At 59.1% G+C, this 98,603-nt stretch carries 68 protein-coding genes, 2 rRNA genes, 1 pseudogene and 2 riboswitches (2 of these 73 only partly in view); of the genes and pseudogenes, 41 read left to right on the top strand and 30 right to left on the bottom strand.

Annotation, left to right across the window (positions count from 1 at the left end; genetic code table 11):
* The 3 genes from BH682_RS19720 to BH682_RS19710 form a co-directional block, all read left to right on the top strand.
* Positions 1 to 1,772: ribosomal RNA gene (locus BH682_RS19720) — 23S ribosomal RNA — on the top strand; it begins 1,363 nt to the left of the window's first position.
* A gap of 153 nt (positions 1,773 to 1,925) precedes the next feature.
* A 5S ribosomal RNA gene (rrf, locus tag BH682_RS19715) occupies positions 1,926 to 2,042 on the top strand.
* Positions 2,043 to 2,571: 529 nt separating this feature from the next.
* Positions 2,572 to 3,861 (top strand): plasmid pRiA4b ORF-3 family protein, encoded by a 1,290-nt coding sequence (locus tag BH682_RS19710; RefSeq protein ID WP_223304601.1) that lies wholly within the window; start codon positions 2,572 to 2,574, stop codon positions 3,859 to 3,861.
* Positions 3,862 to 3,942: 81 nt separating this feature from the next.
* On the opposite strand, the gene BH682_RS19705 is transcribed toward BH682_RS19710, so the two are convergent.
* Entirely contained in the window at positions 3,943 to 4,518 is a 576-nt protein-coding gene (locus BH682_RS19705; RefSeq protein WP_003940660.1) for a TerD family protein, read from the bottom strand.
* Positions 4,519 to 4,631: 113 nt separating this feature from the next.
* Positions 4,632 to 7,814: a DEAD/DEAH box helicase gene (locus tag BH682_RS19700; RefSeq protein ID WP_075833851.1), complete on the bottom strand. Its 3,183-nt coding sequence runs from the start codon at positions 7,812 to 7,814 to the stop codon at positions 4,632 to 4,634.
* A 111-nt stretch (positions 7,815 to 7,925) separates the two neighbouring features.
* Between BH682_RS19700 and BH682_RS19695 the strand changes: the two genes are divergently transcribed.
* The gene (locus BH682_RS19695; RefSeq protein ID WP_031333643.1) at positions 7,926 to 9,053 is read left to right on the top strand and encodes an alpha/beta hydrolase; all 1,128 of its coding nucleotides are present in this window, start codon (positions 7,926 to 7,928) and stop codon (positions 9,051 to 9,053) included.
* Positions 9,054 to 9,146: 93 nt separating this feature from the next.
* On the opposite strand, the gene BH682_RS19690 is transcribed toward BH682_RS19695, so the two are convergent.
* Complete coding sequence (locus tag BH682_RS19690) at positions 9,147 to 10,520, bottom strand: dicarboxylate/amino acid:cation symporter (RefSeq protein WP_003940669.1); 1,374 nt, start codon at positions 10,518 to 10,520, stop codon at positions 9,147 to 9,149.
* A gap of 338 nt (positions 10,521 to 10,858) precedes the next feature.
* Here BH682_RS19690 and BH682_RS19685 point away from each other — a divergent pair, with 338 nt between their 5' ends.
* The 3 genes from BH682_RS19685 (at position 10,859) to BH682_RS19675 (ending at position 14,672) form a co-directional block, all read left to right on the top strand.
* Positions 10,859 to 11,764: a phosphodiesterase gene (locus BH682_RS19685; protein WP_064112979.1), complete on the top strand. Its 906-nt coding sequence runs from the start codon at positions 10,859 to 10,861 to the stop codon at positions 11,762 to 11,764.
* A 78-nt stretch (positions 11,765 to 11,842) separates the two neighbouring features.
* A riboswitch (SAM riboswitch) is annotated at positions 11,843 to 11,956 on the top strand.
* A gap of 119 nt (positions 11,957 to 12,075) precedes the next feature.
* Positions 12,076 to 13,284, top strand: a complete 1,209-nt coding sequence (locus BH682_RS19680; protein WP_075835385.1) for an LLM class flavin-dependent oxidoreductase — start codon at positions 12,076 to 12,078, stop codon at positions 13,282 to 13,284.
* 20 nt (positions 13,285 to 13,304) lie between these two features.
* Positions 13,305 to 14,672, top strand: a complete 1,368-nt coding sequence (locus BH682_RS19675; RefSeq protein WP_003940653.1) for an NtaA/DmoA family FMN-dependent monooxygenase — start codon at positions 13,305 to 13,307, stop codon at positions 14,670 to 14,672.
* A 51-nt stretch (positions 14,673 to 14,723) separates the two neighbouring features.
* Here BH682_RS19675 and BH682_RS19670 read toward each other — a convergent pair whose 3' ends face one another.
* Complete coding sequence (locus BH682_RS19670; RefSeq protein ID WP_020970156.1) at positions 14,724 to 16,217, bottom strand: stealth family protein; 1,494 nt, start codon at positions 16,215 to 16,217, stop codon at positions 14,724 to 14,726.
* Positions 16,218 to 16,496: 279 nt separating this feature from the next.
* Here BH682_RS19670 and BH682_RS19665 point away from each other — a divergent pair, with 279 nt between their 5' ends.
* Positions 16,497 to 16,730, top strand: a complete 234-nt coding sequence (locus BH682_RS19665) for a hypothetical protein (protein ID WP_037129019.1) — start codon at positions 16,497 to 16,499, stop codon at positions 16,728 to 16,730.
* Positions 16,731 to 16,733: 3 nt separating this feature from the next.
* On the opposite strand, the gene BH682_RS19660 is transcribed toward BH682_RS19665, so the two are convergent.
* Positions 16,734 to 17,282, bottom strand: coding sequence for a nuclear transport factor 2 family protein (locus BH682_RS19660; protein ID WP_223304602.1), 549 nt, complete (start codon positions 17,280 to 17,282; stop codon positions 16,734 to 16,736).
* A gap of 111 nt (positions 17,283 to 17,393) precedes the next feature.
* Here BH682_RS19660 and BH682_RS19655 point away from each other — a divergent pair, with 111 nt between their 5' ends.
* A complete protein-coding gene (locus BH682_RS19655) occupies positions 17,394 to 18,368 on the top strand; it encodes a TauD/TfdA dioxygenase family protein (protein ID WP_065352730.1) in 975 nt (324 codons plus the stop codon).
* Here the strand turns inward: BH682_RS19655 and BH682_RS19650 are convergent, their stop codons facing one another.
* Both BH682_RS19650 and BH682_RS19645 read right to left on the bottom strand, forming a co-directional pair.
* Complete coding sequence (locus BH682_RS19650) at positions 18,369 to 19,211, bottom strand: hypothetical protein (protein WP_064112980.1); 843 nt, start codon at positions 19,209 to 19,211, stop codon at positions 18,369 to 18,371.
* A 31-nt stretch (positions 19,212 to 19,242) separates the two neighbouring features.
* Positions 19,243 to 21,036 (bottom strand): alanine racemase, encoded by a 1,794-nt coding sequence (locus tag BH682_RS19645; RefSeq protein ID WP_064112981.1) that lies wholly within the window; start codon positions 21,034 to 21,036, stop codon positions 19,243 to 19,245.
* 160 nt (positions 21,037 to 21,196) lie between these two features.
* On the opposite strand from BH682_RS19645, the gene BH682_RS19640 reads away from it, so the two are divergent.
* Both BH682_RS19640 and BH682_RS19635 read left to right on the top strand, forming a co-directional pair.
* Positions 21,197 to 22,642, top strand: a complete 1,446-nt coding sequence (locus BH682_RS19640; RefSeq protein ID WP_029255765.1) for an amino acid permease — start codon at positions 21,197 to 21,199, stop codon at positions 22,640 to 22,642.
* Positions 22,639 to 23,559, top strand: a complete 921-nt coding sequence (locus tag BH682_RS19635) for a universal stress protein (RefSeq protein ID WP_003940649.1) — start codon at positions 22,639 to 22,641, stop codon at positions 23,557 to 23,559. The genes BH682_RS19640 and BH682_RS19635 overlap by 4 nt, the downstream gene beginning before the upstream one ends.
* Positions 23,560 to 23,601: 42 nt before the next feature.
* Here BH682_RS19635 and BH682_RS19630 read toward each other — a convergent pair whose 3' ends face one another.
* Complete coding sequence (locus tag BH682_RS19630; protein WP_054831764.1) at positions 23,602 to 24,603, bottom strand: MBL fold metallo-hydrolase; 1,002 nt, start codon at positions 24,601 to 24,603, stop codon at positions 23,602 to 23,604.
* 295 nt (positions 24,604 to 24,898) lie between these two features.
* On the opposite strand from BH682_RS19630, the gene BH682_RS19625 reads away from it, so the two are divergent.
* Complete coding sequence (locus BH682_RS19625) at positions 24,899 to 25,999, top strand: LLM class flavin-dependent oxidoreductase (protein ID WP_075833849.1); 1,101 nt, start codon at positions 24,899 to 24,901, stop codon at positions 25,997 to 25,999.
* 364 nt (positions 26,000 to 26,363) lie between these two features.
* Positions 26,364 to 26,909 carry a hypothetical protein gene (locus BH682_RS35950; RefSeq protein ID WP_143542569.1) on the top strand — a complete coding sequence of 182 codons (546 nt, stop codon included), beginning with the start codon at positions 26,364 to 26,366 and terminating at the stop codon, positions 26,907 to 26,909.
* Between the two features lie 739 nt (positions 26,910 to 27,648).
* On the opposite strand, the gene BH682_RS19615 is transcribed toward BH682_RS35950, so the two are convergent.
* Entirely contained in the window at positions 27,649 to 29,514 is a 1,866-nt protein-coding gene (locus BH682_RS19615) for a sigma-70 family RNA polymerase sigma factor (RefSeq protein WP_075833845.1), read from the bottom strand.
* A gap of 162 nt (positions 29,515 to 29,676) precedes the next feature.
* On the opposite strand from BH682_RS19615, the gene BH682_RS19610 reads away from it, so the two are divergent.
* The 4 genes from BH682_RS19610 to BH682_RS19595 all read left to right on the top strand — a co-directional run bounded on the left by BH682_RS19610 (position 29,677) and on the right by BH682_RS19595 (position 38,285).
* Positions 29,677 to 32,955 (top strand): helicase-related protein, encoded by a 3,279-nt coding sequence (locus tag BH682_RS19610; RefSeq protein WP_075833843.1) that lies wholly within the window; start codon positions 29,677 to 29,679, stop codon positions 32,953 to 32,955.
* A gap of 8 nt (positions 32,956 to 32,963) precedes the next feature.
* Complete coding sequence (drmB, locus tag BH682_RS36760; RefSeq protein ID WP_223304607.1) at positions 32,964 to 34,829, top strand: DUF1998 domain-containing protein; 1,866 nt, start codon at positions 32,964 to 32,966, stop codon at positions 34,827 to 34,829.
* Positions 34,830 to 34,936: 107 nt separating this feature from the next.
* A complete protein-coding gene (locus BH682_RS19600; RefSeq protein ID WP_143542570.1) occupies positions 34,937 to 35,944 on the top strand; it encodes a hypothetical protein in 1,008 nt (335 codons plus the stop codon).
* A 427-nt stretch (positions 35,945 to 36,371) separates the two neighbouring features.
* Positions 36,372 to 38,285, top strand: a complete 1,914-nt coding sequence (locus BH682_RS19595) for a TerD family protein (protein WP_075833837.1) — start codon at positions 36,372 to 36,374, stop codon at positions 38,283 to 38,285.
* A gap of 1,978 nt (positions 38,286 to 40,263) precedes the next feature.
* Here the strand turns inward: BH682_RS19595 and BH682_RS37205 are convergent.
* The 5 genes and pseudogenes from BH682_RS37205 to BH682_RS19575 all read right to left on the bottom strand — a co-directional run.
* Positions 40,264 to 40,545: pseudogene (locus tag BH682_RS37205) on the bottom strand (DEAD/DEAH box helicase family protein); the annotation flags it as partial.
* Positions 40,542 to 42,308 (bottom strand): phospholipase D family protein, encoded by a 1,767-nt coding sequence (locus tag BH682_RS19590; protein WP_075833836.1) that lies wholly within the window; start codon positions 42,306 to 42,308, stop codon positions 40,542 to 40,544. The pseudogene BH682_RS37205 and the gene BH682_RS19590, both read right to left, overlap by 4 nt.
* Complete coding sequence (locus BH682_RS19585) at positions 42,295 to 43,473, bottom strand: DUF6361 family protein (protein WP_083954696.1); 1,179 nt, start codon at positions 43,471 to 43,473, stop codon at positions 42,295 to 42,297. The genes BH682_RS19590 and BH682_RS19585 overlap by 14 nt, the downstream gene beginning before the upstream one ends.
* 34 nt (positions 43,474 to 43,507) lie before the next feature.
* Positions 43,508 to 44,461, bottom strand: coding sequence for a GTP pyrophosphokinase (locus BH682_RS19580; RefSeq protein ID WP_075833834.1), 954 nt, complete (start codon positions 44,459 to 44,461; stop codon positions 43,508 to 43,510).
* Between the two features lie 77 nt (positions 44,462 to 44,538).
* Positions 44,539 to 45,678 carry a DNA cytosine methyltransferase gene (locus BH682_RS19575; RefSeq protein WP_083954695.1) on the bottom strand — a complete coding sequence of 380 codons (1,140 nt, stop codon included), beginning with the start codon at positions 45,676 to 45,678 and terminating at the stop codon, positions 44,539 to 44,541.
* 293 nt (positions 45,679 to 45,971) lie between these two features.
* Between BH682_RS19575 and BH682_RS19570 the strand changes: the two genes are divergently transcribed.
* The 8 genes from BH682_RS19570 (at position 45,972) to BH682_RS19535 (ending at position 69,425) form a co-directional block, all read left to right on the top strand.
* Positions 45,972 to 47,774 (top strand): UvrD-helicase domain-containing protein, encoded by a 1,803-nt coding sequence (locus BH682_RS19570; RefSeq protein WP_223304603.1) that lies wholly within the window; start codon positions 45,972 to 45,974, stop codon positions 47,772 to 47,774.
* Positions 47,771 to 50,968 (top strand): helicase-related protein, encoded by a 3,198-nt coding sequence (locus BH682_RS19565; protein ID WP_223304604.1) that lies wholly within the window; start codon positions 47,771 to 47,773, stop codon positions 50,966 to 50,968. Before BH682_RS19570 ends, BH682_RS19565 begins: the two co-directional genes overlap by 4 nt.
* Positions 50,968 to 52,692, top strand: a complete 1,725-nt coding sequence (gene drmB, locus BH682_RS19560; RefSeq protein WP_075833828.1) for a DUF1998 domain-containing protein — start codon at positions 50,968 to 50,970, stop codon at positions 52,690 to 52,692. The genes BH682_RS19565 and drmB (BH682_RS19560) overlap by 1 nt, the downstream gene beginning before the upstream one ends.
* Before the next feature lie 133 nt (positions 52,693 to 52,825).
* Positions 52,826 to 55,621: a DEAD/DEAH box helicase gene (locus BH682_RS19555; RefSeq protein ID WP_075833827.1), complete on the top strand. Its 2,796-nt coding sequence runs from the start codon at positions 52,826 to 52,828 to the stop codon at positions 55,619 to 55,621.
* A 3-nt stretch (positions 55,622 to 55,624) separates the two neighbouring features.
* Entirely contained in the window at positions 55,625 to 60,337 is a 4,713-nt protein-coding gene (locus BH682_RS19550; RefSeq protein WP_075833825.1) for an Eco57I restriction-modification methylase domain-containing protein, read from the top strand.
* On the top strand, positions 60,330 to 66,680 hold the full coding sequence (locus BH682_RS19545) for a DEAD/DEAH box helicase (RefSeq protein WP_075833823.1): 6,351 nt from the start codon (positions 60,330 to 60,332) through the stop codon (positions 66,678 to 66,680). The genes BH682_RS19550 and BH682_RS19545 overlap by 8 nt, the downstream gene beginning before the upstream one ends.
* Positions 66,677 to 68,851, top strand: a complete 2,175-nt coding sequence (locus BH682_RS19540; RefSeq protein WP_190287642.1) for a UvrD-helicase domain-containing protein — start codon at positions 66,677 to 66,679, stop codon at positions 68,849 to 68,851. The genes BH682_RS19545 and BH682_RS19540 overlap by 4 nt, the downstream gene beginning before the upstream one ends.
* Entirely contained in the window at positions 68,844 to 69,425 is a 582-nt protein-coding gene (locus tag BH682_RS19535; protein WP_190287643.1) for a hypothetical protein, read from the top strand. The genes BH682_RS19540 and BH682_RS19535 overlap by 8 nt, the downstream gene beginning before the upstream one ends.
* A gap of 43 nt (positions 69,426 to 69,468) precedes the next feature.
* Here the strand turns inward: BH682_RS19535 and BH682_RS19530 are convergent, their stop codons facing one another.
* A complete protein-coding gene (locus tag BH682_RS19530) occupies positions 69,469 to 70,302 on the bottom strand; it encodes an 8-oxoguanine DNA glycosylase OGG fold protein (RefSeq protein ID WP_442971962.1) in 834 nt (277 codons plus the stop codon).
* Between the two features lie 134 nt (positions 70,303 to 70,436).
* Complete coding sequence (locus BH682_RS19525; protein WP_075833821.1) at positions 70,437 to 71,033, bottom strand: T3SS (YopN, CesT) and YbjN peptide-binding chaperone 1; 597 nt, start codon at positions 71,031 to 71,033, stop codon at positions 70,437 to 70,439.
* 339 nt (positions 71,034 to 71,372) lie between these two features.
* Here BH682_RS19525 and BH682_RS19520 point away from each other — a divergent pair, with 339 nt between their 5' ends.
* The 5 genes from BH682_RS19520 (at position 71,373) to BH682_RS19505 (ending at position 77,208) form a co-directional block, all read left to right on the top strand.
* The gene (locus BH682_RS19520) at positions 71,373 to 72,671 is read left to right on the top strand and encodes a plasmid pRiA4b ORF-3 family protein (RefSeq protein ID WP_332328461.1); all 1,299 of its coding nucleotides are present in this window, start codon (positions 71,373 to 71,375) and stop codon (positions 72,669 to 72,671) included.
* 388 nt (positions 72,672 to 73,059) lie between these two features.
* The gene (locus tag BH682_RS19515; RefSeq protein WP_190287645.1) at positions 73,060 to 74,712 is read left to right on the top strand and encodes a sodium:solute symporter family transporter; all 1,653 of its coding nucleotides are present in this window, start codon (positions 73,060 to 73,062) and stop codon (positions 74,710 to 74,712) included.
* Positions 74,713 to 74,739: 27 nt separating this feature from the next.
* Positions 74,740 to 74,871 (top strand): putative transporter small subunit, encoded by a 132-nt coding sequence (locus tag BH682_RS36755; RefSeq protein WP_003941363.1) that lies wholly within the window; start codon positions 74,740 to 74,742, stop codon positions 74,869 to 74,871.
* 85 nt (positions 74,872 to 74,956) lie between these two features.
* The gene (locus BH682_RS19510; protein WP_003941330.1) at positions 74,957 to 75,418 is read left to right on the top strand and encodes a MarR family winged helix-turn-helix transcriptional regulator; all 462 of its coding nucleotides are present in this window, start codon (positions 74,957 to 74,959) and stop codon (positions 75,416 to 75,418) included.
* Complete coding sequence (locus tag BH682_RS19505; protein WP_075833815.1) at positions 75,415 to 77,208, top strand: AMP-dependent synthetase/ligase; 1,794 nt, start codon at positions 75,415 to 75,417, stop codon at positions 77,206 to 77,208. Before BH682_RS19510 ends, BH682_RS19505 begins: the two co-directional genes overlap by 4 nt.
* Here the strand turns inward: BH682_RS19505 and BH682_RS19500 are convergent.
* Positions 77,205 to 77,585, bottom strand: coding sequence for a helix-turn-helix domain-containing protein (locus BH682_RS19500; RefSeq protein WP_003941392.1), 381 nt, complete (start codon positions 77,583 to 77,585; stop codon positions 77,205 to 77,207). The genes BH682_RS19505 and BH682_RS19500 overlap by 4 nt on opposite strands.
* A gap of 223 nt (positions 77,586 to 77,808) precedes the next feature.
* Between BH682_RS19500 and BH682_RS19495 the strand changes: the two genes are divergently transcribed.
* The 3 genes from BH682_RS19495 (at position 77,809) to BH682_RS19485 (ending at position 80,088) form a co-directional block, all read left to right on the top strand.
* Positions 77,809 to 78,054 carry a hypothetical protein gene (locus tag BH682_RS19495; RefSeq protein ID WP_223257939.1) on the top strand — a complete coding sequence of 82 codons (246 nt, stop codon included), beginning with the start codon at positions 77,809 to 77,811 and terminating at the stop codon, positions 78,052 to 78,054.
* A 124-nt stretch (positions 78,055 to 78,178) separates the two neighbouring features.
* The gene (locus BH682_RS19490; RefSeq protein WP_075833813.1) at positions 78,179 to 79,768 is read left to right on the top strand and encodes an FAD-dependent oxidoreductase; all 1,590 of its coding nucleotides are present in this window, start codon (positions 78,179 to 78,181) and stop codon (positions 79,766 to 79,768) included.
* Positions 79,765 to 80,088 (top strand): 4Fe-4S dicluster domain-containing protein, encoded by a 324-nt coding sequence (locus tag BH682_RS19485; protein ID WP_007726052.1) that lies wholly within the window; start codon positions 79,765 to 79,767, stop codon positions 80,086 to 80,088. Before BH682_RS19490 ends, BH682_RS19485 begins: the two co-directional genes overlap by 4 nt.
* Here BH682_RS19485 and BH682_RS19480 read toward each other — a convergent pair.
* Complete coding sequence (locus BH682_RS19480) at positions 80,078 to 81,133, bottom strand: 2,3-butanediol dehydrogenase (protein ID WP_003941279.1); 1,056 nt, start codon at positions 81,131 to 81,133, stop codon at positions 80,078 to 80,080. The genes BH682_RS19485 and BH682_RS19480 overlap by 11 nt on opposite strands.
* 83 nt (positions 81,134 to 81,216) lie before the next feature.
* Here BH682_RS19480 and BH682_RS37320 point away from each other — a divergent pair, with 83 nt between their 5' ends.
* A complete protein-coding gene (locus tag BH682_RS37320) occupies positions 81,217 to 81,807 on the top strand; it encodes a DUF3558 domain-containing protein (protein ID WP_083954693.1) in 591 nt (196 codons plus the stop codon).
* 33 nt (positions 81,808 to 81,840) lie between these two features.
* Positions 81,841 to 82,179: a hypothetical protein gene (locus tag BH682_RS19470; protein WP_075833811.1), complete on the top strand. Its 339-nt coding sequence runs from the start codon at positions 81,841 to 81,843 to the stop codon at positions 82,177 to 82,179.
* Position 82,180: 1 nt separating this feature from the next.
* Here BH682_RS19470 and BH682_RS19465 read toward each other — a convergent pair whose 3' ends face one another.
* The 3 genes from BH682_RS19465 to BH682_RS19455 form a co-directional block, all read right to left on the bottom strand.
* Complete coding sequence (locus tag BH682_RS19465; RefSeq protein WP_003941317.1) at positions 82,181 to 82,534, bottom strand: UBP-type zinc finger domain-containing protein; 354 nt, start codon at positions 82,532 to 82,534, stop codon at positions 82,181 to 82,183.
* Positions 82,535 to 82,604: 70 nt separating this feature from the next.
* Positions 82,605 to 84,041, bottom strand: a complete 1,437-nt coding sequence (locus tag BH682_RS19460; RefSeq protein WP_003941311.1) for an ATP-binding protein — start codon at positions 84,039 to 84,041, stop codon at positions 82,605 to 82,607.
* A gap of 9 nt (positions 84,042 to 84,050) precedes the next feature.
* Complete coding sequence (locus BH682_RS19455) at positions 84,051 to 85,727, bottom strand: FAD-dependent oxidoreductase (protein WP_019749255.1); 1,677 nt, start codon at positions 85,725 to 85,727, stop codon at positions 84,051 to 84,053.
* A 180-nt stretch (positions 85,728 to 85,907) separates the two neighbouring features.
* On the opposite strand from BH682_RS19455, the gene BH682_RS19450 reads away from it, so the two are divergent.
* A complete protein-coding gene (locus BH682_RS19450; RefSeq protein ID WP_308190172.1) occupies positions 85,908 to 86,435 on the top strand; it encodes a DUF3558 domain-containing protein in 528 nt (175 codons plus the stop codon).
* Between the two features lie 128 nt (positions 86,436 to 86,563).
* Positions 86,564 to 86,770 (top strand): hypothetical protein, encoded by a 207-nt coding sequence (locus tag BH682_RS19445; RefSeq protein WP_223304606.1) that lies wholly within the window; start codon positions 86,564 to 86,566, stop codon positions 86,768 to 86,770.
* Between the two features lie 56 nt (positions 86,771 to 86,826).
* Here the strand turns inward: BH682_RS19445 and BH682_RS19440 are convergent, their stop codons facing one another.
* Positions 86,827 to 87,288, bottom strand: a complete 462-nt coding sequence (locus BH682_RS19440) for a 6,7-dimethyl-8-ribityllumazine synthase (protein WP_007726074.1) — start codon at positions 87,286 to 87,288, stop codon at positions 86,827 to 86,829.
* A 46-nt stretch (positions 87,289 to 87,334) separates the two neighbouring features.
* Positions 87,335 to 87,847 carry an Lrp/AsnC family transcriptional regulator gene (locus tag BH682_RS19435; protein WP_003941343.1) on the bottom strand — a complete coding sequence of 171 codons (513 nt, stop codon included), beginning with the start codon at positions 87,845 to 87,847 and terminating at the stop codon, positions 87,335 to 87,337.
* Between the two features lie 219 nt (positions 87,848 to 88,066).
* Between BH682_RS19435 and BH682_RS19430 the strand changes: the two genes are divergently transcribed.
* The 3 genes from BH682_RS19430 to BH682_RS19420 all read left to right on the top strand — a co-directional run bounded on the left by BH682_RS19430 (position 88,067) and on the right by BH682_RS19420 (position 91,911).
* Complete coding sequence (locus BH682_RS19430; RefSeq protein ID WP_003941274.1) at positions 88,067 to 89,182, top strand: Glu/Leu/Phe/Val family dehydrogenase; 1,116 nt, start codon at positions 88,067 to 88,069, stop codon at positions 89,180 to 89,182.
* A 129-nt stretch (positions 89,183 to 89,311) separates the two neighbouring features.
* Complete coding sequence (locus BH682_RS19425) at positions 89,312 to 90,430, top strand: methyltransferase (protein ID WP_003941398.1); 1,119 nt, start codon at positions 89,312 to 89,314, stop codon at positions 90,428 to 90,430.
* 113 nt (positions 90,431 to 90,543) lie between these two features.
* Positions 90,544 to 91,911 carry an acetamidase/formamidase family protein gene (locus tag BH682_RS19420; RefSeq protein ID WP_075833806.1) on the top strand — a complete coding sequence of 456 codons (1,368 nt, stop codon included), beginning with the start codon at positions 90,544 to 90,546 and terminating at the stop codon, positions 91,909 to 91,911.
* A gap of 21 nt (positions 91,912 to 91,932) precedes the next feature.
* Here the strand turns inward: BH682_RS19420 and BH682_RS19415 are convergent, their stop codons facing one another.
* The 7 genes from BH682_RS19415 to BH682_RS19385 all read right to left on the bottom strand — a co-directional run bounded on the left by BH682_RS19415 (position 91,933) and on the right by BH682_RS19385 (position 98,341).
* Positions 91,933 to 93,279, bottom strand: coding sequence for a T3SS (YopN, CesT) and YbjN peptide-binding chaperone 1 (locus tag BH682_RS19415; protein WP_003941353.1), 1,347 nt, complete (start codon positions 93,277 to 93,279; stop codon positions 91,933 to 91,935).
* A gap of 212 nt (positions 93,280 to 93,491) precedes the next feature.
* Positions 93,492 to 93,974 carry a hypothetical protein gene (locus tag BH682_RS19410; protein ID WP_020970103.1) on the bottom strand — a complete coding sequence of 161 codons (483 nt, stop codon included), beginning with the start codon at positions 93,972 to 93,974 and terminating at the stop codon, positions 93,492 to 93,494.
* 165 nt (positions 93,975 to 94,139) lie between these two features.
* Positions 94,140 to 94,697 (bottom strand): LysM peptidoglycan-binding domain-containing protein, encoded by a 558-nt coding sequence (locus BH682_RS19405; RefSeq protein ID WP_020908363.1) that lies wholly within the window; start codon positions 94,695 to 94,697, stop codon positions 94,140 to 94,142.
* A gap of 288 nt (positions 94,698 to 94,985) precedes the next feature.
* Positions 94,986 to 95,780: an ABC transporter ATP-binding protein gene (locus BH682_RS19400; protein WP_075835368.1), complete on the bottom strand. Its 795-nt coding sequence runs from the start codon at positions 95,778 to 95,780 to the stop codon at positions 94,986 to 94,988.
* A gap of 8 nt (positions 95,781 to 95,788) precedes the next feature.
* The gene (locus tag BH682_RS19395) at positions 95,789 to 96,592 is read right to left on the bottom strand and encodes an ABC transporter permease (protein WP_003941393.1); all 804 of its coding nucleotides are present in this window, start codon (positions 96,590 to 96,592) and stop codon (positions 95,789 to 95,791) included.
* Positions 96,570 to 97,598, bottom strand: a complete 1,029-nt coding sequence (locus BH682_RS19390) for an ABC transporter substrate-binding protein (protein WP_075833804.1) — start codon at positions 97,596 to 97,598, stop codon at positions 96,570 to 96,572. The genes BH682_RS19395 and BH682_RS19390 overlap by 23 nt, the downstream gene beginning before the upstream one ends.
* The gene (locus BH682_RS19385) at positions 97,598 to 98,341 is read right to left on the bottom strand and encodes a TenA family protein (protein WP_007726090.1); all 744 of its coding nucleotides are present in this window, start codon (positions 98,339 to 98,341) and stop codon (positions 97,598 to 97,600) included. The genes BH682_RS19390 and BH682_RS19385 overlap by 1 nt, the downstream gene beginning before the upstream one ends.
* Positions 98,329 to 98,424, bottom strand: a riboswitch (TPP riboswitch). Its footprint overlaps the gene before it by 13 nt.
* Positions 98,425 to 98,528: 104 nt before the next feature.
* Between BH682_RS19385 and BH682_RS19380 the strand changes: the two genes are divergently transcribed.
* Positions 98,529 to 98,603, top strand: partial view of a carboxylesterase/lipase family protein gene (locus BH682_RS19380; RefSeq protein ID WP_007726092.1) — the beginning only. Its footprint extends 1,494 nt past the window's final position; 75 of the gene's 1,569 nt are visible here — the first part of the coding sequence; the start codon lies at positions 98,529 to 98,531; its stop codon lies off the right edge, out of view.

Here is a 98,603-nt window from a genome sequence, read left to right as displayed (position 1 = left end):
TAGCCGTGGAGGCCACACGAGTGAGAATGCAGGCATGAGTAGCGAAAGACGAGTGAGAAACTCGTCCGCCGAATGACCAAGGGTTCCTGGGCCAGGTTAATCCGCCCAGGGTGAGTCGGGACCTAAGACGAGGCCGACAGGCGTAGCCGATGGACAACGGGTTGATATTCCCGTACCCGTGTGAACGCGCCCATGGTGAATCAGTGATACTAACCATCCTGAAGCCACGAGAAGACCTTCGGGTCTCGAGTTGGTGGATGCATGGGACCTGATCTGGTAGTAGCCAAGCGATGGGGTGACGCAGGAAGGTAGCTGAGCCAGTCAGTGGTAATACTGGTGTAAGCGTGTAGGGCGTGACCTAGGCAAATCCGGGTCGCACATAGCCTGAGACGTGATGCGTAGCCGATTGAGGCGAATTCAGTGATCCTATGCTGCCGAGAAAAGCCTCTAGCGAGCTTTCACACGGCCCGTACCCCAAACCGACACAGGTGGTCAGGTAGAGAATACTAAGGCGATCGAGATAACTATGGTTAAGGAACTCGGCAAAATGCCCCCGTAACTTCGGGAGAAGGGGGGCCCTGTCTGGTGACGACATTTACTGTCTGAGCTGGGTGGGGCCGCAGAGACCAGTGAGAAGCGACTGTTTACTAAAAACACAGGTCCGTGCGAAGTCGTAAGACGATGTATACGGACTGACGCCTGCCCGGTGCTGGAAGGTTAAGAGGACCGGTTAGTTCCTTCGGGAGCGAAGCTGAGAATTTAAGCCCCAGTAAACGGCGGTGGTAACTATAACCATCCTAAGGTAGCGAAATTCCTTGTCGGGTAAGTTCCGACCTGCACGAATGGCGTAACGACTTCTCAGCTGTCTCAACCGTAGACTCGGCGAAATTGCATTACGAGTAAAGATGCTCGTTACGCGCGGCAGGACGAAAAGACCCCGGGACCTTCACTACAGCTTGGTATTGGTGTTCGGTTCGGTTTGTGTAGGATAGGTGGGAGACTGTGAAACGGTGACGCCAGTTATCGTGGAGTCGTTGTTGAAATACCACTCTGATCGAATTGGACCTCTAACCTCGGACCATGATCTGGTTCAGGGACAGTGCCTGGTGGGTAGTTTAACTGGGGCGGTTGCCTCCCAAAATGTAACGGAGGCGCCCAAAGGTTCCCTCAGCCTGGTTGGCAATCAGGTGTCGAGTGCAAGTGCACAAGGGAGCTTGACTGTGAGACTGACAGGTCGAGCAGGGACGAAAGTCGGGACTAGTGATCCGGCACCGGCAAGTGGAAGCGGTGTCGCTCAACGGATAAAAGGTACCCCGGGGATAACAGGCTGATCTTCCCCAAGAGTCCATATCGACGGGATGGTTTGGCACCTCGATGTCGGCTCGTCGCATCCTGGGGCTGGAGTAGGTCCCAAGGGTTGGGCTGTTCGCCCATTAAAGCGGCACGCGAGCTGGGTTTAGAACGTCGTGAGACAGTTCGGTCTCTATCCGCCGCGCGCGTTAGAAACTTGAGGAAGGCTGTCCCTAGTACGAGAGGACCGGGACGGACGAACCTCTGGTGTGCCAGTTGTTCCGCCAGGAGCACCGCTGGTTAGCTACGTTCGGAAGGGATAACCGCTGAAAGCATCTAAGCGGGAAGCCTGTTCCAAGATGAGGTTTCTCACCCCCTCGAGGGGGTAAGGCCCCCGGCAGACCACCGGGTTGATAGGCCAGAACTGGAAGTGCAGTAATGCATGCAGGTGACTGGTACTAATAGGCCGAGGACTTACCACAAAGAAGCTACGCGTCCACTGTGCGGTATCTGAAACAACACACAGATACTGATGAGAAACCCTGTTTTCTCCATCCCCCAACACCAGAAACTGGTGTTGACGGGTGGTGAAACCAGGTGATCAGAAGAAGGTTACTGTGACAGTTTCATAGAGTTACGGCGGTCATAGCGAAGGGGAAACGCCCGGTCCCATTCCGAACCCGGAAGCTAAGCCCTTCAGCGCCGATGGTACTGCACTCGACAGGGTGTGGGAGAGTAGGACACCGCCGAACACACATTAGAGAAGCCCCCCAACCAGTACTGGTTGGGGGGCTTTCTCGTACCCAAAACACCCCACCCCGCCAACACCCGAAAGCACCGCCGCCGGCACCCCCGACTTCGAGCGAACGGCACTTTCGTCGCCTCAGATCGACCGAACGTACCGTTCACACCATCAGGGGCGCGAGCACAGCCGACTCACCACCCCGTCCGGGACCGAGTGAACGACACTCTCACCCTCTTCAGCGAGGGGAACGGTACGTTCACACCATCAGGGCAGGAATTGGGCGAGGAAGATGCCGTCGCCGATGCACGTAGCGACTTGTTAGCCAAGGTATAGATTGTGAACCGTCTCATAAGTCCGAAGTACTCTCCGATTTTGTGCCTTCGTCCCTAGCACTTTGGCCTAGGCTGAGTCTCATGGTGGGGTTGAGCAGCTCGAGGGTGTCGCATTTGCGACTCGTTCCGACGGAACCTGAAGAACTGCAAAGGTTTGTACAAGAAGCTGGCGGAGGGCGTGGGGGCATTCATATTGCGCGATCGTTGCGTTCGAAGAGGCGCGCGGTACCGGCGCAATACGCGATACGTATCAGTGTCGACAATGTTTCCACTCAGATCTGGCGACGAATCCTCGTCGCGTCGGATCTGAATCTGGATGACCTGCATTCGGTGGTTCAACGGGCAATGGGGTGGAGTGACCGTCAATCGCACGCGTGGTCCAAGTCCGGCAGCCGATTTCCCGGCGAGGTCGAAGAGTACGTAGCTTCCGGGAGCAACGCCGAGCAGCGTCGGGCCGGCCGAGCGGCGATCGTAGAGTCCGCGGTACGCCTGGACGAGGTCATGGTCTCGCCTGGCGATGAAATCAGTTATCGCTACGGACGCTTCGGGAACTGGCGCCACACGCTGACACTTGAATCTTCCGAAGTACTGCCCGACGGGTTCCAAGTTGTGTGTGCCGCGGGTCGCGGTGCATGTCCGCCGGAGGAATGTGTCGGACCTGACGAGTACGAGCAACTCCTCGGTGTTCTCGCTTCGGAGAAGCTGCGCTCCCATGAATGGACCCTCGAATGGCCACAAACTGATTTCGAGCCGACACGATTCGAGATCGCTGAGGTCAATAATCGACTGCATAGTCCTAGACCGGACGAGATCGCTGCGTCGTACGACATTGCGAAGCTCGTCGAATGCCTGGGACCCTCGCGAGTCCCGGAACTGCATGCGGTCCTCGCCCGAGCAGGCATTGACGATCAGTCGGCAATCGGGGAGTTGGTCCACGTCGAGGCGGGCCAACGCATTCAAGCGGTTCTGGCTCTGATCGGTGTCGAAGGGATCGGTGCCGATGATTTCTTCACGACGGTCGACGCGATGCTCGACGAACCTGAACTGGGACCTGTAAACCTTCCCCAAGGGCGATCACTCTTCGCAGTGCTCAAGAAGTTCGGCCTGGTGCGAAAGCACAAAGGGCAGATTGTTCTGACGAAGCGGGGACAGTCGGCAGAGCGGGACGCGTCAATGACGTGGTCGGTGATCGTCGAGGGAGTTCCGGTTGCGCCCGGCGGCTCGCAGAGAGCGGTGGAACTCCTCGTCCTCCTTGCCGTAGCCGCCGGCATGTCGCCGGCGGATCGTCATCGTTTCGTCGCGGGAGCGCTGGAGTCGATTCGGTCGTCGAGCATCCTGATGGCTGGAGCTCAGACTTCCAGACGTGACACGTCCGGGAGCACCGTAGAGGTGCTCGGATTGATCGGCGCTACGGGGTACGAGTTGGGGAAGTTCGGCAGCAAAGCGGACTCGCCCTGGGCTGTTCACCTCGCGAGGGCGATCCTGCGGCGTTAACTCGCGCGTCGACGCAGACAACCGAAACGGGGTTCGATCCGGCAATGCCGAATCGAACCCCGTTTCGTGTACCGATAGAGATCAGATGTTCACGCCGTAGTCGCGGGCGATTCCGGCTAGTCCCGATGCGTATCCCTGTCCGACTGCACGGAACTTCCATTCGCCATTGTGGCGGTAGAGCTCACCGAAAAGCATGGCTGTCTCGGTGGATGCATCTTCGGAGAGGTCGTAGCGTGCCAGTTCGGAGCCGTTCGACAGATCTACGACGCGGATGTAGGCGTTGGTGACCTGTCCGAAGGACTGGAGTCGCGCATCGGCGTCGTGAATCGAGACGGGGAAGAAGATGTTGGTGACGTTGGGCGGTACAGCCGGGAGGTCGACGTTGATGACCTCGTCGTCGCCGTCACCTTCACCGGTGAGGTTGTCGCCGGTGTGCTCGATGGATCCGTCGGGCGAGCGAAGGTTGTTGTAGAAGACGAAGTGAAGGTCGGAAAGGACCTTGCGTTCCGGGCCGGTGACCAACGCGCTGGCGTCGAGGTCGAAGTCGGCACCACTGGTGCTGCGTGCATCCCAGCCGAGACCGACTGCGACCTTGGTCAGATTGGGTGCGGCCTTCGACAGAGATACGTTGCCGCCCTTGGCAAGTGTGACGCCCATTCAGGTTCCTCTCGTTCGAACGAAGTGGATTTCTTCGTTCGGGAGTTCTGTGTTGTCCGTTCGCGACTCACATTACCGTGAGCGGGTAGGTGCGGTTCGACCGAATAGGCACCTCACTCGAACAGCGCGCGAAGATCCTCGGCGTCGAGTCCGGCGCCCAGTGTGCCTTCGGCGTCCATGACATTCGAGAACAATGCCGACTTCTTGGCTTTGAGTGCCATGACCTTCTCTTCGATGGTGTCTTTGGCAATGAGGCGGTAGACCATGACGTTTCGTGTCTGCCCGATGCGGTGAGTACGGTCGACCGCTTGTGCCTCGGCGGCCGGGTTCCACCAGGGGTCGAGAATGAAGCAGTAGTCGGCCTCGGTGAGATTGAGGCCGAAGCCACCAGCCTTGAGGCTGATGAGGAAGACGGGGACTGCACCAGACTTGAACTCCTCCAACACTTCACCGCGATTGCGCGTCGAACCGTCGAGATAGCTGTACGCAATTTTTTCCGCGTCGAGTCGGTTGCGGACAGAACCAAGGAACCCGGTGAATTGGCTGAAGATCAACGCGCGGTGTCCGCCCGCAACGACGTCGTCCAGTTGCTCGACGAGAGCGTCGACCTTGGCCGATGGGACGGGTCCGCTTTCCTCGTCGACCAGCGAGACGTCGAGACTGAGTTGGCGTAGCAGCGTCAGCGACTGCAGGATCGTGAAGCGGTTCTTGTCGACGTCGTCGAGCAGTCCGAGAATCTTCTGCCGTTCGCGTTGCAGGTGGGTGTCGTAGATCGCGCGATGGCTCGGATGCAACTCGATCTCGAGTACCTGCTCCTGCTTGGGCGGCAAGTCTGCGGCCACCTGTTCCTTGGTGCGCCGCACCATCAGCGGTTTGACGCGTCGTCGCAGTTGCGCCAATCGTTCTGTATCACCGTCTTTTTCGATGGGAGTGCGGTAGACGTCGGTGAAGGTGGTGGGGCTGGGAAACAGTCCTGGTGCAGTGATTGCGAGGAGCGACCACAACTCCAGAAGATTGTTTTCCATGGGTGTACCGGTGATCGCGAGTTTGAACGGTGCGTTCACCGCCCTCGCGCACTGGTGGACCTTGGACTTGTGGTTCTTGGCGAATTGGGCTTCGTCGAGTACCAGTCCGGACCAGCGGCCGGCGGAATACGCATCGGTGTCGAGGCGAAAGAGAGCGTACGACGTCACGACGATGTCCGCCCCGCCGACGAGTGCGGCCAGATCGGTCTTTCTGCGGCGCAGCGTGTCCGTGATGACAGCGGTGTGGAGGGTCGGTGCGAACTTCGCCACTTCGGACTTCCAGTTGGATACGACGCTGGTGGGTGCGACGATCAGAAAGGGAGGCGCGGCTGGATTCGATTGCCTTGCAGCGCAGATCATTGCGAGGGTCTGCAGTGTCTTGCCCAGGCCCATGTCGTCGGCGAGTATGCCGCCCAGGCTGTGCTGGCGCAGGAAATTGAGCCAACGGAATCCGTCGACCTGATAGGGACGTAGCGTTGCCGTCAACGTGTCCGGGACTTGGACGGGATCGATGCCCGAACTGCCGAGCAATCCTGCGATCTGCTTCTTCCAAGCTGCTTCTTGATGTTTGACCCTTCCGAGCGCCGTCAATTCTTCCCACAGTCCGGCCTGAAATTTGCTGATCCCGAGTTTGCCGGTGGGCCGATCGAGTAGCGACCGCGCTTCGGTGATGAGACGGTGCAGGCCGAGTAGTTCAGGTGCGTCGAGCCGAAAGAAGGCGCCGTCCGGTAGCAGTATGTGAGTCTCGCCCTTGCTCAGAGCAGAGAACAGTGTTGTGAACGGAACGCTTTGTCCCGCAACATCGACGGTGACATCGAGGTCGAACCAGTCGGATCCGCTGTCCCCGTCGGGGGCTGATGTGCTGAGGCCGATCACGACAGCGTCGTCTGCAGGCCGGTAGTCGGCGGGGGTTCCTGCAACCGTGAGGTCGATGGCGTCGTGCGCTTCGAGTTGGGGCAGGAGGTCGAGTGTGAACTGCATGGAATCGAGGCCGGTCAAAGTTCCCGCGAGAGTGGCCTTCGCCGCGGCCGCGCCGAGGCTGTTGGTGATGGCATCTTCGGCAGCGTGATTGCGGACCTCGGACTCGTCGGTGGTTGCATCGGCGGTAGAAATGATCAGTTCGTCGGCATCGACGGTGTACTTCCATGCCGACTCGATGTCGATGCGGTGGTCGCCTTCGTAAGTGGCCATCAGTTGTAGCCGAGGACCGGACACAGTAGGTGGGTTGTAAGCACCGTCGGAAGATAGGACGGGAGCGAGGCTTCCGAGTTTGAACACGAACCGCGAAGTGAACGCATCTCGATGCTCGGCGGGTATGTCGACTGACTTTCCGGAGTCGATCAACTGCCTCAATTGGTGGGTGACCGGCGTGTGCAGCGGTGCGAGCGTGATCGCGTTGGCGGCGTCGAGCGCGAAGACACCATGTGCCGGTGTACCGACAAGTCCCCAGTCGGAATGGGTGATGATGTGCCCATCGGTCTGAATTCGGGGAGTGAGACGGAGGTTGTTGTCTTCCGCTCCGTGGACGTCGAGGCAGATGTTGGCGTCGTAGAGTAGGGAGATGTTGCCGAGGCCGGCTTTCGAGTGAACGAGTGAAACGCCGACGCTGATGGCCTCACGAAGAAGCGACCAGAGTTGCGGGCTCGCGAACCCGGCAAGATCGATTTCCGCGGCATTTTGATTTCGGTAGTAGTTGCCGGCGCTGTGGAGGAGATGTATGTCGCGTAGAACCCGGAGGTGATCTGCGGGGAACTGAAAAGTGCTTCCGAGTTTGTTCCAGGCGAGCCCGCCGGAGATCCACCCTCTCGCTCCTGGTTGTACGGGTTTGATGATGAGCCTTGTCGATGCGCCCTTGGTTCGGGTGGTGAATTGAATGCCAAGTCCACGTGTAGTGCGGCCGGCCAGGTCTGGTCGGAGCAACTCCTCGAGCGAGCTGTCCCATCCGAGGTGTTGTGGAGTCTTGTTCGCCTCGGCAACCGCTGCGAGCACCAACGCGACTACGTGCTTGCAGTTCATCCGCACGGGACACGTGCAGAGGCCACGCGTGAACGTTGCTGTACCGGCCGCGCCGCGACTTACCGAAATCGTGCAGGTGTACGGCTCTCGCGCAGTTCCCGATACAGCGCCGGTCAAGATGTCAGCGGTGTCGTTCCATCCGATGGATTCGACTGCATTCTCCCGCAGGTAGACAAGTCCGCGGTCGTAGGTGGTTGTGCCCACGACAGCGCGAATTCGGTCGAGGTCGAGGGCCCTGACTGAATCCGGTTGCACGGGGCCAGCCTAGTAGCGGCGACCGACAGATCTTGTCGTGGTCGTTTGTCCAAGAAAGTCCGAACTGCACGGTATGTTCACGGAAACATCTTTGACTGGTTTGGGAGTTTCATGAGGACTGAGCGGCGTGCGTGGATTCGATCTGCGCGCACAGGTGCGGTGTGTTTGGCCGTCTGTGCACTTTCTTTGCAATTGGGCGGACTGTCGACGGCAGCGCCGAGTTCCGGAAGCTCGGGTAGTTCGGGAAGCTCGGGAAGTCTGGGCAGCGTCGAGGGAAGCGTGAGCTCGGGGTCGACGATCCCGGGACCACTTCAGGAGGATCCGGGCCCCAAACCGGACCTGCGCGACGACATCGTCGTCCCGGCCATCGTCGGCGAGAAGGTGACCGCACCACAAGCGATCAGGCTGACGGTGGCGTCGCCCGCACTTCGACGCGAGGTCGGCGTCGAGATTTTGCTACCCGCTGACAATTCGGTTCCGCGCCCAGCGCTGTACATGCTCGAGGGTGTCGACGCCGGAGAGAAAAGCAGCGGATGGATGACGATCGGCGGCGCCCCGGCGTTCTTCGCCGACAAGAACGTCAACGTCGTGATGCTCAATGGCGGAATCGCGAGCCTGTACTCGGACTGGGAGAATCCGGATCCGCGGCTGGGACTGCACAAGTGGGAAACCTTCATCACCGAGGAGTTGCCACCGCTGATCGACGCGCGACTCGAGACCAACGGAATCAACGCGATTGCCGGCAATTCCATGGGCGCGATGGGTGCAATGATGCTCGCCCAACGCTTTCCGGACATGTATCGCGGCGTTGCCGTGTTCAGCGGCTGTTATTCCACGATGGATCCGCTCGGCCGAACTGCCGTCCAGGCCACGATTTCTTCTCGAAGCGGAGATCCGGCCAACATCTGGGGTGTGCCAGGGGGCCCGGAGTGGGAGGCACACGATTCGTTGATCAACGCAGAGAAGTTGCGTGGCAAGGAAATCTACGTGTCGACGGCAAACGGTCGTCCCGGATCTGACGAGACGCTGCAGACTCCTGAACTGCTCGAGCGTCTGGTGATCGGCGGCGGCATCGAGGTTGCCGCCCACGCCTGCACCAAGATGTTCGACGCTCGGTTGCAGGAGCTGAAGATTCCGGCGCAGGTGGATTACGAGCCGAACGGCACGCACGCGTGGGCGTATTGGCGTGAACGACTGCCGAAGGCGTGGCCGACTCTGTCCCGGGCATTGGGCGTCTGACGGTTCGACAACACTCTGTGCAGTACCGGTTGAAAAGCAGCGTCCCCGCACCGTATTGCTCAGGTGCGGGGACGCTGCTGTTGTCATCGAGGGTTACGCGTCGACAAGTTCCTCGGCGAAGGGATCACCGTTGCGGGGAGCGTCGAAGCGCTCCTTGTCGAGGATTCCCTCACGCTTTGCGACGATGACCGGAACCAGAGCCTGGCCGGTGACGTTGACTGCGGTGCGGCCCATGTCGACGATCGGTTCGACTGCGAGGAGCAGTCCGACGCCGGCAAGGGGAAGACCCAGGGTGGAGAGCGTGAGTGTGAGCATGACTGTCGCACCGGTGGTTCCGGCCGTTGCCGCTGAGCCGATGACCGAGACGACGACGATCAACAGGTAGTCGGTGAAGGTCAGCGGAACGTCGTAGAAGCCTGCGACGAAAATCGCCGCGATCGCGGGATAGATTGCGGCGCAACCGTCCATCTTCGTGGTGGCACCGAGCGGAACGGCGAACGAGGCGTACTCACGCGGAACGCCGAGGTTGCGTTCGGTGACGCGTTCGGTCAACGGCAGGGTGCCGATCGACGAGCGCGAGACGAATCCGAGCTGAGTTGCGGGCCAGACGCCGGAGAAGAAGCTTCGAACCGAGAGGCCGTGTGCGGCAATCAGGATGGGGTAGACCACGAAGAACACGATCGCCAGACCGATGTAGATGGCGGCGGTGAAGACGCCCAGCGACCCGATCGCATCCCATCCGTAGGTGGCGACAGCGTTGGCGATCAGCGCAGCGGTGCCGATCGGGGCAAGGCGGATGATCCACCACAGGACCTTCTGGACGATCGCGAGCAGCGAAGCGTTGAACTCGAGGAACGGCGCAGCCTTGGGACCGATCTTGAGTGCAGCAATACCGATTGCACCGGCGATGACGAGCAGCTGCAGGACGTTGAAGCTCAGCGATGTAGTCGCCACGCCTTCGGCGACGGAAGTCTTTGCACCCAACCCGAGGAAGTTGTTCGGAACCAGTCCGGTGATGAACGCCCACCACGAACCGGAACTCTTGGGTTCCTTCGCGGCTTCGGCGGCGACGTCGGTCCGTGAACCGGGATCGGTGATCAGGCCGACGATGATGCCGATGATCACAGCGATGAAAGCGGTGATCGCGAACCAGAGCAAGGTCTGCACGGCCAGACGAGCGGCGTTGGCGACCTGGCGCAGATTGGCGATGGAGCTGACAATGGCGGTGAACACCAGCGGGATCACCGCAACGGTGAGCAGCTTGACGTAACTCGAACCGATGGTCTGCACGGTGCCGACCAACCAGTTGACATTGCCGTCGGCCGCATCAGGCATTGCCCGGGCGACGAGACCGATGATGACACCGAGTACGAGACCGGCGACGATCTGCGGTCCGAATGCCGTCGCCCAGGACGGAAAACGGGACGTGGACTTTTCCGGCACGCCGGTGGAGGTGGAGCTGGGCATGACTATGCCTTTCGAAAATCAAGGGAGCGAACGCAGCGCGGCACCAGAGGCCGGGCAGATTCGAAGAAATGTTTCCTGGTACGCGTCAGGTCAGAGCGAGCGCGTACACATTGCGCTCGCCTGCAGGCGAAGGTCGACGTAACGCCGACTGGTCAGGAACAACACTGTCCACACACTACTCGCAGCTTCAACTACTCGATCCCGAGGGTCGCCGCGGGAGTTCGCTTCGTGTTCGTCGGGCGTGCCCCGATCAGTCACTGTTGGTCGGTTGACTAGTCTCGACGATCAGTAGGTGCCGCACCGGCGCCTACGCGTCGGCAAGCGGAAGCGAGAGACCGATGAGCGTTCGGAATGCCGAGTACCCGCGTCCGAAGCATTTCCTGGTGCACCTCAGTGACACGCATCTGGTGGCTCAGGGGGAGTTGTACGACGCCGTGGATGCGTCGACGAGATTGCGGGAAGTGCTCAGCGGGATCGTGGCCTCGGGCGCACGCCCGGATGCACTGATATTCACCGGCGACCTGACCGACCAGGGACACCCCGACGCATACGCGGAACTGAAAGCCATCGTGGAACCCGTGGCGGCCGAGATCGATGCGCAGGTCGTCTGGGCGATGGGCAACCACGACGACCGCCCTACGTTCAGATCTCTGCTGTTGGGCGAGGACGCCACCGATCATCCCGTCGACAACGTCTACGACCTTGACGGACTGCGGGTGATCACCCTGGATTCGTCGGTTCCCGGGCATCACTACGGTGAGATCACGGATGGCCAATTGGATTGGCTACGCGCAGAATTGGCGGTGCCGGCGCCCGACGGAACAATTCTGGCGCTGCATCATCCGCCGGTTCCGTGCATTCAGGATCTCGCGGTTCTGGTGGAGTTGCGCGATCAGTCCCGGTTGGCGGACGTCTTGCGTGGCAGCGACGTCCGGGCGATTCTTGCTGGGCATCTGCACTATTCGACGACGGCGACGTTCGCCGGCATTCCGGTTTCCGTGGCGTCGTCGACGTGTTACACCCAGGACTTGAATGTGGAAGTCGGTGGTCAGCGTGGTCGTGACGGGGCTCAGGGGTGCAATCTGGTGCACGTGTACGACGAGACAATTGTTCATTCGGTCGTTCCACTCGGCGCGCACGTGACGGTCGGTGAGCCCGTCGACGCGGCCGAGGGTGCCCGGAGGCTCAGTGTTGCCGGCATTCGAATCCTCGAGAGCGAAAAGGCGGCACGCTCGATCATCTGAGGTGGCAGGCGGTTTCCGACACCCACGCGCAGTTCTGGGTGATTGCCGGGCGGTCGCGTACTCACTACCGTCGAGGTAGGTGCAGAGCTCCAGCAACAAGGACCGGCTAGCTGGACGGCAACCCTTCATGCCGATGGGGTGCCCCGGAATCACACCTGGCGATACGCGCGGTGCGTGTCGCAAGCGGCAGTCGCCACGAGAACCGTCAGTCCGGTGCTGACGGTTTCTGCGGTCGGCACTGTGCGCTCCCGAGTAGTTCTCGAACAGGAGTATGCGCCGATGACCTCCACCCCTCCTCTCATCTTGCTCCGCTGCATCTCGCCGTAGCGCTGGACGGTGCCGGTTGGCACCCTGCAGCCTGGCGAGAGCCGCACTCGCGCCCGAGTGAGCTGTTCAGCGCGTCGTACTGGACTGACGTGGTGACGACCGCCGAGCGTGGTCTGCTCGATTTCGTCACCATCGAGGACAGTCTCTCGGTGCCGGCCAACCCACTCGAACCCGTCGACGACGCGGTTGACCGGGTGCGCGCTCGGCTCGACGCACATCTCGTGGCCGCCCGACTGGCACCGATCACGAGCAACATCGGCTTGATCCCTACCATCACCACCATTCACACCGAGCCGTTCCACGTGTCCAAAGCCGTTGCCACGCTGGACTACACCTCGCGCGGTCGCGCCGGATGGCAGGTGAAGGTTTCGGCGTCGGAATCCGAGGCAGCACAGTTCGGGCGCCGCGACATCCCAGCGCTCACCGATGCCGACCGTCAGTTGATCGTTTCAGGCGTCCTCCCGGACTTCGTGCGCGCGCTGTTCGACGAAGCTGCGGAGGCAGCCGACGTCGTCCGGAGACTTTGGGACAGTTGGGAGGACGACGCCGAGATCCGTGATGTGGAGCAGCGCCGATTCATCGACCGGGACAAGCTGCACTACATCGACTTCGAGGGAAAGTACCTCTCGGTCCGTGGACCGTCGGTGACTCCGCGCCCGCCGCAGGGGCATCCCGTCGTCACCGCATTGGCTCATCAGCGGGTCGCGTACGAGCTGGCGGCGCGGACGGCCGATCTGGTGTTCGTGACGCCGTTCGACGACGAGCAGGTCACGGCAATCCTGGGTGAAGTGCGAGCAGCCGAAGAACACGTGCAGCGCACCGGCGAACCGCTTCGGGTCTTCACCGACATCGTCGTATTCTTCGATGCTCCGGAAGAAACCGGAAAGGAACGGCTCGCTCGCCTCGACGCGCAGGCCGGCGCCGAATACCGTTCGGACGCGCTGACCTTCACCGGCACCGCGGCTGAGTTGGCAGATCTTCTGCTCCGGTGGCAGCAGTTGGGAATCGACGGCTTCCGGTTGCGGCCGGGCGTCGTCGTGGACGACCTCGACGCGATCGCAGGTGAGCTGGTACCTGAATTGCAGCGACGCAGCGTATTCCGCACCGAGTATCCGCAGACGAATCTTCGCGGACTGCTTGGCCTACCCATCGACGTTCCCAACCGCTACGCCGCCGGTACTCCGGCCGCCTGACAGACGAGGAATACACTTTCATGAGTTCTCAGAAGCGTAAGCAGGTCATCCTGGGTGCCTACCTCGGCGGCGTCAACCATCACACTGCATGGTGGGATCCGCAGGCGGGCAGCCAGATCGAGTTCGATTCCTTCGAACACACCGCTCGAACCGCCGAGCGTGGGAAGTTCGACTTCTTCTTCCTCGCCGAAGGCCTTGCCCTTCGTGAGCGTGCAGGACAGATTTTCGATCAGGACATCATCGGTAGGCCGGACACCTTCACCGTGCTCGCATCGTTGGCAGCAGTGACCGAACACCTCGGTTTGGCAGGCACCATCAACGCCACGTTCAACGAGCCTTACGAGCTGGCAAGACAATTCGCGACGCTCGATCAGTTGTCCGGAGGACGTGCCGCCTGGAACGTCGTCACCTCGTTCGACGCATTCACCGGCCAGAACTTTCGTCGCGGCGGATACCTGGATCGTGCGCAACGATACGAGCGTGCGGAGGAGACCGTAGCGCTGGTGCGTCAACTCTGGGATTCGTGGCGAAGCGACGACATCGTGGCCGACAAGGCATCAGGGCGCTTTCTCGCGCGACCGGATGCCGGTGAATTTGCTTTCCATGGATCACATTTCGACGTGAACGGCCGATTCACGGTGCCGCGTAGCCCGCAAGGGCGCCCGGTTATTCTGCAGGCCGGGGTGTCGCCGCAGGGGCGCGATTTTGCTGCTGGTAATGCCGACGCGATCTTCTCACCGTATGGTCAATTGCCCGAGGCAGCCGACTTCTATCGTGACATCAAGGCTCGTGCCGTTGCGGCCGGACGCGACCCGGGTGACATCAAGATCTTGCCGTCGGCGAGTTTTGTTCTCGGCACGTCCGAGGCGGACGCAATCGAGAAGTATCGAGAGATTCGCGACCAGCAGGTCACCGGCCAGACCGCTTTGGTTCTGCTCGAACAGATCTGGAATCTCGATCTGTCGAAGTACGACCCCGAAGGGCCCCTACCCGATATCGCACCAGACCCCGAGGCTCCGCCGATCATCCAGGGGCGCGCCTTCATTCACCAGGATCGTTTCGCGACCGTGGCAAAATTGCGCGCGGTCGCCGAGAGCAAGAAGTTGAATCTGCGCGAAGTGGTGATCGATCAGTTCGAGCGTGGACCGATCGTGGGTACACCGCAGCAGGTTGCCGAGAAAATAGATTCGTTTGTCAGCAACGACGGTTCGGACGGATTCATCCTCGGGTCGCACCTCGTGCCGACCGGCCTCGACGAGTTCGTCGACGACGTGGTGCCGCTGTTGCAGGATCGAGGTGTCCTCCGCAGTGACTACGAAGGAACGACGTTGCGTGACAATCTCGGACTGCCCATTCCGGTGCAACGGGAGCATGTGACAGCACGCTGATCGACCGAAGTAGCGAGGGCCCAGCCGAAATCGGCTGGGCCCTTGTTTCGTCTAGGCTTCCCAGGGCGCCGGGATGGGGTAGTAGCTCTCCAGGAACTCCGTGATCTTGCGTGTGCGAAGTTCCAGATCGATCTCCGGAGCGCTGCCGTCGTTGAGGCAGAAGAAGTCCATGGAGCGCTTGGCGAGCAGTGAGTCCATGTCGCGCAAACCGGCCTTGACCGTCGTATCGACGTATTTGACGGCGGCGGACTTCTGCACCACCGACCGTCCACTCATGAGCGTGTAGTAGTGGTACAGCGAATTGGTCACCGAGATATTGGAACTCGCGCGGAAGGTGCTTGCTGCAGTGGCCGCGAAGTCTTCGGCGAACTCGCGTTCCATCTCGGCCATCACGCTCTTGCGTAGTGGCGTCGCTGCGTGCTCCAGATGTCTGGTGGTCATCAGACCGAAGCGGTCCTGTAGCAGACGGCGGTTGACGCGAGCCGCATTCTCGAACCCGCTGCGGTCGTTGTCGTTGTGTCCCAAACCGATTCTGGTGTCGGCCTCGATGAACATGCTGATCCCGCCGGGGGAGAAGAACATATCAGGGCCGACGGGGCGACCGAAGAACATGTCGTCGTTGGAGTAGAGGAAATGCTCCGCCAGGCCCGGAATATGGTGCAGCTGGCACTCGACAGCTTGAGAATTATGGGTGGGCAACACACTTGGATCGGCGAAGAACTTTTCGCTGGGCATGAACGTGACTCGCGGATCGTCCGCAAGCCAGTCCGGACGATCGGAATCGGTTGCGACGAAGATGCGCCGGATCCACGGCGCGTACATGTGGATGGACCGTAGCGCGTACTTGAGCTCGTCGATCTGACGGAAACGCGCCTCTGATTCGTCCCCCTCGCCAACGATGTAGTTCTGCATCCGCTTGGCGCGCTGAGCCTGAAACTCTTTGGAAGAGCCGTCGACCCAGGAAAAGACAAGATCGATATCGAAGCTGATATCGGAGGCATGATCGGCGAACATGTTCTCGATGGTCGGCCAGATCCGGCCGAATCGCTCGACGGTTCCTCGGACCGCTTCTTCGGGGAGGACGGTTCGTCGTGTCAGTGAGTTCTCGACGGGTAGGACGATTTCTTCGTCGGAAATCGACCACAATTCGATTTGAACGCCGATGTTCGCGCCGTAGTTCATACCGCTTGCGACGTGAACCCTCGGACGGAACAAGCGGAAGATCCGTGACTTGTTGGTTTTCGACAGGGCACCGTCCGCGACAAGGAGCGCTGGACTCTTCTTCGCGTCGACGGTTTTGGAATAGAAGGGTGCGTTGGCGCATCCCTCGACAAGTGCCTGCCGCAGGTTCTTGCGTTCCGTCCAGCTGACCGCGATGACCGGGCGCTCGTCGTTTCCGCGGACGAGCAGATACTCGATTCCTGCGGCGTCGAGGATGTCGCGGATGAAGAGGAGATCTTCGACCATCGCTTCGAGCGGCGTGGTGGTCGTGATCGCGAGGGCAAAACGATTCTTGAATCGGACGGTCTCGGGTAGCTCGCCCATCCGTGCGCGTGACGCGGCCGACGCCGGTTCCACGGGATTGGGGCTGTCCTGCTCCGGGGGTACGAAGTAGATGTCGTGCGGAGCGGGAGATTCTGTAATGGGATGCCTTCCGATTCTGATCCAGCTGTGTATCTGTCGCCCCGACGCTGCGAGAGCGTGGTGGCGACGAGCTCAGTCTATGCCGTCGGCGCCGAAAGTCGGACATGAGTGACGGGGATGGGTAGCGCGGGGCGAGTCGGGTACCCCGAGGACCGAAGCGAGAGTGAAGGAGGAGAACCGATGCGTGTGAAAGCGATGGTCGGAACAGGCGCGGTGGCGGTTGCGCTGGCCGCCGGCCCAGTTGCGACAGCGTCTGCGGAGCGAACCGAGGCAGCGGGGTCGGAGGGTTCACCAAAGATGCTGACCTGCGAGGTGGTCTTCGATGCACTCGAAGACATGAGCCCGGAATGGACGGAAGAGGGGATCGATCAGGTCGAAGACTGGTGTGAGGCGATCACCGGCGAAGAAGACTGACCGTCAGCCGCGCGAGATCACTCGTCGCGACAGTCGCCACCGCCCGTCTTCGAGTTCGAACTCATCGGCGTAGCTCCCGACGCCGCTGAGCTCGGGCGAGGTGGTCGTGTCGACGTAGAACGTCCACACCGCATCCGCGCGGGCTGTAGTTTCCGAGGTCACGTCCACGGCGATCGCCGTGGTGACGTGGCGTGTGAATGTGCCCGGACCTTGAATGCCGGCGGCCCGGCGCTCGACTACTCCAGCAGCAATTTCTTCGCGGCCACGTCGTACCTGTGCGGGGATACCGCGATCGGGATTGGCGGGCATGTTCCATTCGGCCTCGCGCGTGAACTGCTCCACGTAATTCTCGACCGAGCCGGTATCGGCAAGATGCGCGATGCGAGCGAGCGTTGAACGAATCTGTTCGGCAGGGCCCTCGGGTTGCATGCTGTCCTCCGTAGACGTGGGTGCGGCAGATCGCACGCTACAGCTCATGACGACAACGACGACGGCCTCGTCCCAGTGAGCGGCAGTATTCTCCGACGAGGGAGCGGTGAACTTTGAGATCACCTCGAGTTCAACCGTATTCGAGCCCGCAGCGTAAATGATTGACTATTCACAGTAGGCAGCGCCATGACGACTGCCGCGCCCGTAGGCTTGACCGACTCACAGGAGATCGCCATGTCCGTCACCGAACTCGAACGTGTCACCCAGACCCCGGAGCAGATCTACGCTGCCGGCGGAATCACTGTCCACAAGGTCGGTGAGCTGATCGGCGCCCGCATCGACGGCGTACACCTCTCTGGGGATCTGTCCGAAGAGACCGCCTACGCGATCAACTATGCGCTGGCAGCGCACAAGGTTGTGTTCTTCCGTGGGCAGCATCATCTCGACGACACGTCGCAGTACGAATTCGCCGGAACCCTCGGCACCCAGACCACCCCGCATCCGACGGTGAAGTCCAGGGGCGACAAGCTGTTGGTGCTCGACCGAGCCGCCAACAGTTGGCACACGGACGTGACGTTCGTCGACCGCATCCCGAAAGCCTCGATTCTGCGAGCGACGACCATTCCCGAGTACGGCGGAGCGACCACGTGGGCGTCGACCACCGCCGCGTACGACCAACTGCCGTCTTCACTCAAGGTCTTGGTCGAGAATTTGCGGGCCGTTCACACCAATGCCTACGACTATGCCGAGGTTGTCGATCAGGCGAACCCGGTAGACGCGCAGCGCCAGGCCTACTACGCCGAATTCACCCGTGAGATCTACGAGACCGAACATCCGGTGGTGCGTATCCATCCGGCGACGGGGGAGAAGACCCTCCTGCTCGGTCACTTCTTCAAGGAGTTCGTCGGGCTCAAGCCGTCGGAGTCGGTCGCTCTTTACCAGATCCTGCAGGCACGAATCATCAAGTTGGAAAACACTGTTCGATGGGACTGGTCGGCCGGCGACCTGGCGATCTGGGACAACCAGGCGACTCAGCATTACGGTATCGCCGACTACGGGACTCAGGCGCGCAGTGTGCACCGAGTGACATTGGCCGGCGACGTCCCCGTCGACGTCCACGGCGAGCAGAGTCGAATCCTCCAGGGTGACGCCGCGGAGTATTCGATCATCGCGGACATCGATCGGCTTCCCGGCTTCGCCGCGAACTGATCAGTCGTGCTGCGGGTGATCCGGCGGGAACATCTGTCCCCATGAGTGACTGCACGCTCGGCACGTCCATTCCGGGGTGTCCGGTCCCACGACGCAGCCAGTCACGGCGAGCCACGGTAGGTGATCGAACGGATGGACCGGCATCCCCGGGGCACACTGAGCGGTTCTGTGTGCACCGCAGTGTGGGCACGGTGGATTTTTCGCCAGCATGTAGTCGATGAAGTTGGTGTGCCCAGACGTGGCCATCCTTCCGGTGCACTTGCGGCACAGGACGGCTGGGTAGTCGTCACCAGGTTCAGCCTGCCTGAAGATCCGTGATGCGGAATGAAAGTGAAGGCGATCGCTGCTGTTGAACTTTCGCAACGGCATCGGTGAGCCGCAACCTGTGCAGTTTCCCCGCTCGTTCATCAACATTCGGGCGTGGGCAGCTGTGGACGTCGGATCCAGCGTGTCGATGTCGCCGAAGTAGTGCGCATAGTGTGACTGGCCGGCCGTGAGAATCCGGTCGGCCAGTGCGTCGTCGACCGGCCCCGGGTCCGTGGGAAACGTGATGGACCATCGTTGTTCGAGTTCGGGAACGGTGGGCAAACCGTGGAGTTCGTACGGGCGTTCATCGACTTCAATCGGCGACGTGCCGTCGAACGGCGCAGCCACGGTCTCGATGCAGAGCAGCGTGCGAGGAGTGGTGTCGAGAACAGTGATCAACAGGTCGCCGATGGCCATCTTTCCGCGCATGATCCAGGGATCGACACGGGCACGGGGTTCGAGAAACGCGACCACGGCATCGAGCCACGGCGTGCCGAGTGCGATGAATACGTGCTGACCGGAGCTCCGCGTGATCATCGAACGATTCTCGCAAGGGCTGCCGACAACCTCAGGCTTTGACCACCTTGCGCCCGAGCAGCGATGCAACCAGTCCGTCGACGAAGGTCGCCTGACGGCCGAGAGGATCGGAATCCGCTCCCGCAACGCTGCCGATCGAAATCGATCTCGTCAGGCCGGTCTCGCTGATGAATTCGGCGGCGAGGTGCGCTTCTCGGAATGTGAGGCCGCCCAGATGTGTCGTGTCGTCGACGCCGAGAACACGCCCGTCGATGATGTCCATGTCGAAGTGGACGTGGACGCCGTTCACACCCTGTCCCGCCGCGGCGAGAACGCGAGGCATCAAGGCCGCCATGCCATGGCGATCGATCTCGTCGATCGTCACCAGCAATACCCCGTACTCGTCGAGTGCGCGCTTGTGATCGACCGTGGCGTTCTTGACGCCCACCAAGACGGTGTTCTCCAAACTGGGGCCGTGCAGATCCGCCGCCGACGACAGCAGTTGTTCGATATCGCCGTGGGAGGCGAAAATCATTGCACCCAAATCGGTTCCGGGTTCGGTGGCAATCGGAATTCTGGTGTTCTGCCAGGCCTCGGTAGTGAGCCACAGCGGCAGCGTTGTGAGATCCGCGGCGGCGTTCTCGGCTTGAATGCAGTTGAAACCGATTCCGGACATGTCCTCGCGTAGACCGTGATCGAGGAGATGGCTTGCCAGCCCGGTAGTTTCGAGGTCGATCAATTCGACGGTCGCATTGGCATCGATCGGTTCGGTGCCCAGGACGTAGCGCTTTTCGACGTAGGGCGATGTCATCGCCATCAAGAGCGCGCCGTAATCGATCGTGAAGTCGACCGTCCCACCCAGTCGGTATTCGTCACCTGTTTCTCCGGCGTCGACGAGGAGGTGATCGCTGCTGGCACTGATCACCTTCAATCGCGGATCGATCGGGGTCAAGCCTTCCGGCGAGATGTCCTCGCGGCCGATGGACAAGATCAGGCGTCGGCTCGGCTTGTCCTCGTTGTCGAAGACGGGGCGTCGGCCGAATGCGTCTTCCCCTGAGACTCCATACGGCCGCGACGGCTTGACCTTGGCCTCGATGATGTCCGCGGTGAGGGTGAAAGCATCACTGTTCAGCAGTTCGTACAGTCCGGGGGGAGTAGGTGATTCGGCCAGAACAATGCTGGCGCCCAAACGCAGATGGTTGATCCCCTCGGGCATCGTGCCCGTCTCGAGTAGTGGCAGCGAGAACGTATTGCCGCCGGAAACGATCGGCAGTTCGATCGAGAACCGCTTCGTGATTTCGTCGGCTAGGTAGACCAGATTCGACAGGTTGTCGACGGTCGGCTGGATGCCACCGACGCACGCGAGGTTCGCGCCGATTCCGATCAGTCTGATGCCCTCGATGGGAAGGATTTCAGCGACTACGTCCAACGCCTCCGCCGGCAGGATTCCTTCGCGGAGATCTCCGAGGTCGATCATCAGCACGATGTCGTGGACGACTCCTCGCGTCCGTGCTGCTCTGCCCAGAGCAACAATCGTCGTCAACTCGGAATTGAGGCTGATGTCCGCGTAGCGGATCGTGTCGTCGATCTCGTTGAGCGACGGTGCGCGGATCAGCATCAGGGGAACGGTGATGCCGTCGCGGCGAATGCGGGCCAGGTTGTCCAGGCGGGAGTCGGCGATCTGTGCGACGCCGCCGCGGACCATTGCTCGCGCCACCTTGGGGGAGCCACATGTAGATTTGCTGACGCCCGCCACCTCAATACCCTTGGCATTGGACGCTTCGACGAGGACGCGCGCATTCTGTTCGATACGACGCAGGTCGACGGTGATGGTCGGTCCGGTCATGATCTCCCTGTTTTCTCCGAAGGCGGTTCACGATCCGGGCATTCCAGACCGGACGGTTGGCGTGAGCTGGGCAACTTTGCTCCAACTGTTGTGTCGCAGGACACTTACGTGCAGTATGAGGATACAACAGTTTCCTACCAGGCACTCTAGAGGAGCGTCGATGGCTACTCTCGTCAAACACGTACTTCGGCGCAAGCCGGCTTTGCAGATAGACCAGGAGACCGGCGCAGATACCAACGGCGGTGAGCTGACCCGCAGTATCGGTTTGGCGCAGTTGTCCATGTTCGGCATCGGCGCCACGATCGGCACCGGTATTTTCTTCGTCCTCTCGCAGGCGGTCCCGGTCGCCGGTCCGGCAGTGATCATCTCCTTCGTTGTTGCCGGTATCGTCGCGGGACTCACAGCGATCTGTTACGCGGAGTTGGCCGGAGCTGTCCCAGCGTCGGGCTCGTCGTATTCCTACGCTTACGCGACGCTCGGAGAGCTTCCGGCCATGGCCGTCGGCGCGTGTCTGCTTCTCGAGTACGGAGTCTCGGCCGCGGCGGTGTCCGTCGGATGGTCGCAGTACTTGAACCAGCTACTTGGCAACCTCTTCGGGTTCCAGATCCCCGACGCGCTGTCACAAGCGCCGGAGCAGGGCGGCATCATCAATCTGCCCGCAGTGATCCTGGTGTGCCTGTGCGGTGTTCTGCTCATTCGCGGTGCCAGTGAATCGGCCAAGGCCAACGCCATCATGGTCTCGATCAAACTCGCAATTCTGCTGCTCTTCATCGTGGTCGGCATCGCCGGATGGAACAGCAATCACTTCGCCGACTTCGCACCGTTCGGATTCAGTGGCGTCATGTCCGCCGCCGGAATCATCTTCTTCTCCTATATCGGCCTCGACGCAGTGTCCACCGCCGGTGAAGAAGTGAAGAACCCTCGTCGCAATCTCCCTCTCGCGATCCTCATTGCACTCGTGTCCGTCACCGCGATCTACATCGCCGTTGTCGCCGTGGCGATCGGTGCACAGGATTCCGCATCGTTCGAAGGTCAGGAAGCCGGACTGTCCGCCATCCTCGAACAGGTGACCGGATCTACCTGGCCGGGAACACTTCTGGCCGCCGGTGCGGTGATCTCGATCTGCAGCGTCACGCTCGTGGTCATCTACGGTCAGACCCGCATCCTGTTCGCGATGTCACGCGACGGCATGATTCCGTCGATTTTCCACAAGGTGAACCCGCGGACTCTGACGCCGGTGCCCAACACCATTATCGTCTGCGTCGTCATCAGCATTCTGGCCGGTTTCATTCCCATCAACTTCCTCGCCGAAATGACCAGTATCGGAACCCTGGTGGCCTTCCTCGTGGTCTCGATCGGGGTCATCATCCTGCGGCGCAGTGACCCGGACCTGCCGCGCAGCTTCAAAGTTCCCGGCTATCCGGTCACACCGATCCTCTCGATCCTGGGCTGCCTGTGGATCATCAAGGACCTCCGAACCGTCACGATCTACGTGTTCCTCATCTGGGTGACCGTCGCGATCATCTGGTACTTCGCCTACGGTATGAAGCACTCGCGTCTCGGTGCGAAGAACCGCGCCGAATTGGGATCGGAGTCCGAGTCATGACGCTGCTCGCGGGATACGCACCCGACGGTGACAGTTCCGGAACCGTCCATCTGGCAACGCTGTTGGCGCGCTCGTCCGGTGAACCGCTGGTGATCTGCGCGGTGATTCCCTCGCCGCCACCGCCCGGAATGGCGCGTGTCGACGCCGAATACCACCAGCAGTTGCGAGCCGAAGCCGAAGCGGCGCTGGCGAAAGCGCGGGCAGACATGCCCTCCGACGTCGACGTGACCTATGTCGTACATGAGGCTCAGTCGACGTCGAGTGGCTTGCTTGATCTCGTTCACGAGCATGAAGCCAAGATGATCGTCCTGGATTCGTCTACGGCCGGGGTGTTCGGTCACGTGGCTCTCGGCAGTGTCACCTCACGCTTGCTGCACAGCTCCGACGTTCCGGTCGCGCTGGCGCCGAGGGGATTTCGAACCAAGCCCGGTGAGGTGGTTCGCCGCGTCACCGCCGCGTACTCGGGCACACCCGATCAGGACGATCTGGTGCTCGCCGCCGCGACCGTGGCTGCGCGTGTCGATGCCGGACTCAGATTGGCGGCGTTTGCAGTTCGTGCAAACGCGCAGTACACGACCACGCTCGGGACCGAGGGGGATTCGCCGATCATCTCTGAGTGGGCCGAGGTGGTCGAGCGTGAGACCAACGCTGCCTTCGAGCGCGTGCGTGCACTGCCCGAAATACCCGACGTCATGGAATCGGTTATCAGCCATGGTCGTAACTGGGCCGAGGCGCTCGAGGGCGTCGAGTGGGACCGAGGTGACGTTCTGACTGTCGGCTCGAGCAAGGCAGGTCCACTGGCGCGGGTGTTCCTCGGCAGTCGGGCAGCGAAGATCGTGCGGTACTCACCGGTTCCGGTGGTGGTGGTCCCGCGATCGGCGTCGACCCGAATAGTCGATCAGGCCGAAGCGGAATAGAGATCAGGGCCGACGAGCGGAGTGCTTGTCGGCCCTGATCTTTCAGACGGAGCGAGCGAAGAGCGCGGGCTCGGAGCCGGGAACCTGAGAGACCTGCTCTCGGGCAACCAGATGGCGAAGGTGAGCTGCACCTTCGGACAGTGCCATCGTCTTTCCCATCGGGGAGATCTCGGCCCACGGCTTGTACCACTTCATCTTTGCCGCGACGTCCCATACGGTGAGCTTGTCGTCGGCGAACTCCTGGAGCAGGTGATCGAGTCGTTCCTGGTGATGCTCGATCAGCTCACCGGCGCGACCTCCGACGTCGTCGATCGGAATGCCGTGAGCGCCGAGACCGCGGGTGATGTTCATGTTCTGCACCCGTGCGAGCGAGTCGAGGAAATCGGCGAGGGCGTCACGCTCGTCGAGGGGGTACACGAAGTTGCCGACGTGCGGTGTTGTCTTCTGCAGGACGTGGTCGCCGGTGAACATGATGTCGGCGTCGTCGAGGTAGAAGCAGACGTGACCAGGCGTGTGGCCGGGGGTGTAGACAACGCGGAGGCCGCGGCCGGTGAGTGCGATGATCTCGTCGTCGACGAGAAGGCGGTCGGGAGCGGACTCGGGGCCCACGGGAGACTCACCCGCGGCAGCCAGTCGGAAGGCATCACGGTCAGCTGCGGGCGCTCCGGCACGTTCCATGTTGTCGAGCTGGTACGCCATCCACTCCTCGTTACGCGCAGTGGCCATCTGATCGAACAGGTAGTGGTCGTCCTCGTGCATGGCGATCCAAGCGCCGGATGCCTCGCGGACCCGTCCGCACAGTCCGGTGTGGTCCGGATGGAAGTGCGTGACCACGACGCCCTCGATATCGGTCACCGAATGCCCGATCTCGGCGAGCCCCGCGTTGAGGCCCTGCCAGCCATTGTCGTCACCCCAGCCAGCGTCGACCAAGATCAGTCCGCCGGGGGATTCCATGGCGTAGACGAGCGTGTGCCCGAGCGGGTTGTCCGTGATCGGGACAGGAATCTGAAATATGCCATCACCGATGGCTGCCGCACCGTTCATGTCAAGTACCTCTTAACGATAAGGGAACGCACTCTTAGTACTTCATGTTTACCGTGCGCTCGTTTGGTTGGTGACACAGGTCCTGCCTGGCGGGAGTTCGGCATGTTTTCGGGCGACTTCGGATCGGGGAGAGTTTATCGACCGAATAGTGCCATTGATTCGAAAGTAGTTGTTGAATAGGGTTTTTCGTGATCTCGTCGTGTCAGGGGCGTCCTCGGATGGCGGATCCGTCGACGAGTCGCGTACTAGCCTCCGAGGGACAGGCGCGCTGTGCGGTTATCGAGAAAGACGGGTCATGCGTTTTCAGGTTCTGGACATCATTTTCAACCCACCCCATCCAGTGACCGGCGAGGAAGTTGCCCCGTCCGATCGGCTCAACCGCGTCGTCGAACTGGCGGTTCTCGCCGAAGAACTGGGTATCGATTCGTTCTCGGTGGGTGAGCGCCATGCCGGGCCGGTTCTTTCGTCGGCGCCAACCGTCGTTTTGGGCGCGATTGCGCAGGCCACGGACAGAATCCTGCTGTCGACAGGTGTCACCGTCCTGTCGCTACTCGACCCGATTCGAGTCGCCGAAGATTTCGGAACCATCGATCAGCTCAGCCGGGGACGCCTCGAGATTGTGATCGGCAAGGGCAACGAGGTCCTTCAATACCCGCTGCTCGGTCTGGACATCACCAAGCAGTACGAGTACCTCACCGAGAACTACGAACTCCTCAAGCTGCTGATCAGCGAGGAAAACGTCAAGTGGGTGGGAACGCACCGGCCTTCGCTCGAGGACGCGACGACGTTACCGCGTCCCTACGACGGACCGTTCCGTATCTGGCATGGATCGGCTACCTCGTTCGAGGCCGTCGAACTGGCGGCGAAGTGGGGCGACCCCATCGTCACCGCCAACGCCTTCCAGCCTCGTGAGAACTACAAAGTGCTGATCGACCACTACCGCGAGCAGTACCTGGCGTACGGGCACGACCCGTCCAAGGCGTACGTCGGCTCGGGTTCGGGTGGATTGTTCCTCGCCGATACCACCGAGCAGGCCATCGAAGAGTTCCGTCCGATCTACGAGGGCGCCGTTGCGCAAGCTGACAAACGCAAGCACGACCCCAAAGCGGTCGGAAAGTCGACGAGCTTCCGGACCATCGAAGAGGCCGTCGACCGCGGGCCGGCGTTGGTCGGGTCTTCGGAGCGGGTCGCCGAGAAGATCCTCGATTATCACGAGAGTTACGGCCACGATTTCCAATCGGTGTCGGTCAATCACGTGCTCGACTTCGAGCAGCAGAAGGACACCCTGCGCAGATTTGCGGAAGAGGTTATCCCGCTGGTGAAGGCCGAACTGTCGACGACACTGTGGACGTCGGTCGACAAAGATCGGGCGAAGGGTTTCACCGCCGTCGCCTGAGCCGTCAGATTTCGGTTGTGCCAATTGGTGCGTGGAGTCTGGGCGGAGTGCTATTCATGGTGTTGATTCGGAGTTGTGGTCGGAGCACACTTCGTGCGTGCTTATCGTCGCCGATTGCGCCTCGACGTAGTGTAGTGGAGGAAGCCAGCGTAACGCCTTCGAAGGACTGAACGGTCAGTTTTATTCTCGATGATCAGTTCTTGTGGCTTACTCGTGAGATGGTTCTAGTGCCGTTGGACGACCCGGATTCCGCGAGCGCCCCGACGGGTGCGAATTGATCAAGATATCGGTTGCCGATTCGACGCCGGCGAGCTGGACACCTTTGGATCGATTCATGCTTGTCCAGGGAGCAATGGGAGATTCGATGAGCTCCGATGAAGATCCTGACATGGTGCTTTTTGCACCGGAATCGTGTGTGAGGTTTCGATTGCTTGAATCCATGCCGCCGCGCTCAAGAATCGAAAAGGCTGGGTCGACAGAAAAAGGCCAGCAGGATAGGAAGTTTCTTTCGGTGTTGGATTCGCTGAACGGTCTCGCAGTGACGGAAGAAATCGTACCTGTTGCTGGGATAAGGGGCCACGAGGACGATGATGACGATTCCAATCAATTGGCTGATGAAATCGGCATTCTCGACGATAATCCTCGAGTTTGTGCGTGTGGAGGGAATTGCCGGTTTGCTGTAGGGGCACGGTTCTGGTATAGCGACCGCGAAAGAACTATCGAAGACTGTGGCAACATTGGTGCAGATGCTGCCGAGATGCTGCCGAGATGCGCGGGATCGAAACAGCTATCAAATGCGGCCAATAACACCGCACTGTCTAAGTTCTGGGTTTTGCGGTTGGTCCACTCGGGGAGTTTATGTCGCACCCGGCGAGACCGAATGGGGCAGACCCCCTGTCCGATGCGATGAGGACGAACCCGCGCAGGGTACTCCTCAATCATAGATGCTTATACTCATTTTCGACGATTCTAGGTGGCATGTATATCTGCGGGGTCGGTCCCATGTAGAAAGCGAGTCAAAGCGATGGCGAACGTCCGACAAGTCGATTGTCTAGCTGGAAATCGTGAACACTGAATATCGTAAGGCATCGGCGTGAATCGAAATCCTATCGATGACCTGAACTGGCGAAAGGAGATCGGTATGGTGTTCTTGTATCTCATTTCCGAGGAAAATTAAATAGGGGAAGCATTCAAACATGCAGATTTCGGAAGATTGCCGAGAAATAATGGTGCAGATGGTCGGCCGCCACATTTCGGGATCTGGCGCAGGATTTCTTGGCAACGACGAACGTGGGCGCAAGTGGGCGTGTTAGAGGTTGAGCCACATTTCCTATCGCAGGAGAGAGTTAATTGTTCGCCGCGCTACATGGACGCCGAGTTTGCGTTGGTGGCGTTAGAGGCGTCGGATCCAACCTTCGGTGCCGCATTGCCCCACCTCGTCCAGGTTTTGGCGGTTGGGCGCGACGTGTACGTCGCGATTCGCCCACGCGTGGCAGAGCTTTGCTGTGACAAAGGCGCCCTGTCGGACATTTCCAACCCACCTTCGGTCACATCGAAGATGCCGAATCATCTCGGTTCCGCCGTCTTCGAGGTTGGTAAGGACGGGCGGATTAAGGGTCAAAGCGATACATGGTGTCGGAATGCCCTGACTATTTTAGAAGTCGATAAAGATAGCCAATACCGTTTTCGTACGTCGATTCGAGTATCTTCCTTTTGGATAGGGACCGGAGAACTCTTTTCATTTCAACTTCGGATATTTCTATGGATCTGGCGAGAGATCTTATGTGTTTACCTAGTATTGGGGATTCCCTGGCTAACTGGATAATTGCCTTCTCTGAGTTTGTTAGGTTCATTTCATCTTCAAAAAGGACTTTGCCTCTCATTTCGGTGTTAAGGAGGTCAAGCCAGTCGGGGGAAAAATTCATGCCATCCGGGTATTCTTGTTCCGATGTTGAGTATTCTGTTGAAGAATGTCGGGACGTGAGGAGGGTTGAGATTTCCCCACGCGGTGAGCTTTGGGAAGGTTTGAGAGTTGTCGGTGTGGGTTCAATTATTCTCTTGCTATTTGAATCAGGGCGTTGCGAAGAAATGTGTTTGTTTCGCTTTTTGTCGGGATTCTTTGTTTTGGTGGAACGGTTTCTTTGTCCACGTAGTTCATTGAGCTCGATCGCATTTATGGGTTCATAATTTAGCTCTGCCATCCGCAGTAGAGAAGCTCTGAAGATTTTTAAAATCTTTGTTTCAATCTGCCGAATCCTCTCCCTGGTCACTCCGTGTATTCTTCCTATGTCATCGAGTGTTCTTGATTCTCCGCATATAAATCCATATCGTAGCTGAATGATATTCAGCTCCCGTTCGTTTAGGTAGGTGAAGGTCTGATCGATATCAGAGCTCGCGATATTGTTGTCGATTATGTCCCAGTCCCTTTGTGGATGGTTCGAGGTTTCCCAGGGTGTCATGCATTGACTGTCTTTAAGCGTGGCCTCAAGATCGAAATCTTCACCGATAGGCGAACTGAGTGACACTGGCTGTCGATCAAGCTTTCGTGCCTCGTATACTTCTGCGATCGTGAGACCTGTTCGGTCGGCTAGTTCGCTGACTGTTGGCGGCCTACCTACGTGAGCTTCGAGTTCTATCGCTGCGCGTCGAATCTTTATGAGCTTCTCGTGAAAATGGACTGGAATTCGAATAAGGGTCCCAGTGTCGGCGATAGCTCGAGTCATGGCCTGCCTAATCCACCATACCGCGTAGGTGGAGAATTTTAGACCCTTTGCATAGTCAAATTTCTCGACGGCTCGTATTAACCCAATGTTTCCCTCTTGTATTAGATCCTCCAGGGGGAGTCCTCGGTTTTGGTATGTGCGTGCTATTGAAATGACGAGGCGCAAATTTGCAGTTGTTAGGGTATCTTTCGCTTGTTTTCCTTGTTTCGCAAAGGAGTTGAGATTCCTGCGATCTACAGATTTCGCTGAAGTCGATTTTTTTTCGAGTTGATGTTGTGCAATGAGACCGAGCTCGATGGACTGAGCGAGTTCTACTTCTTCGTGAGCCTCCAGGAGTCGAAACCGGCTTACCTCAGCCAAGTATTGGCTGATGGTGTCTCCGATTATGCGTTCACCCCGATGCGCTGGCTGGTTCTTTCGGTAGGCATCGAGGTCGAATTCGGAGTCATCGTAGCTGGATAGCTGGGGCTCCTGTTCCGTGCTCAGTTCGGGTGCGGGGTTCGATTCAATTGCGCTCTTGGGTATCGGGGCTGGAACGAGGTCGAGTTGAGGGGAGTGTTGATCTGCCAGCGGAAGATTTGGGAGATCTATGCCAAGGAAGCCAACAAGATTGTGAGCGAATCTAGGCTGATTCTGCGTGGCGGCCTGATGGGCTGCAAGTAGTGCTTGCAGTCGAGTCGAGGTTGGGCGCTGACTTGAACTTGTTTCGTCTTTGATGTTGTTTGAATGGTTAGGGGGACGGTGAAGTGATGGCCCAGAGGCACCCGAAGGCAGGAGGTCGTGGCGTTTCATCGGAGAAGGCCTCTCGTGGGTAGTCCAAGGTGTCAACGATTCTGGTAACGATGATGTCACTCCAGTCAGACATTTCTGGCAAGGTACCTCTGCGTGTTAAGCGTGGTGAACAGTGTTGGCAACGTAGCCTGCACTGATGCTGGTGACGGAAGGTGTGGCTGAATGAGTGTGTCCGAGTGCGAGCCTGACCTTGTGTCAGTTCGGGAAGAGCTCGTTAATTACCTACGGCGTGAACTTGTTGGCCCTGCAGCCGGCGAAGGGGAAACGATCTGGGAGCCTCCGAACCGTCGCTACCTTATGGGTTCGTTATTTCCGTCGACGATCACGCGTGATATTTCAGTTCAACCGCCCGGGCTCGTTGATGATGTCGAACCTGATAGCTCGGGCGATTTCAAACGAACTCTAAATCCAGCCAAGAGTGTTGAGGATGCTGATTCTGAGCTCGCGCCTGTGGCGAGCTACCTACCATCATCACTGGGTCTGACTGTCTTTACATCAGCCTTGCAACTCAATATTGAGGTGACAGCCGCGAACTATCTGACTCAGCGCGGGCCTTGGGAGATATCGAATCAATCGAGGACGAGTGAAGCCGAAGGTAACCCGACTTTCGCTCACCTTGACGTGAGCGACGGTGATGGGCGTCGAGGGACTGGTTCGAAGAAGCGGCGATGGGTTCGCCAGCCAGCACGCCAACAACTCGTGAGTGTCGCGAGTTCGGGATCGCATCGGGTATTCGATGGAGCCGCAGTCGTGGACGTTCAATGGCGTGCAGTTTCAGAGGGTGCTCTCGTGACGATCACGCTTCGAAACGCCCATCAGGCAGCGCAGGGTGTCAAACCGGAGATGCTTTGGGATCAACAGCTGTTTCAGTGTGGGCTGGCTGTTCGGGCAGGGGATGGGCACTTTCTTGAGTATCCGTCGGCAAGTGCGGTCGTGGCCGATGACGAGGCCGATGAGCTCGCACTCCGATATCGCAGACATCGAACCTTTGCGGTCGGTCATGGTTGTTCGGCAATGTGGGGCAAAGGGTTTGACAGAGTAGATCATGTCTGGGCAGATGTTTTGCCGCAATACACAGTTCCGTCGGTTTCACCAGCGGGTGAGGTAGCACAACAAGCTGTCGATCAGATTTATCTCGCCAACGCGGAGCAGGACCGCAAAGCCGTCAGGCTTGCACTCAACGCCCTAGTCGATTCCTATGAGGAATGGTCACATGACCTGGCTCGGACTGCCGATAGCATTGAAGGCAGACCAGGAGCAGCCGCCTCTCGAATCGTCGACAGGATAGCTGCGACGCTTGCCCGGATGCGCCGCGGCGTCGATGTGCTTACCGAGGGCGCGGATGAGACAGCTTTCCAATCTTTTGTATTGGCGAACCGTGCAATGTTGTTGCAGGCCATTCATGGCGGTTCGAAGATGGCTGGTGTGCGGCGTTCACTATCTGAACCGGCTGATCTCACGGCGCCGGATAGCGAGCTGAGACGCTGGCGACCATTCCAGATTGGGTTTTTCCTTACAGTTGTCGGTGGGCTGGTTGATGATGATGACGACGACAGGGCGACCGTCGACCTTCTCTGGTTCCCCACCGGTGGTGGAAAGACAGAGGCTTACCTGCTACTTGGGGCATTCGAGATGATCCGCCGGCGGATGGTGGATGGCGAAAGCGGTGCGGGAACCGCAGTACTGAGCCGGTACACTCTCAGCTTGCTGACGACTCAGCAGTTCCAGCGTGCGGCCGGCATGGTCTTGGCGTGCGAATGGCTCCGGCGTAGAAGCGGGGGGCGGTTAGGCAAACAAGAGTTCTCCATTGGATTGTGGGTAGGGGACTCGACAACGCCGAACAAGTTGTCCGATGCCGCTGCGATTTTCAAAGACCTTCGTCTTGCCCGAGAGACGGAAGATGTTTTTCTTCTCGAACGGTGTCCATGGTGCGGGACGGAGATCATTCCTCGAACCCACAGTGAACGCGACGAGGACTACGGAATCGCCGCCAATGAGACCGCCTTCGCTTTCAACTGCCCACGACAAGATTGCGATTTTCACAAAGGACTACCCGTCCACGTTGTGGATCAGGAACTGTATAGACACGTTCCTTCGTTTGTTCTTGGAACCGTCGATAAGTTCGCAGACTTGGCGTGGGAAGGCCGCGGCGGTTGTTTCTTCGGAAACGCCGGACAGTTTCTGCCTCCAAGCTTGATCATTCAGGACGAATTGCATTTGTTGACTGGACCGTTGGGCACGACAGTAGGCTTGTACGAGCATGCGATCGATATGTTGTGCGAGAAGAACGGCTTTCCAACGAAGATCATCGCGAGTACAGCAACAGTTCGACGCGCGAGTGAGCAGGTCCTCGGTTTGTACGGACGGCGAACTGCGATCTTTCCTCCTCCTGGCCTGGACGAGAGTGACAGCTTCTTTGCACGAACCGACCTCACCGCGCCGGGTCGAACCTATGTTGGCATCATGGCGCAGGGGCACACATCCGACTCGGCGACCGTTCACACCGCATCTGCATTGTTGCAGTCGCCGATTGCGTTGGGGCTGAATGGTACTGAGCGTGACCTATTCTGGACTCTGGTGGTCTACCACGGTTCCCTTCGTGAACTCGGCCGCACGGTGACCATGGCGGGTGACGACATCCCCGCGCGTCTGCAAACAACATACGACGCAGCGGCGCGCGGGGTAGAGGTTGAAGAGTTAACCTCGAACATCAGTCGAAGCGAGCAGCCGGCACTCTTGGAACGACTGTCGAAGACCTGGAATGAACCAGGATGCATTGACCTGCTCGCGTCGACCAACATGATTTCAGTAGGTGTCGACGTATCTAGGCTCGGACTGATGCTGGTAAACGGGCAACCGAAGGGAACTGCTGAGTACATTCAGGCGACCAGCCGTGTTGGACGCCGAGACCCGGGCCTAGTTGTCGGGCTATTTCGCCCGACGCGGCCGAGAGATCGATCCCACTACGAGGGATTCAAGGCCTACCACAGTTCACTTTACCGATTTGTCGAGCCATCGAGTGTCACTCCCTATGCGGCGCCGTCCCGAATTCGGTCGCTACATGCTGCGTTCGTGATTTTGATGAGGCATAAGATTGGGCTCCGTTCAGGCTCCGACGCAGGCCGGATTAGCAACGTCGGGACTGAAGCTCGCGAGATGATCGACCACCTGGTCGCTATTGCTCACCGAGTCGACAGTAGGGAGTCGCCTGCTGTGCGTAAGGAATTGGAAGGATTCCTCGACGTTTGGATGGAAATGGCAGCTGAGGCGAAGTTGGGTGGGCGGGGCCTGTACTTCAGCTCGACGACTGACGATGAGTCTCGTCTGCTACGTGACTTCTGGAGAGGAACCCATGGTGTGCCGACGATGCGGTCGATGCGTAGCGTCGATCGCCAGGGTGAAGTTTATGTGATTGGAACGCCCAAGAGGAGCCGAAAGTGAAGCGCAATATGCGACTGGCACAGACCGTGACACCGTATGGGGTCGGCGCGATTCTCGATGTCAACGGTGAGTCATTCGTCGCAGCAGACACAACAAGTTGGACTAAGTCACTCGATGAGGTTAACTCGCAGCGGCTACGTGCGCTTCTCGGTGGCTCGGCTTTGGTAGCGGCACATACCGACGATTCTGACAGGCCTTACTCCACAGGATCCGGTGGGGTGCCTTATATCCGGTTCCCTGGCTGGCTGTTCTGCAAGACCTGCAGACGAATGGTTCACTGGCACAAAGGCATGGAAGAGCGCGATAAGGTGCCGCGATGCTCACGTTGCAAGACCCACCCCCAGTTGGTGCCGATGCGAATAGTTCAAGCGTGTGCATCGGGACACCTCGATGACGTCGACTGGCAGTGGTACACACATTTTAGAGGTACCGGCGAGCATCGAAAATGTGAAGCGAGGACGGAACTCTATTTCGAGGCTGTTGCGGATGCACCTTCTGCGGGTCTCGAAGGAGTCGCTGTGAGGTGCAAATCTTGTGGCGCAGTGAACACGCTTGCGGGCATCACAGCCGCGAACTCGCTAGGAAGCATGGGCTTCTCTTGTCGTGGTAGTAATCCATGGGATCGGGGCGCTCGGGAGCCGTGCGATGAAGTACCGCGTGCGCTCCAGCGTGGTGCGAGCAACTTGTATTATCCGACTGTGTGGACGTCGATTGAAGTTCCGTACGACAACTTCGACATTGGCGAATCAGACGCGGCCGACGTGATCCGTAAGTCTCCATATTACAAGGCGGTAGTCGCAATTCTTGAGAGTGGACTTTCGCTCGACGACGGGCTTGTGGTCGTAATGACTGACCGCCTTGTTGCGGACGTGGAACTACCCCATGACTTCGTCGTCGGAGTGTTGAAGGGTGAGTTCGATCGTCCGACAGCGAAGACAGACGCTCACAGCCTAATTTTCGGTGAATGGTCGGCGCTGTGTGCTCCGGATGGATTGGACACGGAGGACTTCAAATCTCGTAGGGTTAACCTCGCAGTGCCAAGCGATGTTCGTAAGTCAATCTCGACGCTAGCTGAAAATCATTTCGACTCGGTGGTGTTGGTGGACAAGCTGCGAGAGGTCCGTGTCCTTGAGGGGTTCCACAGAATTGCGCCGGGTCGGCCCGATGGCTTCATTCGTGCGGATGGAAGGACTGGATTTGAGGGTGCAGTCTCGTTCAGCAGGCTTCCAGCAAGTGAGGTCTTTGGCGAAGGTATCTTCCTTTCGCTGGATGCTGGTCGGCTCGAGGCATGGGAGCGGCGGCCTGAGGTCCAGGATAGGGTGCGAGGGCTCAGCGCGAATATGCAGGAATCGCACCTCCGTCAATACCTCGAGCGTACAACTGGTCCAGTTCTCATTCCGCGTTTCGTGCTCCTTCACACGCTCGCGCATCTGCTGATCAGGCGACTGGCGTTCGAATCTGGATATGGCGTCTCGTCCTTGCGTGAGAGGCTTTACGCGCGGTCAACTCCAGACGGTTCGCCGGCGATGAGCGGAGTGTTGATTTACACGGCAGCGGGCGATTCGGAGGGCACACTCGGAGGTCTTGTCCGGCAGGGAGAGTCACCAAATCTGCTTCGCGTATTGCTCGAGGCCCTCCATGAAGCCGCGTGGTGTTCGTCGGATCCGTTGTGTTCTGAGCAGCGCGGTACTGGCTTCGATGGGCTCGGACATGCCGCATGCCATGCATGCACGTTTGCGTCGGAGACGAGTTGCGAGTGTGGAAATCACCTCCTGGATCGATTACTTGTCGTCGATGCAGGACGGAAGGTCGGTTACTTTGACGAGTTGGTCGACCAATCAGAGGCTGAAGCGCTGAGCCTGGTGAATACCTGATGCGGGTGACCTACAGTCAATTGAGTGGTGAACAGGACGCAGTCCTCGAATCTTCGCTCGATGGGTGCCACCTGGTGGTTGGGGGCCCGGGGACAGGAAAGACCACGATGGCGATCTACCGGGCGCTCCTGCATCGAGCTGCGGGAGACACACCCTTGATCGTGGTCCCTGATTTGCTTCGCAAGATCTGTCTAGTTCGACGAATGGGCAATGAGAAGGACTCGGTCCGAATTCTGACGCAATGGGAATTGTTGGACCTGATGGTGCCGGGGCTCCGCGCCGACAGATCGGTCGAGTCCTCGGACCTCTGGGTTCGAGCTCTGGTCTCGGTGGCGCAGAGAAGTGTTCGCTCGCCAAGCAGGCTTGGGCAGTGGGCACTCATTGTTGATGATGCACACGATATGCAACCCGAATTTCATACTGTCGCAGCGATGTTCGCAAGTCGATGCTCGGTGTTCCATGATCGCAGTGTCGTAGTAACAGCGGCCCAGGCATCACTCAGGGTGATCGAGAAAGCCTATCGGCCGGACACACAAAAACCATTGACCTCCAGCCATCGCTGGAATGGCTCGACGCGTCGGTTGCTCCACTCATTGGTTCCTGACCGTGCAGTTCCATTGGCCGCTGGGGGCTCCATCGACAGAGGGCGGGTTACCGGACGAGCGGTCGGGGACGAGCGGACGCTCGCGCGACTTGTCGCCGAGTTGTCACGGGAACGTCGCGGTCAGCGCATAGCACTGACCTGCCGCACAGAGGGTCGGTTCCGTACATTAAGCGCGTATCTGCGCCAAGCCGTCGATGAGAAGTCGTTCACTCCGATTTGGCCTCCGCGAACTGCTCGCCTGACCCAAAGAGACTCCGGACCGGGAGTGACTTTGCTCAGAGAAAGCCTTTTGCGTGGAGTGGAATTTGACACCGTCATCATGGCCGAGCTTGATGAGGTGGTCGATGATGTCACCTCCCCGTCCTATCGAGTCCCGATATACAGGGCCTCGGCGAGTTCGAGTGGAGATGTTCACCTCACATGGTTTTCGGTCGGAGGTGCTGACGAACTGCTCAAATCACTGGACGGGGTGAGTATTCAAGCAAAGCCTGTCCTCGGCACGGGAAGCTGAATGGTACGACCCAGAGCAACTGGACGGGGCTATTCGATCTCGCCTTATTTGGACCGTAGTTTCAGGACTAGTTTTCAACCGTCGCCAACACCGGCAACGATGAATCCCAATCGATCTTGATAGCGGTGGGGTCGGGTGTGTGGATCTTGTTTTGAGGACGGACATTTGTAGATCCGAACACCGCGGCAATTGATGCTAATTCAGTAATTGCCGGCGACGACGTCGAAGGCAATGGATGGATCGATTGGATAGTTGACGACGGATCCGGATTCTCCTTAGCACAAGCAGCGGGCAAAGGGCCGTGACGATGAGTAATTTGGCGAATTGCTCGGGTCGAAAACCGACGTGTAGGCCCCATGCGCGATGATATCCAGGTGAGATTGGTGCCCGCAGTCGAACAGCTGATGGGCGTTATGGGAGGTACCGAATGACTAGTGCGTTGAGCCACGCCGAGACGCTTCGTCTGCCTGCGGACCACCGCTGGGTTGTTCTCGACGTCGAGACGTCGGGGATGCGGTCGGCATCGCATCGTGTGCTCAGTATCGCCGCATTAGTACTGCGTGAGGATGGTTCCGTAGAGCGTCAGTTCTCGACTCTGCTCAATCCAGGATGCGATCCGGGGCCCGTCCACGTTCACAACCTCACTCCCGATCGCTTGGCTGGTGCGCCGCGTTTCGAAGACATTGCTGAGGAATTCGCCGACTTGCTCTCAAGCCGGACCATGGTGGCGCACAACGCGTCGTTCGACTACGGCTTCCTCGACGCAGAGTTTCAACGCGCAGGTTTTGGCACCCCGATCGAGAAGCGGCTGTGTACTTTGGCGCTCTCGCGACGCCTGGAGCTCGACGTACCCAATCACAGGCTCGCAACACTGGCCGAGTATTGGAAGATAGAACAGGTCAATGCGCACGACGCCTACGACGATGCGCGGGTACTCGTCGAGGTCTTCGGCAGGAGCGCATCTCTCGCGGAAACGCTGCAACTTCCGCTTCCAGTGGTGGGGTGTAAGGACCGCCGGGCCACGGTCCACTCTCGCGAGATCAAGCGAGTTCCGTCGTCATTCACCAACCCCGGACGCCTCGATTTGACTCACGGCTTGGTCCAAGGAATGAAGATAGCGATCAGCGGTCCGACCTCTGCACCCCGGGCTACGCTGGCTGCCCGGCTCACGGACGCGGGATTCGAGTTCACCAACACCGTGAGTCGACAGACGAGTGTTCTGGTGTGTGACAACACTGCATCTCAAAGCTCGAAAGTACGCAAGGCCGAGTCGGATGGAATTCCCGTGATCTCGGAGCGGCAGTTGGAGCACTTGTTGGCACGTGCAGTGCCGGGTGAGATCAAGATTGAGGGCGCTGCAGTGGGAGTGAGCACTGTTGATCCCGTGCCTGACACGATGACAGCGCCGGAGGTCGTCGAGGTCGAGCACGAGGTGGGCCTGGTGCCGGAGATTGTCCTATCTGCGCAACCTCGTCTCGACGAATCGACCCCCGCGGTACGGCCATCATCGATCGCGACTGCATCCCCGCTCGCGAATCGCAAGGCGAAGGCGTGGCAGGGGCGTCGCGTTCTGATTCTCGGCGGTACTCATCTCGACGGCGTGATCATGCGGTCGCGCATCCTGCAGCTCGGTGCTCGTCCGTCTCTCAACTTCACAACCGCGGTCACCGAGGTTTTGGTGTTGGAAGGCGGTGAATCTGACAAGCGGATGGCGAGGGTCACAGATCGAGGGCTTCCTAAGATCACGGAATCCGACGTCAACGAGGCGTTGGTCTCGGGTGTAGTTCCCGCCCACATGAGGCTCGAATCGCGCTTGTCTGCACCGATTTTGATGCGCGGCGAGGTCGTCGATCTTCCTGCCGCCCAGTCGTCGTGGTCGATCAATGTTGCGTGGCGGGCAGAGAATCTTGGCGACGAATTCGACGTCGATGTGGTTGCCTTTCTCCTGGATGGAACAAACAAGGTCGATTCGGATCAGGATTTCGTTTTCTACAACAACACCGTGGACGAGGACGGCGCAGTCGAGCTCTCCGTCGACGGTGACAGTGAGCAGAGTGTCCGTGCAGATCTCGATGCTTTGCCTGCGGAATGTCAACGTGTTGTCATCGCAGCAGCAGTCGACGGTGACAAGACATTCGGCGACTTAGGAGCAGTCTCGGTCAGCATTGATGGTTCCGACGGAACATTTGCCACATTTGTACTCGATCTCGGAACGGTCGAGCGGACCATGGTTCTCGCCGAGATCTACCGCCGCGGAAATGTTTGGCGGCTTCGGGCGGTAGGTCAGGGGGTAAGTCCGGATAGAGCTGCCGCAGAAGCACTGCGGACTGCCAACGATTGAACGTTGATCGGAGTCCTGACGCGATAGTGGCAGCAGCTCCCCAGATGTCGCCTTCTGCAACGCTCGGGGCAATCCGCAATCGTTTCAGCGATCGCCATGCGCAATTCGCTGGAGAGTGCGCCGCCAGTTTGGCAGTTACCTCGACGAGGTCGGGCGGTATCCGACCGTCGGTCAGCGTTGTGGTGCTCTCGGCGAGGGTCAGGAATGGATCGAGACTAGTTGCCTCGTCAGTCGCCTCGGCATCTGAGTCATGGTGCGACTGTAAGACATTGCGGAGCCATCCTTGATCGTCCGAGCTGAAATCGAACACGTCGAATTGCTCTCGATCGATATGCATCGGCCACGACCAATAGAAGTGTTGTGCCCCGGTCGCAGTCGAAGTTTCGCGACCACGCGGAATAGTCGACTGAAGTCGCTCCGCCACGGTGGCTTCGAATGACGCGGTATCAACCGGGTCGACGTGGTCTCGAGCAAGGGCGAGTGGATCCGACATTGTTGCGAGATGTGGCATCGGCCAGAAGAGGGCAAGCGTGGTCATCTGCGGATTGGATCCGCGGTATTCGAGCGGTGAACCGATGGCTCGGAGACTATCCGGATCATTGGGAACTATCGAGGAATGTCCTTGCATCAAGCGATGTTCCGCGTGATAGCTCAGAATTGATGCGACGGCGGGAGGAGTTGACGACCAGCTGGAGAACACCAGTCGCTTCGTTGTCTGTGCCAGATTGGGATCAGCAAACGGACCTCCGGGGGTCAGGTACGGAAGACTGGGCGGGATCCACAGCAGTTTTTCCCAGCCCGTATCGACGGTATCGTCGCGGAAATCTCGAGTCCGAGCGTTGCCCGCTTCGATCTCAGCGAACTGTCTGACAGCAGCGGCGTCGACTCTGCTGATGTCGAGTAAACGCGACTCGCTACTGCCGACGGTTGCAGCGTACTTCCGACCGAACTGATAGTTGCTCATGAAGTTGACGAAGTAGGGAACGGACTTCCAGTAGTCCACGCTGAACTGGGCGTCGAGTTCCCTGGCGAGGCGGCGCAGGGCCGCGTACCCAAGTAATTCTCGAGGTTCGATTCCAGAGATCGTGGACCTGCGTTCCCGAACCATTGTGTTGTCTGAATTGGCCGGGCGTTCCACGCGACACATCAAGGACAAGAGGAGGTTTCGTAGGTCTGACATCGTTTGCGTGGCTTCGCGATCCTCGATAACGGCATTGCGAAACTGCTCTAGCAGCGCCATGACGTCACCGGATTTCACCAGCTTCGAACCATCAGCGAGGAAATCAATCGTCTTGGTGAAATCGGAGTAGTGATCGGCACCGGAATCGTCAGCCTCGGTATAAGGCTTGTATGGCGTTGCAGACAGAAGAAGTACCCGTGTCCCGTGGTGACCGAACAGATGGCGCGCAAGTTCGCCGGCGGATGTCGTCTCGTCCATCAACTCTGTGAACCGCTGAAACTCGTCCATGATCACAAGATCGGGCGCCAGTGAATTCACGCTGGCATGAGCAAGTTCGTACCGCAAATCTGCAATGAGGGTCGTGATGGCGGAGTTTCGACCGGGATCGTTGATCGGCTTTTTCATCAGGTCGAACAACCTGTCGGCGATGGACGGTTCGCCGGCATTAATCGTGGCAACAAACGCTTCAAAGATCGACGGATCAATCGAATCGCCGAATTTCTCCTCGAAAACTGCGACGTCCCTTTCGAAGGTATCGAAGGAAGCGACGGAACCCTGCAGGATCTTCAGCGCAGCCACGCGTTGAGGCTGGGTGAACTGGAACTCGCGATCGAGCAACAGAAACAGCAGTTGCCTCTCATCGGAACGGCCGGACCTTTGTCCCGTCTTGAATGATGTATCCGGAGTCAGTGAAACAAGATTGACGGGTACACGCAGGTTGTCTTCCGCGGAGTCCAATCTGCGGTTATGGGTAGCAAGCAGCGTCAACCGGCTGGTATGGGTGATGTCTTTGTTGCCGGTGACGTTGAGACGTTCAAGATTCTGGCGTGCGAGGTCGATGTTGGAGCAGATGTAGACAATGTTGATCTCGGTGTGTAATGGATCCTCTTGTAGGTGTTCGATTGTGCGCGCAATGATTCCGCGCGCCACCATCGACTTGCCTAGCCCGGTTTCGTCTGCGACGAGGAAGTGGCGACTGGGATCCGGTTTGTAGAACTGCTCGAATACATGGTCAACGGTGTCCCGCTGAAAGTCGCGTAGTCCGGCAAGAACTGTATCGGCGCGAAATTCCTGGTTCATGCGTTTCTCCGATCCAGAACGGTTGCAGCAGAGTGAATATCCGTCCAGAGCTCGGAGAATCCCGGCGGCAACAGGTCGCGACGTGCGTCGTCACGATGGAGGCGGCGAATGAAGCCGTCCATATCTGTCAGGACCGTCGGCGCCGTCGCAAGGGCGAGTAGAAGTGACTCGAGAATGCCGGGGAGTGGTCCGGATTGGGATCCGTGGTCGCGGATCATCTGGTCGAACGCTCCGCCTGCACTGTCCCCGCCGTTGGAGATGGACAGCATTAGCGCGATAAAGCGCAGAACATCCTCGGGCTTGTTCAGCTGCGAAGCAAGGATCTCGTCGAGGCGCTCATCGGGGTCGTTGATCAGGTTGGCAACGACTACTGTGCTGCCAGTCGATCCGCCAGGCTCGGTGACACGAACTGCGAGGAACGGCATTATATCGACCAGTTTCAGCCCGGGACTGATGAAGTCGACAGGGTCGTCGGACGTCATAGCTACGGCAAATCCAGGGCGCGTGGTGAGTTCGATCGTGGCGCTGTAACCATCGGGAAGTTGTATGGGAACATCAGTTTCGATCAGTAGGTCGAAGAATTCTCCGGCTGGTTGGACAGTCGCGGTGAACGGCGTTGATGCAATCGCCTGCAAGGCCTTGTCGAGTTCGCGGCGGATGACATCGGTTTCATCCGGTTCCGCGCCGCCTGTGGCTTCGTATGGGCTGATGATTGATCCGAGTCCGCTGTTGCCGAGCATGGCGTCGATTCCGAACTTCTTCTTGGCGCCGACCATTTCAACCAGAATCTCGACATTCCTGTTGAACGCCGCAGCGGTGGCATTGGCTGAACCTATGAAAAGTCTTGCCCAGTGGTTGTATTCAACGATGTACGCCTTGGCGTGCAATCCACCCAGTACATTCGCCGAGTCTGATTCAGGGTCAGGGATTCCAGCATCAGAGTTCAGTACGTAGGACGCGCTGAACCACTTCAAGGTTTCCGTGCGGAGCTGTTCCAGAGATTCTGCGCGACTAACGACATCCGCGATTACACGATCGCCCGGAATCAGAGTGTCGAATCCGTCATCGCCCAGAAATGGTGAAATCGCGAGGTGTCGGGTGCCTTCGAAGTTTGGCGCTGGTCTATGGCCTTGTACACCGAACACGTGAAATTCGATATCTGAGAGTCCCTCGGGTGCAGTCCATTCGGCATACCGGATGTCGTCGGCCAGTGTCTGCATACGTCGGCGTCGAGTCGGCTCCAACGGGGAGGCGGTGGCATCGTCGGCTAGATATTGAAGCAATGCCCTCAGAGGCTTGTTGGTCTTGTTTCGTGTGCTACCCATGACGCCGTCGAGTGCAACAACCATGTCCCAGGAATTGTCCCGCGTCAGGTTTCGGCTCTGAACGAGGAGTCGGAAACTGACAACGTCCTCGTCGTCGACGTACTTCGCCAACCAAATTTTCGGGTGAAAGAGAGTGCCTGGGCGACTGCGGACGGCATGTACTGCGGGCTCGAGGAAGGCCATGAGTGCATTCGTCCGTTCCGGAACTCGAATGTGTCCGGCTTGATGGAATATGTCGATGGCGTTGGCACAGATACGGATAGACGCCAGCATTGCCAGAGGATCCGTCGCATGGGACGGTGACGCAAAGGCGAGTGCAGGTACCAACGCGGCCTGTAGGTCGAGGGTGAATGTAGTTCCCACCAGGTGGTCGAGCCGAGAGCCTGCCGGTGGCCGCAGTTGATCCACCAGTGTGGCTCGTTCGTCAGGCGCCAGCATTGTTCAGTCCTTCGGAGATGTCGCTCAGTATTTGTGATGCTTGTGGCCAACGGAATTGGAGTCGACTGGCGCCGGACGCGCCTTGCCAGAGTCGCAGTTGTTTCTCGTTAGTCAGACGCGACTGCGCGCCCTTGTTCTGAAACTCACGATCGCCGATGAGTTTTCGCAGTTCGACGGAATCTGCCGGCGCGCCCGCTCCAAGGTCATTGATGCCGTCGATCCAGGTTTCGGCAAATTGCCGCGTTCGCGATGGCAGTGCTGGGAACCGGCTCCACAACCGCGACCGGTCCCAGGTCGGGGCAAGTGGATGATTCCAGTACCGCTCGCTCCACTGCTCGAGTTCGTCACGGTACCGCTGCGCGGGTGCCTCCACGCTTGTCAGCTCGTGGCGCTCGTACGCTTCGCCCACCATCAAGTTGTAGAGTAGCGACGCGCCGTGCAGGGCAAGCGAGAACAGCTCGGTGTCTTCGACCAGGCCGTGAAGCTCCTGCGGTGCTGCATCCAGATCGAGATCCCAGAGGTAATCGACGTTGAGGTCAGGCATCGTCGGTTGACTCAGTAGATGCGCGAGCAAGGAACCGTCGCAGGTCACGACCATCCGCTCGCGAAGCCAATTAGCCTCCGCCACAGAGAGATCAAACCCCTGGTCTGTCACATCCGCGGGGAATGACTCAGGCAGAGGGAGCGTCGACCACGGTGAGGTGTCGTGCATCTCGTCGTCATTTGCCTCCCCCTTGCGCGACTGTGGCAGGTGCTGTGGGCGGGTGTCGTGGCGAAGGATCCTGTAGGTCTGCAGTGCATTCCAGTAGATCGCGGAGGGGAGTACCCGCACCGCTGCGCCGGCGACCCGTCCGATCAGCCCCTGAGTGTGGCCGGCCTCGCGGAGTGCGAGCAGTACCTCGCGTTGTTCTCGGTCTGCAGCTTTGACCAGCGCTGCACCTGATTTGCGCAGCGCTGCTCGTTGGAATGTCCACGGAATCAGGACCAGATAGCGGGCCCGCGTCTGGACGGTGGAGATCCCGGGGAACAGGCGGTCTGCGAGTCCGTCTCGGATCTGACCGATACCGAGATTGTCGAGGGTTCCGGGTTCGCTGAAGAGCGCAACGAGTTCGCGCATTCGTCGTTCTTCCTCAGCGGACGTGTCGAGCCAGGCGATCAGCGACAAGTGAGCACTCCAAGATCAAATCGGGACGAGCGAATCACCCGATTTTGATCGGGTGGTAATACAGAGCGTCGTCGGTTTCTTCGACATTGACGGACACTTCATCGCCAATGCTGAGATACGCATCAACATCGATCCGTTTTGTCTCACGGACGGCTTCACGAACAGAGCGAGCAGGAATCAATCCACGACGCCCATCGGGACCGACAGCAAGGGCATATTTGGGCCCGGTCTTCGTGACCCGCGCAGATATGGTTGCGGGGCGCTCACTATTCCCATTTGAGACAGGGGCCGGCCCACGTTCAGACGGTGCCAATGGAGAAGTCTGCTGATCAAGCTCTTCAGCGAGACTGTCAGCCATTTCGTCAACTTGCGCCAGCAATCCCGCCATTTGTTTGGCGTAGTTATTGTGAAACTCGTTTGGCTTCAGCGCCTCTCCAGGCTTGTACATGTCTTCGTGCGTCAACTCACCCCATGCGTCTTGGAGTCTGGTCTTGATCTGAACTTCGACCTTTACATCGAGATCGCCTTGATGGGTTGGGACCCGAACGAGGAGAACGGCGTGGTACGCGCGGTATCCGCTGTCCTTGGGGCTGGAGACGTAGTCGATTGGTTCTTCTGCAAAACGCATCGAGCATTGAGACGAACGGCAGGACGTCTCGAGTGCTTGACTGAACGCAAGCTGGTCTCTGGGACTTTTGCACAATACCTTGATGCCGACCAGATCGCCGAGGGCGTCAATCACCGCTTCCGGTGTCGTTGGCACCGCAATCTTTGCTTCGGCGATCTTGCGACGAACTTTGTCTGCGGCGCGTTCGGGCGACTTGATACGCGCGTTCTTGGCGTTCATTCGGTCACGGTCGACGTTGTCCAACAGCTCGTCTGCCAGTGTTTCCAGAAACGTCTGAGTGGTTACCAGCGCTGCGTCCCACGCTCGCGAGCGGCCCCGGTAGAGCTCGTCGACGAGCTTCTGAATGTTGTCTTGCTCCATTGAAGCACCTCCCCCAAGATCAGTATCGAGACTGGCGTCGCCGAATCCCGTTCACCGACACCTTATCCGTCGCACAGTTATAAATGCCGAGAGAGAAGTGTTCCGATTGCTGATGCGAGCTTGATGGGCACTGCATTTCCGATCTGCTTCGCGATCGCGGTTTTCGAGCCTACCCACTTGTAATCGTCTGGAAATCCCTGCAATCGAGCTGCTTCGAAGTGGGTGATTGCTCGGTTCTCTGTGGGATGGAGGTAGCGACCCTTTTCTGGCTTGAAGAATTCGGTGCGTATGGTCACCGACGGTCGGTCCGAGTGGAGCCGTCCCATGACGTCGCCGGAACCAGTTGTGTGCCTTCGCCAGCACGGCGCCTTCAGCTCGTCGGGCAGATCGAATCTGTTTCCGCCGATCGGGATGCTTGCGAATCGATCCAGCGAGAGCTGCTCGAAGTTTCGAGTTAGATGCAGTTCGGTTGTTTTGAACTCACCGGGCAGCATCTTGCCGTCTTCCAATTCTATGAAGCGACCTTCTGGCAGGAGTTGTTCGGTTACATGGGCTTTGATCCCACGGAGAGCCTCGCCCACGGTGAGGTGCGCGTCGGCATGTGTTTTTTTGGGTTCGCCAGGATCTTCCATGTCGCGATGCCGCCCAATGACCACGACGCGTTTACGCGCTTGCGGTGCGCCGTAATCTGCCGAGTTCAGTGTATGAGGCGTTAATACGTAGTCAGCGAGTTCGCCACCGGCCTGAGTAGTTTTGTAGAAGATTTGGAACTCTGGCGACTTCAGGAACTGTGGGACATTCTCCAGTACGAAGTACTTCGGGCCGGCGAGGGCCACCGTTTTTGCATAGTGACGCCACATCTGGTTTCTGGCGTCGTCAGCATCCTGACGACCAAGTGCAGAGAAACCCTGGCAGGGTGGTCCGCCGACAACAAGATCGACGTCGGGGACCGTGTGGGTTTGGAGCCAATCCTCGATCCGGCCTTGATGCATGACTTCACCGAAGACCTGTTTGTACGTTTCAGCAGCGGCTCGATCCATTTCGACTGCCCCTGCGACTCGGTATCTCGCACTGGATTCGTGGAGGCCCTGCGTCAGCCCGCCGGCGCCTGCGAAGAGGTCGAGTACCTGGATCGTCGATTCGTTCGCGCGCACACGTGAAGGGTACCTGGTAGCGCCGACTGCGACGGCATGGCTAGGCGTCGGTTGTCTGTTCATCGGGGCTCGGGAGAATTGGCCGAGCAAGGTGATGAGAAATCGTCTGACAGGTGCCAGTGATCGATTTCCTTGGGTCCAGGTGTTTGGCGTTGTTGCAACAGTCAGCGCTTACTGACCGATATAGATTGAAAGCGCTGCCGCGCTGAGAGCATTACTTTGATCGACGAATCGCGCACCGGGTGCGAGGGCGATTCCTTCGGAACATGACAATATTGACGCATTTGAACCCGAGATGACGATCCATCATTTCGGCGGTTGCGAAAGAGGTAGTGATGAGTGGGCCAGAGTGTGCAATGGAATTGAATGCTCCACAGCGCGAGGTTTCAAACGCTCCCATCGGTGAGCGATTGCTCGTCGTTGCCGGGGCCGGTCAAGGCAAGACCGAAGTGGTGGCGTCACGTATCGGCCGTCTGGTTGCCGACGAGGAGTTGTCTGCTTCTACCGAGATCTTGGTGTTGAGCTTTTCGCGCGCCGCGGTACAAGCTGTCAAGCTGCGCTTAGATGCGCGAGATATAGCTCGAGCAAATGTACGTACATTCGATTCGCTAGCCGGCCGCCTTTTGCTGGACGCAGATATTGAGCCGGTGGGCTCCTTTGAAGCGCGGATTCGCCAGGCAACGAAATTGCTCGTCGACGGTGACGATGTTCCTTATGAGATCGAGACACTCCGACATGTGATGATGGATGAGGTCCAGGATTTAGTGGGGGACCGCGCGGATTTTGTGCTGGCATTGCTTCGCAAGTTGGATCGTGATGTCGGTATCACTGCGCTCGGCGATCCGCTTCAAGGGATCTACGATTTTCAACTCGAGGATTCCAAGACAAAGACTCCTTCCTCGGCTGTCTTCGAAGCACTGCGAGATGAACTCGGGCTCAAGCAAGTTGGGCTAGGTGACAACTATCGTGCACGTGGGTTGGACCCCAAGCAGGTTATCGAGCTGGGGGAAGTTCTGCGTGAGGTAGCAGACGCAGACGAAGGGCGAGCTGTCCTCGACGAATTTGAACAGAACCTCATCGACCGTGGAGACATCGAGGAATGGGCTTCATCAGTTCAACAGGAAGGCTCGCGCACCGCGATCCTGTGTAACACCAATGCTGAGGTCTTTCGGGTGTCGAGGTACCTGCGCGAAGCCGGTGTGGGCCATGTTGTTCGGCGAACTGCACAGGAATTTGGGGCCGCGAGGTGGGTCGCGCAGGCATTGGGTTCATTGGTCGGGCACCGTATCCCCAGAACGGAGATCGAGGAGGCGCTGGCGCAGTTCTGCTCACCAGAAGTTGCGGAGGATCGGTGGTATCTACTGAAGTCTGCAGAAGGTGATTCGCGAAACCATAATCAGCTCAATCTTTCTCGTCTGCGTAGGTTGATTCGGTCGGGCGCAATTCCATTGACCTTGACCGAACCTGACCAGGCCGACGTCATCGTCTCGACAGTGCACAAAGCGAAGGGGCTCGAGTTTGAACGTGTCTTCGTTGTCGAACCGAATTTCTCTCGTAAGGACGAAGACCCGTGGGTAGTGATGCGTGGTCGGTACGTCGCGCTGAGCCGGGCACGCGATGACCTTTTTCTGTGCAGGATCCCGAAGACCTGGGCGAGTTTCAAGTCCGAGTTTTGGATGAGGGATCGGCTGATGGAGAAAGTGTCGAGCAAAAAGTCAAAGTACAAGCGAACGAGATCCGTCGAGTTCCGCTACAGCGATACTGATGTCGACGCTCCTGTAAGTGCAGGCCAGGTCAGTGCAGCAACAATCCAGTCGAATCTGCGTGACGACAAATTGTTGGGACAGAGACTCGAGGCGACTCTGGACCTGGACGTTTCTACGTCCGAACTGCCGATGTACTTGCTGACGACGGAAGATGGTCACACGATCGGACGGACCAGTGAGACCTTTAATGAGGAGTTCAAGAAGGCATTCAACCTGAAAGGCGGGTCGTGGCCTGCTTCGGTAACCGGCTTGTCGGTTGTCTCGGTGGAGACGGTGGCGGGAGATCCGGCGAAGTCGGAAAAGATGGATGTCAGCTTTGCAGGATTCTGGTTGGCTCCGCGAGTTTTTGGTCTGGCACAACCTGATTGGTCGAACATGGAGGAAATAGAGTGAGCTCATCAGTTGATTCCTCGCTTGACGAAAAGTATCGGTTCCGCGACGAGATGGTCGAGGAGTTGTCTCGTGACGTCATCGGTCCAGGGGGTGGTGCATCTGAGGTGATCAAAGAAGCACCGTTGGATCGGTACATCGTTGGTGTTTTGTGGCCGGCTGATGAGGTGTTGCAAGAAGAACCCGAGCCGGACGGGACAGAGCCGAGCGATCAGACGGCGACCGAAGACAGTCCTGTGGCGCAGGCTCGTATGCGATTTCCGTCGTCGATGGGGCTCACCTTCTCAGTGAAGTTGGATGTCGCAACAGCGGTCAAGATCTCCGCCAAGGCCGCGTACTACGTTCCGTTGGAGTCGCGAGGCGACGGCGGGGAGAAGCCGAAACGCAGCCGGGAAAGTGACTGGCAGCGGCATGACCTCGAGATTGCGCCGGTTGACCAGCGGGTGGATGTGCCGGGGACCTATCGGCCTGATATGCCGGAGGGGCTGGAGCTGTATGTGTATGTGCGACCCGCTCGCGAAGGTGCAGTAACGGTATCCGTGGCGTTGCGCAACACCCAGGAATCCGTGAAAGGTGAACTGCGCGACGGGAAAGCGTGGTTCCAAGTTGGGTTGACCATTGACACTGATTCACCGGCGATCGTTGATCGCTCTCGTCAGCGAAACCTTGGACGTGACGCTGACCTTGACGGTGCGGCTCTCCTGTACCGAAATATGCGGACTTTCGCGATCGGTCACGGCTGTGCGGTCGAATGGGCGGGAGCAGATGCCGTAGGCGAGTGCATCACGCAAGTTGCGACGACGTTCCTCCCAACACATGAAGTTCCACGTGCGCGGCCGGGCATCCTTGATGATTCTGTCAATCTGCGTATGTCCTTCCTATCCGACGCGCCCGATGCGGAGGTTTTGGGGAGTCTGCGCGCGATGTTGCGGCAGTATCGGCTGTGGATTGAAAACCTCGAGGCGACGCTCGACGACGGTACCGCTGATGTCGAGACGGACCTGGTAGACATCGCACGCAACAATATGAAGGCAGCGAAGCAGGCGGCTGATCGGATCGATGCAGGAATCTCCCGTCTGCAGAACGATGCTGACACTATGCGGGCATTCCAGTTGTCCAACAAGGCTATGCAGTTGCAGCGCGCACGGCAGGTATGGGTTCGTTCGGGAGCTGCGGGCACAGCTGATCAGGGTTTGGATCAACAGTGGTATCCCTTCCAGATTGCGTACATTCTTCTTAACCTGCCTGGTTTGAGTGATCCGACACATCCCGATCGTGACATCGCGGACCTACTGTGGTTCCCCACTGGCGGAGGGAAGACCGAGGCATACCTCGGCCTGGTTGCGTTCTCGATCTTTCATCGACGTCTGAAGGATCCGAAGGCGATCGGTGTTGCCGTAATCATGCGCTATACGCTGCGGCTGTTGACGATTCAGCAGTTCGAGCGTGCCACGATGCTTGTGTGTTCTCTTGAAACTGTGCGGTTGGCAAATTCCGAACTTGGATCGCGCGCGTTCTCCATCGGTCTGTGGGTTGGTTCGGGTGGCACACCCAATAAGCTGGACGAAGCTAAGAGGTCGCTGCGCGACCTGAAATCTGGTCGTGAGTTGACCGAGAAGAATCCCGTTCAACTTACGCAGTGTCCTTGGTGTGGAAGTGAACTGGATTATCAGAACTACTCGGTGAAAACTGGTCCAGAACGACACTTGCATATTGCGTGCGGAACGACTGGCTGTGATTTCGCAGACGGCCTACCAGTGCACGTTGTCGACGAGGACATCTACAGGGCTCGCCCTGAGCTAATCCTGGGTACAGTCGACAAGTTTGCGGCAATGGCTTGGAATGCTGACGTAGGCAAGTTGTTTGCTCGTGACGGTATCGGCTATGCCCCGGATTTGATCATTCAGGATGAGTTGCACCTCATTTCGGGTCCGTTGGGCTCCATGGTCGGGCTGTATGAAACCGCGATTGACGCTGCCTGCGAGGTGAAGAATTTAGCTGAAGGGACAACTCGCGGTCGGGCCAAAATTATCGCATCGACGGCCACTATCAGGCGTGCTGAGAAGCAGATCAGGTCGGTATTTGCCAGGGAGGCGGCGCAATTCCCGCCGCCAGGTATCGACCCAGATCAGTCCTTCTTTGCAGAACCGGCACCGCGTGACACCCACGGGACACGTCGATACGTGGGCATCATGACTCCGGGCACAAGCCACGCAACGCTGTTGGTGCGTGTCTATTCGGCGCTGCTACAGGCGGCAAAGGATCTCGAGGGAGACGACGACACACGCGATCCCTATTGGACCCTGCTGGGCTACTTCAACAGCTTGCGTGTTCTCGGAAGTGCGTATCTCCAGGTCGAAGGTGACGTTAGAGAACGTCTACGGGTTGTAGCCAATAGGAGCGAGGGAGACCCACGAGAGATTCGCAGACTAAATGAGCTCACCAGTCGTGTGCCATCCTCGGAAATTCCGGGTGCGTTGAAGCAGATGGAAAGAACGGTCAGCGACGGAACGCCAGACGACGTCGTGTTGGCGACCAACATGATTTCTGTGGGTGTCGATATCGATCGACTCGGGCTGATGGCAGTGATGGGTCAACCACAATCGAGCGCCGAGTACATCCAGTCCACCAGCCGGGTGGGCCGAAAGTACCCGGGACTGGTAGCTACAATCTTCAACTCCGCGAGATCTCGCGACCGTTCACACTACGAGAGCTTCATTCCCTACCACCAAGCTCTTTACCGGGCAGTGGAGGCGACAAGTGCGACTCCTTTCGCGGCGCGCGCCCGAGACCGAGGACTGCACGGTGTTTTGGTTTCACTTGCGAGACTGCTGGTTCCAGGACTTGCTGCCGACGGTTCTGCGTATCTAGCGGAAGACAACTGGGACGGTCTCCGGCAGGTGGCGGACATCTTGGAGCGGCGCGTTGCAGAAGTGGCTTCGGAAGAATCCGACGATACGCGCGACCAGATCGATAAACTGTTGGAAGTTTGGGCCGAAGCCGGCGAACAAAAGCCTCGTATGAAGTATCGAAATTCCAAGAACCTGGATGCGGCTCTATTGGTGGATCCCGCGACCGCCCTGACCAACGACACGATCGAGTATTCGCAGGACGAGGCTCCCTGGCCAACCCTTCAGAGCATGCGCGACGTTGATGCAGAAACTGGCTTGTACCAGATTCCGATGAGGAGAAAATAATGACAACTGGCGCCAAAGCACGCCGCAGCCAGCTCCTGAGTACATACGGAATTGGTGGGCTATTCCCTTCAGAATCAACAAGTTTTATGATCACAGGGTTGGACGACTGGAATGAGAGTCGAGCGCCGATCGTCAGTGAGCCGCGCCTTGCGCGCTCGTTGCGGGTTCGGGAGTTGAAGTCGCCGCCGGCAGGAACAGCTCGAGATGTCCCTGTCATCAGATTTCCTTACACGCAGGTTTGCCCGTCCTGCCGCAGGATCGGATCGATCTTTGACCTCTCGGGGGACTGGAACGTCGCGAAATGTAATAAATGTAAGGACAAAGCTGACCTGGCACCGTTTCGTCTGATCACTGCATGCAACAAGGGGCACATCGACGAATTTCCGTACTACCGCTGGCTTCACAAGGGACAGAGCGGTGAGGGCGAGAACCATGAGATGCAAATGAAGTCACTCGGCAAGACTTCGTCGCTGGCTGACTTGGTTCTGACGTGTACCTGCGGCGTGAATCCGAAGTCGTTGGACGGAACCTTCGGCCCTAAAGCTCTTGCCGAATACGGTCACTGCAGTGGTGCGCGGCCGTGGCTGGGGTTCGATCACAAGCAGGATTGCGCGGAGATCCCGAGGGTACTTCAGCGTGGCGCGTCGAACGTCTGGTTGCCTGCCGTGCGATCCGCGATCTCGATTCCGCCATATTCGGAAGCACTTGCGAAATTTGTAGACCGGCATTGGATCGCCTTAGCGGACCCTGAAGCCCTGACTGACAAACTTTTAGCGAATATCGCGGCTTCCTCGAATGGAAAGTTCTCGGTCGATCAGATCAACGCCGAGGCTGAACGTCGCCGAGGAGACGACGAGGATGAAGAACTCACGGAAGAAGCGCTCCGAAGGCAAGAGTATTCGGCGCTGATTGATGGCCGTGACGAGAGTCAAGGCTCCGACTTTGTCAGTATCAAAATGGATCGAGCCTCGTCTCTGCCGGACTACGTTACGGAAGTGCGCAAGGTAACCCGACTTCGGGAAGTACGTGCCCTGTACGGTTTTTCACGGCTCAACGGCGTGAATGAACTTGGTGCAGACGGTCTCTGTGAACTGTCGCATGGCCGGAAAAGCTGGCTTCCGGCGATTGAGGTCATCGGAGAGGGTGTGTTTGTAGCATTCGATCGGAAACAGCTCGACGACTGGGCGCAGCGCCCGTTCGCTCAAGCTCGTCGTAAGTCGCTGAAGCGAGCCGCAGATCGACAGGCAGTTGAATTTGGGCGAACGGAGGCCGCCGAGGTAGACATCGTGAAGGTGGCGATTCATACACTCGCGCATGTGTTGATTGATCAGCTGTCGCTCGACGCGGGGTATCCAGCGGCATCGCTGCGGGAACGGCTGTTTGTAGATGACGAGATGGCCGGGCTGCTGATCTACACAGCAAGTTCTGACTCGGCTGGCAGTCTCGGAGGCGTGGCTTCACAGGCTGAGCCCGAGTCCTTCGCGAGCGCACTGCACGAAGGTTCAATCCGACTGTCCTGGTGCTCAGCCGACCCAGTCTGTGTCGAGGCAGGTGCATCAGGAACCGACGCGCTAAACCTGGCAGCGTGTCACGCCTGTGTGTTGGTTCCTGAGACATCGTGCGAGCTGAACAACACCTTTTTGGATCGTGCATTGTTGTTCGGTTCTCCCGAAGACAACCAGGAGAATGAAGGCTTGTTCAGCGCCGTTGTCGCTTCCGGCTAGACCAGCCATCACATGTTGGGGTGCCGTTTGGCGCCCCAACATGTGACGTGTCTGGCCGTTGCCTGGAGTGCTGCGAAGACGAGTTCGTTTCGCGGGCTAATCTGATCTGGCTGTCCGATATGAGGAGTGACACGTGGCTGATATTGCCGCAGGTGAACGCGTAGTTGTTCGTGACGAGGAATGGCTCGTTCGAGCAGTCCGGAACACCGAAAGCGATGGGGCTCGCGTCGAGGTCACTGGGGTCAGTGAGTTGGTTCGTGATCAGGACGCGGTGTTCTTCGGAGCCCTCGACACGATTGATCGACTCGACCCGCGCGACGGCAAGCTCGTGATCGACGAGTCAGCGGGATTCCGACGTTCGAGGCTGTGGCTCGAATCTGTCCGACGCGGCAGTCCACTTCCCACCTGCGACACCCGTATCGCCGTGGGCGACCGGGCACTGCTTGACCGAATGGACTACCAGCTGCGGCCGGCTGCACAAGCGCTACAGAATCTCCGGCCCCGAATCCTCATCGGGGATGCGGTGGGACTTGGCAAGACGCTTGAGATCGGTATCTTGCTGTCGGAGCTCATCCGGCGTGGTCGTGGCGAGCGCATCCTGGTTGTCACTCCACGAGCGGTGCTTGAACAGTTTCAGCATGAGCTGTGGACGCGGTTCGCAATACCGTTGGTGCGCCTGGACTCGAATGGCATTCAGAAGGTCAAGCAGACTTTGCCGAGTTCGCGAAACCCGTTCAGCTACTACAAGCGGGTCATCGTTTCGATTGACACACTCAAGAACCCTGCGAAGTACAAGCATCATCTGAAGGATCAGCAGTGGGACGCCGTCGTGATCGACGAGTGCCACAACTTGATCAACCGCACATCCCAGAACAACGAACTCGCCAGACTTCTTGCAGCACAGACTGATGCACTAATTCTGGCTAGTGCCACGCCCCATAACGGGGAATCGAAGTCATTTGCAGAACTGATCAATCTTCTCGATCCAACCGCCATTGCAGATCGTGAGGAGTACACCGCCAAGGATATCGAGCACCTCTATGTCCGAAGGCACCGCAATTCACCCGACGTCAAGTTGGATGTCGCGCATCGGTGGAAGCAACGACGTACCCCACGCGTGATCGAGGTTGTTCCCAATGCGGCCGAGATAGCTGTGTTGCGCGAACTCGAGGACGTATGGCTTCACCCAACGGGCGATTCTGTCGTCACGGGGCAAGGACGCCAGCTCTTTCCCTGGACACTGTTCAAAGGATTTCTCTCGTCCCCGAAGGCCCTCCGCGCAAGTGTTGGTCGACGGTTGAAGTCTCTCGACTCCGCATCATCTCCAGAGGCCAAAGCACTCGTGCGCTTGGATGCTCTCGCCGAAGAAGCTGATCAACAAGGATCGTCGAAGCTCAAATCGCTCGTCGAACATCTGAAATCCGTCGGAGTAGGGAAGGGATCTACGACCCGAGTAGTTGTGTTCTCGGAGCGAATCGACACCCTGACGTGGCTGGGGGCTGAGGTCTCGAAGGCACTCAAACTTTCAGCCAAGGCAGTTCAAGTGCTGCATGCCGGACTTCCTGATGAGAAGGTTCAGTCGGTAGTGGAGGGCTTCGGCCAGGCCAATTCTGAGATTCGAGTCTTACTCGCTTCCGACATGGCTTCCGAAGGCCTGAACCTGCACAAGGAATGTCACCAGCTCGTTCACTACGACCTCCCTTGGTCGTTCATTCGGATTCAGCAGCGCAACGGCCGCATCGACAGATATGGGCAAATGCATGAACCGCAGATTGCGGCATTAGCACTCACCAGCGACTCCGATGACGTGCCGAGCGATTTGCGCGTGGTCACCAAGCTCCTTCTGAAGGAACACGAAGCCAATCTCGCGTTGGGTGACGCCGGAGTGCTCCTTGATGTGCATGACGCTGACATCGAAGAGAAGACTGTTATCCAGGCGATTCGTGAAGGGAAGGACCTGGATGACGTCGTTCCGGAGCCGACGCCTGCAGCCTTGAATCCGTTTGCGCAACTCCAAGTAACGGCCGGTAGCCATACCGGCGACCCAACACCTGAGCGCGCACCGCAACGTTCACTATTTGTGGACGATGACAATTTCCTTGCCGACGCTTTGAAGGACGTTGCGTCCGAACCCGGCGGACACGGATTGGACATCGCTCGCGACGAAGATACAGACATGATCGCCTTCAACCCGCCGGCAGATCTTGTGCCGCGGTTTCGTGATCTGCCCTCTGAATACCTCGACGAACAGAAAATTGTCGACCGCCTCCGAGTATCGGGGAGTGTTGAATTCGCCGAAGGCCGCCTCGACAAAGCCCGAAAGTCAACTGACAGTGCGTGGCCGGACGTTCATTTCCTTGCTCCCGTGCACCCAGTTCTTGATTGGGCGGCTGACCGATCGGTATCTCGGTTCGGACGTAACGAGATACCAGTCCTGTCAGGAGCTGTCAGCGAGCCAGTCTTCCTAACTCAGGCAGTCTGGTCGAATGCCAAGGGGCAACCAGCAATTGCGGGTTGGGGGGCAGTTCGTGGGCTGCCTGGCAATCCTGAAATCGGCGATTTTGACGAGACCTTGGATCAAGCAGGCATCAGGGAAGGAGCCTCCAATGCTGGTTTCGGCGACGTAGATTTGGAAGTGTTGCAGACCCTGGTCCCCGCTGCGGTGGATGCTGCGACTGAACACCTTCGTGACCGCCGCGATGACTTCGAAGCAGATTTGCTCCGGCGTATCGATGAGTATCGAAAGAGCCTGAAAGGTTGGGAACAAACAGTTCTCGAGATAGTGACGGACTCGGGACGGCGAACCGGATCGAAGCTCGAGATCTCCGAGGCCCTCGACGAATCTTCCGCTCTAATCGATTCACTTGCTGCGAGCGGTGACCCCTTTGTTCGCGTTGTTGCTGTGATTGTGCCGAAAGCAGGTCTGTAACCAATGTTCGATTCAGTCTCCAACGTCAACGACTATCTATCCGAGCATTGGCTTGCCGAGGTCTTCCCCAACAAGCTGAAGGATCTTGCGAAAGGATGGAAGGAACTCGCTTCCCAGGGCAAGGACACTCCCATAAAGGGGCTGTCGACGATCAGCGGTAGCTATCTGACCACGCTAGGCAAACTGCCCGAGCCAACTCAGACGGATTATGTCGCATCGGTGACAGACCTTCATCGAATGCTGCTCAGTGCAGTCGGTTTCGATAGTGCCGAAACCGTTCTCGAAACTTTCCAGGGTGAAACTCCGATCGCCGTCCCGCTGTTAGGGCGCTTCGCCAGTGCTACTGCAACCGATGCTCTGCAGATCCTGCAGGCAGTACCGGCTATCGACGCCGATGGCCTGTTCTCGGCGGATGCAGAACTTATTTCCCCCCTGCAACTGTCGATCACGAGCGCAAAGATTGAGCTGCTGGGATCAGTATCGAAAGCTGTCACGCAGCTTTTTGTCAGTGACAATGCTCCGCGATATCTCCTCGTGGTTGCGGGTAGCGTCGTGCTCCTGACTGATGCGGCTCGCTGGTCTGAGGGCCGGTACCTGGCGTTCGATATTGCAACGGCATTGGATCGACGTGACGAGAAAGCGACTGGCGAGCTCGCACACCATGCTGGTCTCTGGTCTGCTGACGTGTTGCTCCCGAACGATGATGGTAAGACGGCGCTGGATGCCTTTACCGAGGATTCCGAGAAGCATGCAGTAGGTGTCAGCGAGGATCTTCGTGAGGGACTTCGTATTTCGATCGAGAGGATTGCCAACGAGGTTCTTGATCAGCGCCGTGCTGGGGGCCGGCCGGTCAATGGCATCCCCGAGCTCCCGCGGGAATTGACGATTCAGTCGTTGCGCTTTCTATATCGAATCTTGTTCCTACTCTTCGCTGAAGCGCGCCCAGAGCTTGGAATTCTGCCGGTCGGAGCGCCCGAGTACGGATCCGGCTACGGCCTTGATCGCCTGCGCGAAATTACCCAGGTGCCGCTGACAGGGAAGTCGGCTGGCGGGCACCACCTGCATGAGTCCCTGAATCTGCTGTTCAGGCTCGTGAACGACGGGCACGGCGCTGATAATCGAAATGGCGACGGCCTCGTGTTCGAAGCGATGCGTTCAGACCTATTCGATCCCGCTCGTACGCCGTTGATTGACGACGCGAAGATCAGCAACAAGGTACTGCAGGAAGTGCTGACTCTCCTTCTGCTGTCGAAGCCTTCGAAGAACAAGAACAAGCAGCGTGGTTACATCTCCTACGCGCAGCTCGGTATCAACCAGCTGGGTGCCGTCTACGAGGGGTTGATGTCCTACTCGGGCTTGATCGCAGATGACGACATGGTCGAGGTCGCGAAAGACGGCAATGCAGACAAGGGCTCATGGCTAGTGCCGTCCACGAAGTCGGGAGATTACGACGCTGGCGATATTGTTTGGCGTGAGGATCGCTTGACGGGGCGGAAGGATATCGTCCGACATCCGAAGGGCAGCTTCGTTTTTCGGCTTTCAGGTCGCGATCGACAGCGTAGTGCCTCGTATTACACGCCAGAAGTGTTGACCAAGACTGTGGTTAAGCATTCGTTGGCCGAATTGATCACGGAGGAGACGACTGCTGCCGACATTCTCAAGTATCGGATCTGTGAGCCAGCGCTCGGCAGTGGCGCCTTTCTGAACGAAGCAATCAATCAGCTTTCTGCTGAGTATCTGACGCGGCGCCAGAATGAACTCGGCGACCGCATTCAGCCGGAGAACTATGCGACAGAGCTGCAGAAGGTAAAGGCTTACCTTGCCTTGCATCGAGCCTACGGTGTGGACCTGAACGCGACCGCTGTTGAACTTGCAGAGGTGTCGCTTTGGCTCAATGTGATGCACAAGGGACTTCAGGCGCCATGGTTTGGTTTGCACCTTCGTCGAGGTAATTCCTTGATCGGTGCACGTCGCGCCACCTACGATTTCACCTCGCTTGGGCGTGCAAAGAAGAGCTGGTTGAAGACGCCTCCGACGGATAGACCTTTGGCTGAAGGTCCAATCGGTGATGGCGAGATCCACCATTTCCTTCTGCCTGCTGATGGATGGGCGGCCGTAGCTGACGCAAAGCAAGCCAAAGAGCTGGCGCCGGAAGCGGCTGCAGCACTGAAGAAGTGGCGAGCAGAGGTAACGAAGAAGCCGAGTGCGAAGCAGCTCGATCGACTGCGTGCACTTTCGCGACGTGTCGAACGGTTGTGGGAGCTCGCCCTGCGGCGCTTAGAGATCAGTGAACGAGAAGTGTCACGGCACATTGACGTGTGGGGTGCCGAGATCCCTGCGGTACAGACTGCCGCAACGCGTGAGCAGGTCGAGTCAGAGCTGCTTGATCCCGAAGGTCCATATATGCGGCTGCGGTTGGCCATGGATGTCTGGTGCGCGATGTGGTTCTGGCCATTGACTGGGTCGGTTGAGGATTCTGACCACGACGACGATCACCACCCCGGTCCGCCAAATCTGGACGAATGGATGACGACGCTCGAAGAACTCCTTGGTGCCGATGGACTGCGCAAGGGCGCGACGGATCAGGGCATGTTTCACGAGACGGTCGAGAGCTTCGATCAACTGTCAAAGATGGATGAGCTTGAGCGCAGCTTTTACGGGATGCGGCCTGTGTGGCTGTTAGTTTCGAATCATGAGTGGCTCGGAACGGCCCGCAATATCTCAGATGGCCAAGGGTTTTTTCACTGGGAACTTGATTTTGCTCCGATTTTTCGAAGGGGCGGGTTTGACGTCCAGGTTGGAAACCCGCCGTGGGTGAGGCCAGACTGGTGGGAGTCGACGGTCCTGTCCGAGTTCGACCCGTATTTCTCGCTGCAGTCGAACATTTCAGAATCTGTGATTAATGCTAGACGAATGGATGTTCTTCATTCGAGTAGCGCCCTCGATCAATATCTGGGAGATCTAGCAAGCTGGGCCGGCGCAGCTGAAAATCTCGGTTCAAAGGTCGAGTACCCGACGCTTGCAGGGGTCCGGACGAACCTCTACATGAACTTTATGGAGAGGGTATGGCGAAACTTGGGTGGCGGCGGGATCGCAGGTTTGATCCACCCCGAGAGTCATTTTTCGGATCCTAAGGCGGGTAACTTGCGAGCGGAAACCTACTCGAGATTGCGTCGGCATTGGCAGTTTCTCAATGGGCTGTTCATGTTTGAGGGAGTTAGCGATAAGATGGTGTTTGGAATCAGCATATATGGCTGCGTTCAGGAACCAAATTTTCTGCAGATGTCCTACTTGCAGAATCCGCTGACGCTTGAAGCGTCGCTCGTGGCGGCCAGTGATGGGGAAATTCCGGGTATACAGTATGCCTGGGGCGGATGGGACTTTCGTCCACATTTATCTCGGCTGGCACAAATTGATAGAGAGACGCTCACGGATTGGGTAAAGCTCTTTGACGAGCCAGGTGTGCGTGCCGAACAGGCCCGGTTGCTTCGCCCATTGACTCGTGAGCATATCGAAATTCTTTCTGTTTTCTCTGCTCACAAATTGCGGTTGTCTGACATCGGTTACCGGTGGTCGAGTTTATGGAATGAGAAGACATCAAAACAGGATGGCTATATCGAATGGAAGAGTGGGAGGCCTGAAGTTTGGGGGGATGTAGTTTATCAGGGTCCGCATTTTACGGTGGGAAATCCATTCGCTAAAGAGCCGAATGAAAATTGTAAGAATAATAGTGATTACGCGCTGTGGGATCTTGAAGAGTTGTCCGAGTCGATGATCCCTCGCACGAATTATCAACGTGCTTGCGATCGTGAGGCCTACGATGCAGGAATTCCTGTCTGGGGCAAGAATCCGGCGATTGACTACTGGAGGGTCGCGTGGCGAGACATGACCCAACCGGGCCTCGAAAGGTCGTTGCATGCTGCATTACTTCCACCAGGTGCTGCGCATGTCCATACGATTCGGTCAATGGCAGTCGGCGCGGGTGTCGGCAAGGGCGACCTGGGCACGAACTTCGCGCCGTCTCTCTTGAATACTGCGCTGATTGCGGGACTGTTGGCGTCGCTCCCTTACGACTACCTGATCAAAGTTAGTGGTACCTCGGCTGTCAATATGGAGTTGCTTAAGCGTGTTCCGGCGCCGGTCAATCACGCCGCCTATCGGCTTCTGCTCTTACGTACGCTTCGCCTGAACTGCGTAACGCAAGATTATGCGCCGTTGTGGGAGGCTCTGTTTCAGGCCTCGTTCGAGACCGATTCGTGGACGGATGCACGCGTTGCCATCTCGTCGATCGGGGTAGCGCAGCGGACGTGGACTATGGATACCCCGCTCAGAACCGATCTCGAAAGGCGTGCTGCGTTGGTCGAGATCGATGCGTTGGCCGCGCTCATGCTGGGGCTCACGGCTGAGCATCTGGGACTCATTTTTCGAGCGCAGTTTCCGGTGCTCCGTAAGTACGAGTATGAGATGTATTTCGACTCACGAGGTCGAAAGATCGCGAAAGATCATCATGCGCAGGGGGCGAAGCAACAGAAGGAAGACTACAAACTCCTTCAGGAATATTTTGACGGTGAAGACAGTGGAGATCTCCTCGACCGTTACAAGCCTTTCCCTCCGGACGACAACCACGATGAACCTTGGTTCTACAAGCCTGACCGTGAAGCTGAGATGCGCATTGCGTACGCCGAGTTTGAGCGGAGGCTTGGGCTGAATGGTTAAGGATTCCTCCCCGACCTTTCCGTCGCTATTGGCGGAGGAAACGCGGGACTCGATCACCGAGTACCTATCCACCACATTCTCGCTGGCAGATGTCAACGCGGGCAAGGCGCTCAGTGAGTTTCTACGTGACCCCGAGACCGGGATCTTCCGTGGTCCATACCTCAAGCTCCGCACGCCGTACCAACAAGTGGCGAAGAGTTGGAAGTCGCCTCTGGAATGGATGCCTAAGGGGTTTCAACCTTTTCAGCATCAAGCGCAGGCATTCGATCGACTCTCAACACATGGGCGAGGCGCGCAGCCAACGATCGTGACCACGGGAACAGGCTCAGGTAAAACTGAGTCTTTCCTGGTGCCGCTTCTTGACCACGCCCGACGATCGACAGCTCGGGGTGAGCGCGGGATCAAAGCGATCATCCTGTATCCGATGAACGCGCTGGTCACTGACCAGGCTCGTCGCTTGGCGAACTATCTCCACGACGATCCTCAGCTCAGTGAGGTCACCGCAGGTGTTTACATCGGTGGTGAAGGCCGACGTAGGACTCGAACCCGCAACCAGCTGGTCGACCACCGCGACGAGCTGCGGAAAAACCCGCCCGACATACTGCTCACCAACTACAAGATGCTCGATCTGCTGCTGCTTCGCGCAGGCGATAAACCATTGTGGGACAACGCTGCTGCGACACTGCAGTACCTTGTACTCGATGAGTTTCACACATACGACGGGGCTCAGGGAACCGATGTAGCAATGCTCATTCGCCGGCTCGGCGCGCGGACCGGAGTGGCTGAGGATGGACGGCCGCTGGGGCGTATCACTCCCGTCGCAACATCCGCGACACTTGGTGGAGGTACTCGCTCAGATGAACTGCGAGAGTTCGCTGAAACAATCTTCGGTACCGAGTTCGCACCCGAATCGCTAATCACCGAAACCTCATTGTCCGCTGCGGATGTGGTGCCGCACGTCGACTTTGGCCTCGAGATTCCCTCGGTCGACACGATCCTGGACGCTCCGGAGGTAGATGCCTCAGTCACCGGATCATGGGAACCGTTGGCGCGAGCCGTGCTTCAGCCCTCGGTGGAACCTGGTGCGCACGCGGCTGAGATCGACTACGCCGACCCGGTAGAAATTGGCGAAACTCTAAGGACTCATTTCCTGACTCGCGTCGTGATTGACACTCTTGGTGGTGAGCCCCTCACACCGGCTGATGCCGTCGCGAGGATCACCCAGGCTGGTGTGCTGCCCTGGGGCGTGCATAACTCGACAAAACCTCTCGATGTGCAGCAGGCGCTGCTCAAGTTCCTTGCGTTGATGTCCGTTGCGAGAATCAAGGATGACAACGGCAACCTGTGGCCGATGATCAACGTTCAGGTTCAGCTGTGGGTACGGGAACTTACCCGCATGCTCCGAAGTCTTAGTCGTGAAACCAGATTCGACTGGTGGCACGACGGGCTACCAACCGAAGGCACGTTTCTGCCTGCGGCACATTGCCGAGTGTGCGGACACTCCGGATGGATTGCAACGACAACAGAACTCGGTGATGAGCTCGGCCATGATCCCGTCACAATCTGGCGAGACAGTGCCCGGCTGACCACCCGATTCAAAACACGCGCCCTGCTCCTCGCAGATGAAAGTGACAAAGGCGTCAGCTACCTCGACCCAGATACGCTTGAAATCGGGTCGGTCCCGAGTGCGAATGCTCTTGCGGTCCATTGCACTCCAGACGAAAAGGCGGCATTCGATCAGGCATGCCCCTCGTGTGGCGCGAAGAACGCAATCCGATTCATGGGATCGAGTGTCGCCACGCTCCTGAGTGTCGGGCTCACCAGTGAGTTCGGATCCACGCTTCTAGCCGATAGCGAGAAGAAGACCCTCGTTTTCACCGATTCGGTGCAGGACGCCGCACACCGTGCGGCATTCATTGAGGGTCGCGCGTTCCAATTCAACTTTCGATCCGCTCTGCTGGGCGCGACTCACGGCGAGCGGACAACTCTCAAGGAAACCTCCGATCGACTTGTCGCGGACATTCCCGTCGATCAGCTTTACTCGATCACTCCGCCGGACTTTGTACGTCGTACAGGAGTCGACGGCGCGTGGTTGGAGAACGATCCTAAAGGGTGGATGCGCGAACTGTTGGGAGTGCGGATCGCCTTCCAAGCGCAACTGGAAGCAGGATTGAATGCCCGCGTGGGTCGTACGCTCGAGCTCACTGGCGCGATGGCCGTCGATGTTGACGTTGATCTGCCGCTGTTTTCGCAGCGCGCTCATGACATTCACCAGAACCTGCCACAACTGAGCCTGAGTCTTGGAGGGGGGCCGTCGGGTCAGCTCAGTCTCGAGATGCCTGACCAGAGGCCGCAACAGCTCGAGCTTGAATCTGAGTCCGTGGGCGGCCCTCGCTATGACATCTGGATCTTGGGGTTGTTGGAGCATCTTCGGGTGAACGGTGGTGTCTTCCACCAATGGCTATCGCGCTACATCCGCGATGAAGGTAGGCGCTGGTCGATTTGGGGCGGTAGCGCTGAGGGAATGCCAAAATTCCCGCTTGGGCGACCTGCTCCCGGCTTTTTGACCACCGGTGCGGCTGGTGATACAGACTTCATGGCGGTCAATCCTCGGGGTGAGTCCTGGCTGACCGATTGGACGAGGCGGTGCCTTGGAGTGACGGCGCCTGAAGCTAGAGCGCTACTCGCGGACGTGGTCGACTCTCTCGCAAGCGAAGACGGGCCACTCGAACGACGCAGTGGCGAAAAAGGATCCAAGGTTTACGGCATCACGCCGGACCGGATCATTCTGGACCCCAATGACATTGCTCGGTTGCAGTGTCCGATCTGTCATCACGTGCAGCCCAGCTCGAAGCAGCGGGAGTCACTGTGGACCGGGGCTCCGTGCCCACGAATGCGGTGCCCGGGCACTCTGAGTTCAGTCGAGATGGAGTCCGAAAACTTCTACCGGAAGATGTATCAGTCGGGGCGCATCCGGCGCATCGTCAGTGCGGAGCACACCGGACTTCTCGACCGGGAAGAGCGAGAGGAAGTGGAGGCGCGCTTCAAGAGCGGCGGCTCGCCTGTTGATCCCAACATCCTCGCGTGTACGCCGACACTGGAACTCGGAATCGATATCGGCGATCTGAGTATCGTCGCACTAGCCTCGCTGCCACGGTCTACCGCGAGCTATCTTCAGCGGATCGGACGTGCCGGCCGTTCGACAGGCAATGCGTTCGTTCTCGCGGCCGTGCCTAGTTCGCCGCGCGACCTCTACTACTTTGCCCAGCCAGGCCACCTGCTCGCCGGTGAGGTGCTGCCGCCCGGTGCGTACCTTAATGCGACGGAGTTGCTCTACCGCCAGTTCTTCGCCTTCGCGTTGGACCGCCTCGCAACTGGTGGTCTCGGCGTTGTACCTGTGATGCCACCCAAGCTCAGCGCAGCGTTGAGCGGAGGTATGGCGGATGGGGCGTGGTTGCGTGCTGTGGTCGACGCTGCGACTGCGGACGCTGACTCTCTGAGCGCAGAGTTCCTTGGGTTGTTCGGTAAGAAGCTTGTGCCGGAAGCGCAGTCCGCGGTGAAGGACTTCGCTGGCGGAGGGCTCCGTGAGAGCGCGGCGCGAGTAGCGCTGGCGTGGCAAACGGACTCTGACGAAATTCGCAGCCGTCTCAACGATCTCGCCAAAACCGTGGCGGAGATCGACAAGCATGGTCATCTCGACGACAAGCAAAAGGATGACCGCAAGCGCTGTATGGGAGAGTCGCGAGCACTTGGCGATCAACTACGTGAGCGGGGACGTCAAGAGACGTTGACAGGCTTGAGTGGGGTAGGCCTACTACCGAACTACAACCTGCTCGACGATTCCACGACGCTCGACGTGCACCTCTGGTGGACCGCAAACGAGAATGACTCCCCAGAGCCGCAAGCACTCGACCTCACCTACGAACGAAGCAGCAGTAGCGCACTCACCGAGTTGGCGCCGGGCGCGTTTTTCTACGCCAGCGGCAAACGAGTGGAGGTCGACGCCGTTGACGTCGGGCCGCTTTCGCAACCGCTGTGGGCCAACACCAGGTTGTGCCCGTCCTGTGGATGGGGGACAACTAACGCGTCGGCGCCGTTGACCGCATGTCCGCGATGCCACAGCTCGGCAGTGACCGATGCCGGTGCAGTGCATAAGGTTCTGCCATTGCAGCGGGTATCAGCGGTGCACCGGCTCGACGATGTTCTGATTGACGAGGACGCTGACGACAGAACCAAAACGTACTTCGGGCGTGTCACCGGGGTTGATATCGACCCCGCGGACATCGTGGACGCCTGGAAGCTGAAAGAGACGGTCTTCGGCGCCGAGTATGCACGTTCCGCGGTAATACGTTCGATCAACGTCGGGTTGGGTGATGTGCCTGGCAACGAGACGATCATTGCCGGCGAGACACTGTCGGCAGCAGGATTTACCACGTGTTCTCACTGTGGCGTCGTGGCCAAGAAGGCGACCGAAAAGGATAAGGCTCGCCACCGGGGCTACTGCGCGACCAGGCGGGGGACAGCTGAAAAATGGGAGAAGCTGCTGCTCTCTCACGAACTGAAAACGCAAGCTGTCCGGCTGTTGCTGCCGGTTTCGTTGTTGCATTTCGAGACGACGATGACGTCCTTCAAGGGAGCGTTGCTACTCGGACTGCGGCGAGATTTCGGTGGCGACCCTCAGCACCTTGCGGTTGTTGCGTCGAGCATGAGCGACGGTATGGGTTCGGTGAGGCGCTTCCTTGTCTTACATGACACTGTCCCGGGCGGCACCGGCTACCTCGACCGCTTCGGGCAGCCTGAACGGTTGCGGTATATTCTCACCCTCGCGCGGGATGTTCTTGCGGCATGCCCGTGCAGACTCGAAGGCCGTGCCGCGTGCCACCGATGCTTGTACGGAGTCCTTCAGTCTCGTGAAATGCCCAATGCATCAAGAGAATCGGCGTTAGGACTGCTCGACAACTTCCTTCAAGATTGGGATGTCGAGAAGATTCCGACCGTCAGCACAGTGGACATTGCCAAAGTTCAACTCAGCGAACTGGAACTGCAGTTCCGAGAGGCACTCAAGGAACGGATTGCGTCTCGAGAAGGATGGTCAATCGAAGCCGCTATTGGTTCCAAGGGGGAAGAGCTTGACCTGCGACTTGCGAATCCCGACGGAGAGCCTCGGCGGTGGCGTATGCGACCGCTGGTTGACGTCAGAGCAGGATCGATTGCGACGCAACCGGACTTCCTCCTGACACGAAGCGACGCGCAGGGGTGCGACGTTGCGGTGTATCTGGACGGCGCGAAATTCCATGCGAGCGTTGAGCACAACCGAACCGATGACGACGCGATGAAGCGGGATGCACTGCGTCGCGACGGCCGGCGAGTGTGGTCGATTTCATGGGACGATGTTCAGGCCTTTATTTCAAATTCTCTGAAGGCTGCAGTTCCGGACCTTGTTCACCAACAGATACAGAATACTGCGAGTGTTGGCATCGATGATCCCCGTTTGAAACTGTTGTGGGGCAATCCGATCGACTTTATGATCGAGTACCTGGCTGATCCCGACGCTGCAGTGTGGGGTGATGGCGCCCAAGGGACCGTATTGGCCATTGTGAATCCGGGAAGACACGGATCGGATGCACCGATTATGGTGAAACCGGGTAGCTTCGACGCGAGCCTGAATTCATTCCTCGGTGGCGCCAAGGCGGATTCGGAATCAGATGGAACCGTCATGCTGGTACCCCGTACAGGCTTGAGTGGATTGCCGCTGATCGTGGTTGCAGATCCCGCGGACCACGTTCCCACAACGGGAGTGCTCAGCGTGCTGGACGATCGCCACACAGAGGTTGGTGGTCCCGAGCACGCTGCGCGATGGCGTGAATGGCTGCGATGGGCGAATGTTCTGCAGTTCCTCACCCTTCCGCGTTTTGGGCATCAAATGCCGATGCGGATGGTGGAGATTTGGACTCGACGGTCCGTTGATCCGTTGGCTCAGTCGCACATTCCTCTGTCGGCTTCTGCGCAGTCCACAACCGCCGGCCAGATCGCCGAGCTAGCGCCTGAATGGGCTGTTGTTCGGGACTACACAGATCCAGTCCTTGCGAAGCTGATCGAGATTATGGCGGCAGCCGCCATGGATGTGCCAGAAGCCGGTGCAGAAGTGGGCCCAGACCAAAGTATCTGGCAGGTTGAACTTGCGTGGCCCGCTGCAAAGGTTGCCGTCGTCGTTGATATCGACGACGACCGTGACAAATGGCTCGCGAAGGACGGATGGACAGTACAAACCGTCGAGGACGAGAATGTTCCGGATACGCTTGCCCGCGATCTGGAGAATGCCGTGAATGGGAGTAGCAAGTGAAGACACACGTCCTGATGCATGACCTGTTTCAAGACTCCTATGACAGCCTCGACGGCAGCGTGCGCAGTCGTGTACTCAGTTTCATGGTGAAGTTGCAGCAGGACCCGGATGCAACCGGGTTGGATTTCAAGATCCCGAAGCTCGCAAAAACCAAACACGTGCGTACCGCTCGGGTCACTGACAACTATCGTGCTGTTCTCATTGCTGCAGGGGAGGATTCGGAAACCAGCACGTTGTACCTCGTCGCAGTGAAGAAGCATGACGACGCGTACGAGTACGCCAGCAAGCTCACGCTTCAGGTCAACCCGAAGACTGGCGCGGCCGAGCTGTTCGACTCATTGGCCCTTGACGAAGCCGTGGGCAAAGCGCGACAGGTTCAGCAGTCGACCGACACCGTCAAACCTTTGATGCCTGCGAAGGTCAGTCAGAAGGACCTGGAACGATTTGGCGTCGAATCCGAGATTGCCGAGCAGTTGAAGAAGGTGTCCGACGAGGACACCCTGGAATCTATTGTTACTGCACTCCCTTCGTCGCAAGGCAGTGCTGTGCTTGATTTGGTGTACGGCAAGAGTCCGGATGATGTGTGGGCAGATCTCGTCGTTGATGAGCCTGGTGAAGTCGACGTCGAGGATCTCTCCGCTGCGCTGCAGCGACCGCTGTCACGACTGAGCTTCACAAGCTTCGACGGTGAAAATGAGGACGAGCTTCGGGCAGTTCTCGAAGGAGACTTCGCGAAGTGGCGCGTGTGGCTGCATCCTCTTCAGCGCAAACTCGCGACGCACAAGGGATGGAACGGCCCCTTCCGTGTTACGGGTGGAGCTGGCACAGGCAAGACCGTAACGGCGATTCACCGCGCGAGATTCCTTGCTCGACAGCTCGATTCGCAAGAAGCCGCGACGAAGGTTTTGTTCACTACATTCACCAAGAACCTTGCGCGGACGATCGAATCGCAACTCAAGCAGCTGGCCGGACCCAAGGTCCTGGATCGAGTTGATGTGGTCAACATCGACGCCTTGGCGCGGCGCGTTGTCACAGCATCGGATGCCGGACGCATTGCAGTCGCAAACACGAAGTTTGTGTCGTCCGATAGTTCCGAGGTGAGAGAACTGTGGTCTTCCGCTGCACTGGTTGCCACGGGAACCTGGGACGCCACTTTCTTGGCCGATGAATGGTCGCAGGTTGTCTTGGGCAACGCGATTGTCGATGAAGCCGGCTATCTCAGAGTGCCCCGAAGTGGTCGGAGTCAACGTCTGAGCCGACCTCAGCGCGCTGACGTCTGGAAGGTGATCGAGCAATTCGAAAGCCTGATGCGGTCCCAGGGTCTGATGACCTTCACACAGCTGGCCTCTCAAGCAGCCGCAACTTTGCTGTCTGACTCGACGCTCCGGGACCAGCTGGGGTATCGACATGTTGTGGTAGACGAGGCGCAGGATCTTCATCCTGCCCATTGGAAGCTGCTACGAGCGTTGGTGCCTGCGGATAGCGACGACATGTTCATCGTTGGTGACGCCCACCAACGCATCTACGGTCGACCGGCACCGCTCTCTCGCTTCGGAATTGAGACGAGAGGCCGATCGCGTCGCCTCACAATCAACTACCGAACATCGAAAGAAATTCTGCAATGGTGCTTAGGCGTCGCAGACACTGAAGTCGACGACCTCGATCTGGCAGCGGACACCCTCGCGGGCGCACGGTCAGTCTTTGGAGGGCCGGCGCCTGAGGTCCTCGTACGCAAGAACATTGGGGACGAGAACAAGGGTCTTTCTGTCCAAGTGCAGAAATGGGTCGGAGAAGGCTTGAATCTCTCCGACATCGCAGTCTTCGCGTTGGACAAAGACAGCGTTAAAGACCTAGCTGAATCTCTCCAATCCTCGGGCATCCAGAGCGTCATCGTGACCGACCGGTCAGACGAGGACAAGAGTGGAGACGCAGTCCGAGTGATGACGATGCACCGGGCGAAGGGGCTGGAGTTCCGTGCAGTTGCAATGTGCAGGCTCGGCGAAGGCGAGTTCCCGCCGTTCTACGTCAAAAGATTGACCGGGGTGGATCGGGTTCAAGGGGAACTAAAGCTGCGCCGGATTCTTTATGTCGCGGGCTCGCGTGCTCGGGAGCAACTGGCACTGTTCGGCACAGGGAAGATTTCCGACTTGGTGGAGAAGCATTGTGAGTGAACTGAGTCCGGAGCTAGAAGGTGTGCAGACTCCAGGAACCTGGCGAGTTTCGGACGGTACTGCTGTCCAGTTCAAGGACGCCACGTCGGCGTGGGCTGATGCTGCTTTTGACGTTCTCGTGGACGTTGCGTCGAACTATCACTCGTTCATTACCTACAAGGATCTTGCCGAAAAAGTTCAGGCGAGCACCGGTATTCGGAGCCGCTCGCAGATGCGGAACTGGATCGGTGGTGTGCTCGGTCAGGTCGTCGACCGAACCGCCGCCGAGGAGCTACCATCGCTGACTGCATTATGTGTCAAGCAGGATCAGAGTGTTGGTGATGGGTACCGCTACGTACTCGAAGTCGCTGGACTCGAGGTCCCGGAAGACCTCGATCAACACGCAGCTGAGGCGCGACTGGAGTGCTACAAGTACTTCGGTGCTGCTATCCCCGCAGAGGGCGGCGTCCCGGCTCTACCGCCGGCGATCATTGCCCAGCGGCGGAGAGCGAAACCTCAACCAGAACCAATTGCTGCCTTGTGTCCGACCTGTCGGGTTCAGCTGCCGCGTTCGGGTGTTTGCGACGATCACTAGCCTGCTCGAATCGTTGCTAGAGGGGCGTGGCATTGGGATGACGTCATCTAGAAGTCCAGAACTGCGTGGGCATCGCGCGTCCGCCCCGCCGAGCCTCTTGAACCCGAGCCATCCAGCGTTTGATCAGCCACATTTCGATCAGCTCGGGGCGGGTTTGGGCAGTGGTTGCCCACGAACTGAGCAGTTGGTTGTAACGGTGGTACCTGCGAAGTGTCAAACCGCTGACCGCTGGATCTTCCAGCCAGCCTTCGTGAATCACGGTCGAGGCACCGAATTGGTCGATCAACTGGGTACGGCTATCTGCCTCTGAGACCTCAGCGGCCCACATGAATGCAGCAAGGAGAGAAACTCCTACACCAGGCGTCACGGGTCGCCCTGACCAGGTGCCGCGGTGGATGGCTGGCAACGTGCGAGTTTTCAAGCAGTCATCGAGGATGGACTTGATCGCCTGCAACGGATCGTCGCCCTTCGTCGCTGGCGCGCCGAATACGTCGGGAAATCTGCGTTTGAAGCGGCGGTCCCGGTGAGCGCTTTGCCACGCCGCGCAGAGAAATAGCAGTCCGAGACCGTCGTGGGTCGCGCTGACGAGTTCGCTGCCAAGGCGAAGGTCATTTCGCTGCACGGTTGCCAGTCCCGCGGTGACGATTTTTCCGTCGTCATTTCGACCGCGGAGCTGAATCTCATGCCCGGAATCACGCAGGTGGGAGTTCCACCAGTCGAGGTCGACGCTGGCTCCGTCGTCGAGGATGTGCAGATCGTAAGTTCTTGCCTGGCACCAGTGAACGCATGCCTCTGGCTGTTCGAATCCAGCGTCTTCGATCGGTATGTGGCGATCCCGGCACGTTTCGCGACCGTAGCGGTATAGCCGCGCTCGCACTTCGCTCAATTGTACGAACGGGCGTTCGTCGTCGAAGGCTTCCGGCGTCCCGCGGAGCGACGACAAACGTCAGCGGGCGTGCATCTCCGCAATCGCAGAGATGCACGCACGCAATACTAGCCGTGGGTTATTGCTTACTTGCTGGGCGTCGAGGTGACGGCCCTGATGCTGAGCTCGCCGTCTGCGTCATCGCCGCAATCGCAGTCACAATCGTCGCCGCAGCCACCGGTGTTGCATTCGCCGGCGTAGCTGTCGTCATCCGTGTCGCAGTCGAGGGCTCCGCCGAAGGATTCAGCGAAATCGTCGTCGAGTTCGTGAGTGAAGTCGTGAACCTCGTCGATCAAGTTCAGCAGATGCTGCGGGGCGAAGGGATCGGCGTCGAGCATCGTGGAGACCAGCAGGTGGTCGCCGCTGAAAGCGAAGCGCAGGCGCGGCCATTCCTGCGCGAGTTCGATCAACCGGGTTGCGGCATGCGAGGGATTGCCGAGGCCCGTCAGGACCGAGGACCAGACGTTGATCTGAGGGCCGTCATCCGCAACTGTCACGTAGACGACAAACCCGTGAACCGGCACGACGATGTCGCCGTCGTCATCGGTGGCAGGCTCACTGCCCAGTAGTTCGGCGAGGGTCTGGACGCACAGGCGAACCAACTCGTCGCGCTCGTCCGTCACCAAGGCAATTGCGCCGTTGATGTGGAGGGGCTGGTCGGCGGTCGTGTCTTGGTCGCTCATGGATCCTCATGTTCTGTGCCAGTCCGAGCAGGCGCTGGGCACTGTTTTCGTGCGGTAGCTGTCAGGTCTACGGTAATCGGCGCACACTATTGTCCGCGCAGTGGATGATCAAAGATGCCTGGGTAGGTCCGTGTTGATCTGGACTTGACAGCCGACCAGCGACAAGATGCGAGCCCCGACAAATCGGGCCACCTTGTGGCAGTGAGTATCTCGGCTGTCGGTAGGTAGATCTAGCCTCCATACATGACGGGTCAGCGAGTTCGGCGAGCTTCACATCTGCGTTTGGTACCTGCATATCAAGCGGCGCAAAGCCAGATGAAGGTCCTTACGCCGAGGCAGATGCGGAATCAGCGTCGACGGCCGGAGGTGGCGAACTTTGTCATGCGGATCGAACTCGATTGCATCACGCCGCCTATTTGGAGACGGTTTTCGGTCCCGTCGAATATCGAACTGGACCAACTTCATTCGATTGTGCAGGCGGTGATGGGGTGGGGAGATCAACACGCTCATCAGTGGGTGAGTGTCCATCATTCAACGGACAATGGCCCAGATCGGTATATCGCGCCAGAGGTGATCGAGCGCGACGGATACCAGGAAGACGAGTTTGGTGAGGACGAAGTCCGGATCGACGAGGCAGTTACCGCGGTCGGGGAGTACGTCCGTTATGAGTACAACGCCCGCGCAAGGTGGAGTCACACGTTGGTTCTCGAGCAGATTGTCGAAGACCAGCCGATTTCTGAGCCATCCTGTCTCGACGGCGAGAGAGCGTGCCCGCCGGAGGATTCTGGCGGTCCGATCGGGTATCGCGAGTTCCTGAACGTGCAGGCGAGTACCGGACTGTTCGATCCCGAACGTTTTGTTCCCGCAGAGTCCAATGCAGCAGTCACCATGGCAGTGGCATTGCATAAATCACCGCCCGTGGAAAGCTCGCTGTTCGAGAATTTCTTGCGCCGCCTGTCGGTTCATTCCGCGCCGAAACTGTTTGCCGCAGTTGCCAAATCGGAGCTTCGTGGCGGATATGACAACTATTTCGAGGTGATGCGTGAGGGAGCAACCTGCCAACTGCTGTGGCTGCTGAACTCCGCGCGAGGTGGTGGGATTGTTTTGACGGCGTCCGGGGCACTTCCTCCGGACCATGTTGCGGCCGCCCGAGACGAACTCGATTGGGGCAGCGACTGGATCGGTGTCACGGCAGGGAGTGACTCGCAATTAGCAGTACTCGTTGAAGTCGCAAAGACACTGAGATTTGTCCGGAAACTCCGAGGCACATTGCTTCTGACTCGACTCGGCGCGTCAGTGCTTGCATATGAAGGCGAGCTGTGGCGTCACATCGTGTCGGCCATGCCGTTGGGAAAGGGTGAGATGGCGCAGGAAGCCGGCCGAATTCTGTTCCTTACGTTGGCTGCCGGCTTGTCGGAGTCCGAACGTAGTGAAGTGATGATCGAAGGCCTCACGGCATTGGGTTGGTCGACAACAGACGGAACACGACTCGGGGACGACGATTGGACGTGGATGGTGCGAGACACTCTCGTGTACCTGCGAATGATCGGGGCGATTGTCTCCAATCCGCTGGACCAGCATGTTTCCGCCGATCCCGAGTGGGGCCGACGGTTTGCCAGGATGGTCCTGTCGAAGTAGCTGAGCGATCGAATCGAGCATCGATTTCAATCGATGCGGAGTTGTTATATGCGCTGGAAGCGCACGATTTTACTGCGGCGGAAACATGAATATTTTCGGGTGGGAAAATATCGGAGTTTTTGTTCGAAATTGCCATTATGCTATGGTCGATTCTCAGTTGTTGAATTGCGTGGTCGAGCCAAAAGCTTGCGCAGAAGATTTATTTTGTGGAGGTTGGGTTTCCGAAAAGACGAAGTGCGTGTTGCTAGTCAATTGAATATGTGACCGGTGTTGGTATGGCGGTCGCTCCTAGGGCGTGCAGAAACGAAGCGCAAAGATCCTGAACAGGGGTTTTGCGCTTTGCTCTGCCGATTATGTGCGAAGGATGTGGCATGTGACGGGGTCCGACATGGTCCAGTTCAGTACCTTGGTAATTGTTTCACTGCTTGTTGCTTTTTATGGTGGAACATTTCTGATTTCTCTTCGTATTGGTAAGAAACAGGAAAATGCCGACGGTATTATGACCGCCGGAAACAAATTAGGATTTGGTGTTTCGGCCGCGAGCATGACGGCCACCTGGATTTGGGCGTCGTCGATGTACGCATCTGCCACTTCTGGCTACACCTACGGAATCTCCGGCCCCATTCACTACGGTTTGTGGGGCGCGTTGATGATTCTCTTCATTTATCCGTTCGGCCAGCGAATTCGCAAAGTAGCGCCGAAAGCCCACACCCTGGCTGAGGTCATGTACGCGCGGCACGGACGCTCGAGTCAGCTGATGCTCGCGGGCTCCAATATCGTCGGCAGTCTCATCAGTTTGATGTCGAACTTCCTCGCTGGTGGTCTGCTGATCGCGTTGCTTTCGCCGTTCAACTTCATCCAGGGTGTGTTCATCGTTGCGCTGGGCGTTTTGCTGTACACGTTGTGGTCGGGCTTCCGCGCTTCGGTGTTGACCGACTTCGTTCAGCTGATCGGAATGCTCGGTGCGGTAGCGGTTTTGGTGCCGTTCATCTTCTTTGCGGCAGGGTTCCCGGCAGCCTTCGAATCCGGGGCAGGCAACCTTACTGCTGAGCAGGGCAACTTCTTCTCGAGCGTTGCCTTCTTCGAGCAGGGCGCGCCGTACATCGCGGCAGTTCTTGCCTACGCAATCGGCAACCAGACCATTGCCCAACGTCTGTTCGCGGTCCGCGAAGACCTGATCAAGCCCACCTTCATCACCGCAACCGTCGGATACGGCGCAACGGTCATTGGTGTCGGAATGCTGGGTGTTCTCGCTCTGTACCTCGGAATCGAGCCGATGGATGGTGACGTCAACAACCTGATTCCGCAGATGGCCGCGTCGTACCTGCCCGGAATTTTGCTGGCCGTCTTCTTTGTCATGATCATCGGCGCGCTGTCATCGACGGCAGACTCGGACCTTGCTGCGCTCTCGTCCATCGTGATGACCGACGTTTACGGCCAAGCCGTCGCAGGCAAGGCCAATGCGAACCCTCGACGGATGCTGCTCATCGGCCGAGTAACGATGATAGTTGCCACGGCGGCGGCTATCTCCTTGGCAAGTCTGCAACTGAGCATTCTTGATCTGTTGGTGTTCGTCGGCGCGCTGTGGGGCGCGCTGGTGTTCCCGGTTATCGCGAGCTTCTATTGGGGAAAGGTCACCAACAAGGCCTTCACTGTGTCGGTTCTGGTGGCGCTTGCCGCCTTCTTGCCCGTCCGATTCAGTTGGGTGCCGATGGATGGGATGTTCGGGCTCTTCTCCGACATCGTTGCCGTTATCGGTATCGGAGTGGTGCTGGGACTCATGGTATTTGGATTCTTCGGTCTGAAGGTTGCGCAGATCGTCGGTGGCCTGGCGATCGTGCTGTCCGCGCCGTTCGCGATCGGCTTCCTGCACGATTACCCAACGCTCAGCGGATCTTTGGTGGCCTATGCCGTCAGTACCGTCGTGTGCTTTGCGATGTCCGTCAATCAGCGTGAGACGTTCGATTTCGAACTGATCAAGCAGCGGACGGGAGACTTCGACGATGACGAGCTTCCTGCCGTGGGAGCGTCCGGAAAGTAACCGTCGAGACAAGTGGAAGGAATACGAATGAGTACAGCTCTACTGACCATTTATGTTCTGATCTGGCCGGCGTTGGTCTTGGTCGTGCTGGGAGTCATCAGCAAGGGATTCTTCAAGGATTGGGCAACTGCTCGCCGCAACGGTGAGGATCTGGTCTAACTTTTCACGCCGCCACCGACGGACTTCTTGTCGGTGGCGGCGGTCATATTGCGTCGGACACTGGGGGCAGCGTTATAGTTGCCCAGTGCAACACGACGGAGCAATGGCGCTCACCGGTCCACCAGCCGTTCATGACGAGCTGGTGCACCTGACGCGGCAGTTGATGACGGGGGATCGGCATTCCGATGACCACCCGTCGATCGCCCAGCATTCGTTCCTCTCCTTCATCGGCCGCAATGACGGATGCAAGGCCACGGAGATCTCCGAAGTCTTCGGCGTCAACCGCTCGACCATCTCGCGCCAAGTGCGCGGGTGCATCGAGGCAGGCTGGGTATATGCCGATCCGGGATCCGTTCGTCAGGGCAATCCGCTGCACCTGACGGAGGCGGGCCGCAAATACCTCGACGCCGCCGACGCGCGTCGGCTCGACCAAGTCGCCGGCAGGCTGCACGATTGGACCGAGTCCGAGGTCGCAGACTTCGCCCGCGCACTCCACCGCTTCAGAATCAGCATCGAATCGCAGACCAACGGAGATGACACCCTGTGAGTGAGTACAGCGCCAAAGCCCAGTTCACCATCTCCGACAACGAGTCTGTGGTGCACACCGTCTTCACTCACGCCGAGCGCACGCCAGATCTGACGGTGTTCTCCCGCCCCAAGGGCGAGGGTTGGGTAGATGTAACGGCTAAAGAGTTCGCCGAGCAGGTCACCGGCGTCGCAAACGGTCTCATTGCAGCCGGGGTGCAGGCAGGCGACCGCGTCGCACTGCTCTCCGCGACCCGATACGAGTGGACACTCTTCGACTTCGCTATCTGGGCAGCCGGCGCCGCTACCGTCCCGATCTACGACTCGTCGTCTCAGGGCCAGGTCAGCTGGATCCTCGAAGACTCCGAGGCCGTCATCGCGATTGTCGAAACCGGCGCGCACGAGCAGCTGTTCCAGGACGCGCCAAGCTCTCTCAAGGCCGTCATGCAGATCGACGACGGAGCAGTCGAAAAGCTGACCGCACAGGGCGCCGACGTTGACGACACCGAGCTGAAGAAGCGACTCGCGGGCATCAAGGCCGACGATCTGGCGTCGCTCGTCTACACCTCCGGCACGACAGGCCGTCCCAAGGGATGCATCCTCACGCACCGCAACTTCCTGTCCGAGGTGCGCGGGATTCTGACGGCATCGATCGGCAAGGTGGCGGTTCCGGGAAACCGAGTCCTGACCTTCCTACCGCTCGCTCACGTACTGGCTCGCGCGGTGTCCCTTGCGACGTTCGAAGCTGGTGCTTCGCAGGCGCACTGGTCCGACTTTGCCACCATTACAACTCAATTCGAGCGGTACAAGCCCAACACCATCCTCGGTGTTCCGCGTGTCTTCGAAAAAGTTCGCGACGGCGCAGCACGTAAGGCGGAGTCCGGTGGAAAGATTCCCGGCGCGATCTTCGCCTTCGCCGAAGCCACCGCAAAGGAGTACAGCCAAGCGCTCGACAAGGGCGGTCCCTCGCTGATCTTGAAGGCGAAGCACGCAGTGGCAGACAAACTCGTGTATTCGAAGCTTCGTGAGGCTCTCGGCGGCGAGTGCTGGTTCGCGATCTCCGGCGGCGGCGCCCTCACTCCTGAACTGGGGCACTTCTTCCGTGGGCTCGGAGTTCCGATCTACGAGGGCTACGGTCTCACCGAAACCACTGCGGCGCACTGCGTCAACGTCCCAGGTGCTCAGAAGATCGGAACCGTCGGACAGCCCATGGGCGGCAACGGGGTTCGCATCGCCGAGGACGGCGAGATCGAACTCAACGGCGGGGTTGTCTTCAAGGGCTACTGGAAGAACGACAAGGCCACCGAAGAGACGTTCGTCAACGGCTGGATGCGCACCGGGGATCTCGGTGAACTCGACAGCGACGGTTACCTTTCCATCACCGGACGCAAGAAGGATCTTCTGGTGACGGCGGGCGGCAAGAACGTCTCGCCCGGCCCGATGGAAGACCGTATTCGTTCGCATTCCGTCGTCTCGCAGGCAGTTGTCGTCGGCGACGGGAAGACCTACATCACGGCGCTGTTGACCGTCGACCCTGAGGTGTTCGAGAAGTGGAAGTCGGAGAACGGCAAGCCTTCCGGCGCCACCGTCGCTGAGCTGCGCGATGACAAGGACCTTCGCGCGGAGCTTCAGAAGGCCGTCGACGACGCCAATGCCGCTGTCTCGCATGCGGAGTCGATCAAGAAGTTCGTCATTCTCGATCGCGATCTGACCGAGGAAGACGGTGAGATGACAGCGACGCTCAAGATCAAGCGCAATGTCGTCGTCGATCGGTTCTCGAAGGAGATCGAAGGAATGTACGCGAAGAGCTAGGCGCGTTTGGGGAACTGCTCGCGGTAAGCCATCACGTCGTCGAGGCGGAACCTGCGGTGGGTGCCGCGTAGTTCGATCGGGAGTTTCCCGGCGTCGGCGAGTTTGCGTACATACGTGTCCGAAACGCCGAGGATCTCTGCTGCCTGCGAGGTGGTGAGGAGTTCTGCGACGGGCCCGAGGGCGACGCTGTCGCCGGCAGCGAGGTAGGTCAGGAGCTGCACGACGGCGTCGCCGACCGATGGCGGAATCTCGATGCTCACGCCGTCGAACACCAGCGTGGTCGTGTCCGTCGAGGTTGCGGCTCTCTCGGCCAGGGCCGTTTTGATTCGCTCGGCAGCGTCGCCGTCGACTGCGGAAACGATGTGGTCGATGCTCACGCGGTATATCTCCGATCGAAGGCAGTGTTTCGCAAGCATAGACAGCGACAGTGTCCGTCGGCACGCTGGCTAGCGCCGTGTGCGTTGCATTACATGAGTGCCGTGAGTGGAAAACTATTTACCCACGTAGATCGGAATTCGAAGGTTTTGGCGCCCAAAGATATTCGACTCGACGCATATGTAACTCACCAAATTTGGTGTACCCGCAAGTAACATCCTGAGCGTGGCTAGACGATCGGTAACGGTGAGATTCGACGTAGAGGAACTGAGGGCCCTAGAGACCCTCCAAGAGCTCACGGGCGCGGACATTTCCAGCGTCATACGTGAAGCTGTGATCGAACATGCTCGTCGATGTGTTGTGCAGGGAAAGCCCCGCGACATCACCGAGCGACGCAAATCGCTGACCTTGCAGGAAGCCTTCGCCAAGTACTCCGCGTTGTGCACCGACGAGGAGCGGGAAGCGTCGTAGCGCTCTGTCGATGCGGCGGTGACTGGTTGAGTTCACAGTGATTCTGACTGTGGCGCTGGGTAGTTCGTTCGAGGAATATTGCGGCAACAGAAGTGTTGCGTAGACCTCTGACAGGAGCTGGCCAGTGACGGACGTCCTCGAACTCTCCACCGATGTATTGGTGATCGGTGGTGGCCCCGCCGGCGCATGGGCAGCGTTGCGTGCGGCCAAGGCCGGTGCAGACGTCGTCCTGGTCGACAAGGGATACTGCGGAACGAGTGGCGCGACGGCCCCATCCGGAACGGGTGTTTGGTACGTCGAGCCGGATTTGACAGCCCGTGAGCTAGCCAAGGCCGGGCGCGAGGCGCTCGGCGGATATCTGGCCGACCACCATTGGATGGACCGCGTCCTCGAGCAGACCTACTCCAACATGGATCTCCTCGCGGTGGAGGGCAGATATCCGTTCCCCGTCGACCCCACCACGGGCAAGCAGATACGCACCGGCTTGCAGGGACCTGAGTACATGCGGCGGATGCGCACCTGGATTCGTCGAGCCGGTGTGCGAATCCTCGATCATTCGCCGGCACTCGAGTTATTGGTGGACGGTGCCGGCCGAGTTCGCGGAGTCGCCGGATACCAGCGTCACGAACACCAGGACTACCGCGTCTCGGCAGGCGCGGTAGTGGTCGCCAGCGGAGGTTGTGCGTTTCTGTCCGGTGCGCTGGGCACCAACGTCGATACCGGTGACGGTGCATTGATGGCAGCCGAAGTCGGAGCCGAGTTCTCCGGCATGGAGTTCTCGAACGCGTACGGGATTGCGGCGGCCGGATCGACGATCACCAAGACGGCTTACTACGCGTACGCGACGTTCTTTCACGCAGACGGAAGCGTGCTCGAAGGTGCCGGTTCGGCGAAGGGGAGGTCCGTCATCGCCAGCACGTTGCGGAACGAGCCGGTCTTCGCGCAGATCGATCGGGCCGACGCTGAGGTGCAGCGTCGAATGAGGCTGGGGCAACCCAACTTCTTCCTGCAATTCGATCGCCGCGGAATCGATCCCTTCACCGACAAATTCGAGGTCGGCATGCTCGCTGAAGGCACGGTGCGCGGCACTGGGGGAATCAACGTCGTCGACGACGATTGCGCGTCATCCGTTCCAGGACTGTTTGCCGCCGGGGACGCTGCGACCCGCGAGCGAATCTGCGGAGGGTTTACCGGCGGGGGAAGTCACAACGCCGCGTGGGCGATGTCTTCTGGTTCGTGGGCGGGAACCGGTGCTGCGCGCTATGCGCTGTCGGTCGGACGTGGGTCTACCAGTGGTCTTCGCGGAGCCGGAACCGTCGGGTTGAGTAATCCGGTACGAACCGGGTTTGCTGCCGACGATGTGGTGAAAGCTGCTCAGGCGCAGCTGATTCCCTTCGACAAGAACTACCTCCGCAGCGGTGATCGAGTATCCGCAGCGCTCGGTGAGCTCGAATCGCTGTGGGGTGCAGTGAGTGCGGATCTGGGCGCGGATCCAGCAGGTCGGATGGCGGCGCGGCAGGCTGCCGCGATCACGGCCGTCGGTCGCTGGATGTACCACTCGACGTTGGCGCGGACCGAGACTCGGGGAATGAGCAAGCGTGACGATTATCCCGAACTCGATGGAACGCAGCATCATCACGTTCTCACCGGAGGTTTGGATTCGGTGTGGACCCGAACGTCGGAACCTGTCGGGTCTGCATTGGTGGCGTCATGATCGAGCTGGTTTCTGCGCCTGACTGCATCGGCTGCGACAAGTGCGTAGACGTCTGTCCCACAGATGTTTTCGACCGGACGCCGTCGGGTGTCCCGGTGATTGCGCGCCAATCGGATTGCCAGACCTGCTTCATGTGCGAGGCATATTGCCCGACGGATGCGCTGTATGTGCATCCGCAATCCACACCATTGGAAACGGCCGATGTGATCGAGGACGATCACATCGGCCGCTACCGAGAGAAGATCGGATGGGGCAAGGGGCGGGCACCTGGGTCGCTGACTGCGGTGGGCCCGGAGGTGCCCCGTCCGGTCACGACCTGACGAGAATCTTGACTGCAGTGTCGTTGTGCTCGATCAGAGTGGTGAATCCTTCGGAGATCAATTCTTCGAGCTGAATACGACCGGTGATGAATGGCGCCAGATCGACGACACCGTCCTGGACCATCTTGATGACCGCTTCATGGTCGCGTACGTACGCGATGGTTCCGCGTAGGTCGATTTCCTTGAGGACCAGCTTCTGCATGTCGATGGTCGCGGGTTTGCCCCAAATCGACACGTTGACAACAACTCCAGCAGGCCTGACCGTGTCGAGCATGGTGTCGAGGACCGCGTTGACGCCTGCGCACTCGAAGCCGATGTCTGCGCCGATGCCTCCGCTGAGTTCGAGGACGCGCGCTTTGACGTCTTCGGTGGTGGGATCGATGACGTAGTCGGCCACGCCACTGGAGAGGGCCTTGGCCTTGCGGGCTTCGCTGAGTTCAGTGACGATCGTCGTGACACCCAGACCCTTGAGGACTGCCGCAACGAGGAGTCCGATTGGTCCGGCTCCGCCCACGATGGCGACGTTGCCGCTTTCGGCACCACTGCGTACGACTGCGTGATGGGCGACGCTCAACGGTTCGATGAGAGCTGCCTCATCGAGCGGGATGTTGCCGATCTTGTGGATCCAGCGACGGTCGACGACGACCTTCTCACTGAGCCCGCCACCACCGCCGGCCAAGCCGATGAACCCCATCTTCGTACACAGGTGGTAGTTGCCCGCCTTGCACGGGGCGCACTCGTTGCAGACGAAGTACGGCTCGACGACAACATTTTCACCGACCTCGACGTCCGTGACACCTTCGCCGACCTCTTCGACGGTGCCGGAGAACTCGTGGCCCATCGTGACCGGCGCATTCTCGTGTGAGAGTGGATGCGGGTGGCCCGGTGCGGAGATGAAGATCGGTCCCTCGAGGTACTCGTGGAGATCGGTGCCGCAGATTCCGCACCATGCGACCTTCAGCTTGACTGTTCCTGGCCGCAATTCGGGCTCAGGGATCTCTTCGATCCGGATGTCTTTCTGCCCGTGGAACCGTGCTGCCTTCATTGATCCGCACCTCACTTCGTTGTGAATCCCCTGGTAGATCGACGCTAGGCCGATTATCGGCGTGGGTGAAGGGTTGCAACGGAATGCAATGGGGTGGAACCGATCGGTGCTGGCGAGCGTCCAATACTGTGAGCGGGCCGCGAATGAGGGGGAGTGCTGTGGGAGTGAGGGTTGCAGTGGTCCTGGTCGCGGCCGCGCTGTTGGTTGGGGGTTGTTCCTCGACGGTTGAGGGGCATGCGGTTCGCCCAGATGGAGCTGACGGACTCTTCGATCCATGTTCGGCGATCCCGGACGAAGTGATCTCAGGTCTCGGCGCAGACGTCGCGAGTGAAGAGACCGGCATCCTCGGCGTCCGTCAGGGGGAATTTGAGATATGCACCTGGATGTCTGATTGGTATCAGCTCGGAGTGTGGTCGACATTCCACACGCTCGACGATGTTCGTCGAAATCCCAACGACACAGATATTCGGGATGCGCCAGCTGTCGGGGCGGGAGCAATAACATTTCGCGAGCGCAGAGATGTGGACGGGAATCTGTGCATGGTCGCGATCCCCGTTCAGCAGGGTGCGATATTCGTTCGGATTGATGCTCTCTTTGGTGAGACTCACAAGGAAGAACTATGCGAATTGGCGACTCGTCAAGCAGTTGTGCTTCGTCCGCACTTACCGAACTGAAACTGGCATTGAATCGACGACCGAGGAGGTTCGATGAGCGACATTAGCGATGTGTTTTTCCTTGACGCTGGAATCGCTGCCCGTCTGCATGATGCGTGTGACGTGCTGCGTGCGGAACTGCAAGCGATGATTGTCAAAGCGATCGAGTTGGGGACGATCGACGCCTTCGGCACGCTCGTGTCTGGACAAGCGCTCCAGACCAAATTCGAGCAGAAGGCTGTGGGTGGGCCGGACGCCCTACTCGACGTACTTAAAAGCCACGTCGAAGCTGTCAAGTCGATGCAAGCTCAGTTTCAAGCCTGCATCGACAACGCATTGGAACAGGAGTCGTCGAACGTATCGACTTTGAGGTCGATCGACCAACCGAACTGAGTCAGTGGATGTGTTGCTGCCAATCGGCTGGGACACGACCCTTAGGCCCCGGCGTCGGCTGATCTACGGGATGTGAAGTGGGCGCGGCCAATTCTGGTCCATCGTATGCCTCGTTGGTTTCGAAGCTCCAGAACCAATCCTCACCGGGTTCGTAGCTCTGCATGAACGGATGCTTCGTCGAGGCCGCATGCTTGCTCGCGTGCTGTGACGGTGAGGAGTCGCAACACCCCACGTGACCGCATTGCGCGCATCGACGCAGGTGCACCCACCAACCGCCGCTCGCATCGCATTCGACGCATCCCGCGCCACTGGGCGGCACGCTCGGATCGATCCCCGCTGGAAGTCCGTCGGTCATGGTCCACCCTCTCGCTGACTGAAGTCGGTCATTTCATCGTGCGCTTTGCCTACCGGCCGTGCAAGGGCGACTAGTCGTCGCGCGTATCCCGCGGTGGGCCCGCGATGGGCAGCAAAACTCTGAACCGGGTGTTACCGGGCTCAGACGTGACCCGAAGCTCACCACGATGCTTGCCGACCACAATTCGCCACGAAATATCAAGGCCGAGACCGGTTCCCTCACCGACAGGCTTAGTCGTGAAGAAGGGTTCGAAGATCCTGTCGATGACGTCATCGGGAATCCCGGCGCCGGTGTCGCAGATCTCGATGCACACGCGGTCGCCATCGCGGCTTGTCCGAACGGTGAGTGTTCCCGATCCGTCCATGGCAGACACCGCATTGTCGATCAGGTTGGTCCACACCTGATTGAGTTCGGCGGCGTAGGCGTCGATCGGAGGCAACGCAAGGTCGTACTCCTTGACGACTTCGATTCCGCTTCCGATCTTTTGCCCCAACATGATCAACGTGCTGTCGAGCAATTCGTGGACATCGATGGTCTGGAAGGGAGCGCGATCCATCTGTGAATACTGTTTGGCCGCACCGACGAGCGTCGAGATCCTCGTTGTGGAGTCGGCGATCTCGTTCATCAGGAGTTCGGATTCGATGGTGTAATTCAGCCAGCGAATTGCGCCTTCGAGTACGGACTCGTCTACGGCTGCAGCAACGTTCTCGAGCCAAGCGGTGTCGAGACCAGCCTGCACGAAGGTCGGAGCCAGATCCCAACCCTCTCGAATCGAATGATCCTCGAACCATTCACCCAACGAATCCTCTCGATCCGAGGCTTCGAGGGGAGTGAGCGTCGGCGCCTTGGCGACAACCTCTGCAACTTCCTCTTGAAGCCGCATGAGAGTGACGAGGGCATCGCGGTCGTAGGTGCCCGACGCGACCATTCCCAGTTTGTGACGCATGCCTGCGACACGCTCGCGCAAAGAGGCTGTCGCTCGAACCGCCGCGGCTGCAGGGTTATTGAGCTCGTGAGTCAACCCGGCCGAAAGTGATCCGAGTGCAAGGAGTCGCTCTCGCTGATCGATGATCTGCTGAGTGTTCTTCTTGCCGAAGAAAACACCTTCGAGTAGATGAACCGCCATTGGAAACCACTCGCGCATCGCGTTGCCGAACTTGTCGGCGTCCAGGACGAAAAACGTCGAAGGAGTCGTCACTCGCATCGACCCCGCGTAGACCTGCGGTACACGATCGCCGAGATACGCCGTCCAGCCTCCCGAGTAGACGCCGCGCTGGGTGGTCCTGTTGATCTCGATGTCTTCGCCGCCCGACAGCTTGGACAGCACCACCTCGCCCTCGATGAGGACGTAGAAGCAGGTGGCAGGCTCACCTTCGAGGTAGACCTGACCTCGATCGATCTCGGTGATATGGCCTGCCTGGCACAGTGATTCGAGCTGATCGTCGGTGAGCTTCTCGAACAGAAACAGGGTGCGAAGCAAGTCTGGGCTGCATTCAGGAATGGACATCGAATCTCCCTATTGTTGAGCGAGATAGCGGTGGACGAACATCACGGCCATCGCGCCCTCTCCGACGGCCGACGCGACGCGCTTGGCCGATTCGGCGTGTACGTCCCCGGCGACAAATACTCCGGGGACACTGGTTTCGAGATGATGTGGTGCGCGGTCGAGCGGCCACCCGTCCGGGGTGACGCCTTCGGACGGAAGGTCCGGGCCGGCAAGAACGAAGCCATTTCCGTCGCGGACCACCACGTCTCCGAGCCAGTCGGTCAGGGGAGCGGCACCGATGAAGATGAACAACCACTGAGCATCGACAGTGTCTTCTTCTCCGGTGGCTCTGTTACGCAGTGTGATTCGTTCGAGGTGATCGTCACCCTCAGCGCCGACTACCTCCGTGCACGTGCGCACGGTGATCTTCGGATTCTTTTCGATCTGCTGAATCAGGTAGTAGGACATCGATGCTTCGAGCGAGTTGCCGCGAATGAGAATGGTGACGGACCTAGCTCCGCGGGAGAGGTAGACCGCAGCTTGGCCTGCCGAATTGGCGCCGCCGACTATGTACACATCCTGCTCGCTGCACCGTGCAGCTTCGGTGACGGCCGATCCGTAGTAGACCCCTCGGCCGGTGTAGGTATCGAGCCCCGGCGCCGACAGTTGGCGATAGGAAACACCGGTCGCCAAGATGACCGAATGGGCGTCGACCGACGAACCGTCGTCGAAACGCACTGTGCGGGCCGAGCCGTTGATTTCCAATCCGGTGACGTCTCGCGCGGTGATGACCTCGGCGCCGAACTTGGTTGCCTGGCGTCTTGCGCGATCAGCCAACTGTGCGCCGGAAACTCCGTCGGGGAAGCCGAGGTAGTTCTCGATTCGTGAACTCTGGCCGGCCTGACCGCCGGTCGCTCGCCGTTCGATGAGGACCGTCCGAAGTCCCTCCGAAGCGCCGTACAGAGCAGCGCCTAGACCCGCAGGGCCGCCGCCGATGACAACGAGATCGTAAAAGTCTTCGGAGAGAGTAGTACTCAACCCGAGTTTGTCGGCAAGTTCGGCGTCAGTGGGCTCGACGAGGACATCCCCATTGGATGCGATGACGACGGGAAGCCGCAGTTCGTCGGTACCGGCAGCCGAGAGCAGTCGTTGGCCTTCAGGCTCGTCCGACATGTACCAGCGATAGGCAAGTTGGTTGCGTGCCAAGAATTCTCGGACGTCGGAGGATCGCTCGGACCAACGATGGCCGATCACCTTGGTTTCCTCGGCGGGGTGATGGCTCGAGCTTGCCCAGGCATCGAGCAGCGCATCGATGACGGGGTACAGCTTCTCTTCCGGCGGATCCCAAGGCTTGAGGAGGTAGTGGTCGAGGTCGACTACGTTGATGGCGTCGATCGCAGCATCAGTATCGGCGTAGGCGGTCAGTAGAACGCGCCGAGCTACGGGATACAGGTCCATTGCCTGTTCGAGGAACTCGATCCCACTCAAACCGGGCATGCGGTAATCGGCGACGATCACAGCGACTGCATCGCCGCGAAGTTTCATTTCACGCAAGGTTTCGAGAGCCTGGTCGCCGGACTCCGCACGAATGATTCGGTACTTCTCTCCGTACCGTTTGCGAAGGTCTCGAACGACGGCACGCGAAACACCAGGATCGTCGTCGACGCTGAGGATCGCTGGTTTGGCCGGGGCTTTCGGTGCGCTCACTCGGTGCCTTCCCGAAGTCGTAGTCAACCTCTCCAGTATGCGACTGCTGAGCTGAGCGTCAATCGCTGAAGATGCGCTCTGAGTGAACCAGCGAACCTGAACTGGGAATTTCGTGATTGCGGGAACCGATCGAGCCTCCGGTGCATCCAATACAGTGGGTCCACATCAACAGGGGGTGTCATGCGGGGGTCGGTGGGGGTTGGGCGACTGCTCATGGCTGGGGTGTTGGTGTGGGCTGCGGCAGGATGCAGCTCAGTCGTGGAGGGGGCGGCTGAGCCTGCATCCGGCCAAGAGGGATTGTTCGATCCGTGCAAGGACATTCCGGACTCGGTGTTGGAAGAAGTGGGGCTTGATCCGGCTACCGAGGAAGTTGATATCGCGGGAGTTGAGCAGCCTGGATGGAGAATTTGCTCATGGACGGGAACGTGGTTCTTCGTGTCAGTTCTCTCCAACCGATACACCCAGATTGAAGTGACCCGAAACCCGGAATATGCGGAGTTTGTTGAAATGACTATTGGCGATCGCGCGGGTATCCGGTTCCAGCGAGGAAGCGATGCAGCAGCCGATGGGTGCTACGTGGCTTTTGCGGCAACGCAGGGTTCGGTGTGGGTAAATGTCGAAGCAAAGGCCGGGGTCACGCACCAAGAGTCGGCGTGTGAATTGGTTGCAGACGTCGCAGAACACCTCGACGGGAACCTCCCGCGGTGAGCACGGCGAGGGGGCTTGTGATTGTCGAGCCCGATGTTGCGAAACCGATTGTATGTGCTTGTAATTCGTTGCTCGACGAGCTGCGAGCGATGGTGCTCATGTGTGAGCGAATCGGAGACGTGAAGGGGATGGGAACACTCAAGTCTGGGCAGGACCTCGCCGCGAAGTTCTCCAAGAAGGCCGTCGGCGGTGAAGATTCGTTGGAGAAGTCATTGAACAGCCACATCCAAGTGGTCACCGAGATGCGGGACTTCTTCCAGCAATGCGTCGACCGCTATGGCGAAGTCGACGACTCGAATGCCTCTGCACTGGTGAGCGTCGAGACCCCTCGATAGGCACAAAAAATCTCGCTGAGCCGATGGCATTCGACTCAGCGAGACTTGGGTAACGACTAGTTGGTGGGCAGGGCCTTCAACGACTTGACGGTGGCGTCGACCGCGCGCGCAGCCTCGGCGCCCTTCTTCACGAAATGCGTGCTGAAGTAGTCGACGTGCTCGGCGTGCTCGTGGAAGTGATGCGGCGTCAAGACCACCGAGAAAACCGGAACGTCGGTGTCGAGCTGCACGCGCATCAGACCGTCGATGACAGCCGTCGCCACGAAGTCATGCCGGTAGATACCGCCGTCGACGACCAGACCTGCGGCAACGATCGCCTGGTAGCGGCCGGTCTTGGCCAACCGCCGGGCGTGCAGGGGGATCTCGAAAGCTCCCGGTACCTCGAAGAAATCAACCGTGTCCTTGGGGTAGCCGAGCTCGACTATCGCGTCGGTGAATCCGTCGCGTGCACGGTCGACGATGTTGCGATGCCACGTCGCCTGAATGAACGCGATGCGCTGTCCCTGGATCTCACTCATAACCATGAAACTAGCGCACTGGGAAGCATCGACGCGACCACCCGTCCTAGTCCTGCTGACGGGGGAAGGCGGTCGAACGACCCCAGCCGGCGTCATTGGTGAGGTGCTCGAGGAGAGGCTGAATTCGATACGGAAGGGGATTGGTCAGAGCGATGGTCGTGGTCGAATGCGTGACGCCTGGAAGTGACACGATCTGCTCGGCCAACTTCTGCAGCGCCGCGTGCGTCGAGGTGGCGACGCGAACGAGCAAATCCTCGCGACCGGTCGTGGCGTGAATTTCGATCACCTCGGGCAACTCGGTCAGACTCCGAGCGACTGCGCTGATCTTGCCCTGCTCGAGTTCCAGACCGACAAATGCCTGAATCGGGATACCGACCTCGGGGAGATTGAGATTCGGCCGAAACCCGGTGAGAAGTCCGTTGGATTCCATGCGCTTCATTCGCGACTGGACGGTGTTGCGGGCGACGCCCAACGAGTTGGCCAACTCGGCCACACTCATCCTCGAGTCCTTGCTGAGCAGTCCGAGCAACTGGACGTCGAGCTTGTCGATGCTGAGCACTTTGTGAACCTCTCCTCAGTGATATGGGTCACTGGATGATCGAATTGACTAGTTCAAGAGATTTGCATTGACCAAATCGTAGCTCAGGCAGAGCATTGGTTCCACGAATTGCTCAGCGGGATTCTCTTTGGGTTATTTGTCCCCAATAGTACCCAACGGCCATTTCGTCCCAATGTTTCGACTGCACCCCGTTTATCCTTCGGAAAGGTCTATCCCACAATGACTCTCACCGCCGAGCCCGTGAACTCCGTTGTTTCCCATGACGACACTGCGGGCGTGTTTGATCGCGCCGACTACCTGCGCGATTACCCCCACGAGCAGGTGAGCTTCTTCCAGGATCCCGCGAGCGGCCTCAAGGCCATCGTCGCCATCCACTCCACGACGCTCGGTCCCGCGCTCGGCGGAACGCGCTTCTACCCGTACTCCGACGAATCTGCCGCAGTCACAGACGTTTTGCGCCTCTCGCGCGGCATGACCTACAAGGCTGCGGTTGCCGGCGTCGACCTCGGCGGCGGCAAGGCCGTCATCATCGGCGACCCCGCAACGGCCAAGACCGACGAATTGCTCGGCGCCTACGCAAAATTCGTCCAGACCCTCGGCGGCCGCTACATCACCGCTGGTGACGTCGGAACCAACTCCAACGATCTCGACATCATCGGTCGTAACACCGACTTCGTCGTCGGCCGCAACGCTACGGTTGGCGGTTCCGGCGACAGCGCTCCGATGACGGCCCTCGGCGTATTCCAGTCGATGCGCGCCGCGGCACAGTCGCATTGGGGCACTCCGTCGCTCGCAGGCAAGACTGTTGGTGTCGAGGGCACAGGCAAGGTCGGCTACGAGCTGATCAAGCTCCTCCTCGCAGACGGCGCAACCGTTCTCGCGACTGACGTCAACGCCGCAGCGCTCGACCGTGTCAAGGCTGACTTCCCGCAGGTGAGCATCGTCGACAGCATCATCGACGCCGATCTGGACGTCTACGCACCGTGCGCGATGGGCGCAACCCTCACCGACACGACCGCACGCTCGATCAAGGCCGAGGTTGTCTGCGGCGCTGCCAACAACCAGCTCACCGTGCCCGAGGTCGAGAACATTCTCCGCGACCGCGGCATCACCTGGACCCCCGATTACGTCGCCAACGGCGGCGGCCTCATCCAGGTTGCCGGCGAGCTGAAGGGCAACTCGGCCGAAGAGGTCAAGCTCAAGGTCGAGAAGATCTTCGACACGGTCACCGAGATCTTCGCGAAGTCGAAGAAGGACGGAATCCTCGCCGGCGAGGCTGCTGACGCGGTCGCCGAGGCTCGGATCGCCGAGGCAGCTCGCGTCGCCAAGGGCTGACATCCCTCTCGCAGTCATGTAGCGCGGCCGGTCCCGACTAGTGTGGACACCAGACGAGCAGATTTTGCAGATCTGGACCACATCAGCCGGTAGACCGGCCGCTATGCGTCGGACGCCGGAAGGGCTTACATGACTGAACAATTCGCAGTGTGGACCGAGAACGACGCCGAGCAATCGGCCCGTTGGGGTTCGACGAGCAACGCCCCGGCGCCCAAGCGCATCGTCGTCGCCGACGACACGATGAAGGCCGACGACGCCTATCGCTTGGCATGCGAAGGCACGGCGTTGTTGTGGCGCGGAGATTTTCAGAACGCTCGCCAACTGTCGAAGGCCGTCGCGTCGCGCATCGACCGCAAGCCGCGCCGAGCGTCCGACGACCCAGCCAAAGCCTTCCATCTCCACCGGCAGACCCAAGGACGCCGCGCGCAGATCCTCGGCATGCTGCTCATTCCCTTGGATGCAGATCTGTCGATTCCACTCCGGCGAGCCCCGGACGCGCAAGTCGCGTTGACCGAAGCTTTCGGGATTACCGGTGAGCCTTCGGTTCGCTCGTTGCGTGACATCCTCGGCGCGATCGGCGCTCACGAGTGGCACCGCAAAGGTGTTTTCATCGAGGCTCTCGACGCACGAGTGCATCCCGCCTTCGGAGTGTTCTCACCCGTCCGCGGGGAGTATGTCGATCTTGTCGCGTCTGCGCCACTGCCGTCGACGGAATCGGCTTTCGACATCGGCACCGGCACCGGCGTTCTTGCTGCCGTACTGGCGCAGCGCGGTGTCAAGGCAGTGACGGCCACCGACCAGGACCCCCGGGCACTGCAATGCGCTCGTAGCAACCTCTCGCGGCTTGGCTACGGCGATCAGGTGACCGTGGTGGAAGCAGACCTCTTTCCCGAAGGCACCGCTCCGTTGGTGGTCTGCAATCCTCCCTGGATTCCGGCCAAGGCCACCTCGCCCATCGAATACGCCGTCTACGACCCCGCTGGAGCGATGCTGAAGGGCTTCCTGACTGGTGTCGCAGCGCATCTGGACGACGGGGGAGAAGCGTGGCTGATCCTCTCGGACATTGCCGAACACCTCGGTCTCCGAACGCGATCCGAACTACACGACCTGATTGCGGCCGGTGGACTCACTGTTGTCGATCGCATGGACGTCAAACCGACGCACGCAAAGGTCAGTGACCGAACCGATGCGCTTCACGCCGCCCGGGCACGAGAGACGACCTCGCTCTGGCGGCTTCGCCGTCGCTGAATTCATTCTCAGTCAGCGGTATTTCCTTGCCATGAAATGGTAATGAACGAGTAACAAATCGGGTCTAGCTTTCTTCGCAGTCGCACATCGTCACGCACTCCGGAGGAATCTCGATGGAATACACTCTTGCCCGCAACGCAGCCGAAGACCTGACGAAAGGTCTTGGCCGACGCGGATTCATGAGGGCAGTCGCTGCCCTCGGTGCGGGCGTAGGAGTTGCCGGTGTGGCTTCGGGATGCGCGCACTCGAACGCGTCACCGGCTGGATCGTCCTCCTCTGCACTACCGTTCGCCGATGGCATTCCGATTCTGCAACCGGGCAGCGGAAACGTCAGTGGCGATCACTATCTGAGTTCGGATCCGTCGGACGTCATGTGGGGTTATGTGCCCAGCATCCACACCCGCGAGGTGATGCGGATGAAGTCGGGCCAGACCGTCACGATCGACGCCCTCTCGCACGAGGGAATTCTCGAGGATCAAGGGCGCAATCCTCTCGAATACTTCGGTAGCAAAGGCGTTTCCGAGAAGGACGTGCTCGAGGATGCGATTGCCGTTGCGGCCGAATACAACCGAACCGAACGAAACTTCGACAAGGACGGACCGCACGTCGTCACCGGCCCGGTCTTCGTCGAAGGCGCCCAGCCTGGAGACGTACTCAAGATCGAGACTCTCGAAGCCATTCCCCGCGTGCCGTACGGCGTTGTGTCGAGCAGACACGGCAAGGGCGCTCTCGCCGTCACAGCAGACGGAACCGCTCCAGCGGGAATCACTCTGGACGAAGTCATGCCGCCGGTCGCCACAGACGGGCGCGCAACAAAGGACCCGTTGAAGTACGGCGGTGTTTCCACTTTCACGGCGATCGAAGACGGCAAGGGCGTGATGCCTTTCGGACAGTCGAAGGTGCGGTTTCCCCTGCGGCCCTTCATGGGAATGATGGGAGTTGCCTATTCCTCGGATGCCGACCCGACATCCCCGTCGTCGAACTCCATTCCTCCGACCCTGGGCGGCGGAAACATCGACATCAGGCATCTCGGTGTCGGATCAACCTTCTATTTGCCGGTATTCGCTGAAGGCGCCCTCTTCTACGTCGGTGACCCCCACATGGCCATGGGCGACGGCGAGGCAGCGCTGACGGCGATGGAAGGTTCGCTGCGCGGCACGTTCCGACTAAGCGTGTGCAAGAAGAACTCCGGTGAGGCTCCATCGGTGGCTTTCGGATACCCGTTCGCCGAGACCGAGGAGGCCTGGATTCCGATCGGCCTGTCCGACCCCAACGGTTCGGTCGATGGGCAGAACAGTGACCTCAACGGTGCCATGCGACGTGCGGTGGTCAACGCACTCGACTTCCTCGAGCATGATCGCGGTATGGATCGAGCGACGGCCTACGCGTATCTTTCTGCCGCAGCCGATTTCACGGTCTCACAGGTAGTCGATCGAACCGTGGGCGTCCACGGACAGATCTTCAAATCCCACTTCGAATAGCGGGAAAGCCGATCCGTGTTGTCAGGACGGATCGTCGAAGAGGCTCTGTTGCAAGGGATCGGCAAACAAGCCCATCTGCTCAGGTTGCGGCTTTGCCGGCGTCTCGGTTCGAGAATTGGGCAGGACCACCAGTCGCAAAGCCCCTCGCAGACGGTCGACCATGAGTTCCCACCCGCCGACCTGATCCTCGTATCCCGCAGCCTCTTCGGCGTCTCCGCGACTGTGGGCGTCCACAGCCTGACTACGCAGCTGAATCTGCCATTCGTTGCTGATGTGGAGGAGCTGAAGAATCAGATCGCGATCACGACCACAGACATCGGCTACCGCGTCGAGATCCTCGGCCACGTCCAGATCGAGGTGCAGCAGGGTCTCGAGTTCGGGAGGCAGGTCCTCGGCCGTCAGATCGGGCTGCAGCGAGGAGGAGTCACCGCTCTTGTTCGCGAAGAAGAGGTCTCCGCCGACGCGTGCGGCGAACTCGTCGTCCACGGTACGCAGGAACGACGTCAGGGCGGCGCACGTATCGGTGAGTTGCTTGGGAACGAATGGCGAACCCGCCACCTCGAGGAACACCGACAGACGGTCGTCGATCAAGACGAACTTGATGCGCGACCACTTGCGGTTGAGATCGGCGATGACCTCGGCTGCACGAGTGCGGTTGCTGATGTCCTGAACGAGTGGGGAGAACAACTGCACGTCCATGGACTCGGAAAGCGGACCGACGAACATGACAGTCGAACCGACACGAATGGGTATGTCGCCGTCGCTGTCTCGCTCGGGAAGAGTGCCGAGCATGGGAAGCAAAGCGAGAGTGACCAACTCCTTGAGGTGGTCGATGTCGTTGGGCATGTAGGCCGCGGTGGGGTCGAGTGTCGGAAGTTCTGTCGACTCGACGACCGACGGATCGAAATCCGGAGTCTGCTCGTTGCCGGTGAGATCGCTGGATAGAAAAGCCGGGTGGTGCACACCGAACACATCACGGAATGCAGCGACAGTCATCGCTGCGAGCTGATCGGCCCAGTTCTGCGCCTTGTCGACGCAGAAGGCGGGGGAGTTGTTCGGATCCTCCAGATTCTCGGAAGGCGGATTCCAGCCGAGTGCGATCAACTTTTGTTCGTCGGCATCTTCGAGTCGATAGCGCGGATGAAGGAAGTCGTTGGAAGGAACCTCGCAGCGGACTGTGTTCTCGTCCCACACGAGGAACTGAACGCATGGCGCTGCGCCGTCAGCTGGATCGAAGTCGCCGGTGGACGATTCCACGGCAAGAACGTCGCCGTCGACCATGATGGAAATGTGATCGCCGAGGCGACGTTGAAATTCTGCCCACGCCCGGTCGACACTGACATCGAGATCGAAGCCCATTGCGCTCATCAGCCACCTCCTTCCGCAAAAGCTCAGACCTATACGGTATCGCGAGGCTCCGACAATGCTGCTGTCCTTTTCCGGTCGACCGGATTGCAGCGGACCACGAACCGTGAGGACGAGGAAGGTAGTCGCAGGTAGATCGGTTATTCGAGAGCGGCGACTGAAGTGTGCCTGTAACCGCCGTCACGCCAGGCGGTGTGCGGGCGAAAGAGCGAGGGTTATCCGGCGAGAACGGGCGAGACCTCGACGACGGGCGGCGTGGATCCGGTCGTGACAACGGGGGTGGTGCTGGTCTTGGTGGTTGTGGCCGTCGCGGTCGGTGACGAGGTCGCGGTAGCCGACGCAGTTGTCGTGGACGAGACCGGTGTTGTCGTACTGGTGGCCGTCGTAGTCGAGGTGGCGGAGCTCGTGCTTGTCGCGGTCACCACCAGCGGCTGATTACGAGGAGCAGTCGTCTCGTCGGCGATTCGCCAGGTCGGCGTCGGCGGGATGACAACCGTGGGAACTGCAACCGAGCTGTAGAACGCGGCCGGTTCGATCCCGGCGACGGACTCCACGGAAACCGAAGAGACCAGAGCGGGAGGCTTCACCACAGGGCCGCCGGAACCGAATGCGCCGGCTGCTCCGCCGAAAACGAGGCCTGATGTCAGAGAGAGAGCGGCCACTGCGACAGCGCCGATCATGACTGTTCTGTCTTTCATGCACACCTGTCCTTCGGGAGCAGTACGGAAGTACTGTAGGCGAAAAGATGCCGCAATGGAGTATCAGGGCCTGCTGGGCGGGACGCGAATCTGTGTGGCGTAGAACACAAAAGGCCCCGGGCGTCGACGCGGACGTCGGCACCCAGGGCCAGGTCAAGCAGTGAATCAGGCGGGGATCGTCAGTACCTGACCGGCGTTGATGAGATCCGGGTTCGGGATGCCGTTTGCATCCGCGATGCGCTGGTACTGGTTGCCGTCACCGTAGAAACGCTCCGCGATTGCCCACAGGGTGTCGCCGCTTTCGACGGTGTAGCTCTGCGCTGCCGGAGCGGCGGGTGCAGGCTCGGGCTCCGGTGCCGGAGCGGGCTCCGGGGCAGCCTCGGCGGCCGGAGCCTCGATTGCAGTGTCCGAAGACCACAGAGCATTTCCACCGGCGGACAGAACGACGTTGCGATCGTCCTGAACCGAGAGGGAGGCACCGTCGTTGCCTGCGGTCTGCGATGCCCACACGGCGTCGGAGTCCTTGTAGATGACGAAGTTTCCGTCAGCCTGCACCTCGGCGCGGTTGGCGCCGGATCCGTTGGTGCCTGCGGCCCAAACAGCCTGTCCGCCCTCGGACAGAACCAGGTTGCCGTCGTCCTGCAAGGTGAGGGTGTATGCGCCGTTGTCGGACTTGAGTTCCTGGCCGACTCCGAGGCTCTGACCTGACTGCAGTGTGCTCACGCTGTCCCTTTCCAAATCTGTTGCGATGACTGTGCCTCCACGATTCCGCTTTACCGTCCAGTTACCTTCTGGCCGTTGGTCTCGTAGGCGACCGAGTGTACGTTACCGAAGAGTACAGAGAATTGTGCAGCGTTGACGGATTGCGTGTCGAGCGTTCGGATCTTGCTGATATTAAGGCGTTTTGGGCGAACGCGCCGCGACATCCTACGCGAAGTTGCACCGTTGCGATGCACTTTCTCTTGAACGGCAGGTGAAATCGGCGCGCTCTCAGCGCATTGTCAGTAACCGCTAGGGCTGTAGCGACTTGCGAGTCTCGTCGTGGAGTACGGCAAGCAGCTCACGCTCGACGTCGGCGAACTCGGGCGAGGTGATCATGTCCAGTTCGCGTGGCCTCGGCAAGGGAACGTCGACGACGCACCTGACCGTTGCCGGCCTCGCCGACAGAACGACCACGCGATCGGACAGATAGATCGCTTCACGAATATCGTGGGTGATCATCAGCACGGTCCACCGGTACTGCTGCCACACGTCTTGCAGCCAGGCCTGCATCTCGGTGCGGGTCAACGAGTCCAGTGCGCCGAACGGCTCGTCGAGCAGCAGGACAGGTTTGCCCTGAACAACGGTGCGCAGCATCGCCGCTCGCTGGCGCATGCCGCCGGACAGCTGTGACGGCCGGGCGTCCTCGAATCCGGACAGTCCGAACGCCGGGAACAACTCGCGAGCGCGCTCGCGTGCTTCCTTCTTGCCGACTCCCTGCACTTCCAAACCGAGGGCCGTGTTGTCCAGTACCGAGCGCCAAGGGAACAGAAGATCCTTCTGCGGCATGTACGCGGTGTGCACCTCGGCGGCTGCTTCGGATTCCGTTGCGCGCGTGCCCACACGGACCGAACCCGCGGTCGGGGATTCGAGCCCGGCCAGGACGTTGAAGATCGTGCTCTTGCCGCAGCCGCTCGGCCCGATCACCGACACGAATTCGCCCGCGTCGGCGCCAAAGGACACCGAATCGAGCACGAGACGCGGTTCTCCGGCCGTGTCGAACCTCTTGGTCAGGTCCTGGATTTCGACCATTGCATCCTCGACCATCGGGTCAGTCATGTCCGCGACCTTTCGTTCATCGCCCATGGTGCAACGATGCGCTCGATGGCGAACGTCAGCAAGTACAGCGTGACACTGATCAACGCGGTCACCAGTACGGCCGCCAACACCAGGTCGGTGCGGAAGGAGTTCTTCTGGGTGCTCATGTAGATACCCAAACCGGAAGTAGCGCCGACGTATTCGGAGAACACCGCACCCACGACCGCATACGTGATGCCGATGCGCAGGGCAGTGAAGAATCGCGGAATTGCCGAAGGAAGGCGAACGTATCGGAACTCCTGCCAGCGAGTGCTGCCCATACTGCGCAGGAGAGCGCCCGCTTCCCGATCGGCCGCGGCAAATCCCTCGATGAGTCCGATGGTCATGGGGAAGAACGTCGCAAGGGCGATCACCAACACCTTCGGCAACAGCCCGAAGCCGAACCAGATGATCATCAGCGGCGCGATGGCGATGATCGGCAGCGTCTGCGAGACGACGAAAAGTGGTACCAGCGCGCGTGACAACCACGGCGAAAAGTCCACGACCACAGCAAGAATCCAGGCCAACACCAATGAAACAGTGAAGCCGACCAACGTGACCTGCAATGTCGACCAGGCGTGGCCGGAGATGATCTCGCGGTTGTCCCACCCCTGGGACAGAACGCGCCCCGGAGACGGAAGTACTTGCGGCCGAATCCCACTGATCTCGACGTAGATCTGCCACGCCGCCACGAGGAGCACCACCACGGCGAGCGCGGGAAGCGCCCGCCGCATGGTCGAGACCAACCGTCCGCTCACGTCAGGACGCGTCGAGATACTCATTGGTGAAGTACTCCGACCAGTCCGGCTTCTGGGTCAACGGCTTCCCGTCGGGTCCGGCGAGCAATCCGTTCTCGAAGAGGAATCCCGAGTAGCCCGACCAGGTTTCGAGATTCTGGGCGCCCACAACACCGTTGGCGTCTTTCATGTAGTCGGCGGCGAGCATCCGCTGACTCTCACGCACGAGGTCTTCGTCGGTGAATGCTCCGGGGTTCGCGTCGATGAGATCCTGCGCGGCCTGGTCCGGGTTGTCGGCAGCAGTCTGATATCCGCGTTGAACGGCTTTGACGAACTTGCGTGCCTCGTCGGGATGGTCCTTCAACCACTGCTGGTTGCCGTTGATCACGATCGAATATGCATCGGGGAAGCCGTAATCGGTGTACTGGAAGTACCGCATCGGAGTTCCGTTTCGCTCCGCTTCGAGGCCTTCCCAAGCAAAGTAGGAGACGGTGAAGTCTGCCTGGCCCGAGTACACGGCTTCGTACGCGGAAGTTCCGAGCGTGACCGTCGTGAAGTTCCCGGTCCCGCCGTCGTTGCGGATGATCTGCTGCAGCGTTTCGACTTCGCCGGGATCGCCGAACCCGGCGTACGTCTTCCCGTCGAGATCACGTGGGCGCGTGATGTCCGCACGATCCGCCTTCACGCCGATGCCGGTGGCGCGGTGCTGAAGTGGCGCGATGACGGACTTCGTGGCGGAGCCGGCTGCACGGGCGAACGTGGCCTGACTCTGTGTGCTGATGCCGAACTCGGCATTGCCGGCATCGACCAGGGTGTCGGGCGAGGTGTTGTTGTACGGCAGGATCGAGACGTCCAGGCCGGCGTCCTCGAAGTAGCCCTCTTGGAGTGCTACGTACAAACCGGTGTGGTTCGTGTTCGGTGTCCAGTCGAGTGCGAACCGAATGGTCCCGTCGGAAGAGCCGGTGTCAGAGGCGCATCCGGTCAGAACTGTGAACGCGGCTGCGATCGCGGCAGACGTGGCAAGCGTGCGGCGCAGCGCCGCAAACGACATCACGACGCCGGCCAAGGCTGCTGGTGGAGTGCGGAATCCCAGAACATCAGCTCATAGCGGCTGGCGATGCGGAATGCTTCACTCATCGCCTCACGCTCTGTCTCGGTGGCAGCTTCGGCCGCAGCATCGACCAGTACGCGGGCCTGCGCCACCGACTCGTGGAATTCGGGTGCGTCGTAGGTCGTGACCCACTGTGCGTACGGATGCGACGGATCGGCGTCGAGTACCTCGCGCGCTGAAGCGGCAAGATCGCGGCCGACCTCGGCGTAGATCCAGAAGCAGGGGAGTACTGCCGCTGCGGAGACCGGGTAAGGCGCAGTTGCTGCAGTCGCCGTCAGATACGAGACGTATCCCAGGCAGGCCTGCGAATGCTCGAGCCTTCCCGATCCCGCTGGAAGAATTCCACCGGTGAGAAGTCCGTCGTGAAGCGCAGATTCCACTGTCGCTGCCGTGGACGCGGAATTCGACCAGAAGCCCGCGGACTGCGGATCCGGGGCATGGGCCGCGACCAGGGACAACGCTTTCGAATACCCCTCGAGATAAAGCTTGTCTTGCTCGATGTACGTGCGGAACGCGTCGAGAGGCAATGTTCCGTCGCCGAGGCGGCGGAGGAACTCCAGTGAGTCGATCGACTCGCGGAGGGCCTTCGTCTCGGCCCAGAGTCGATCTGTGAACCGATCCGTCGACGGCGCTGTGGCCACCGAGTTTTCGGCAGAATTGTATGCAGGCTGCGTAGTAGCCATGACATCCCTTCGTCAGCATTACCTGATCAGGTTCCCGGGTGTGTTCTCAGCCCCGCCCATGCGGAGCACCCCGTGTCAGAACTAGGCGACCTTAACACCGAGGGGTTGCGTACTCGGCGCACACCCGTCCGAGATTGGTAGGTTTGGTCTTGATTGCCACACGCGCGGGTCGGGAGGGGATTCAGACATGGAGACCGACGTTCGACCAAATCTCGGCGAGGACGGAACTCTGGTGATCCGGGCGCGAGGCGGAGAAGCCCGC

Source organism: Rhodococcus sp. YL-1 (genome assembly GCF_001942025.1).
GTDB lineage: Bacteria > Actinomycetota > Actinomycetes > Mycobacteriales > Mycobacteriaceae > Rhodococcus_F > Rhodococcus_F qingshengii.
This window is presented reverse-complemented; position numbering and strand designations above follow the sequence as displayed.

Coding starts and splice junctions, on each gene's coding strand:
- BH682_RS19705 (WP_003940660.1), bottom strand. CDS start 4,518: ATGGGCGTCACACTTGCCAAGGGCGGCAACGTATCTCTGTCGAAGGCC.
- BH682_RS19695 (WP_031333643.1), top strand. CDS start 7,926: ATGAGGACTGAGCGGCGTGCGTGGATTCGATCTGCGCGCACAGGTGCG.
- BH682_RS19690 (WP_003940669.1), bottom strand. CDS start 10,520: ATGCCCAGCTCCACCTCCACCGGCGTGCCGGAAAAGTCCACGTCCCGT.
- BH682_RS19685 (WP_064112979.1), top strand. CDS start 10,859: ATGAGCGTTCGGAATGCCGAGTACCCGCGTCCGAAGCATTTCCTGGTG.
- BH682_RS19675 (WP_003940653.1), top strand. CDS start 13,305: ATGAGTTCTCAGAAGCGTAAGCAGGTCATCCTGGGTGCCTACCTCGGC.
- BH682_RS19670 (WP_020970156.1), bottom strand. CDS start 16,217: ATGGGCGAGCTACCCGAGACCGTCCGATTCAAGAATCGTTTTGCCCTC.
- BH682_RS19665 (WP_037129019.1), top strand. CDS start 16,497: ATGCGTGTGAAAGCGATGGTCGGAACAGGCGCGGTGGCGGTTGCGCTG.
- BH682_RS19655 (WP_065352730.1), top strand. CDS start 17,394: ATGTCCGTCACCGAACTCGAACGTGTCACCCAGACCCCGGAGCAGATC.
- BH682_RS19650 (WP_064112980.1), bottom strand. CDS start 19,211: ATGATCACGCGGAGCTCCGGTCAGCACGTATTCATCGCACTCGGCACG.
- BH682_RS19645 (WP_064112981.1), bottom strand. CDS start 21,036: ATGACCGGACCGACCATCACCGTCGACCTGCGTCGTATCGAACAGAAT.
- BH682_RS19640 (WP_029255765.1), top strand. CDS start 21,197: ATGGCTACTCTCGTCAAACACGTACTTCGGCGCAAGCCGGCTTTGCAG.
- BH682_RS19635 (WP_003940649.1), top strand. CDS start 22,639: ATGACGCTGCTCGCGGGATACGCACCCGACGGTGACAGTTCCGGAACC.
- BH682_RS19630 (WP_054831764.1), bottom strand. CDS start 24,603: ATGAACGGTGCGGCAGCCATCGGTGATGGCATATTTCAGATTCCTGTC.
- BH682_RS19625 (WP_075833849.1), top strand. CDS start 24,899: ATGCGTTTTCAGGTTCTGGACATCATTTTCAACCCACCCCATCCAGTG.
- BH682_RS35950 (WP_143542569.1), top strand. CDS start 26,364: ATGAGCTCCGATGAAGATCCTGACATGGTGCTTTTTGCACCGGAATCG.
- BH682_RS19615 (WP_075833845.1), bottom strand. CDS start 29,514: ATGAAACGCCACGACCTCCTGCCTTCGGGTGCCTCTGGGCCATCACTT.
- BH682_RS19610 (WP_075833843.1), top strand. CDS start 29,677: ATGAGTGTGTCCGAGTGCGAGCCTGACCTTGTGTCAGTTCGGGAAGAG.
- drmB (WP_223304607.1), top strand. CDS start 32,964: ATGCGACTGGCACAGACCGTGACACCGTATGGGGTCGGCGCGATTCTC.
- BH682_RS19600 (WP_143542570.1), top strand. CDS start 34,937: ATGGCGATCTACCGGGCGCTCCTGCATCGAGCTGCGGGAGACACACCC.
- BH682_RS19595 (WP_075833837.1), top strand. CDS start 36,372: ATGACTAGTGCGTTGAGCCACGCCGAGACGCTTCGTCTGCCTGCGGAC.
- BH682_RS19590 (WP_075833836.1), bottom strand. CDS start 42,308: ATGCTGGCGCCTGACGAACGAGCCACACTGGTGGATCAACTGCGGCCA.
- BH682_RS19580 (WP_075833834.1), bottom strand. CDS start 44,461: ATGGAGCAAGACAACATTCAGAAGCTCGTCGACGAGCTCTACCGGGGC.
- BH682_RS19575 (WP_083954695.1), bottom strand. CDS start 45,678: ATGAACAGACAACCGACGCCTAGCCATGCCGTCGCAGTCGGCGCTACC.
- BH682_RS19570 (WP_223304603.1), top strand. CDS start 45,972: ATGGAATTGAATGCTCCACAGCGCGAGGTTTCAAACGCTCCCATCGGT.
- drmB (WP_075833828.1), top strand. CDS start 50,968: ATGACAACTGGCGCCAAAGCACGCCGCAGCCAGCTCCTGAGTACATAC.
- BH682_RS19550 (WP_075833825.1), top strand. CDS start 55,625: ATGTTCGATTCAGTCTCCAACGTCAACGACTATCTATCCGAGCATTGG.
- BH682_RS19545 (WP_075833823.1), top strand. CDS start 60,330: ATGGTTAAGGATTCCTCCCCGACCTTTCCGTCGCTATTGGCGGAGGAA.
- BH682_RS19525 (WP_075833821.1), bottom strand. CDS start 71,033: ATGAGCGACCAAGACACGACCGCCGACCAGCCCCTCCACATCAACGGC.
- BH682_RS19520 (WP_332328461.1), top strand. CDS start 71,373: ATGCGGAATCAGCGTCGACGGCCGGAGGTGGCGAACTTTGTCATGCGG.
- BH682_RS19515 (WP_190287645.1), top strand. CDS start 73,060: ATGGTCCAGTTCAGTACCTTGGTAATTGTTTCACTGCTTGTTGCTTTT.
- BH682_RS36755 (WP_003941363.1), top strand. CDS start 74,740: ATGAGTACAGCTCTACTGACCATTTATGTTCTGATCTGGCCGGCGTTG.
- BH682_RS19485 (WP_007726052.1), top strand. CDS start 79,765: ATGATCGAGCTGGTTTCTGCGCCTGACTGCATCGGCTGCGACAAGTGC.
- BH682_RS19480 (WP_003941279.1), bottom strand. CDS start 81,133: ATGAAGGCAGCACGGTTCCACGGGCAGAAAGACATCCGGATCGAAGAG.
- BH682_RS37320 (WP_083954693.1), top strand. CDS start 81,217: ATGCAATGGGGTGGAACCGATCGGTGCTGGCGAGCGTCCAATACTGTG.
- BH682_RS19470 (WP_075833811.1), top strand. CDS start 81,841: ATGAGCGACATTAGCGATGTGTTTTTCCTTGACGCTGGAATCGCTGCC.
- BH682_RS19465 (WP_003941317.1), bottom strand. CDS start 82,534: ATGACCGACGGACTTCCAGCGGGGATCGATCCGAGCGTGCCGCCCAGT.
- BH682_RS19460 (WP_003941311.1), bottom strand. CDS start 84,041: ATGTCCATTCCTGAATGCAGCCCAGACTTGCTTCGCACCCTGTTTCTG.
- BH682_RS19450 (WP_308190172.1), top strand. CDS start 85,908: ATGCGGGGGTCGGTGGGGGTTGGGCGACTGCTCATGGCTGGGGTGTTG.
- BH682_RS19445 (WP_223304606.1), top strand. CDS start 86,564: ATGGGAACACTCAAGTCTGGGCAGGACCTCGCCGCGAAGTTCTCCAAG.
- BH682_RS19440 (WP_007726074.1), bottom strand. CDS start 87,288: ATGAGTGAGATCCAGGGACAGCGCATCGCGTTCATTCAGGCGACGTGG.
- BH682_RS19430 (WP_003941274.1), top strand. CDS start 88,067: ATGACTCTCACCGCCGAGCCCGTGAACTCCGTTGTTTCCCATGACGAC.
- BH682_RS19425 (WP_003941398.1), top strand. CDS start 89,312: ATGACTGAACAATTCGCAGTGTGGACCGAGAACGACGCCGAGCAATCG.
- BH682_RS19420 (WP_075833806.1), top strand. CDS start 90,544: ATGGAATACACTCTTGCCCGCAACGCAGCCGAAGACCTGACGAAAGGT.
- BH682_RS19415 (WP_003941353.1), bottom strand. CDS start 93,279: ATGAGCGCAATGGGCTTCGATCTCGATGTCAGTGTCGACCGGGCGTGG.
- BH682_RS19410 (WP_020970103.1), bottom strand. CDS start 93,974: ATGAAAGACAGAACAGTCATGATCGGCGCTGTCGCAGTGGCCGCTCTC.
- BH682_RS19400 (WP_075835368.1), bottom strand. CDS start 95,780: ATGGTCGAGGATGCAATGGTCGAAATCCAGGACCTGACCAAGAGGTTC.
- BH682_RS19395 (WP_003941393.1), bottom strand. CDS start 96,592: ATGAGTATCTCGACGCGTCCTGACGTGAGCGGACGGTTGGTCTCGACC.
- BH682_RS19390 (WP_075833804.1), bottom strand. CDS start 97,598: ATGTCGTTTGCGGCGCTGCGCCGCACGCTTGCCACGTCTGCCGCGATC.
- BH682_RS19385 (WP_007726090.1), bottom strand. CDS start 98,341: ATGGCTACTACGCAGCCTGCATACAATTCTGCCGAAAACTCGGTGGCC.